Origin of the sequence: Desulfobulbus rhabdoformis (assembly GCF_016919065.1) — a bacterium.
In the GTDB taxonomy this organism is placed as follows: Bacteria; Desulfobacterota; Desulfobulbia; order Desulfobulbales; family Desulfobulbaceae; genus Desulfobulbus; species Desulfobulbus rhabdoformis.
The window spans coordinates 1-111,408 of the sequence record NZ_JAFFQA010000015.1; the positions used below are offsets into that span (position 1 = coordinate 1).

107 protein-coding genes, 6 tRNA genes and 1 pseudogene are annotated in these 111,408 nt (G+C 50.9%); 24 read left to right on the plus strand and 90 right to left on the minus strand.

Features of this window, described 5'->3' with window-relative positions; translation table 11 throughout:
* Positions 1-41: 41 nt before the first annotated feature.
* The 8 genes from JWJ90_RS09690 to JWJ90_RS09725 all read left to right on the plus strand — a co-directional run bounded on the left by JWJ90_RS09690 (position 42) and on the right by JWJ90_RS09725 (position 8,397).
* Entirely contained in the window at positions 42-1,094 is a 1,053-nt protein-coding gene (locus JWJ90_RS09690) for a radical SAM/SPASM domain-containing protein (protein ID WP_205227125.1), read from the plus strand.
* Between the two features lie 142 nt (positions 1,095-1,236).
* A complete protein-coding gene (hemE, locus tag JWJ90_RS09695) occupies positions 1,237-2,262 on the plus strand; it encodes a uroporphyrinogen decarboxylase (RefSeq protein ID WP_205227025.1) in 1,026 nt (341 codons plus the stop codon).
* 10 nt (positions 2,263-2,272) lie between these two features.
* Positions 2,273-2,845, plus strand: coding sequence for an HD domain-containing protein (locus tag JWJ90_RS09700; protein ID WP_205227126.1), 573 nt, complete (start codon positions 2,273-2,275; stop codon positions 2,843-2,845).
* Between the two features lie 18 nt (positions 2,846-2,863).
* Positions 2,864-3,208 (plus strand): PAS domain-containing protein, encoded by a 345-nt coding sequence (locus JWJ90_RS09705; RefSeq protein ID WP_205227026.1) that lies wholly within the window; start codon positions 2,864-2,866, stop codon positions 3,206-3,208.
* A 6-nt stretch (positions 3,209-3,214) separates the two neighbouring features.
* Positions 3,215-5,176 (plus strand): molybdopterin-dependent oxidoreductase, encoded by a 1,962-nt coding sequence (locus JWJ90_RS09710; RefSeq protein ID WP_205227027.1) that lies wholly within the window; start codon positions 3,215-3,217, stop codon positions 5,174-5,176.
* The gene (locus JWJ90_RS09715) at positions 5,176-5,685 is read left to right on the plus strand and encodes an STM3941 family protein (RefSeq protein ID WP_205227028.1); all 510 of its coding nucleotides are present in this window, start codon (positions 5,176-5,178) and stop codon (positions 5,683-5,685) included. The genes JWJ90_RS09710 and JWJ90_RS09715 overlap by 1 nt, the downstream gene beginning before the upstream one ends.
* 249 nt (positions 5,686-5,934) lie before the next feature.
* Positions 5,935-6,996: an OmpA family protein gene (locus tag JWJ90_RS09720; protein ID WP_205227029.1), complete on the plus strand. Its 1,062-nt coding sequence runs from the start codon at positions 5,935-5,937 to the stop codon at positions 6,994-6,996.
* Positions 6,997-7,011: 15 nt separating this feature from the next.
* The gene (locus JWJ90_RS09725; RefSeq protein WP_205227030.1) at positions 7,012-8,397 is read left to right on the plus strand and encodes an MBL fold metallo-hydrolase RNA specificity domain-containing protein; all 1,386 of its coding nucleotides are present in this window, start codon (positions 7,012-7,014) and stop codon (positions 8,395-8,397) included.
* 131 nt (positions 8,398-8,528) lie between these two features.
* On the opposite strand, the gene JWJ90_RS09730 is transcribed toward JWJ90_RS09725, so the two are convergent.
* Positions 8,529-10,067, minus strand: coding sequence for a sigma-54-dependent Fis family transcriptional regulator (locus JWJ90_RS09730; RefSeq protein WP_205227031.1), 1,539 nt, complete (start codon positions 10,065-10,067; stop codon positions 8,529-8,531).
* A gap of 435 nt (positions 10,068-10,502) precedes the next feature.
* Between JWJ90_RS09730 and JWJ90_RS09735 the strand changes: the two genes are divergently transcribed.
* The 9 genes and pseudogenes from JWJ90_RS09735 to mbfA all read left to right on the plus strand — a co-directional run bounded on the left by JWJ90_RS09735 (position 10,503) and on the right by mbfA (position 19,770).
* Complete coding sequence (locus JWJ90_RS09735) at positions 10,503-10,865, plus strand: hypothetical protein (RefSeq protein ID WP_205227032.1); 363 nt, start codon at positions 10,503-10,505, stop codon at positions 10,863-10,865.
* Positions 10,866-11,020: 155 nt separating this feature from the next.
* Positions 11,021-12,100 carry an HlyD family secretion protein gene (locus tag JWJ90_RS09740; RefSeq protein WP_205227033.1) on the plus strand — a complete coding sequence of 360 codons (1,080 nt, stop codon included), beginning with the start codon at positions 11,021-11,023 and terminating at the stop codon, positions 12,098-12,100.
* Positions 12,101-12,105: 5 nt separating this feature from the next.
* On the plus strand, positions 12,106-14,871 hold the full coding sequence (rbbA, locus tag JWJ90_RS09745; RefSeq protein WP_205227034.1) for a ribosome-associated ATPase/putative transporter RbbA: 2,766 nt from the start codon (positions 12,106-12,108) through the stop codon (positions 14,869-14,871).
* Positions 14,872-14,873: 2 nt separating this feature from the next.
* On the plus strand, positions 14,874-15,995 hold the full coding sequence (locus JWJ90_RS09750; protein WP_205227035.1) for an ABC transporter permease: 1,122 nt from the start codon (positions 14,874-14,876) through the stop codon (positions 15,993-15,995).
* Positions 15,996-16,031: 36 nt separating this feature from the next.
* Positions 16,032-16,511, plus strand: a complete 480-nt coding sequence (locus tag JWJ90_RS09755; protein ID WP_205227036.1) for a PilZ domain-containing protein — start codon at positions 16,032-16,034, stop codon at positions 16,509-16,511.
* 75 nt (positions 16,512-16,586) lie between these two features.
* Positions 16,587-17,906, plus strand: a complete 1,320-nt coding sequence (locus tag JWJ90_RS09760; RefSeq protein ID WP_205227037.1) for an HD-GYP domain-containing protein — start codon at positions 16,587-16,589, stop codon at positions 17,904-17,906.
* Between the two features lie 319 nt (positions 17,907-18,225).
* A pseudogene (locus JWJ90_RS09765) lies at positions 18,226-18,573 on the plus strand (Nramp family divalent metal transporter); the annotation flags it as partial.
* Positions 18,574-18,593: 20 nt separating this feature from the next.
* On the plus strand, positions 18,594-18,776 hold the full coding sequence (locus JWJ90_RS23935) for a universal stress protein (protein ID WP_420828902.1): 183 nt from the start codon (positions 18,594-18,596) through the stop codon (positions 18,774-18,776).
* 13 nt (positions 18,777-18,789) lie between these two features.
* On the plus strand, positions 18,790-19,770 hold the full coding sequence (gene mbfA / locus JWJ90_RS09775; protein ID WP_205227039.1) for an iron exporter MbfA: 981 nt from the start codon (positions 18,790-18,792) through the stop codon (positions 19,768-19,770).
* A 401-nt stretch (positions 19,771-20,171) separates the two neighbouring features.
* On the opposite strand, the gene JWJ90_RS09780 is transcribed toward mbfA, so the two are convergent.
* The gene (locus JWJ90_RS09780; RefSeq protein WP_205227040.1) at positions 20,172-20,681 is read right to left on the minus strand and encodes a hypothetical protein; all 510 of its coding nucleotides are present in this window, start codon (positions 20,679-20,681) and stop codon (positions 20,172-20,174) included.
* Between the two features lie 217 nt (positions 20,682-20,898).
* Between JWJ90_RS09780 and JWJ90_RS09785 the strand changes: the two genes are divergently transcribed.
* Genes JWJ90_RS09785 through JWJ90_RS09795 form a run of 3 tightly spaced genes read left to right on the plus strand, consistent with a single transcriptional unit; the run spans position 20,899 to position 26,512 of the window.
* The gene (locus JWJ90_RS09785) at positions 20,899-22,239 is read left to right on the plus strand and encodes a TolC family protein (protein WP_205227041.1); all 1,341 of its coding nucleotides are present in this window, start codon (positions 20,899-20,901) and stop codon (positions 22,237-22,239) included.
* A gap of 2 nt (positions 22,240-22,241) precedes the next feature.
* Positions 22,242-23,276, plus strand: coding sequence for an efflux RND transporter periplasmic adaptor subunit (locus JWJ90_RS09790; RefSeq protein WP_205227042.1), 1,035 nt, complete (start codon positions 22,242-22,244; stop codon positions 23,274-23,276).
* Positions 23,273-26,512, plus strand: coding sequence for an efflux RND transporter permease subunit (locus JWJ90_RS09795; RefSeq protein WP_205227043.1), 3,240 nt, complete (start codon positions 23,273-23,275; stop codon positions 26,510-26,512). Before JWJ90_RS09790 ends, JWJ90_RS09795 begins: the two co-directional genes overlap by 4 nt.
* 97 nt (positions 26,513-26,609) lie before the next feature.
* Here JWJ90_RS09795 and JWJ90_RS09800 read toward each other — a convergent pair whose 3' ends face one another.
* The 10 genes from JWJ90_RS09800 to JWJ90_RS09845 form a co-directional block, all read right to left on the minus strand.
* Entirely contained in the window at positions 26,610-28,235 is a 1,626-nt protein-coding gene (locus tag JWJ90_RS09800; RefSeq protein WP_205227044.1) for a hybrid sensor histidine kinase/response regulator, read from the minus strand.
* Between the two features lie 3 nt (positions 28,236-28,238).
* Positions 28,239-29,399, minus strand: coding sequence for an alcohol dehydrogenase-like regulatory protein ErcA (gene ercA / locus JWJ90_RS09805; RefSeq protein WP_205227045.1), 1,161 nt, complete (start codon positions 29,397-29,399; stop codon positions 28,239-28,241).
* A gap of 199 nt (positions 29,400-29,598) precedes the next feature.
* On the minus strand, positions 29,599-30,036 hold the full coding sequence (locus tag JWJ90_RS09810; protein ID WP_205227046.1) for a YkgJ family cysteine cluster protein: 438 nt from the start codon (positions 30,034-30,036) through the stop codon (positions 29,599-29,601).
* A 40-nt stretch (positions 30,037-30,076) separates the two neighbouring features.
* A complete protein-coding gene (locus JWJ90_RS09815) occupies positions 30,077-31,108 on the minus strand; it encodes a histone deacetylase family protein (RefSeq protein WP_205227047.1) in 1,032 nt (343 codons plus the stop codon).
* The gene (locus tag JWJ90_RS09820; RefSeq protein ID WP_240194862.1) at positions 31,101-31,709 is read right to left on the minus strand and encodes a GNAT family N-acetyltransferase; all 609 of its coding nucleotides are present in this window, start codon (positions 31,707-31,709) and stop codon (positions 31,101-31,103) included. The genes JWJ90_RS09815 and JWJ90_RS09820 overlap by 8 nt, the downstream gene beginning before the upstream one ends.
* Positions 31,710-31,727: 18 nt before the next feature.
* The gene (locus tag JWJ90_RS09825; RefSeq protein WP_240194863.1) at positions 31,728-34,805 is read right to left on the minus strand and encodes a PAS domain-containing protein; all 3,078 of its coding nucleotides are present in this window, start codon (positions 34,803-34,805) and stop codon (positions 31,728-31,730) included.
* A gap of 21 nt (positions 34,806-34,826) precedes the next feature.
* Positions 34,827-36,374: a chemotaxis protein CheW gene (locus JWJ90_RS23730; RefSeq protein WP_205227048.1), complete on the minus strand. Its 1,548-nt coding sequence runs from the start codon at positions 36,372-36,374 to the stop codon at positions 34,827-34,829.
* An 11-nt stretch (positions 36,375-36,385) separates the two neighbouring features.
* Positions 36,386-36,790 (minus strand): hypothetical protein, encoded by a 405-nt coding sequence (locus JWJ90_RS09835; RefSeq protein WP_205227049.1) that lies wholly within the window; start codon positions 36,788-36,790, stop codon positions 36,386-36,388.
* Positions 36,791-37,078: 288 nt separating this feature from the next.
* A complete protein-coding gene (locus JWJ90_RS09840; RefSeq protein ID WP_205227050.1) occupies positions 37,079-38,455 on the minus strand; it encodes a sigma-54-dependent transcriptional regulator in 1,377 nt (458 codons plus the stop codon).
* A gap of 143 nt (positions 38,456-38,598) precedes the next feature.
* A complete protein-coding gene (locus JWJ90_RS09845) occupies positions 38,599-39,291 on the minus strand; it encodes a response regulator (protein ID WP_205227051.1) in 693 nt (230 codons plus the stop codon).
* A 404-nt stretch (positions 39,292-39,695) separates the two neighbouring features.
* Between JWJ90_RS09845 and rlmKL the strand changes: the two genes are divergently transcribed.
* The 3 genes from rlmKL (at position 39,696) to JWJ90_RS09860 (ending at position 43,708) form a co-directional block, all read left to right on the plus strand.
* Complete coding sequence (rlmKL, locus tag JWJ90_RS09850) at positions 39,696-41,909, plus strand: bifunctional 23S rRNA (guanine(2069)-N(7))-methyltransferase RlmK/23S rRNA (guanine(2445)-N(2))-methyltransferase RlmL (protein ID WP_205227052.1); 2,214 nt, start codon at positions 39,696-39,698, stop codon at positions 41,907-41,909.
* Positions 41,909-42,412 carry an NUDIX hydrolase YfcD gene (gene yfcD / locus JWJ90_RS09855; RefSeq protein ID WP_205227053.1) on the plus strand — a complete coding sequence of 168 codons (504 nt, stop codon included), beginning with the start codon at positions 41,909-41,911 and terminating at the stop codon, positions 42,410-42,412. The genes rlmKL and yfcD overlap by 1 nt, the downstream gene beginning before the upstream one ends.
* Positions 42,413-42,502: 90 nt before the next feature.
* The gene (locus tag JWJ90_RS09860; RefSeq protein WP_205227054.1) at positions 42,503-43,708 is read left to right on the plus strand and encodes an EAL and HDOD domain-containing protein; all 1,206 of its coding nucleotides are present in this window, start codon (positions 42,503-42,505) and stop codon (positions 43,706-43,708) included.
* A gap of 15 nt (positions 43,709-43,723) precedes the next feature.
* Here JWJ90_RS09860 and rph read toward each other — a convergent pair whose 3' ends face one another.
* From rph to JWJ90_RS10250, 78 genes are all read right to left on the minus strand, one after another.
* Positions 43,724-44,437, minus strand: coding sequence for a ribonuclease PH (gene rph / locus JWJ90_RS09865; protein WP_205227055.1), 714 nt, complete (start codon positions 44,435-44,437; stop codon positions 43,724-43,726).
* Positions 44,438-44,467: 30 nt separating this feature from the next.
* Positions 44,468-44,908, minus strand: a complete 441-nt coding sequence (locus JWJ90_RS09870) for a zinc ribbon domain-containing protein (protein WP_205227056.1) — start codon at positions 44,906-44,908, stop codon at positions 44,468-44,470.
* Between the two features lie 37 nt (positions 44,909-44,945).
* The gene (locus tag JWJ90_RS09875; RefSeq protein ID WP_205227057.1) at positions 44,946-47,111 is read right to left on the minus strand and encodes a RelA/SpoT family protein; all 2,166 of its coding nucleotides are present in this window, start codon (positions 47,109-47,111) and stop codon (positions 44,946-44,948) included.
* 32 nt (positions 47,112-47,143) lie between these two features.
* Positions 47,144-48,859: a proline--tRNA ligase gene (locus JWJ90_RS09880; protein WP_205227058.1), complete on the minus strand. Its 1,716-nt coding sequence runs from the start codon at positions 48,857-48,859 to the stop codon at positions 47,144-47,146.
* 52 nt (positions 48,860-48,911) lie between these two features.
* Positions 48,912-49,997: a flavodoxin-dependent (E)-4-hydroxy-3-methylbut-2-enyl-diphosphate synthase gene (gene ispG / locus JWJ90_RS09885; protein ID WP_205227059.1), complete on the minus strand. Its 1,086-nt coding sequence runs from the start codon at positions 49,995-49,997 to the stop codon at positions 48,912-48,914.
* A gap of 90 nt (positions 49,998-50,087) precedes the next feature.
* On the minus strand, positions 50,088-50,804 hold the full coding sequence (tsaB, locus tag JWJ90_RS09890) for a tRNA (adenosine(37)-N6)-threonylcarbamoyltransferase complex dimerization subunit type 1 TsaB (RefSeq protein ID WP_205227060.1): 717 nt from the start codon (positions 50,802-50,804) through the stop codon (positions 50,088-50,090).
* Positions 50,789-51,874 (minus strand): RIP metalloprotease RseP, encoded by a 1,086-nt coding sequence (gene rseP, locus JWJ90_RS09895; RefSeq protein ID WP_205227061.1) that lies wholly within the window; start codon positions 51,872-51,874, stop codon positions 50,789-50,791. The genes tsaB and rseP overlap by 16 nt, the downstream gene beginning before the upstream one ends.
* 374 nt (positions 51,875-52,248) lie before the next feature.
* A complete protein-coding gene (locus JWJ90_RS09900) occupies positions 52,249-53,406 on the minus strand; it encodes a 1-deoxy-D-xylulose-5-phosphate reductoisomerase (RefSeq protein WP_205227062.1) in 1,158 nt (385 codons plus the stop codon).
* The gene (locus JWJ90_RS09905; protein ID WP_205227063.1) at positions 53,403-54,200 is read right to left on the minus strand and encodes a phosphatidate cytidylyltransferase; all 798 of its coding nucleotides are present in this window, start codon (positions 54,198-54,200) and stop codon (positions 53,403-53,405) included. The genes JWJ90_RS09900 and JWJ90_RS09905 overlap by 4 nt, the downstream gene beginning before the upstream one ends.
* 6 nt (positions 54,201-54,206) lie before the next feature.
* Complete coding sequence (locus JWJ90_RS09910; RefSeq protein WP_338032317.1) at positions 54,207-54,947, minus strand: isoprenyl transferase; 741 nt, start codon at positions 54,945-54,947, stop codon at positions 54,207-54,209.
* A gap of 29 nt (positions 54,948-54,976) precedes the next feature.
* Positions 54,977-55,534 carry a ribosome recycling factor gene (gene frr / locus JWJ90_RS09915; protein WP_205227064.1) on the minus strand — a complete coding sequence of 186 codons (558 nt, stop codon included), beginning with the start codon at positions 55,532-55,534 and terminating at the stop codon, positions 54,977-54,979.
* 61 nt (positions 55,535-55,595) lie between these two features.
* Positions 55,596-56,303, minus strand: a complete 708-nt coding sequence (gene pyrH / locus JWJ90_RS09920) for a UMP kinase (RefSeq protein ID WP_205227065.1) — start codon at positions 56,301-56,303, stop codon at positions 55,596-55,598.
* Positions 56,304-56,389: 86 nt separating this feature from the next.
* Complete coding sequence (gene tsf, locus JWJ90_RS09925; protein WP_205227066.1) at positions 56,390-56,980, minus strand: translation elongation factor Ts; 591 nt, start codon at positions 56,978-56,980, stop codon at positions 56,390-56,392.
* Positions 56,981-57,107: 127 nt separating this feature from the next.
* A complete protein-coding gene (rpsB, locus tag JWJ90_RS09930; protein WP_205227067.1) occupies positions 57,108-57,884 on the minus strand; it encodes a 30S ribosomal protein S2 in 777 nt (258 codons plus the stop codon).
* Positions 57,885-58,093: 209 nt separating this feature from the next.
* Positions 58,094-58,858, minus strand: a complete 765-nt coding sequence (locus JWJ90_RS09935) for a YkgJ family cysteine cluster protein (RefSeq protein WP_205227068.1) — start codon at positions 58,856-58,858, stop codon at positions 58,094-58,096.
* A 177-nt stretch (positions 58,859-59,035) separates the two neighbouring features.
* Positions 59,036-59,422 (minus strand): 50S ribosomal protein L17, encoded by a 387-nt coding sequence (gene rplQ / locus JWJ90_RS09940; RefSeq protein WP_205227069.1) that lies wholly within the window; start codon positions 59,420-59,422, stop codon positions 59,036-59,038.
* A 46-nt stretch (positions 59,423-59,468) separates the two neighbouring features.
* Positions 59,469-60,509, minus strand: a complete 1,041-nt coding sequence (locus JWJ90_RS09945) for a DNA-directed RNA polymerase subunit alpha (protein ID WP_205227070.1) — start codon at positions 60,507-60,509, stop codon at positions 59,469-59,471.
* A 20-nt stretch (positions 60,510-60,529) separates the two neighbouring features.
* Entirely contained in the window at positions 60,530-61,159 is a 630-nt protein-coding gene (gene rpsD / locus JWJ90_RS09950) for a 30S ribosomal protein S4 (RefSeq protein ID WP_205227071.1), read from the minus strand.
* A gap of 65 nt (positions 61,160-61,224) precedes the next feature.
* Positions 61,225-61,623: a 30S ribosomal protein S11 gene (rpsK, locus tag JWJ90_RS09955; protein WP_205227072.1), complete on the minus strand. Its 399-nt coding sequence runs from the start codon at positions 61,621-61,623 to the stop codon at positions 61,225-61,227.
* A 44-nt stretch (positions 61,624-61,667) separates the two neighbouring features.
* Positions 61,668-62,036 carry a 30S ribosomal protein S13 gene (rpsM, locus tag JWJ90_RS09960; RefSeq protein ID WP_205227073.1) on the minus strand — a complete coding sequence of 123 codons (369 nt, stop codon included), beginning with the start codon at positions 62,034-62,036 and terminating at the stop codon, positions 61,668-61,670.
* A gap of 46 nt (positions 62,037-62,082) precedes the next feature.
* Entirely contained in the window at positions 62,083-62,196 is a 114-nt protein-coding gene (gene rpmJ, locus JWJ90_RS09965; RefSeq protein ID WP_205227074.1) for a 50S ribosomal protein L36, read from the minus strand.
* 17 nt (positions 62,197-62,213) lie between these two features.
* The gene (gene infA / locus JWJ90_RS09970; protein ID WP_205227075.1) at positions 62,214-62,450 is read right to left on the minus strand and encodes a translation initiation factor IF-1; all 237 of its coding nucleotides are present in this window, start codon (positions 62,448-62,450) and stop codon (positions 62,214-62,216) included.
* A 112-nt stretch (positions 62,451-62,562) separates the two neighbouring features.
* Complete coding sequence (map, locus tag JWJ90_RS09975) at positions 62,563-63,339, minus strand: type I methionyl aminopeptidase (protein ID WP_338032318.1); 777 nt, start codon at positions 63,337-63,339, stop codon at positions 62,563-62,565.
* A 6-nt stretch (positions 63,340-63,345) separates the two neighbouring features.
* Positions 63,346-64,644, minus strand: coding sequence for a preprotein translocase subunit SecY (gene secY, locus JWJ90_RS09980; RefSeq protein WP_205227076.1), 1,299 nt, complete (start codon positions 64,642-64,644; stop codon positions 63,346-63,348).
* Positions 64,645-64,647: 3 nt separating this feature from the next.
* Positions 64,648-65,085 carry a 50S ribosomal protein L15 gene (rplO, locus tag JWJ90_RS09985; RefSeq protein WP_205227077.1) on the minus strand — a complete coding sequence of 146 codons (438 nt, stop codon included), beginning with the start codon at positions 65,083-65,085 and terminating at the stop codon, positions 64,648-64,650.
* A gap of 2 nt (positions 65,086-65,087) precedes the next feature.
* Entirely contained in the window at positions 65,088-65,267 is a 180-nt protein-coding gene (gene rpmD, locus JWJ90_RS09990) for a 50S ribosomal protein L30 (protein ID WP_205227078.1), read from the minus strand.
* A gap of 21 nt (positions 65,268-65,288) precedes the next feature.
* Entirely contained in the window at positions 65,289-65,801 is a 513-nt protein-coding gene (rpsE, locus tag JWJ90_RS09995; RefSeq protein WP_205227079.1) for a 30S ribosomal protein S5, read from the minus strand.
* A gap of 48 nt (positions 65,802-65,849) precedes the next feature.
* The gene (rplR, locus tag JWJ90_RS10000; protein WP_205227080.1) at positions 65,850-66,215 is read right to left on the minus strand and encodes a 50S ribosomal protein L18; all 366 of its coding nucleotides are present in this window, start codon (positions 66,213-66,215) and stop codon (positions 65,850-65,852) included.
* A 25-nt stretch (positions 66,216-66,240) separates the two neighbouring features.
* Complete coding sequence (gene rplF / locus JWJ90_RS10005) at positions 66,241-66,783, minus strand: 50S ribosomal protein L6 (protein WP_205227081.1); 543 nt, start codon at positions 66,781-66,783, stop codon at positions 66,241-66,243.
* 34 nt (positions 66,784-66,817) lie between these two features.
* Positions 66,818-67,216 carry a 30S ribosomal protein S8 gene (gene rpsH / locus JWJ90_RS10010; RefSeq protein WP_205227082.1) on the minus strand — a complete coding sequence of 133 codons (399 nt, stop codon included), beginning with the start codon at positions 67,214-67,216 and terminating at the stop codon, positions 66,818-66,820.
* A 45-nt stretch (positions 67,217-67,261) separates the two neighbouring features.
* On the minus strand, positions 67,262-67,447 hold the full coding sequence (locus tag JWJ90_RS10015; protein ID WP_205227083.1) for a type Z 30S ribosomal protein S14: 186 nt from the start codon (positions 67,445-67,447) through the stop codon (positions 67,262-67,264).
* Positions 67,448-67,491: 44 nt separating this feature from the next.
* On the minus strand, positions 67,492-68,034 hold the full coding sequence (gene rplE, locus JWJ90_RS10020; RefSeq protein ID WP_205227084.1) for a 50S ribosomal protein L5: 543 nt from the start codon (positions 68,032-68,034) through the stop codon (positions 67,492-67,494).
* Positions 68,035-68,060: 26 nt separating this feature from the next.
* Positions 68,061-68,396, minus strand: a complete 336-nt coding sequence (rplX, locus tag JWJ90_RS10025) for a 50S ribosomal protein L24 (RefSeq protein ID WP_205227085.1) — start codon at positions 68,394-68,396, stop codon at positions 68,061-68,063.
* Positions 68,397-68,436: 40 nt separating this feature from the next.
* On the minus strand, positions 68,437-68,805 hold the full coding sequence (rplN, locus tag JWJ90_RS10030; RefSeq protein ID WP_205227086.1) for a 50S ribosomal protein L14: 369 nt from the start codon (positions 68,803-68,805) through the stop codon (positions 68,437-68,439).
* A gap of 59 nt (positions 68,806-68,864) precedes the next feature.
* Positions 68,865-69,119: a 30S ribosomal protein S17 gene (rpsQ, locus tag JWJ90_RS10035; RefSeq protein WP_205227087.1), complete on the minus strand. Its 255-nt coding sequence runs from the start codon at positions 69,117-69,119 to the stop codon at positions 68,865-68,867.
* Between the two features lie 28 nt (positions 69,120-69,147).
* Positions 69,148-69,345, minus strand: coding sequence for a 50S ribosomal protein L29 (rpmC, locus tag JWJ90_RS10040; protein ID WP_205227088.1), 198 nt, complete (start codon positions 69,343-69,345; stop codon positions 69,148-69,150).
* Complete coding sequence (rplP, locus tag JWJ90_RS10045; protein ID WP_205227089.1) at positions 69,342-69,758, minus strand: 50S ribosomal protein L16; 417 nt, start codon at positions 69,756-69,758, stop codon at positions 69,342-69,344. The genes rpmC and rplP overlap by 4 nt, the downstream gene beginning before the upstream one ends.
* 41 nt (positions 69,759-69,799) lie before the next feature.
* The gene (gene rpsC / locus JWJ90_RS10050; RefSeq protein WP_205227090.1) at positions 69,800-70,465 is read right to left on the minus strand and encodes a 30S ribosomal protein S3; all 666 of its coding nucleotides are present in this window, start codon (positions 70,463-70,465) and stop codon (positions 69,800-69,802) included.
* 44 nt (positions 70,466-70,509) lie between these two features.
* Positions 70,510-70,842, minus strand: coding sequence for a 50S ribosomal protein L22 (gene rplV, locus JWJ90_RS10055; protein ID WP_205227091.1), 333 nt, complete (start codon positions 70,840-70,842; stop codon positions 70,510-70,512).
* Between the two features lie 39 nt (positions 70,843-70,881).
* Entirely contained in the window at positions 70,882-71,157 is a 276-nt protein-coding gene (gene rpsS, locus JWJ90_RS10060) for a 30S ribosomal protein S19 (protein WP_205227092.1), read from the minus strand.
* Between the two features lie 18 nt (positions 71,158-71,175).
* A complete protein-coding gene (gene rplB, locus JWJ90_RS10065) occupies positions 71,176-71,997 on the minus strand; it encodes a 50S ribosomal protein L2 (RefSeq protein ID WP_205227093.1) in 822 nt (273 codons plus the stop codon).
* 45 nt (positions 71,998-72,042) lie between these two features.
* Positions 72,043-72,333, minus strand: a complete 291-nt coding sequence (locus JWJ90_RS10070) for a 50S ribosomal protein L23 (protein ID WP_205227094.1) — start codon at positions 72,331-72,333, stop codon at positions 72,043-72,045.
* On the minus strand, positions 72,330-72,953 hold the full coding sequence (rplD, locus tag JWJ90_RS10075; protein ID WP_205227095.1) for a 50S ribosomal protein L4: 624 nt from the start codon (positions 72,951-72,953) through the stop codon (positions 72,330-72,332). The genes JWJ90_RS10070 and rplD overlap by 4 nt, the downstream gene beginning before the upstream one ends.
* Positions 72,954-72,980: 27 nt before the next feature.
* Positions 72,981-73,613: a 50S ribosomal protein L3 gene (rplC, locus tag JWJ90_RS10080; protein WP_205227096.1), complete on the minus strand. Its 633-nt coding sequence runs from the start codon at positions 73,611-73,613 to the stop codon at positions 72,981-72,983.
* Between the two features lie 75 nt (positions 73,614-73,688).
* Positions 73,689-74,000 (minus strand): 30S ribosomal protein S10, encoded by a 312-nt coding sequence (gene rpsJ / locus JWJ90_RS10085; protein WP_205227132.1) that lies wholly within the window; start codon positions 73,998-74,000, stop codon positions 73,689-73,691.
* Between the two features lie 13 nt (positions 74,001-74,013).
* A complete protein-coding gene (gene tuf, locus JWJ90_RS10090; protein ID WP_205227097.1) occupies positions 74,014-75,204 on the minus strand; it encodes an elongation factor Tu in 1,191 nt (396 codons plus the stop codon).
* 29 nt (positions 75,205-75,233) lie between these two features.
* Positions 75,234-77,312, minus strand: a complete 2,079-nt coding sequence (fusA, locus tag JWJ90_RS10095) for an elongation factor G (RefSeq protein WP_205227098.1) — start codon at positions 77,310-77,312, stop codon at positions 75,234-75,236.
* A 122-nt stretch (positions 77,313-77,434) separates the two neighbouring features.
* On the minus strand, positions 77,435-77,908 hold the full coding sequence (gene rpsG / locus JWJ90_RS10100; protein ID WP_205227099.1) for a 30S ribosomal protein S7: 474 nt from the start codon (positions 77,906-77,908) through the stop codon (positions 77,435-77,437).
* 31 nt (positions 77,909-77,939) lie between these two features.
* Positions 77,940-78,311, minus strand: coding sequence for a 30S ribosomal protein S12 (gene rpsL, locus JWJ90_RS10105; RefSeq protein WP_205227100.1), 372 nt, complete (start codon positions 78,309-78,311; stop codon positions 77,940-77,942).
* A 110-nt stretch (positions 78,312-78,421) separates the two neighbouring features.
* The gene (gene rpoC, locus JWJ90_RS10110) at positions 78,422-82,486 is read right to left on the minus strand and encodes a DNA-directed RNA polymerase subunit beta' (protein ID WP_205227101.1); all 4,065 of its coding nucleotides are present in this window, start codon (positions 82,484-82,486) and stop codon (positions 78,422-78,424) included.
* An 84-nt stretch (positions 82,487-82,570) separates the two neighbouring features.
* Positions 82,571-86,644 (minus strand): DNA-directed RNA polymerase subunit beta, encoded by a 4,074-nt coding sequence (gene rpoB / locus JWJ90_RS10115; RefSeq protein ID WP_205227102.1) that lies wholly within the window; start codon positions 86,642-86,644, stop codon positions 82,571-82,573.
* Positions 86,645-86,870: 226 nt separating this feature from the next.
* The gene (gene rplL / locus JWJ90_RS10120) at positions 86,871-87,251 is read right to left on the minus strand and encodes a 50S ribosomal protein L7/L12 (RefSeq protein ID WP_205227103.1); all 381 of its coding nucleotides are present in this window, start codon (positions 87,249-87,251) and stop codon (positions 86,871-86,873) included.
* A gap of 56 nt (positions 87,252-87,307) precedes the next feature.
* A complete protein-coding gene (gene rplJ / locus JWJ90_RS10125) occupies positions 87,308-87,826 on the minus strand; it encodes a 50S ribosomal protein L10 (protein ID WP_205227104.1) in 519 nt (172 codons plus the stop codon).
* Positions 87,827-88,022: 196 nt separating this feature from the next.
* Entirely contained in the window at positions 88,023-88,733 is a 711-nt protein-coding gene (gene rplA, locus JWJ90_RS10130; RefSeq protein WP_205227105.1) for a 50S ribosomal protein L1, read from the minus strand.
* 59 nt (positions 88,734-88,792) lie between these two features.
* Positions 88,793-89,218 carry a 50S ribosomal protein L11 gene (gene rplK, locus JWJ90_RS10135; protein WP_205227106.1) on the minus strand — a complete coding sequence of 142 codons (426 nt, stop codon included), beginning with the start codon at positions 89,216-89,218 and terminating at the stop codon, positions 88,793-88,795.
* 28 nt (positions 89,219-89,246) lie between these two features.
* Positions 89,247-89,810: a transcription termination/antitermination protein NusG gene (gene nusG, locus JWJ90_RS10140; protein ID WP_205227107.1), complete on the minus strand. Its 564-nt coding sequence runs from the start codon at positions 89,808-89,810 to the stop codon at positions 89,247-89,249.
* 21 nt (positions 89,811-89,831) lie between these two features.
* Positions 89,832-90,101: a preprotein translocase subunit SecE gene (gene secE, locus JWJ90_RS10145; protein WP_205227108.1), complete on the minus strand. Its 270-nt coding sequence runs from the start codon at positions 90,099-90,101 to the stop codon at positions 89,832-89,834.
* Positions 90,102-90,143: 42 nt separating this feature from the next.
* Positions 90,144-90,220 (minus strand) — tRNA-Trp (locus tag JWJ90_RS10150).
* 2 nt (positions 90,221-90,222) lie between these two features.
* Positions 90,223-90,372, minus strand: coding sequence for a 50S ribosomal protein L33 (gene rpmG / locus JWJ90_RS10155; protein WP_205227109.1), 150 nt, complete (start codon positions 90,370-90,372; stop codon positions 90,223-90,225).
* A gap of 87 nt (positions 90,373-90,459) precedes the next feature.
* Positions 90,460-91,650 carry an elongation factor Tu gene (gene tuf / locus JWJ90_RS10160; RefSeq protein WP_205227110.1) on the minus strand — a complete coding sequence of 397 codons (1,191 nt, stop codon included), beginning with the start codon at positions 91,648-91,650 and terminating at the stop codon, positions 90,460-90,462.
* A gap of 67 nt (positions 91,651-91,717) precedes the next feature.
* A tRNA-Thr gene (locus JWJ90_RS10165) sits at positions 91,718-91,792 on the minus strand.
* Positions 91,793-91,842: 50 nt separating this feature from the next.
* A tRNA-Gly gene (locus JWJ90_RS10170) sits at positions 91,843-91,917 on the minus strand.
* Between the two features lie 44 nt (positions 91,918-91,961).
* Positions 91,962-92,046: transfer RNA gene (locus tag JWJ90_RS10175), tRNA-Tyr, on the minus strand.
* 83 nt (positions 92,047-92,129) lie between these two features.
* A tRNA-Thr gene (locus tag JWJ90_RS10180) sits at positions 92,130-92,205 on the minus strand.
* A gap of 135 nt (positions 92,206-92,340) precedes the next feature.
* A complete protein-coding gene (gene qmoC, locus JWJ90_RS10185) occupies positions 92,341-93,549 on the minus strand; it encodes a quinone-interacting membrane-bound oxidoreductase complex subunit QmoC (protein ID WP_205227111.1) in 1,209 nt (402 codons plus the stop codon).
* Positions 93,550-93,671: 122 nt separating this feature from the next.
* On the minus strand, positions 93,672-95,918 hold the full coding sequence (locus JWJ90_RS10190) for an FAD-dependent oxidoreductase (protein ID WP_205227112.1): 2,247 nt from the start codon (positions 95,916-95,918) through the stop codon (positions 93,672-93,674).
* A gap of 11 nt (positions 95,919-95,929) precedes the next feature.
* Positions 95,930-97,183 (minus strand): CoB--CoM heterodisulfide reductase iron-sulfur subunit A family protein, encoded by a 1,254-nt coding sequence (locus JWJ90_RS10195; RefSeq protein ID WP_205227113.1) that lies wholly within the window; start codon positions 97,181-97,183, stop codon positions 95,930-95,932.
* 182 nt (positions 97,184-97,365) lie between these two features.
* Positions 97,366-99,381 (minus strand): adenylyl-sulfate reductase subunit alpha, encoded by a 2,016-nt coding sequence (gene aprA / locus JWJ90_RS10200; RefSeq protein ID WP_205227114.1) that lies wholly within the window; start codon positions 99,379-99,381, stop codon positions 97,366-97,368.
* A 69-nt stretch (positions 99,382-99,450) separates the two neighbouring features.
* A complete protein-coding gene (gene aprB / locus JWJ90_RS10205) occupies positions 99,451-99,876 on the minus strand; it encodes an adenylyl-sulfate reductase subunit beta (protein WP_205227115.1) in 426 nt (141 codons plus the stop codon).
* Positions 99,877-100,741: 865 nt separating this feature from the next.
* A complete protein-coding gene (locus JWJ90_RS10210) occupies positions 100,742-102,904 on the minus strand; it encodes an FtsK/SpoIIIE family DNA translocase (protein WP_205227116.1) in 2,163 nt (720 codons plus the stop codon).
* Between the two features lie 612 nt (positions 102,905-103,516).
* Complete coding sequence (gene nusB / locus JWJ90_RS10215; RefSeq protein ID WP_205227117.1) at positions 103,517-103,939, minus strand: transcription antitermination factor NusB; 423 nt, start codon at positions 103,937-103,939, stop codon at positions 103,517-103,519.
* Positions 103,940-103,989: 50 nt separating this feature from the next.
* The gene (gene ribH, locus JWJ90_RS10220; protein WP_205227118.1) at positions 103,990-104,457 is read right to left on the minus strand and encodes a 6,7-dimethyl-8-ribityllumazine synthase; all 468 of its coding nucleotides are present in this window, start codon (positions 104,455-104,457) and stop codon (positions 103,990-103,992) included.
* A 20-nt stretch (positions 104,458-104,477) separates the two neighbouring features.
* Entirely contained in the window at positions 104,478-105,722 is a 1,245-nt protein-coding gene (locus tag JWJ90_RS10225) for a bifunctional 3,4-dihydroxy-2-butanone-4-phosphate synthase/GTP cyclohydrolase II (protein ID WP_205227119.1), read from the minus strand.
* A 299-nt stretch (positions 105,723-106,021) separates the two neighbouring features.
* On the minus strand, positions 106,022-106,675 hold the full coding sequence (locus JWJ90_RS10230; protein WP_205227120.1) for a riboflavin synthase: 654 nt from the start codon (positions 106,673-106,675) through the stop codon (positions 106,022-106,024).
* Entirely contained in the window at positions 106,676-107,278 is a 603-nt protein-coding gene (locus tag JWJ90_RS10235) for a tetratricopeptide repeat protein (RefSeq protein WP_205227121.1), read from the minus strand.
* On the minus strand, positions 107,268-108,455 hold the full coding sequence (locus JWJ90_RS10240; RefSeq protein ID WP_205227122.1) for a DVU0298 family protein: 1,188 nt from the start codon (positions 108,453-108,455) through the stop codon (positions 107,268-107,270). Before JWJ90_RS10240 ends, JWJ90_RS10235 begins: the two co-directional genes overlap by 11 nt.
* 2 nt (positions 108,456-108,457) lie before the next feature.
* On the minus strand, positions 108,458-109,090 hold the full coding sequence (locus JWJ90_RS10245; RefSeq protein WP_205227123.1) for a tetratricopeptide repeat protein: 633 nt from the start codon (positions 109,088-109,090) through the stop codon (positions 108,458-108,460).
* 460 nt (positions 109,091-109,550) lie between these two features.
* Positions 109,551-110,522 carry a bifunctional riboflavin kinase/FAD synthetase gene (locus tag JWJ90_RS10250; RefSeq protein WP_205227124.1) on the minus strand — a complete coding sequence of 324 codons (972 nt, stop codon included), beginning with the start codon at positions 110,520-110,522 and terminating at the stop codon, positions 109,551-109,553.
* 546 nt (positions 110,523-111,068) lie between these two features.
* Here JWJ90_RS10250 and JWJ90_RS10255 point away from each other — a divergent pair.
* Positions 111,069-111,155, plus strand: a tRNA-Leu gene (locus tag JWJ90_RS10255).
* Positions 111,156-111,408 lie beyond the last annotated feature (253 nt).

Sequence of the window (111,408 nt, forward strand, 5' to 3'; positions counted from 1 at the left end):
GCCCCGCCCACCCTCTCTTCACGACGGAAGTGCTACCGATTATGGAATTTGTACCCAAATGGATCGCCTGGGAGATCACCCGCCGTTGTAATTTACACTGCGTCCACTGCCGTTCCTCCTCTGAGATGGAAGTGAATGGCCACCCTGACTTTTCCCTTGAAGAGGCCAAAAACATTCTTGACCAGATACACGCCTACGCCAACCCGGTCATGGTCCTCTCCGGCGGAGAACCACTCTTGCGCGATGATGTCTTTGACATTGCCCGTTACGGCACCAGCCTGGGACTGCGCATGTGTATCGCCACCAACGGCTCTCTGGTCACTCCGGAGGTCTGTCGGGAGATGAAAGACTCAGGGATCAAGATGGTCTCCATGAGCCTTGATGGTGCCACGGCAACGGTGCATGATGATTTTCGCAATCAGCCCGGTGCCTATGAGGGCGTCATGAACGCCATTGAGCTTTTTAAAGAGTATGAGATTGATTTTCTGATCAATTCTTCCTTTACTAAACGCAACAAGGCAGAGATTCCGCAACTCTATTCTCTGGTCAAGTCGCTGGGAGCCACGGCCTGGTATCTCTTTATGATTGTCCCCACCGGCCGCGGCGAGGAAATCATGGAAGAGCTGATTCCGGCATCAGAATATGAGGATATACTCAACTGGCATTACGACATGGAAAAGGAGGAGGACGATCTGCTGGTGCGCCCCACCTGTGCCCCCCAGTACTATCGTATTGTTCTCCAGCGAGCCAAGGCAGAAGGCGATCAGTTTAAGCGACGTAGCCTGAAGTTCTCCACCGGTGGTTCCAAAGGTTGTCTTGCTGGCCAGCTGATCTGCCTGATCAATGTGGATGGGGACGTGCTCCCCTGCAGTTACTTTCCTCTCTCGGCAGGTAATCTCAAAGAGCAGAGCTTTCAGGAAATCTGGGAAAAATCCCCGCTGATGCTCGACATGCGTAACTTCAAAGCCTACAAGGATAATTGTGGTCGCTGTGAGTATGTCAACGTCTGTGGAGGCTGCCGCGCCCGAGCCTACGCCGTCACCGGCGATTATATGGCGGGTGAGCCCTTCTGCGCCTATCAGCCACAGCGGTAAGAGTGGTGTACGTTCTCTGAGGTGTGCCTGTTCGCGAGCAATGCGTCCGTTACAATACGACGGATTCTGACTTCTGTTTTCAGGAGCCAGACCACCTTTATCAACCAACCGGCCCAGCCGACAACCCCCAAAGACAAACGCAATGAATGACACCTTTCTTCAAGCCTGTCGAGGCAGCCGCACCGCATACACTCCCGTCTGGTTCATGCGCCAGGCTGGCCGCTACCTGCCCGAATACCAGAAAGTACGGGGAAAAGTCAGCTTTCTTGAACTCTGCAAAACACCGGAGCTGGCCGCCGAGGTCACTCATCAACCCATTGATCTCTTTGGCTTTGATGCAGCGATCCTCTTTTCCGATATTCTCATCCCCATGGAGGCGATGAACCTTGATCTAGCCTTTCACGAAGGCAAGGGGCCCATCTTTGCCAACCCCATTCGCGACCAGAGGGGGGTGGATGAGCTGATCGTTCCCGACCCGGATGAGACCATGCCCTTTGTCATGGAGACCATTCGCCTCTTGCGGAGTTCACTGCAGGTTCCGCTGATAGGTTTTGCCGGTGCACCTTTTACCCTGGCCACGTACCTGATTGAAGGCGGCAGTTCAAAGGTCTTCCTCAACACCAAGCGTATGATGTTCCAGGCACCCGAACTCTACCACAACCTCATGGCCAAGATCACCGCCTGCACCAGTAAGTATCTGCAGGCTCAGGTCCGGGCTGGTGCCCAGGCTCTGCAGATGTTTGACTCCTGGGTCGGGATCCTGGCTCCTGAAGATTATAAAGAGTTTGCCCTGCCCTACGTACAATCCATCATTGCCGACCTGCGGGCCATGACCGATATCCCGCTTATCTATTTCGCCAACAACGGCTCCACCCTCACCGACCTGACCACGACGGCGGGGGCAGATGTGCTCGGCTTTGACTGGCGCCTGCCCATCGGTGAAGCGGTCAGGCGGGCGGGCAACCATGCCGTTCAAGGAAATATAGACCCGATCGCCCTCTTTCTGTCCCAGGCAAAACTTGAGGCGCGGATTCAATCCATGCTCGAGGAGGCCCGGGATGCCAAGGGATATATATTCAATCTGGGCCACGGCATTCTTCCGCAAACGCCACCGGAGCAAGTGCGAATAGCGGTGGATGCGGTGCATCGGTTGAGCGCCCAAGCTTGACCCCGTGAAAATGGACCGTCCTGCCCAGATTCCTTCACTTGCTGAGTGTATCAGCCTCATGGAGCAGTACGCCATGCTGGATAACATTCGCCACCACTCTCTGGTGGTGGCGCGTCTGGCCGCTCAGATTCAGCAAGGACTGTCCGATTCCCCCCAAGCCACCTCTCCCACCAATCGTCAACTGGTTATCAGCGGTGCGCTGCTCCACGATATAGCCAAGACTCCCTGCCTCAACAGCAACTGCGACCACGCCAAAGAAGGAGGCAAGATCTGTCGCCAACACGGCTATTCTGAAATAGCCACCATTGTTGAACAACACGTTCTGCTCTGGGAGTATGAACCCAGCCGTTATGCCGAAGGGTGTTTTACCGAACGGGAGATCGTCTACTATGCCGACAAACGGGTCCGCCACCACTCGGTGGTGGGGTTGGATAAACGGTTGGACTACATATTAGAGCATTACGGTCGAGGCAATCCGGTTCTTCATCGGCTCATTCGTAAAAATTTTAAAAAATGCGTCATCCTGGAAGAATACCTCTTCCGTTTCCTCCCCTTTGCCCCCAACGAACTGGGACGGTACTAATCTGCTTAAGGAATCCGTATGCAGCCCTCTTTTAATTGGATAAAGCACTACCCGGCCTCTGTCAGCGTCTGTGACACGCAAGGGATCATTGTTGCAATGAACCAGGCTGCCGCAAAGATGTTTACTAAAGACGGGGGGATGGCACTTGTCGGCACCAGCCTCTATGCTTGCCATCCTGAGTCTGCCAATGTGATCATTCGTGGACTCATGGAGACTCAAACAAGCAACACCTATATCATAGAGCGCAAGGGTGTTCGCAAACTGGTGCACCAGGAACCCTGGTATGACCAGGAGAGCTTTGCCGGGCTGGTTGAAACGGTTATTGTGCTCCCCGCAGAGCTGGAAATTAAAAAGAGAGAGTAACTCCCCATGGTTCAATCGTCACCGACCACTAAAAAAATACCCACGACCTGTACCCGCGACTGCCCCAACACCTGCGGCTTGGTGGCTACTGTTGAACAGGGGAAAATCACCTCGCTGAAAGGTTCCCCTGCGCATCCCTACACCAAGGGCATTGCCTGCCACAAGACCAGAAAATTTATTGAACGGGTCTATAGCCCCGAGCGCATCACCAGCCCCATGCTCAGGGATACATCCGGCTGGCATACGGTTTCCTGGGATAGAGCGCTGGATACCGTTGCTGAGCGCATACAGAAAATTTGTGCAGAAGACGGCCCAGAGGCCATCCTCTATTACCAGGGATACGGCGAGCGAACCGCACTCAAGCTGCTCAACAGCTATTTTTTTAACCTGCTGGGCGGGGTGACCACTCTGCGTGGTACGCTCTGTAGTGGCACGGGGATGGCAGCACAGAATCTGGATCTGGGGCACCGTATCTCCCATGATCCGCTGGACCATTACAACTCCGGCTCCATGATCCTCTGGGCACGCAACCCGGCAGTGACCAACATCAGCCTGATGCCGGTTATCCGCGATATTCAAAATCGTGGCGGCCGCATCATCTCCATTGATCCCTACCGCACCCGCACGGCCCGCATTGCAGACCGCCATATTGCACCGGCTCCCGGTATGGATTGTTTTCTCGCCATGGCGGTGACTCAGGTCCTGTTTGCCAGAGGCGCAGAAGATACAGAGTTTCTCCGCGAGCACGCAATTCATGGCGCTCATTTTCGAGCAGATGTCGAAGCATTCAGCCTCGATGAACTCTGCAAGCGGGCTGATGTCAGCGTAGATGACGTCCTTTATATTGCGGAAACGCTCATCACCTGCAAGCCCACCTCTATATTATTGGGCTGGGGGCTGCACCGACACAGAGATGCCCATTACGGCATTCGAGCAATTGACGCGCTGGCAGCCATCTCCGGCAACATCGGTGTACAGGGGGGAGGAGTGAGCCAGGGGTTTGAGGAATACGGCCCCTATGACCAACAATACTGGGGCAATGCGCTCAACCCGGAACGGCGTACCTTGCTCATGCCTAAAATTGGGGAAGAATTACTGCACACCCAAAACCCTAAAATTCGCATGGCCTTTATTACCGCAGCCAATCCTGTCTGCAGCGCCCCCAATTCAAACAAGGTGGCAGATGCGCTCAAGCAAACTGAGTTTGTGGTCTATGGGGGGCATTTCCTGGATGACACGGCAGAGCTTGCTCATGTTTTCTTACCGGCGACCACCTTTTTAGAAGAAGACGATGTCATGGCCAGCTATGGGCATAATTATGTCGGCCCGGTGAATAAGGCGATTGAACCGGTGGGCGAAGCCCGCTGTGATTTTCACATGTTCTTCGAACTGGCCAAGCGCTTTGATTTTGCAGAAAGGTTTTGCAGAAAAACTACGGACTGGCTCAGTGATATTTGCCGCCCCATTCAAGAGGCAGGCTGCTCGCTTGCTCGTCTCAAAGAAGGGGCCTTTCGCCTTCCCGAACCCATGGCCCCGTACCTGGATAAAAAATTCCCCACTCCCTCGGGGAAATTTGAATTCATGACTGACTTTGCGCCAGAGAAGCTTCAATCGGGAAATGCAAAATTCCCGTACAGCCTTTTAACCATTGCCGGTTTCGACCATATCTGCTCGGAGCGCAGCCTGGGCGAACATGCCCAGCTTGCCGAGGTGCTCGTGCAAACGACCGAGGCCAGACGACTGGGGCTTCATGATGGAGAACGCGTCCGCCTGATAAGTGAAGTGGGCAGTATGGAAGTCATCTTGCGGACTGATGAAAACCTACGCACCGACTGTGTGGTGGCTGAACGAGGAGGATGGATCAAGGCTGGACACGGTTTTAACCAAATCACCCACGATATCAGCAGCACCATCGGCCAAGGGACCCCGTTTTACGAAACTCGGGTTACTCTGGAACCGGTGGGCTAGTGTCTATTCAGAAAAACTCCCTCTCGCCTATGAATAAGACCACCTACATTTACAACTCCAAAACAGCGGTGGTGTTGCTGCTCACCATCGCCTTGCTTTTCATTGGTATAGGCCTATACCTGCTTGCGACCGAAGGCTCCGCGCCAGCCAACTGGGCGGTGGTGGTTTTGTTTTCAGCAGCTGGGCTGGTTTTTCTGCGCCAACTCTTTGATAAACGCCCTCGCATTATTATCGATATGGAGGGAATTGAAGATAGAAAGCTCAAGGGCGTTGGAAAAATTCTCTGGCAGGACATCGAAAACGCCTACATCAAACGCATGCGTGGCATAGCCTTTATCTGTCTTGAGCTTCATGATCCCGAAAAATACACCACCTCCAAGGGGACTTTGCAAAAAGGTCTCCAAAAAGCCGATGGCCTCCTGGGCATCACGCCGCTCATTATTACCACATCCTATGCAGATAAGAGTGAACAGGAGATATTAGAACTCATTAAAGCCCACCTCGTTTAATTTCTCCAGAATCCGATGAATGCTCACGGATTCAGGTTTCTTTTCCCCTTCTCGGCCCCCATTTCTGGCCCGGTTGAACGGCACACTCCTGGCATACGCAGAAGAAAGGCTCCATCTAGTCAAAATCACTCCATTCCTTGACAGCATTGGGGGGCCGGGTATACTCAAAAGCAAGAATTTATCTTTTGCTTCTCTCTTCAGTGGCGCCTTGCCGCCCATGCAAAATCATCAATAACGAACGAGTCCACTATGACGAACCGGTTTTTTGCCTTCTTCGCCGCCTTTACCTTTCTGCTGCTGACCTTTGTCACCACAGCCCCTGCTGAAAACATTGCAAAAACTGGTTCCGGGTCACGCTACATTCGCATGGCCCACAACTTTTTCGTGTTCTATGATCCCACAACAACCATGGATGTCCCCTATAAGGACACAGGGCTGACTCGAATCGAGGCGCAGAAGTACATCCTTGAAAAAAGTAATGCCTCCCTGCCGCCTCTCAACTGGCAGGCCGGTCTGTATCCGCACTGGAAAGGAGAGCTTTGGTTGCCAGGATCCCCCATGGCTTTCAAACCCTATTATCGCTTCCATAATTACCAGCAGGATGGTTTTGCCCAGGCCATAGAGGAACTGCCCACCGTCCCCCAAAGCCCGCCCATGCTCCAGACCGGGCTGATGAAACTCGAACACCTGCTGGGACTGCCGGGACGAACAGAAATTTTTCTCTTCTCCGATGGCAAACACATGACCTACCCCGGGCTTGAACCACAGCCACTTAAAGAGGCCAAGCTCCTGGCCAGTCGCTACGATATTTGCCTCAACATTGTCTCCAGCGCACAAACAGCAAAAGACCGGCAGTTGCTTGAAGATATTGCCGCAGTGAACAGCTGCTCCCAGGTTATTGATTTTGATACCGCCTTTGCTCACCCCGAGCATCTTTTTGGTAAACTCTACATGGATACCTGGGGGCAAGGGTTCAGCAATATTCTCTTTGATTTCGACAAATCCTTTATCCGCAAACAACACTACAGCCAGCTGAACAGCCTTGGGCGTATGCTTCAGGGAACTCCAGAGCTCTACGTGGTGCTCTCAGGTTTTTGCGACAGCATAGGATCAGAACGGTATAACATCGGGCTTTCCCAACGTCGGGCAGAGAGCGTGCAGCGCTACCTCCAGAAACACTTTGGGATTTCGAAAAACCGCATTCTCCTCTACTGGTACGGCTATGCCAATCCCGTGGCCACCAATACAACTCCTGAGGGGCGTCAGCTCAACCGCAGGGTAACCATTGTCTTGCGCGGTTCGGGCAAGTAATTTTTCTAAAAACGTATGCAAATCACATTTCACGGAGCCGCGCGTAACGTCACCGGCTCCTGCCATCTGGTGGAATGCGGGCCCACCCGTATTCTTATCGACTGCGGCCTCTATCAGGGGCGCCGCGAGCTTGACGAGGAAAATCATAACGATTTTGGCTTTGACCCGGCCAGCATCGATTATCTCCTGCTCACCCACGCTCACCTGGACCACTGTGGACGGCTCCCCCTGCTCTACCGACGCGGATTTCGCGGAAAAATCCTGACCACCGGAGCGACCCGGGAACTCACCCGCCTGGTCTTGCTGGATTCTGCCCGCATCCAGGAAGAGGAGGCACGTTACCGCAACTATAAGGCAAGCAAACGTCGGCAACATAAGATCATCGAACCACTCTACAACACGTTAGATGCGCTCAACGCCCTGGAATGCTTCGCCCCTCCCGTCCCCTTTGACAGAGAGCAGGAACTCGGCCCATCGGTTCGGGCAACCTTTTATGAGGCGGGCCATATTCTGGGTTCAGCCTCTATTTTACTGAAACTGGAAGAAGGGGAAAGGCAACGAAAGGTTCTTTTTTCAGGAGACCTGGGCTATGACGGACGCGCCATTCTTCCGGATCCCGCCACCCCGCCCCGTGCAGATGTGGTTGTCATGGAGAGCACCTATGGAAACCGCCTGCATAAGCAGCTCTCCCCTTCAATCGATGAGCTTTACCTGGCCATCAACACCACCATCAAACGAAACGGCAACGTCCTCATTCCCAGTTTTGCCCTGGAGCGTACCCAGGAGATTCTCTATTACCTGCGGGAAGGAATTGAAGGAGGTCTGTTACCGCAACACCTGCCTGTTTATCTCGACTCCCCCATGGCCATCTCCGCAACCCAGATTTTTCGCAACCATCCAGAATGTTTTGACGAGGAAACCTGGGCTGTGATTAATGAAGGGGCAGACCCCTTTGAACTTCCCGCCCTGCATATAACCCGCGATACCGCCGATTCCATGGCACTGAAAAATGTTCAAGGATCCGTCATTATTGCAGGATCGGGCATGTGTACCGGTGGGCGCATTCGGCACCACCTGCGCCATAATCTCTGGCGTAAGGAAGCTGCTGTCGTCTTTGTCGGCTATGCAGCAGGCGGCACCCTTGCGCGACGTATTATCAACGAGGAGGAGGTTGTGCGGGTCCTGCATGACGAGGTGGAGGTAAACGCCGATATCTACACGATTGGTGGCTTTTCCGCCCATGCCGACCAGGCCGAACTCATTGCCTGGCACGCCCAGACCGGTACTCCAGAAAAGACCTTTCTCGTACACGGTGAGTTAGAATCCATGGAGGCGCTGGCCCCACATCTCCAAGAGACGATCGTCGAAATGCCTGAGCTGCATCAAACCGTACCACTCTAACACCAATTTCTTCTCCGATTTGAACGTCACACCTTTCCCCACACTAGCGGGCGATCTCCAAAGATTGTCCAGTCAAGAGGGATTGGAAAATTTCCCCAGCCCCCTATCATTCTTTTTTTAGGGGGGTCACCTCAATTGTTTCTCTGATAACGGAGCTTAAGTTTTCGCATTCGTGAACGCAAGGTATTGGCGTTCACCTGGAGCAACTCGGCAGCGCCACCTGGTCCGCTGATTTTCCCCCCTGTTGTATGCAATGCTTTCATGATATGGGCAGCGATGGCATCATCCAGTGGCCACAACATTGCTGGATCGTTATTCGACTCGAGAGGCGAGGAAGCATCTGCTGGCCCGGCCGCAGGCGTCGGTAAAGAGTGAAAGGTCAGAAGATCTTCGCGCTTGATTATGAGCTCCCTTTCCACCAGGTTTTCCAGCTCACGTACGTTACCGGGCCAACTGTACTGCACCAGACGCCTTAAGGCGCCCGGTGCAATGGCAGGGACGTTTTTAATGCCCAGTTCTTTGGCTTTTGTTTTGATAAAATGAACAGCCAATGCCGGGATATCCTTCTTGCGCTGGCGGAGCGGAGGGATATTCAGAGGAAAGACATTGAGCCGGAACCAAAGGTCCTCGCGAAATTTGTTTTCCTGGACCATATTCTCCAAGTTACGGTGGGTGGCCGCAATCACCCGGATATCGATTGGTATTGCACCTTGCCCTCCCACACGTTCGATCTCCCGCGTCTGTAAGACTCGAAGTAATCGTATCTGAGCCTGCAGAGGCAATTCGCCGATCTCATCAAGAAAGATGGTCCCTTTATGGGCCCGTTCGAAACGGCCCCTATTCCCATTTACAGCCCCGGTGAAAGCCCCTTTTTCATGACCAAAGAGTTCACTATCAATCAGATGTTCGGGGATTGCCCCGCAGTTGACCTTGACAAAGGGGCCGTCCTTGTAAGCTGAAGAGAAATGAATGGCGTTGGCTATCAGCTCCTTGCCTGTGCCGGTTTCCCCTAAAATCAGGACCGTATTGTTCAAGGGAGCGACTTGCTTTACAAGATGCATCACATTGCTCATCCCCTCCTCCTGACCAATTATTTCATTTATTCCCTGCGGATAAAATGCCTTTCGCAGAAATCGATTATCCTCTGCCAAGAGTTCACTAAAGCGTTGAATCCGTTCATGGGCCAGGGCATTGGCCAAGGCGATGGTTATAGGTTGGCTGACTGTTTGTAGCAGCTCCAGATGCACTTTTTGAAACAGGTTCCTGTGCGCTGCTCGTAATGACAAGGCTCCGCAGAGTTTATTATCCATCCACAGGGGCAGAACCAGTTCAGCCATGTTTTCCAGCTTAAAATAAACGGCCATGGTGGAATGAGGAAACTCAAGATCAGTGGAGATGATTTGCGGCCCATAAACCGGAATTGCCTGGATTTGTTCCCACAAATCTTTCGGAACCGGCACAATTTCCTCTGGGAAATCCTGCATATTATCTGCGGCCAAGGCAACACGACGGATAGCGCCCAAATCGTCGTCGCGGATATGCAGACTGATCCCGATGATGGGAAAATGCTGCTTAAAATAATCAAAAACATCGCTCAAGGCTGGGGCGATCTGTAAGCTCCCGCAGATACGCAGAGTGGTCTCTCTGAAAAAATCGTCCTTTTGTACCATATCCAGTCTTTTTCCGGCCACGAGGCCTTTGAAAATTTCGTTATATTTAACAAACGGCAAGTGAATTTGTTAAATATAACGCCCTGTTTGTTTTATTTCACGACTTGAAGTTCCCCCCCAGTGTAACGTGTTGAAAATAAAAGAATTTTAAACTGGCACAATTATTGGAATATTATAATCAACTCCATCCTTATACTGGTCACAAAGAATGGCATCCCCATTTAATACTCTGTACAAGTATTGCATTATTTGACCGCTATCGTTTTTAATCATTATGACATAATTAATAATTATTACATATATAAAAAAACAATCAAGGAAGATATAAATCACACCAATAAAAATTTAAAAAATATTTCATTACCAGTTCACATCAAATTTTTTCTACTTCAACATAAAATGAACATCCCAAGATACTAATAACAAAAAAATTAAATGCAAAAATTTGAACTGGCAAACTATCTCTCTCAGCAAGAATTTACTCTATCTAAAAACATCGGATACTTCCCTGTACAAAAAATCATTTTTCCTACTCAAAAAAATAGAGTGATAATTGGAGGTATTTTACAGGGAGAAGAGATAAACTCTGGGTCATTCCTTGGAAAATTCATAAATTATGATCAAATTTATCTATCATTCCACTGGATTGATAAATATTCATCCATAGTTGTTTCAGGAAAAATATGGGGTGTCATATGTAAAAATAGACATGGACTTATACATCTTTTTTTAAACTGGTGTTTTATAAGCGGGAAAAACGGATTTGGCACGGTAAGTTATAAAGAGTTAAGAATATAATGACATCATCAGTAGATAAACAATAAAGGACACAGCCTCATATTTAATGAAAATGAAAAAATATTAACTACTTGCATCAGAACCATCATGTTAAACAGCTCAAAACATCGCCCTCTATTCTTTTTCAGGAATGCCCAATCTCATGGATATGCATTATGACCACACAATTTACAATAAAGGGGGCACGTATTTTTTTCATTATCTTCTTGGGGATATGCATTTTCATCCTTTGGAAATATTTGCAACCTGAGCAGTTAGGGAAGGATTTTTCAAGCGGAAACGGAAGAATCGAAGCAACTGAGATCGATATTGCCACCAAGGCGCCCGGCCGCATTGAAGCAATCATTGCCGATGAAGGCGATTTTGTCAGTAAAGGACAAGTCCTTGCACGCATGGAGACTCAACAGCTTGAGGCACAACGCCGCGAGGCTGTAGCTCAATTGGAGCAAGCTCGCTATGCAGTGGAGACAGCAAAAAGTCTGGTCAATCAAAAAGTCAGCGAAAAATCAGCAGCAATAGCAGTGTTATCCCAGCGGAAAGCTGAACTGGAGGCATTACGCAAACATCTTCAACGTGCAGAGGTGTTGTCGAAAAAGGGCGCAAGTTCAATGCAAGACCTTGATGACAGTCGGGCTCGATTCCTGAGCGGCCAGGCGGCTATCAGTGCAGCCGAAGCCCAGGTAGCCGCAGCCGAGGCAGCTGTCACCACGGCAAAATCGCAGCTTCTTGGTAGTCATACCGTCATAGTGGCTATTCAAGCAACAATCGATCGGTTGCTCGCCGACATTAACGACAGTGTTCTCAAGGCACCATGTGATGGCCGTGTGCAATACAGGGTTTCACAACCCGGGGAAGTACTGGGCGCCGGTGGCAGGATTCTCAATCTGGTCGATCTTTCAGATGTGTACATAACATTTTTTCTTCCCACAGCAGTTGCCGGGAAATTAGCTATTGGAGGGGAGGTACACCTGGTTCTCGACGCGGCCCCGCAATTTGTCATTCCCGCACGCATTACTTTTGTGGCCGATGTAGCTCAGTTCACGCCAAAAGCCGTTGAGACTGCTACCGAACGGCAAAAATTAATGTTTCGAATTAAAGCCCGCATTGAGCCTGAGCTGTTGCGAAAAAATATCACCAAGGTCAAAACCGGCCTCCCCGGTATGGCGTATGTCCGATTGAATAAAGAGATAGACTGGCCACCCCATCTACAGATACGAATTCCTGAAAAAATCTAAGAACCATGAGCCCCCAGACGCCCCCTCCTGTCGTACGTACCAATGGCGTCAGTTTGCGCTACGGCAAAGTCCTGGGCCTGAACAACGTGACCCTTGAGCTTCCCTCGGGATGTATGGCTGGAGTGATTGGTCCTGACGGAGTCGGCAAATCCAGTCTTTTTTCACTCGTCGCAGGTGCCCATGTCATTCAGACCGGTTCGGTTGAGGTACTGGGCATGGACATCAGCCAACGCCGCCATCGCGAGTCCATCTGCCCTCGCATTGCCTATATGCCCCAAGGGCTTGGAAAAAACCTGTATTCGACCCTGTCGGTCTACGAAAACATTGATTTTTTCGGCCGTCTTTTTGGACAAGGAACAGAAGAGCGACAATCACGAATCGCTCACCTTGTTACAAGTACCGGGCTTGAGCCGTTTTGTGAACGTCCTGCAGGCAAGCTTTCCGGGGGAATGAAGCAAAAACTCGGCCTTTGCTGCGCCCTGATCCATGATCCAGATCTCCTGATCCTCGACGAACCGACCACTGGAGTCGATCCGTTGTCCCGTGCCCAATTCTGGGACCTGATTGAGCAGATTCGACTCTCCAGACCGGAAATGAGCGTACTGGTGGCAACCGCTTACATGGAGGAGGCGGCTCGATTTGATTGGCTGGCAATCATGGATGCAGGGGAAGTACTTGCAACAGGAACTCCGGCCAGCCTACTGGCAAAGGCCGGGACCAGTTCCCTGGAAGAGGCTTTCATCGCCCTCTTGCCGGAAGAACGCCGCCGGAATCATCAAGCAGTCGTGATCCCCCCCATACGTACAGACGATTCCTCGCCAGTGGCTATCGAGGCCCAAAGCCTGACTATGAAATTCGGCGATTTTGTCGCGGTTGACCAGGTTGATTTTCGGATTGCAAGCGGTGAGATTTTCGGTTTTCTCGGTTCAAACGGATGCGGCAAAACAACCACAATGAAAATGTTGACCGGCCTCCTCCCGGCAACGGGGGGCCAGGCATGGCTCTTTGGGCACCCAGTGAACCCCAAGGATATCGAGACAAGGCGCCGAGTGGGTTACATGACCCAGGCATTCTCGCTTTATTCCGAATTGACGGTTGAGCAGAATCTGGTGCTGCACGCACGCCTATTCAGCGTACCAGGGGAATTGATCGCCAGTCGGGTCAAGGAAATGTCGGCTCGATTCGGCTTAAACGATGTCATGGATGCGCTGCCCGACAATCTGCCCCTTGGCCAAAGACAAAGACTGTCTTTGGCCGTGGCAATGATCCATAAGCCGGAGATACTCATCCTCGACGAGCCGACCTCAGGGGTCGACCCTATCGCTCGGGATACCTTCTGGCAGGCCATGATAGATCTTGCCCGCCAGGATGGTGTCACAATTTTCATCTCGACCCATTTTATGAACGAAGCTGAACGCTGCGACCGAATCTCCCTGATGCACGAAGGCAAGGTTCTGGTCAGCGGCTGCCCTGCAGATTTGAAGGCTGAACGCGGAGCCGAGACGCTTGAACAGGTTTTCATCGACCTTCTCAAGGAGGCTGGTACGCGGGACGATCAAACGAACCAAGGGGACGGTAAACGGTTTATCCCTCCTTCGTTTGCCGCCACCTCTTCCTTTGATTGTCCCAGCGTGCCGCATCGACGTTACAGTCTGTCGCGGGTCCTGAGTTACGCCCGACGCGAAGCTCTGGAATTATACCGCGACCCAATACGTGCCACCCTCGCTCTTCTGGGAAGCTTCATTCTCATGATCATCATGGGATATGGCATCAGTATGGATGTGGAAAATCTCGCCTTTGCGGTACTGGACCGAGATCAGAGCACAGCCAGCAGAGAATATACCCTCAACCTAACGGGCTCCCGTTATTTCATAGAGCGTCCACCTCTCACCAATTATCAGGAGTTGGACCAGCGTATGCAATCGGGGGAATTAAGCCTAGCCATTGAGATGCCTCCGGACTTTGGACGTGACCTGGCTCGCGGGCGTCAACCTGCCATCGGCGCATGGGTCGACGGAGCCAATCCGCAACGGGCGGAGACCATCCAAGGATATGTAAACGGCATGCATAGCTTATGGCTCTCAGATCAGGCAACCCACCACAGGGCATCCATGCCTGATACTACGTTGATACATATTGAAACTCGTTACCGCTACAATCCCGATGTCAAAAGCCTGATGGCGATGGTCCCGGCGGTGATTCCTCTCCTGTTGATCATGATTCCCGCTGTGCTCACTGCGCTTAGCGTGGTTCGAGAAAAAGAGCTTGGCTCCATAGTCAATCTGTATGTCACCCCTATAACTCGATTGGAATTCCTCCTGGGTAAACAACTCCCCTATATAGGGCTGGGCATGGTTAACTTCTTCCTTTTGGCCCTGTGTGCGATCTTTCTTTTCCAGGTTCCCATCAAAGGTGATCTGGTTTCTCTCTGCCTGGCGGCCTTGCTGTACGTTTCTGCAGCCACGGCACTGGGGTTACTGATTTCTACATTCATGCGCAGCCAGGTGGCGGCACTTTTCGGGACAGCTCTCATCACTATTCTGTTTTCGGTCAATTATTCCGGCATGATCACACCGGTCACATCCCTGGAGGGGGGAGGCCGCATTATCGGCCAAATTTTTCCAACCGCCCATTTCCTCATCATTACCCGAGGAATTTTTTCCAAAGCTCTGGGGTTCCCCGATCTTCAGAAAGAATTTTTTGCACTCGTCCTCACCATTGTCATCCTGCTGACTTTGTGCACGTTGTTGTTAAAAAAACAGGAATCCTGAACATGCGCCTGGCCAATATTTTCCATCTGGGATGCAAGGAACTGCATTGTCTGATACGGGATCCCATCCTACTTTTTTTAATCGTTTACGCTTTCACCGTCGGTGTCTATGCAGCAGGTATCGCCATTCCTGAAACCCTGAATAGAGCACCTATATCCATTGTCGATGAAGATGATTCTCCCTTGTCGGAGCGCATTGCAGCTGCTTTTTACCTCCCTCATTTCCTGCCTCCTGTCTTCACGACTCTGGGGGAGATGGATTCCCGTATGGATGCCGGGTACGATACCTTTGCCATCAACATCCCCCCTGATTTTCAGCGAGATCTCCTGGCTGGACGTCCCCCTACCATTCAACTCAATATTGATGCCACTCGCATGTCCCAAGCCTTTACCGGGAACAACTATATTCAGACCATCATCAACAACGAGGTTTCTGAATATTACTATCGTTATAGAGGTGAGTCACCGACAGCGGCTTCGTTGGCCATGCGTGCCCGTTTTAACCAGTCGCTGACTCAAATCTGGTTCGGCGCGGTCATGGAGGTCATCAATAATGTGACCATGCTCTCCATTATTTTGATCGGCGCATCATTAATCCGTGAGCGTGAGCATAGCACCGTCGAGCATCTATTGGTGATGCCGGTCACTCCATTTGAGATCATGATCAGTAAAAGCTGGTCAATGGGGCTGGTTGTACTGACCAGTTGTGCTGTAAGCCTGACGCTAGTCGTGCAAAGGGCGTTGGCAGTAACCATCGAAGGTTCCCTGTTGCTTTTCCTTGCAGGCGCGGCCCTGCATCTCTTTGCCACTACAGCCTTGGGTATCTTCATGGCAACAGTGGCTCGCTCCATGCCGCAATTCGGCCTCTTGATGATGCTGGTACTCCTCCCTCTTCAGATGCTGTCTGGTGGAGTCACACCACGAGAAAGTATGCCCATTGTCATTCAACACGTGATGCAACTGGCTCCAACCACACATTTTGTCGCCCTGGCGCAGACTATTTTGTACCGAGGTGGAGGCATTGAGGTCGTCTGGCATCACTTCTTAAAACTGGTCATCATCGGAACAATACTCTTTATCCTGGCTCTGAGACGGTTCCGAAAAACCATTTCGTTAATGGCCTGAACAACGCCACCCCAGCAACTGCCACCATAAAGCGCTATGAAGACAAACCAGAAGTATTACATCGGTAAAAAGGATAAAATTACCATCCGTTGCCTTGCATGTAAAAAAAAGAGAGAAATTGCAGTTACAGATCTCATTAAGCTGAAGCAACAATCTGTTAAAGTGGTGTGCCCTTGCTCACACGACTTTTCCATACTCCTTGAATTCAGGCAATCATATCGAAAAGAAATAGATATCCAAGGATCCTGCAGTAAGAAGTCTGACTCGGTTGAACAGAAAACCCCCTGTCGTATCCGAGATATTTCTTTGGGCGGATTGGGTATTTCGATAACAAAGGAGACTACTTTTCAACTCGAAGATGAATTAACTGTTACTTTCGAACTCGGAACCTCCCAGCAATTGGAGTTCAACGCCACTATTCAAATACGGCACATTGATTCCAGCATGAATATCGGCGGTGCGTTTGTCGAGTCGTCAGCGGAGAAACATCTTGAAATGGCAACACTCTTTTTATGATAACAGAGTTCAATCAGTGACGTATTCCTTTGCGCTACATTTTGCATTACATATCAAGGATATCCTCTCTCCGTCATGACAGCCATTCACCGCTCCATCTTTCTTCATCTTTTCTGGGTTTGGTTTTCGGTTTCATTGGTTGGTGGCGGGTTATTGTTCTTTCTTGAAATAAAACGTATTGATTCCAGTATGGTTGAGCTGGCCGTCAATGAAGCCGACAGCTTCTCATATCAGCTCCATTTACCACCAGACCACCCCGGTCTGTTCAAGAGAGAGGAGTGGCGGACTCAAGCCTTATCAGCCGCCCAAAAACACTATGTTGCTATCGCAATATATGATCAGCTCGGCAACCAGCGGACTAAAATAGTGAATCCGCGCTATGCCGACCTCGAAAAAACAATGCGGCCACACGACCGCCACTTTCCCTTGGATGGACTACGTCACGTCGAAAAAACGACCGTCGGCGACCAGGTAATTGTCCAGCTCCTAATACCGATTTCACAGAAACAAACACCTTTTACCGGTTATTTATCTGGATCTTTTGTTATCGATCAGGCGACTATAGATCGGCTGCACAGCAATCTGGTTTGGAACCTGATCAACCTATTGCTCGCGATTAGCATTACCACAGTCGCCTTGTACCCGATTATTATCTCGCTCAACAAAGATGTTATAAAATTTTCGACCCAATTGCTCCATGCAAATATAGAAATGGCCGCAGCGCTAGGAGCCGCTATTGCCATCCGCGACTCAAAGACTCACGCTCACAATTACAGGGTAACCTTGTATGCCATCTATCTGGGCGAGCGTGTCGGCTTGGAACCTGAAGCGATGCGCCGCCTTATTCTCGGCGCTTTTCTGCACGATATAGGAAAGATAGGCATCAGTGACACCATCCTGCTTAAGCCAGGTCGTTTGGAGGAGGATGAATATATGATCATGCGTACCCACGTAGAGCTGGGGTTACAGATCATCCGCATTTCTGAATGGTTAAGCGCAGGGCAGGAAGTAGTGGCCAATCATCATGAAAGGTTTGACGGCAACGGGTATCCTCGCGGTCTTTGCGGAACCGAAATTCCGATACTCGCCCGAATATTCACCATAGTAGATGTCTTCGATGCTTTAAGCTCTGAACGCCCTTACAAAAAAGCTTTTCCCTTGAATCAATGCATGGAAATTCTCAATAAAGAAGCGGGGGTTCATTTCGATCCTGAATTAGTCGAAATATTTACTGAAGAAGTGGCTCCTATCTACAACCGCTTATTCGCAATGGATGAATCTACCATGATTGACTGGTTAGAGAATAAATCCCTTTTTTATTTTCTCCCTCATTCCCTTAAAGGACTAAAAAAGGAGATATTTACCCCACACAACAAGAAGATGCCTCTTGAATGAACCACGAATATTTCATCAACGATCCCTTCTTTTCTTGAATCCCCTCTCGGCTTTGCTGGTTGTCTTCGGCTAGCCTGGCAAGATTTCTTATTGAACCTGGGAAGGATATCTGGTCGGAATTGCACCCAAGATATAAAATTGTTGGATCTTCATCAAAAAACAGGTAACAGATAGAGTACCAGCGATTGCAATAGAGTATTCCTGAATCCGTGAGCATCCGCCGTCACGGATTCAGGGTATTTTTAAACCGCTATACAAAGTGACTCTTCATCACGGTCATTGTCAAAATTTCCTCAAGTTCAAAGAGAAAACCGCCATCGTGGCTACTCAAAGATGGGTACACAATCCTGAAGATCCATCACAGGGAAAATCTCTTGGAGAGGTACAAGGCAGCATCAAAACCCAACACCCGAATCTGTTGAAACGGGTAGTTGCATTTGCCGGTCCGGCTTACCTTGTCAGCGTCGGCTATATGGCCCCAGGTAATTGGGCGACTGATCTTGAAGGCGGCTCCCGATTCGGGTACGCCCTGATCTGGGGCATCTTGATGTCGAACGTTATGGCCGTGCTGCTGCAAACTCTGTCAGCCCGGCTCGGTATCGTCACCGGCAAGGACTTGGCCCAGGCCTGCGGTTCCGAATATTCTAAACTCGTCTCTTTTGTCCTCTGTTCTTCTTCCGGGTTGCGGTGGAAATCGCCTTGTGCCAAGGCCACCCAGCCGAAGAACTGGTCAACTTTGCCGAAAAACATAATGTCGACTTACTGGTGATTGGATCACACGGACATCGGCTGCTCGGCGACCTGCTTTTGGGCAAGACGGTTGATCCGGTACGCCACAAAGCAGACATTCCAATTTTAGTCGTCCGCTAGAAAGGGGGCTCGCATGATACCTGGTTTCAACAGTAGCCGGCGCCGGTTTTCCGATCTTTCCGAACAGGAAATTCTTGCGCTCGCCATTTCCAATGAAGAAGATGATGCACGTATTTATCGCCAATATGCCGAACGTCTGCGGGCAGAGTTCCCGGCATCTGCTCGAGTTTTTGAGGAAATGGCCGCCGAAGAGGACGGACACCGCCGACAACTGATTGCCGCACACCAAAAACGTTTCGGTGAGGTCATTCCACTGATTCGTCGTGAGCATGTCTCGGGTTTTTACGCCCGCAACCCGGTCTGGCTTATCGAAAATCTAGGGCTGGAACGGATTCGTGCCGAGGCGTTCCAGATGGAACGCCAAGCCGAACAATTCTACCGCAAGGCGGCAAAGCGCACGTCAGATGCCGATATCCGACGTCTTCTTGGGGACCTTGCCGCTATTGAAGCCAGGCATGGCACCCTCGCCGATGATTTAGCCGTCGAACATCTGCAAGGTAAAGACCGCGATGCGGAAGACCGTACAGCCCACCGCCAGTTTGTACTGACGTGGGTCCAACCGGGGTTAGCAGGGTTAATGGATGGCTCCGTTTCGACACTGGCACCGATTTTCGCAACAGCCTTTGCCACACACAATCCCCATACCACCTTCCTGGTCGGGCTGGCCGCGAGTGTCGGCGCGGGCATTTCGATGGGATTTACCGAAGCGGCTTCCGATGATGGAGAGCTATCTGGCCGTGGCAGCCCAGTCAAGCGTGGTCTGGCCGCGGGAGTAATGACCGCTCTTGGCGGCCTCGGCCACGCACTCCCCTATCTCATTCCCCATTTCTGGACTGCGACCCTGATCGCTTTTTGCTTGGTCTTTATCGAACTCTGGTCAATAGCGTGGATTCAGAACCGCTATATGGAGACTCCTTTTTGGAGGGCTGCCTTCCAGGTCGTTTTGGGGGGAGCGCTGGTGTTTGCAGCCGGAGCGCTGATCGGCGCCGGATAATTGGATTCGTTATTGCGTTCGATGAGTAAACAATAACCGAAAGAAAAAACGCGACTTGAATTGTTGCCAGGCTGTTCCTGATGACGCCCGAGATATTGCAAAGGCCCATAGAGACACTTGCTTGCAATCCAAACAAAAAGAACCGGAAGTCCTGTCTGGCCTCCGGTTCTTTTTGTTTCCTTGTATTCGTGACAGTGGGTGGTTGAAAAAACGGTGCATCTCCTCAAATGTACAAAGATTGAGCCAAAACCATCTTGCCTGTGCAGAAGCCCCACCGCACTCCGCAACATCTATCAATCAGCACACTGATTGCATTGTTCGGGATAAGCCGGTTCAGGGAATGTAGATCGGCTTCACTTGCATAACAGACCTGACGCACCGATGCATCTTACGCGATCAGGTTATAATTTGTAGGTTTCCGGTTCTTTTACCTGAGGTTGCTCTGGTGCGGCCGGGGCGGCCGGTTTTTTCGGTTCCCGCACATCACCGGCTGTCGCTTTCTTGTGCTCATTAGGGCTTGTAGCCCCATGGAGTGCAGACTTCCCCTTTCGCCAGAGTTCTTGGGACTCCTCTTTGGTGGCATGCCAGGCGTCTTTTGATTTATCGCCCACCGCATCATAGAGTTCTTTTGAGCCGGATTTGGTTTTCTCCCAGGCTTTGCTTGATCCCTTCTTAATTCCTTTCCAGGTCGAGCTTGCCGAGTCTCGGGTGGCATCAACCACCGCCGAGGAGGCCTCTTTGACCTCTTTTCCGGCAACTTCCCATTTACTCGGTGTTTGTGATTCGACCTGCTGCTGGCCCTGTACAGTGCCCTCATCATGTGAAGACTCGGAGGCCTGCAACAGGCGGCCATGCCCCAGGGTATAGAGAAAACAAACGACTACCAGACAAACTATCCGCATCATTTTCATTGATACACTCCATTCACATCTTTGATCTCTATTGAGGACAGATACAAGTTTTGGGTATTGGTATTGCAAAATCTGCCAATACGCCCTATTTTTCTATCAATTATCTTTGATTAACAAGACGTAGCATTCTTTTCAATCGATCACACTCCTGATTTTTTTTTATTTTACCGGGCATCCAGCCAGTCGGTTTCATATTCTCTGCAGCGGAAAATACCATATGACATCTTGCAAACGAACACCATGGTTTATTCTTATCCTTCTTACCCTGTTCCCTTGGGCCTCAGCTGCTGCAACAGCTGAAGACATCCCCACAAAGTGGTCTGTTCAATCGGCTGTATCCTATGCACTTGCCCATAATCCTGATACTCGGGCAGCACTGGAACGCATAGCAGCAGCCGAAGCCGACTTTCAATTAGCCCGCTCAGCCTTTTATCCCCAGGTGGGCGTTGGGCTGGAGTATACCCGTACGGACAATCCGATGTACTCCTTCGGCAACATTCTCAACCAGGGTGTTTTTAGCAACAACATGGATTTTAACGATCCCGGTACCACGGATACACTCCAGGCGAAGGCAATTGTCCAATATCGGATTTACAACGGTGGCCGCGATCAGGCCGGTGTCGATGCTGCTCAAAATCAAAGCCAGGCAAGTGGGCAGCAAAACAAGGCCATTCGCCTGCAGCTTGAGTACAGCGTGGTTCGCGCATTCTGTCGTATCGTTCAAGCCGGTGAGGTTATTGCCGCCCGACAATCTGCGCTTAAGGCCATAACCGCCTCACTCGCTGTCGCCCGAGCCCGTTATGATGAGGGGAGCCTGCTCCAAGAAGAGGTGTTAAATCTGGAGGTCCAGCAGGCTCGCGCCCAGGAACAACTCATCCGGGCCGAGCACAGTCTACGCCTCGCACAACGCGGCTTTCTGCGATTGCTAGGTCTCAAAGAGGCACCCGTTATCCTTGATCCCCAGGCCTCACCTGTTCAGGAAATCCCAGGAGATCCGAGCATAGACCGACGAGCTGAACTCAAGGCCATGAAGGCCCAGATCAAAATGCTGGAGGCGAAGGTACGTCAGGCCAAAGGTGGGTATGCCCCCACGGCTGATCTTGTAGGTTCCTATCAGCTGGAAAAGGGCACCGCACTTGATGAGGGATCTGGTAACTCATGGTCTGCCGGTTTGCGCCTCAACTATACCCTCTTTAACGGTGGGCGAACCGGTGCCGAAGTAGAGCGGGCCCAGGCCCAGTTACGTGAGGCAAGAGAGCAGCTCCATAAGCTTGAGCTGGCCTTTAATCTGGAAAAAGAGCAGGCGCTTCTCTCATTGAACCAGGAAGAGCAACGGCTCAAAGTGACCCAAAAGATGATCCGCTCCGCGCGGGAAAGTGCTCGCCTCTCCCGATTACGTTTCAAAGAAGGGATTGTGCTCTCCTCGGAACTCATCGATACGGAAAACCGTCTCACCGATGCCTTACTCAGCCACAGCCTTGCCAGGGCCTCACGCAAAATTGCCATCGCTGACTTACGTCGCGCAGTTGGCCTACATCAATTCTTTCAAGGAAAGTAATCATGGCTCGCCCTTTTCGCTTCACCCATTGTTTAGTCTGTTTTTTGACGCTTGGCAGTGTCTTCATCCCCTCTCTCCATGCCAGTACTCACCCTCCATCCTCTCTTGCGCTGGCAACGGTACGTGCGGCAACAGTCGAGCTTGGAGAACTCCCTTCGCTGATTGAAATTGCCGGAACCATTCAATCCAAAAACAGTGCCGCCATCGCCGCCAAGGTAACCGGCATCGTCACCAAAGTTCCGGTTGCACTGGGCTCGACGGTGAAGGCCGGAGACCTGCTGGTTGCCATTTCCGCCGGTGAAATCACTGCCCGTGTCAGCCAGGCCCAGGCGCAACTGACCCAGGCCCGACGAAACCTGGAGAGAGAACGTAATCTGCTGAAAAAAAAGGCCTCAACCGAAGAAACGGTCAAGACCATGCAAGACCAGTATAACATGGCTCTGGCCGGGTACAACGAGGCGCAAAGCATGCTTGGCTATACCTCCATAACAGCTCCTTTTGACGGTGTCATTACCCGGAAAGACGTAACCCCTGGTGATCTGGCAACCCCAGGAACTCCGCTGCTTCAGCTTGAGAACAACAGTCGGCTCCAGGTGCGCACCTCTGTGCCTGAGAGCCTGGTACTCAACATCCATCCCGGCGACAAACTGATGGTCAGAGTGGAAGCAGCCCACGTCCTCACCCAGGGACGGGTTGCCGAGGTGGCCCCTGCGGCTGATCCAAACTCCCGTACAGCCCCGGTGGTCATTGATCTTGACTCCCAGCCTAATTTGCGAACAGGCCAGTTTGCCCGTGTACTGCTTTCCTCTGAGGGGAGTCGAGGGCTACTGATTCCCAAAAGCGCAGTGGTTCCCAAGGGACAGATGGACAGGGTCTTTGTCATTGAAGACGGCCGCGCCTACCTCCGCCTGGTGCGCACCGGGCTGGTCTATGATGGAATGATTGAAATTCTTGGTGGTCTGTCTGCGGGTGAAACCGTGGCCATTTCCAATAACCGTCTTCTTTTCAACGGTCACAGGGTTCAGGTCCAGCCATGAGTGAACAACAACCCCGCCATCCCGGATTTGCCGGTCGTCTGGCTGCAACCTTTGTCAGCTCCAAGCTCACCCTGATCGGACTGGTCGCCTCCCTGCTCTTGGGGTTGCTCGCACTGAGCCAACTCCCCAGAGAGGAAGAACCCCAGATCAAGGTGCCCATGATCGATGTGATGGTCTCCATGCCGGGAGCCAGCCCAAAAGAGGTGGAGCAACGACTCGCCATCCCCATGGAAAAACTACTCTACGAGTTACCTGGTGTGGAGTACATCTACTCCACCTCCTCTCCGGGCCAGTGTTTACTGATAGCGCGGTTCTACGTGGGCGAAGATTTTGAAAAATCCATCGTCAGTCTCAATCAGAAACTGCAGACCAACTTCGACCGTATTCCCCACGGGGTCTCACTGCCGCTGATCAAACCCCACACCATTGACGATGTACCCATCCTGGCGCTGACGCTGCACTCAAAAAAATACGATCACTTTACTCTGCGCCGCCTTACCGCAGAGGTGGACGACACCATTAAATCCATCTTTGAGGTGGCCGAGACCAAAATCATCGGCGGCACGCGCAGGCAGCTCCGCGTCCAGTTTGACCCGCTTTTACTGGCTGCCCGTAATCTGAGTCCTGCTGATCTGGTGCACCGTCTGACCCAGGCCAACCAGCAATCCCACTCCGGTACCCTTCGGGCCGAAAACCATGAAATTCTGCTCCAAACCGGAGCCTTTCTCCATTCCGCTAAAGAAGCGGGACGAGTCGTCGTGGGGGTGCATGGTGGCAATCCGGTCTACCTTGACGAGGTGGCCACGATCATTGATGGGCCGGAAGAGCCGCAGTCGTACGTGCTTTTTGGGGCAGGTGAGGGAAATCCCGAAGCTGCGGTCACGCTGTCGGTGGCCAAACGTCCCGGAGCCAACGCGGTGCATGTGGTTGAAACCGTTTTGCATAAGGTGGAGAGTCTCAAAGGCTCGCTGATTCCCCCGGAAGTGACTGTCAGCATCACCCGTGACTACGGAGAGACCGCTGCGGAGAAATCCAACGAGTTGCTCTATCACATGGCCATCGCGGTCTTTGGTGTGGCCCTGCTGATCCTGCTCTTTCTGGGCTGGCGGGAATCAATCATTGTCCTCTTGGCCATCCCCTCTACCCTCTCCCTGACCCTGCTTCTCTTTTATCTCTATGGGTATACCCTGAACCGGATCACCCTCTTTGCCCTGATATTTTCCATCGGTATTCTGGTGGATGACGCCATTGTGGTGGTGGAAAACATCGTGCGCCACATGCGGCTTCCGGAAAATCAGGAGACTTCACTCAAAGATATTGCCGTGGCCGCGGTGATTGAGGTAGGCAATCCGACCATCCTGGCCACCTGGGCTGTCATTGCCGCGATCCTGCCCATGGCCTTTGTGGGCGGATTGATGGGCCCCTATATGCGCCCTATCCCCATTGGTGCATCGGCAGCCATGGTTTTTTCGCTCTTGATCGCCTTCACCGTCACCCCCTGGGCGGCGATCCGTATTCTACGAAAACATGGTGCGCAAGCAGGAGGGGTTACGAAGGGGCATGATCCCGACCACGCACCCGATGACTGGTTCACTCGCCTCTACCACCGCATTATGGATCCACTCCTGGCCCATGCCGGATGGCGTCTACTCTTTTTTGCCACCATTATCGGCTTGCTGCTCACTTCATGCTCCATGGTCTACTTTGGCCTGGTGAAGGTGAAGATGCTACCCTTTGATAACAAGTCTGAATTTCAGATCATCCTCGATATGCCCGAGGGGGCCACCCTGGAGCAAACCGCCCGGGTAGCCACCGAGATGGCACTGGTTGTCGGCAAGGAACCGGAGGTGGTCAACTACCAGGTGTATGCGGGTACAGCCTCTCCCTACAACTTCAATGGTCTGGTACGCCACTACTTCCTGCGTTCTGGTTCCACCATGGCCGATGTACAGGTCAACCTCAAGCCCAAGGGCGAGCGCGACAGCCAAAGTCATGACATTGCCAAACGGGTCCGCCCGGAAATTGCCCAAATTGCAGCCCGCTACGGCGCCACGGTTGCCGTCGCCGAAGTGCCGCCTGGCCCACCTGTATTGCAGACCCTGGTGGCGGAGATCTATGGTCCGGATGATGCCAGCCGGGTAGCTTTGGCCACCAAGGTCAAAGAGATCTTTGCATCGACGGAAGGGGTGGTCGATATTGACTGGTACCGGCAAGCCCAGCGCAACAAACTGGTCTTGACGGTTGATAAGGAAAAGGCAGCCCTGAACGGGCTCTCCGAGGCAGAGATCACCCAGGCCATCGACATGGGGCTTTCCGGCAGTTCCATTGACCTCTTTCATCAGCCACGCGATAAGCAAGAAATTGAGGTGATTCTGCAACTGCCGCAGGCGCAACGGGCGCGGGTGGACAACCTGCTCAATATAGCTCTGCGACCGGCTGACAATCCCCTGGCGCCACTCATTCCTCTGCGGGAATTGGTGCGGGTCAGCAAGCAACCGGTGGATCAGCCGATCTACCGCAAAAACCTCAAGCCGGTTATTTATGTGACTGGTGATGTTGCCGGAAGTGCTGAGAGTCCGGTTTACCCGATCTTTGCCATGAACTCAAAGATCAAGGAACTCAATGCTGCTGCCTTTGGCGGGCAGAAGGGACCGATCACCATCTACAATCTCAACCAGCCCTTTCTTGAGCAACAGCCTTCCATGAAATGGGATGGCGAGTGGCACATTACCCTGGAGGTCTTTCGTGATCTCGGACTGGCCTTCTGTGTGGTCATGGTGCTGATCTATATGCTGATGGTGGGCTGGTTCAAGGATTACATCATCCCCCTGGTGGTGATGGCGGCCATCCCCTTCTCCCTGATCGGTATTTTGCCGGCACACTGGGGTTTGAACGCTTTTTTCACAGCCACCTCCATGATCGGCTTCATGGCGGGAGCCGGTATTGTGGTTCGCAACTCGATTATCCTGGTGGATTTTATCGAACTGCGCCTCAGCCATGGCCTGCCGCTGGCTGAAGCCGTGGTTGAAGCTGGTGCCATACGCTTTCGCCCCATGCTCTTAACCGCGCTGGCGGTGGTCGTGGGTGCCTCGGTTATTCTGGCTGACCCCATCTTTCAAGGGCTTGCCATCTCGCTGATGTTTGGCGAGATCGCCTCGCTTCTGATTAGCCGTATGGCGGTGCCGGTGCTCTACTTTATGGTGCAAAACCACAAGCAGAAACGGATCAACATCTGATTTTCTCCACATTCCGCACAATACAAAAAGGGCTGCTCCGCATAACCGGGCAGCCCTTTTTGTATCTCGGAGGTGGTCCTGTATGGTGTCGTTTTTTCTAGCTCGCCTCCTCTTGGAGGACCGAACGGATAACAGGTGCCAGGTCATGCAACGAGACTGGCTTCATCATGAACTCACGAATTCCCGCCTTGGTCACCCGCTCTGGAGAAAGGGCGGAGCTGTAACCGGAGCAGAGAATAATGGGCAACTCGGGCCGCACGGCAAGCATGGTGCGGGCGATTTCAAACCCTGTTTTCCCTGGCATGGTTTGATCGGTAATCACCACGTCAAAGCCCTGCGGATTTCGCTCAAAAGCAAGAAGCGCTGCATTGCCATCATTACAGACCGTGATCGTGTAGCCCAGTTGCTCCAGAAAGCTTTTGAGATAATCGGCGACCATTTGCTCGTCATCCACCACCAGGATCGATTCACTTCCCCCAACCAGCGACTGTGATTCCGGTTGTATCTGTGGCGTTTCAATTCCGGTGACCACGGGGAAAAAGACATTGATCGTGGTCCCTTCTCCTTTGACGCTCTCGACAAAAATCCGGCCTTCATGATTTTCAACAATGCCGTGAACCACGGCCAAGCCCATTCCTGTGCCCTTACCGCTGGGTTTTGTGGTGAAATACGGCTCAAAGATGCGATCGATATTGGCAGGATCAATGCCGCAGCCATTATCAATGACCGAGATTTTGATCCACTCACGCTCTTCCTGAGAGGCGGGAATCGCTTTGCGCACTATCTCCATGGCAAGAGCGATCTCACCACCGTTATCCTCTACAGCATGGAAGGCATTGGTGCACAGGTTCATAACCACCTGGTGAAGCTGGGTAGGATTGGCCAGGATGACGCGATCGGTTACCGCAATCTGCTCTTGAATGGTCACCGTGGAAGGGATAGTTCCCCTTAACAGTTTAATGACCTCCTTGAGAAGAACCCCCGGCTGTAAGAGGATGCGTTTGGTGGTTTCCTTACGGCTGAAGGCAAGAATCTGATTGACCAGCTCCGAGGCCTTCCCCCCTGCCTTTAAAATCTGGCGAATTTCGCGCTGCAGAGCGACCCCTGGAGGCAGTTTTAACAGGGCCAGCTCGGCATAGCCTAAAATGGCGGCCAGGAGATTATTGAAATCATGGGCAATACCACCGGCCAAGGTCCCGATGGCGGCCATTTTCTGTGATTGTCGCAACTGCTCTTCCAGCTGTCGCTGCCGTCGGATCTCAAAGAGTTGATCGGTACGATCACGGATTAATTCCAAGGTGCCTAGTAGTTTACCTTCATGATCATAAATCTCGTTTTCCATGGTTTCCCCAAGAAAGGCGGCCCCGTCTTTCCGCAGAAAACGTCGACTCCAGTCGGTGGGAAAATCGGCATGGCGAAACTTTTCTCCATCCCGCTCATAGAGTATGGTCTGAGGCTGCCCGACCAGTTCCTCGGGGGTATAGCCAAACATGGTGCAAAGCGCTGGATTGGCCTGCTTGATCACCCCATCGGCATCCATCACCACGACACCGTCGGGGATACTGTTGAGGGTCGAGCGAAAAAAGATTCGCTGTTCGTCAAGATCACGTATCTTGGTCCTCAATTCGGGATAATAACTCTTGCGTACCGATCGTTCACCGAGGCCGACAATCGCATCCTTCAGATCATCCCAGCTGTCACCACTAGCGGAGTGATTGGTCATGGGTTAAAGAGCCTCCTTGAAGATAGCCTCAATATCCGCGAGTTCAAATCGGCGCGGGTTGGTGACCATGCAGGGATCGGCAAGCGCTTTTTGCGCCAGAAGGGTGATATCGTCCAAGCGTACGCCCCGTTTATCCAGGCCTGATTCAAATCCAAGCTGCCGTTTAAAGGACAAGACAGCCTCGGCAACCGCCTGCGCTCGCCTCTCCGGAGCGATTCCTTGCATCTGGACACCAAAAATCTCGCCGATACGATCGTAACGCTCAGGGACCGCTTCGTAATTCCGCTTGATGACCGCATCCAAAAGCAGGGTGTTACATTCACCGTGGGGCAGATCAAGCAGCCCGCCCAGGCTATGGGCCATGGCATGAACCGCGCCCAGACTGGCGTTGGAAAAGGCTAGACCGGCTTCAAGGCTTGCAAGCATCATCTGTTCTCTGAGTTCAACATCGTTTAAGTTATCAAGCACTTTGGGGAGAGAGCGCTGGATGAGACGTATTGCCTCCAGGGCATGCAAATCAGTCAGTTGGGAGCTGGCGGAGCTGACATAGGCTTCGATGGCATGGACAAGAGCGTCCATGCCCGTGCACAGGGTCAGATCGCGATTCATGGTCAGGGTCAGACCGGGGTCAAGGAGGGCCAGATCAGGCACCATTGTTTTGCTGATGATGGCAACCTTGACCCGCTCTTCCGTATTGTTGATGATCGCAAACTGAGAGACATCGGCAGAGGTACCGGAGGTGGTTGGCAGACAGATGAGGGGAGGTCCTGGAATCTCGACATTGTCCACCCCTTTGAAGGTAAGGATATGGTTATTATTGGCCGAGACAATGGAAACCCCCTTGGCACAATCCATGGGGCTCCCGCCACCCAGTGCGATGATGATATCGCAATGCGACTGGTGGTAGAGCTCAGCGGCTTCCATGACCTCGTAGTCCCGCGGATTAGGACTCACCTTGTCATAGACAACCAAATCCACCCCGGCAGCGGCGAGAATGGTTTGCGCGCGTTCCAAAAGACCTGCCTGCACAAGCCCCTGGTCGGTCACAATAAAAACTCTGCCAGCACCATAGTTGCGTACATAACGGCCGAGTAATTCAATTGCCCCGTCACCGAAGATAATTTCTGGAGCTAAAAATTTGCGAATATTTAACTCTGTTAACATAGGCTTCCCCCTCCCCGGAGTACCGCTGACAACAGAACATTGGCTGCATAGCCTGTCTGTTCGTATCCTATGTGAAAAACTTTGATGCGTCAAACACCTTCGCCCCGTTCTTCTCTCCAAAAAATAACCTCTTGCCCTCACTCGTATTTTTTAAAACGATAGCCCCTGATCACATCACTTAAACGTCGGCAATCACCATCTATTCAGAGGCTGTAAAAGCACGTCCAAAACGATCCTGCCCCAACAGGTGAATACTGTCGCGAGCAAACAGGTCAAAAAAACTGGTATCAGCCAGCGTACAACGAAATCCGCGGCAGGTGCGGGGCCTGTGATGATAAATTTTACAGCGGTACCTCCCGTTGACTTTCTGCAAAAAGATGCACCCCTTCTCATCGGGATGGATCATATACACCTGTCCCTGGGCCAGGGCCTCGGCCTCCAGCTCTTCCATGGACCGCTCCCGCAGTTGATTTAAGCTGATATCAATACCGACATGTCCCCCCATCTTTTTTATAAAATGCACCTCATCGGGATGGAGTGCGATTTTACGATAGGACTTACAGCAGGTTCCGCACTGTCGGCAGGGAGTAAAGAGAGTGCGCAAGGCGGCTTCGTCGGGAACTTTGAGTGTATTCATTGTGGGCACCCCAAACTCTCTCTATCAGGGATAGCGTTTTTTACAGGGTCCAAAACTGGTGAACCGGATGGTGGGCAAGAATCTTTGCTGCCCGCTGTGAATAGGCAACTCCTGGGCGTTTGCCGCAGGGGGTCAGCAGACTATCCACCGTCGCCAGTACCGAAGCCTCCAGGCTCACAGGGTTGTATCCCCCTTCCAGAATAAAAAGCACCCGGTCATCACAGACCTCGTGGGCAAAAAACTTCAGGAGTTCCGTGACCACAAAAAACCAGTGGGTGGAAAGCAAGGTGCGGCTGATGGAATCATCCTCATGGCCATCATACCCAGCAGACACCAGTATGATCTGAGGGAGGTACTGCTCGACCACATTGCCAAGCACCCGGTTAAGGAGAAAAAGATACTCAGCATCTCCAAACTGCTGATGGACCGGAAGGTTGAGAGTATACCCATACCCCTTACCGATCCCGACCTCCTGGGGCTTTCCGGTAAAGGGAAAAAGTTTTTCCTGATGGATGGAGCAGAACAAGACCTGGTCCGTCTCGTTAAAAACCGCCTGCGTCCCATTGCCGTGGTGCACGTCAAAATCAAGGATTAAAATCCTCTGCATTCCATAAACCCGACGCAGGTACTGAGCAGTGATCGCCACATTGTTATAGAGACAAAATCCCATGCCCCGACCGGGCTCGGCGTGGTGTCCCGGCGGTCGCACCAGGGCAAAACCATAATCAATCTCCCCGGCAACTATCCTATCCGCCAGTTCAAGACACCCACCTGCTGCAAGCGCTGCGGTATAGAGGCTCTGTTCCATAAGATAGGTGTCGCGGTCATAGGAGAACGGATCCTGCACATTGACATGCTCACGCAGTTGCTCCTGATAAAAACTTGAATGTACCGCCTCGATATCTTCGGCAGAGGCTTCGCGGGGCCGAAAACACTGTACGCGTCCCAGGTACGGTTCTGCGGCAAGGCGTGTATACAGACGCCTTAGCCGGGCCGGATTTTCAAGAGAATGTTGAGGGATAGCATGATCAAAAAACCTCTGATCAGAAACAATACCTGGTCGTTTATGCATAGTGATACTGATAAATGGGTTCCTTGAGAAATCGCTCCCATTCCAGGCGATAGAGATAGCCGAGCCGCTGAACCTGCTGATCGGTATACGGTGTTGCCTGGACAAGCTCAAAGCCAAGTTTTTCCAGACAGCGCTGCTGCGCCAGATTGTTGACGTCGGTATACATTTCGACCCGCCTCAAACTAAGACGATCAAAGAGAAAAAGAATCAGGTATTTTTGTGCTTCGGTTCCATACCCCTTTCCTCGCATCTCCGGGTTAGCCACCTTGAGTGCGATGACTGCGGTATTGGGATCCTCAGAACGCATCCAGTAATGGATGGTTCCCAATGGTTCCCCCTCACGCAACTCCATCAAGAAGGTTTTGTTGCGCTTATTCCAGAGCATACCGGACTCGATCTGCCTTTGCATCTCCGTAACAGAGAGATGCTCCGGACTCAGGTACAAACCATAGGCAAGAGGATCGTAGCTCCACCGGGACAAGAGCTCTGCGTCGTGTCTTTCGATACGACGCAGCAGCAGGCGGATCGTAAATAACTTATTGCCAAAGATGGTCATAGCACCAGGGCCCGGAACATGGTGGGCGTACATGGGAAAGGACAATGTTCTTTACCGGCTTTCCTATTTGGTCATATTGTTCACAGCCGTCTGCAGTGAACTGCTTGAGGCCATAAGTCGCTCCAAGGCGCCAACCGTATCGCCCACCGAATCCTGGACCGTCTCTGTCGTCTTCCGGTTATCCCCGGCGGTTTGCACAACCGTTTGGATCTGCTCCATCACCTTTTGCCCATGATCATTCAGATCCGCAGCTCTGCCACTCACGTCGTCAATGGAGGAGGAAATCGTCATGATCCCGCTGGAAATCTCGTCCATGGCGCTCAAGGCCGTGTTAATAACCTTGGAGCCGTCATCGAGCATGCGCATGCCATCCTGCATGGCGGTAATGGTCTGGCGGCTGTCATTCTCCACCATTTTGACGATATTGGAAATATCGACGGCTGAACGAGAGCTGTTCTCGGCCAGTTTGCGGACTTCATCGGCAACCACGGCAAAACCGCGCCCGGCATCTCCGGCACGGGCGGCCTCAATAGCGGCGTTAAAGGCCAACAGATTGGTCTGAGAGGCAATTTCCTTGATAATATCAACAAAGCCACCGATCTTTTCCACCTGGGAAACCAGTGTAGCGACCATCTCGTTATTCTGTTGCATGGAACGATTAATCTGCTGCATCTTTTCGCCGGCCTCTGCTCCGGCCTTACGTCCATTTTCCGCTTCCGAGGAGACGGAACCGGCAAGCTGATTCACTTTTTCACTCACCCCCAGCATCTCAGTGGAAGAATCCAGCATCCGACGAATGGTGGTTTCCGAGGTATCGAGGCGCACCACCTCCTGCTCGATCGCTTCGTTCATGACCTGCATATCCTCCTTAACCTGCTCCATTCGCTGTTGGGAATCAACGACCAGGCTGGCGACCTCCCTGCTGGCATTGCTGACCAGCTGTTCCACCTCGGCCTCGGCACTGACATCAAGAACAAACTCAAGCGCTCCCTTAATGTTGCCCTTGGCATCTTTTATCGGTGCGCCGGTGTACTTGATGGCTATTTCCTGGCCATTGATCTGGGCCACGGTTTTATTGGAAATCACCTGATCGGTCTGCATGGCCTGGTTGCAGGAACAGTGCTCTGTACGACAATGGCCAGTGTTGAACAAGCTGTAGCATTTTTTTCCAATCAACTCGTCGGCACTCTGGCCAAGCGTCTGCGCTCCAGCCGGGTTAATGTAGGTGATGGCAAAATCGGTATCAACAGAGAAGATCGGTGTGGGAATAGCGTTGAGATTTTCAATCTTCTCATTGGCATCCTGGCGCTGACGTGCCTCATCGGTAATATCAAGAACAAACTCGAGCGCGCCGGTGATATTGCCTTTGGCATCCTTGATAGGGGCACCGGTGTATTTAATGGGCATGATCACCCCGTCACGTGGTCGGGCGATGGTCTCTTCACTGAAAACCGCGTCACTGTTCATAGCCCGCAGACAGGCGCATTTCTCCGTCTGACAGTGCGGTGTCTTAAAAAGTTCATAACACTTGCGACCAATAGCCGTATCAGGGGTCAGACCAACGGCCGCTGCCCCTGCAGGATTCATAAAGGTGACAGTAAAATCGGTGTCGATCGACATGATCGGTGTGGGGATGGCGTTGAGGTTCTCGATCTTGGTGTTGGCGTCGTGACGCTGACGCGCCTCTTCGGTGACATCAAGAATAAACTCAAGCGCTCCCTTGATATTGCCCTTGGCATCCTTGATGGGAGCACCGGTATACTTGATGGGAACGATCACCCCGTCACGCGGCCTGGCAATGGTTTCCTCGGTGACGATACCATCGGTTGCCATGGCCTTGGCGCAGGCACATTTCTCGGTTCGACAGTGGGGCGTCTTAAAAAAATCGTAGCATTTCTTGCCCACCATCTCGTCCGGGCTCAGTCCCACCACCGAAGCTCCCGCCGGATTCATATAGGTAATGGTGAAATCGGTATCAATGGACATGATCGGCGTGGGGATGGCGTTGAGATTTTCGATCTTCTCATTGGCCATCTGCTGCTGCTTACTCTCCTCGGTGACATCTAAAACGTATTCAAGCGCCCCCTTGATATTACCTTTGGCATCTTTGATGGGAGCACCGGTATACTTGATGGGAATAATCACCCCATCACGTGGCCGGGCAATGGTCTGCTCAGAAACCACACTGTCGGTTTTCATCGCCCGCATGCAGGCGCATTTCTCCGTTTTACAGTGCGGGGTTTTAAAGAGATCGTAACACTTCTTGCCTACAGCCTCATCCGGGCTCAACCCCACCACCCCTGATCCGGCCGGGTTCATGAACGTGATGGTGAAATCGGTATCAATGGACATGATCGGCGTGGGAATCGTATTGAGATTTTCAATTTTCTCCTCAGCCATCTGCTGCTGCCTGGCCTCATCGGTGACATCAAGCACGTATTCAACCGCCCCAATGATATTCCCCTTGGCATCCTTGATCGGGGCGCCGGTGTACTTGATGGGCACAATCACCCCATCTTTCGGTCGGGCAATGGTCTGCTCGGAGACCACACTGTCGGTTTTCATCGCCCGCATGCAGGCACATTTTTCGGTTTTGCAATGCGGCGTTTTAAAGAGATCAAAACATTTTTTCCCAATCGCCTCATCCGGAGTCAGCCCGGCGACCCCGGCCCCGGCTGGATTGATAAAGGTCACGGTAAACTTATCATCGATCTCCAGAATCGGAGTGGGGATAACATTCAGGTCGGTCTCCATCTGGTTGAGCCGCGCTTCCAGTTGTTTTTCCCGGGTGATATCCGCCATAACAACCAGAGTTTGCCCATCTCCACCAAGGGGACTGGCCTGGGAACGGTAATACCTCAGACCGCTGCCATTATTGTGCACGGCTTCCGCCATGACAGGTTTGTGCAACCGTGCCGCCTTTTCCACCGGGCAATCCTTGGTGCCGCAAAGGTGCAGACTACAGGTCTCTTCGCAGGTCATTTTGTCGATAACCTGGGACGAAGTCAGATTGAAGGTGTCATAAAAAGCCTTGTTAGCCCAAGTGATCGTACGTTTTCCATCAACCACAAACCCCACTTCGTTGCGAGTCTCCAAAATGCTCATGTCCAAACCGGCAGGTGTATTTGCTCCAGTTGCCATCGTTCCCTCCATCATCCTTTCTTAAAGTGTCGCATCCGACTGTTCACCGGGGCTTTGCAGACCACCTGCGCAGCACGCTGCTGCCAGCATTGCCTCCCCTGAAGGGAGTACTTCTTCAATCTTCAGGTGATTACGCAAAATATTGGCTACATTGACAACCAATACATGTTCCTTGAGTCCCTCATCGTTGATAAATTCAATGAGTCGATCCAGGGTATCTTTCTTGGACTGCAGCTCAGGCCGCAGCGAAGGGGTTGTATGATATTTTTCCTGTTTATAAATGGTGGTAATCTCATCAACCAACAGAGCCACCATATTGCCCCCCGCCGTGCCGATGATCAGCTTATCTTCCTGGCCCAACTCTTTACCGAGCACATTATGCTCCGGGCAGGTATAGAAGTTGCGCAGACTCATCACGGGGACCACTCGACCGCGTAGATTGATCACCCCCTGAACCATCCCCTGCTCACTGGTGAGCTGAATCAGATCTCCGCAATCGATTATTTCCTGCACATCTTTGAGTTCAATGGCGTAATGTTTGCCAATACCAAAAATAAGGTAGCAGTGTTCGGTGATAATATGGCGAGCCGAGGGCTCATCTTCCTGGATGATATTCTCTTTATTACGCCGTAGCTTGGCCATGGCGCTGATCTTATCGACCTGGGTTCTGATCAGCCCCTGCACATTGAGCAGCATGATATTGTCAAATTTCTTTGTCGAGCAGACCCCCTGCAGATGGGGCAGATGCTCTCCGGGGATAGGGAGAATCTCATCCTCTGCCACCACGAGAATCTGATGCACCTTATCCACAATCAGACCAAAAGAGAGGTCCTCCGAATGCATCACCAGAATGCGGGAATCTTCTGTGGGCATGAGATTCTCTGTGGAGCAGCCCAAAAGAACAGCACTGCAGAGCACAGGGATGGTTTGCCCGCGTAACTGCAGGGCCCCCTGCACTTTGCCGCTTTGAAAGGTTGCATCAATATTGTCGAAAAAACAGATCTCACGGGCCTCAGCCACCGGGACACCGTAGACCTGATCACGGCAGGAGTAGAGCACAAACTGCTGGTAGGTTCGTTGCCTGGTTGAGACAGCTTCCACCTGGCTCTGCCCTGCCTCATCATCTACGGAGCAGGGAAAAAGCCGTTTTAAATCGATGAGTTCCAGGGTTCGTTGACCATAATCCAATTTGATGAGATCGGTGACCACACTCTCCTGGTTCATGAGAAAGGAAGGGAGATGTTCAATGGACTGCGGCCCGATCCGGAGAACATCGCGTATATCCTCCACCAGGAGTCCATACCGTTTGCTCCCCCCCTGGACGACAACGACCTTGGCCTCTGAGCCGTACGTGGTCGTGGCAAGAGCCAGTCGTTTTTTCAGGTTAATGACCGGGATAACATCACCACGAAGCGGCATAATCCCCTCTAGAAAATCGGCGCTCGTCGGCAGGGGCTGGATTGGCTCATCCAAGACCAGTGCTTCCACAACCTGTTCGGCGGGCATGGCTATTTCAATGCCGCTGGACTGATCAAGAATAAATGAGGCAAATAACTGTTCTTTAATCACTGACTTCTTCCTTAGGGTGTAAGTCCGGAGGATATATCCCTGGCAGGGGTGCTGCGAGCCTCCAATCGGTTGAGCACCGCTTCAACCTCGCTGAAATCACTATCCTGATAGGCAATGAATCGGGGGCGGAGCTGGTGTGCGGAGGCAACTGTTTCAGCATCCGCATCGGGAAGGATGAGAACAAAAAACACCTGCTCCAAACGAAAGCGAAAGGGGGACAGAGCCTGCAACTCCTGTCTGCTCTTTGCCTGGAGTACAATGGTTTCCGGTAAGGGGTCCGGCGTTTGAAAATAGCGACGCAACTCCTGCATGTTCCAGCAATCGGTTAACGACTCCAGATTATCCAGAGCCTTGATGGAACGTTTAAGTCGCTCACCACTTTCTGTCTGGTTCGACCGAAATAACAGCACGTTCATGATAGCCTCTCTTCAGTGTTCGAACAGGTCCCACACTGTTCCCTTTGGAGAAGGCAAAGAACATGCCAGAGCGCGCGAACCGGGGATTAAAAAAAAATCTCGTATTCACAATGAATTGTGACTGATTGGCGCGCGAGACACACCAGATACAAAGCGATAGACTGTTAACTTTTGTTGACAGTGTTTTGTAAAGTGAACGAACAAAAAGAGCGTGGAGGGAAATGCGTAGAGGATTCTGTCAATGCGCTGTATTTGGTCTTGAATACAAAGCGTATGAAGCCGGCAACATCAGGTATACTTTTTCAGCAACTGATAGAGGCGGGTGCGGGAGAGACCGGAGACACGCCCAGCCTCCATGATGTTGCCTTCGCATCGGCGCAACAGGCGCCGGGTATAATCGCGTTCAAAGGCTTCCTTTGCCTCACGCCAGCTCAAAACTGCTCCATCAGAATCGCAGACGACGGTATTTGCGGAGGGCTGACACTGCACATTGGCTCGGGCATGGGCGGTCCGGATGTGCAGGGGAAGGTGCTGGGAAAAAAGTACAGGAGAATACACCGCCTGGGCAAAGGCGGATTCGATCGCCTGGGAGAGTTCATGTACGTTGCCCGGCCAGGTATACGAGCAGAGCAGCTCCATGACCTCGGGCAGGCATTCTTTGGGCTCCTGGCCGTAACGATGGACCAGGCGAGAAAGAAAATGATCGACCAACAGGGGAATGTCCCCCTGACGTTCCCGAAGCGGCGGCAGGTGCAAACTGAGCCCACGAAGACGATAGAGCAGGTCTTCACGAAACTCACCCTGCTGGGTCAGTTGAGCCAGATCACGATTGGTAGCGCATATCAGGCGAAAATCACTGTGACATTCTTCCTGACTGCCCACCGGACAAAACGTTCTTTCCTGGAGCACGCGCAGAAAACTTTTCTGGGTGGCCAAAGGCAATTCACCGATTTCATCGAGAAAGAGCGTTCCCTTATCGGCATGACGAATCAACCCCCGGTTGGACCGATCTGCTCCGGTAAAAGCCCCCTTCACATGACCAAAAAGCACCGACTCCACCAGTTGTTCCGGCAGTGCCGTGCAATCAACCACTACAAAATTCCCCCGTGATCGGAGGCTGTTGGTATGTATGGCGCGGGCAAAAGCCTCTTTGCCCGTACCGGATTCACCGGAAACCAGCACACTGGTTTCTGAGGCGGCGGCGTTGGCAAGGATCTCGAGACACTGCAGAAAACGGGGACTTTCACCGACCAATTGATCCCGCTCGACTGCTTCTATGGCCGCTCGCTTATTGTGAATAGCCTGCCGGTATTGCAGTGCTCGGGTTAACGGCAGGGAGATCTCCTTGATGATGGAACTCTTTTCGAGGTAACACCAGGCTCCATGGCGGATAGCCAGCTCGGCACCATCCGGATCGCCCTGACCGGTGATTATAATCACTTGGGGGGTGGACGGAACAGTGCGTAACTGTTCAATGGATTTCAATCCATTCCCATCAGGGAGATAAACATCAAGCAGAATGATGTCAAAATCCCCCTCCTGAGCGCTTTGCAGCCCCGCAGCCAAGGACATGGCCGTCTCGGATTCATGGTCCAAGCTCTCAAGTTTGTCGGCCACGGTTTCAGCGAGCAGGGGATCGTCATCAATGATGAGAATTTTTGCCATGTGATTTGCAATCAGCGGTCATTTTCAGGTGAGTGGAACTGAAAGACAGCCCCATACGGATTGAGCAGTCGCACTGGCTGTATTACATGATTTTCCTTAAAAATTGTCAAGTACTTGCATTTGTCGGCTCCGAATGAAACCATTCAGCGACCGCTCGTCTCCACGGAATCAGCAGAGAGAAATTGGCGAAGGGTTGCCACAAGCAGCCTCTGATCAAGAGGCTTCGAGACAACAGCTTGAATTTGGGCATGATCGATATCATTTTTCGTGAGACTCTGGCCATAACCACTCATCATAATGACCGGCAACTCAGGGTTGTGTTTTTTAAAAAAGGTGCACAGCTCAATGCCATTGCACGAAGGCATTTCCAAATCCGTCAGCAGGAGATCGTACTGGATTTCACTGTTCTGCAGATGTTCCATGGCAGCGATTCCGCTTGTCAGACTACAAATGGACAGCGTATGCCCTTTAAGGTAGAGTCTAATCACCTTGAGCACATCCGGCTCATCGTCAACGACTAGAATTCTCCCCTGCAGAGGGCCCGTTTGTATTGCCGAGCTGGGTTCCACGGGAGGCATAAAGCCACGCTTCGTTTCTCTTGCGGAACTTTCCTGAAGTTTTCCGACCAGCTCTTCACCACGATCACAGGCAGCAACGATGCGTAATAATCTTCGCTGCACAGTACCGCCGAAATCGTTTTCCTCCTCAATCATCTCTACATTGGCGCGAATAACACTAAAGATATTTTTCATACCGTGGGCATGCTCCCGGCTAAGTCGACTGACTTGCTTGGAGCTGGAATCAATAACTGTTTTTGATGTATGAAACGGATGCATAAAAACATTCCTCACGAATAAGAGGGCTTAGGGCTACCGCCCTTTTTTTCAAGAAAAGGGGAGAGATTTTTGTCGTCCGGGGAAGGTTGTTCTTGTTTACTTCCCGATCAAGAATGACTATGCTGCGCCGATATAGGGTGCGTGAAAGTCAAGGACCTGGCTCTATGTGCTTGTCTCCTCCTATCCTTTATATACCAATTTATGGACGCATAAAAATCAGGTGTCTTTTTTTATACCCCCCGGTGTTCATTATTACTGGTAGAAAATCGTGTTCAATGCTTGGGCAGGCCCCTGCCTGTAAAGCTCTTCTGATATAATTTCGCTTACCAAACGACCTGCTTCCCTCCTGATCGCTGTTGTCCTGATGGCTATTTGAGGTTTCGCTCGCGTGAATCTTTGAGAATATGAGTACATACCGTCTTCGTCCTACGGCCCGTAAGAAAAAAAAGCAACCGCTCCGATTTACCGCCACCTGTGGTTTTGGCCTGGAAGAGTTGGTTCGAGAAGAAATCAACAGTTTTGGCGGCAACTCCATCGAGACCAGCCCTGGAGCGGTCAGTTGGAACGGCACCCTGGAGACCGGTTATCGAGCCTGTCTCTGGTCACGCTTTGCCTCACGCATTCTGCTCGAGCTGAGCCGTTTTGACGCTCCTGACACCGATGCACTCTATACGCATGCTGGCAAGATCCTCTGGGATGATCACTTCACCACCAAGTCGACCTTTGCCGTGCATGCGACCCTGGTCAACTCGGCAATCACCCACAGTCGTTTCGCCTCGCTGCGCATCAAGGATGCCATTGTCGACCAGTTTCGGAAACGCTTTGGCAAGCGCCCGGACGTCAATCCTTTAAGCCCGGATGTTCGTCTCAACCTCCATGTCAACGGCACCGGTGCCTCACTGTCCATAGATCTCTCCGGCGACAGCCTCCACCGACGCGGCTACCGAACGGGTTCCGGCGAAGCGCCACTGAAAGAGACTCTGGCCGCGGCCATCGTCCGCCTTTCAGGCTGGCTTGACCGGGCCAATTCAGAGCCGATCCTCCTTGACCCCATGTGTGGTGGTGGCACCCTGCTGATTGAAGCGGCGCTGATGTACAGCGACAGCGCCCCTGGCCTCTTACGCAAAAGCTTTGGTTTTATGGGCTGGAATAAACACGACCCCCAGCTCTGGGATCGATTGATCCAGGAGGCACTTGATCGTGAAGGTCAGAATTTACCTGAAGTCTGGCCCCAGTTCCTGGGTTTTGACGCTGATCCCAAAGTTGTGGCCGCAGCCCGTAAAAACGTGATTGCAGCCGGACTACGCAACGTAGTGGTCATCAAACAACGCCAGTTGGCCCGGTTAGAGTCCCCGGGTGCCCACGGCACTCTACTCACCAACCCGCCCTATGGCGAACGACTTTCTGAAAAAGAAGCGGTCAAATATCTCTACCGTTGCTTGGGACGCACCTATCAACACCATTTTTCCGGCTGGTCTCTGGGATTTTTTACAGCCAACCCGGATTTTGGTGAGATGCTCGGTGTGGAGTGGCAACAACGCTATCGCCTCTTTAACGGTCCCCTGAAGTGTCAGCTTTTAGTCGGCCATGAGAGCCGCTTAACCGATCGCACCCCACTAAACTGGGCGTTTAAACCGCTTGAAGCAGGGAGCCCCGGTGAGGATCTGGCCAACCGGCTCATTAAAAATGCAGAACGTCTGTTCCCCATGGCTCAGGCCGAGGGAGTCACCTGCTTTCGTCTCTATGACGGAGATATTCCAGAATATAACCTGGCCGTGGATATCTACGAAGAGTGGATCCATGTGCAGGAATACGCTCCTCCAGCTTCCATAGAGGCCGGCAAAGCCAAAGAACGGTTCGAGCTCAGTCTTAAGGTCATTCGTGAAGTCTTTGACCTACCCCACAGCCGTATTTTCATCAAAACCAGACAAAAACAGAAAGGCAGTCAGCAGTACCAGAAAAAATCCAGCGTTGGGAATCTCTTTGAAGCCCATGAGGGAGGGGGCCGCTTTCTGGTTAACTTCACCGATTACCTCGACACGGGCCTCTTTCTTGACCACCGCATTACCAGAGGACGTATCAAAGAGCTTGCTCAGGGAAAGACTTTTCTCAACCTCTTTGCCTATACCGGATCGGCCACCGTGTACGCAGCTCTGGGGGGAGCGACCTCGACCACCACGGTGGATATCTCCGAGACCTATCTCACGCGGGCTCAGTCCAACCTTGCCTTAAACGGCTTTGGTGGTCCCCTGCACCAGGTCATTGAAGCGGACTGTCTGGCCTGGCTGAAAAAGACCAACGATCGTTTTGGGGTGATCTTTCTTGATCCCCCCACCTTTTCCAACTCGCGTCATCGCAAGCAGACCTTTGATATCCAAAAAGACCATAGGGAGTTGATTGAAGAGGCCATGCGGCACCTGGCCAAAGCAGGCGTACTGATCTTCTCCAACAACTTCCGGCAGTTCAAACTGGCCCCGGAACTTGAGGAACTCTTTGAGATTCGCGAAATCAGCGAGGAGACCATTCCCTTTGATTTTGGGCGCAATCGAAAGATTCACCGCTGTTGGGAAATCCGCCACCCGTTTAACCCGACAGAGAACGCCAGTGAGGTCTTCTGATGGAGCCCTATAATCCGGCTGAGGAGATCGTGGCCATTGTTGATAAAGACAATACGGTTATTGGTGCGGTCACCCGTCGGATTATGCGTCAGCAACGACTTATCCACCGGGCCTCATATATTCTTGTGTTTAATACTCTGGGGGAACTTTTTATCCAGAAGCGAAGCCAAAATAAGGATATTTACCCTGGATACTGGGACCTGGCAGCAGGTGGTGTGGTCCTTGCCGATGAGAGTTACGAAGAATCGGCCAAACGAGAACTGAAGGAGGAACTGGGCATAAGCGGAGTAAAATTGCGTCCACTCTTTGACCAGTATTATGAGGATGCCGAGAACTGTGTCTGGGGGCGTATCTTTGCCTGTACCAGCAACGGCCCTTTTTTTCTTCAGCAAGAAGAAATCGATTATGGCCGCTTTGTAGGGCTTGGAGAAATCGAGGAGCTCAACGCGGTTGAACCGGTGACCCCGGATGGGATGTCGTTGCTTGAGAAACTTCCCCATTGAGGGAAAGCCAAACTTACGCTTAATACTTGGTTTCAAAGCTCATCTGCCCTATACTGCTTGCAAGATTAACTTCGCAGTATATGAGGTTCCATGGATGTTTATATAGCCAGGCAACCTATATTTGATGCCCATAAAAAGATCTTTGCCTATGAATTGCTCTTTCGGCAGTCGCAGGGATTACAGCTGGGTCAACTCAGTGGGGACAGGGCCACGACCAGCCTGCTCTCCACAGCCTTTCTTACCGAAGGTATTGAAAAGGTTGCCGGAAACCGCCCCTGCTTCATCAACTTCACCCAAAATCTCCTGCTCCAGGAGATAGCTCCGACCTTTCCCAAAAACAAGATCATTATAGAAATCCTTGAAGATGTGGAAGCGATTCCCGAAGTTGTCACCGCCTGCAGGCGTCTCTCTGAGCTCGGCTACATTCTGGCGCTTGATGATTTTGTCTATGAAAAGAATCTGCTGCCGCTCATTGAGCTGACCAACATCATCAAAATCGACTACCGTCTCTCCACCACCGATGAGATCGAACGTATGCTCTATCGGCTCAGCCGGTTCAGCATTCGCTTCCTTGCGGAAAAGATCGAGACCTACGAAGAGTTTGAACATGCCCGCAAACTGGGCTTCCATTATTTTCAAGGCTACTTCTTTGCCAAGCCCGAATCACTGAAGATTACGGAAATCGCCTCCAACAAAATCAGCCTGATCAATCTGCTGACTGAGATCAACAAGGCCGAGCCCACGGTTGATCAACTGGAAACCATCATTGAAACCGATGTCTCCATCTCCTATAAACTTTTACGCTACATCAACTCCTCGTTTTATCACCTGCTCAAAGAGGTGGACTCCATCCGCCAGGCGATTATCTATCTGGGCGACCAGGAGATTCGCCGCTTTGTCACGCTGGTTATTGTTTCCGAACTGGCTGCAGAAAAGCCACCGGAGCTGATTCGGCTTTCGATCATTCGAGCCCGCTGGTGTCAACTGGTGGCTGAAGACTGCAAGCAGGTCACAGACAGCGGAGAGTTTTTTTTACTGGGCCTCTTTTCCCTGATCGATGCCATCTTGGATAAGCCAATGCAGCAGGTGCTGGAGATGTTGCCACTCTCCGACTCCATCAAGGAGGCACTCAGCAGTAAAGAGGGCCCTTATTCCCCCTTTCTCCTGGTGCTGCTTACCTATGAAAAAGGGCAAACCAAAGAGTGTCTATGTAATCTGCGTAAAATCAAGGCAGCCCCGGCCAAGGTATATGATCACTACCTGGAGGCGGTTCAGTTCTCCTCAATCCTTTCCTGAGCCGCCCCTGTTCTTCTAGAGTTCCGTCTTGCCCTCCCAGAGGGTGAAGAGTTGGTCGATTCCCCTGGTGGCCAGCTCAGCCATGGAGGTGAACATCTCCGGCTGAAAGGGCGCCCCTTCAGCGGTGGATTGCAGCTCAATCCAGCGACCATCACCGCTCATCACAAAGTTGGCATCTACATCCGCGTTGGAATCTTCACTGTAATCAAGATCAAGCACCACCTCGCCCTCGACCACACCAACGCTGACGGCGGCCACCGGTAGAATGGAGGGCAGCTTGGCAAGCATCCCCTTCTCCACCATCTTTTGCAGGGCCAGGCGAAGGGCCAGAGCCCCACCGGTGATTGATGCGCAGCGGGTACCGCCATCGGCATTGATGACATCACAGTCCACCCGCAGGGTGTGCTCTCCAAGCTCGGTGAGATCAACCATCATCCGTAATGAACGACCGATCAAACGCTGAATTTCCAAGGTGCGTCCCGATTGGCCGCTGCGTGCCTCACGACGGCCACGACTGTGGGTCGCGCAGGGCAGCATCCCGTATTCGGCCGTGATCCACCCCTGCCCCTTATCCTTGAGAAAGGGGGGGACTTTCTCTTCCACAGTGACTCCACAGAGAACATGGGTGTTGCCCATCTTCATCAAAACAGAGCCGTCTGCATGGGGCTGCAGGTTATATTCCACCTGCACCGGGCGCAGTACATCGGCCGGACGGTTTCTTGTCAACATAGTATTTCCTTTGGGGCTGTAGCAGATAGGTTAGAGAAAAACCAGGGTAATCCCCGGATTGGCCCGATTCAGATCCCGGTGCTGGGCAAGAAAGGGGTATTGACGCAGGAGCTGACGGCCTCTGCCGGAACGGCCCTCAAACTGCTCACCGGCAATGACATTGCGAATGGTTCCCTGGTGCTTGAGATAGGCCAGCTGCTCCTTAAGCGCCTCCTTGATGGCTCCGCCCTGCCCGCTTGAACCATACCCATGAATCAGGGTCAACACCTTACAGCCCAGGCTGCGGCTGGTGAAAAGCTCACTCTCAAATCGCTTCAGGGCCTGCTCGACCAAAGGCTTGCCCCGCTCCAGATTTACCTGCCGATGGAGTACACCGCGCTGCTGAGGACTTCCACCAGTGCAGGGAGATCCGCAAAAGGGGCAAGAGGTATGCCCCGGCTCAACTTCGTTTCCACAGACAGGGCAGATCATGATGCGTGCTCATTTCGCTTCAGCATAATCCAAACGGTTATTTTCGCCGCACCTCGATCACCTCTGGCATCTGCAGCAGATGCTGCTGCAGCCGCTGCAAGTGTTCCAGGTTCATGACTTCAATCAGGACATTGATCTCGGCAATGTTCTCCACCGTGGTCCGGGCATTGAGTTCAACAATATTGGCATCATCGGCGCTGATAGTCCCACTGATATCGGCAAGCAGGTTCTTGCGATTTTCAGAGCGAACCACCACCCCTGCCCGGTAGGTGCTGTTGGGGGTCCCGGACCAGGAGACATCCAGCCACCTGGCCGGATCTGTCGCCTTCAGGTTGAGGCAATCAGCCTTATGCACCGACACGCCCGAGCCGGTGGTGATAAAGCCGATAATGGCGTCACCGGGTACGGGCCGACAGCACTGACTGATTTTAATCAACATGCCATCCACACCATCAATATCGATGGTTGTTCGTCTTGAGGGCTCGTTTTTCGCTGCCTCGGTGGCCCGTTTGGCCCGTTCGACCATCTCGGCGATGCGTCTTTTTTCCTCGGCTTCGCGAAATTCTTCCGGCTGCAGGGTCCGCAGCAGGTGGGGGACGGTGATGGAGCCACTCCCCACACGCACCAACATTTCATCCAGAGAATTGCAGTTGAGTTTTTTCAGCAGCAGGCGCAGGTGCCCACTTTTGAGCAGCCCCTTTAAGTTCACATCGTATTTCTTCAGTTCGCGCTCGCAGATTTCCCGACCGAGTTTGAGCGAGCGCTCTTTTTCTTCACGACGCAGATACTGACGAATGCGGGTTCGTGCCCTACTGGTTTTGACCAGCTGCAGCCAGGCCCGGCGGGGGTGCTGGTTTTTCTGAGTCAGGATCTCGACAATATCCCCACTCTGCAGCTTATGTTTAAGCTGCACGATCTGGCCACTAATCTTGGCCCCGACGCAGGTATCCCCCACCTCCGAGTGAATAGAGTAGGCAAAATCAATGGGGGTGGAGCCATGGGGCAGTTCCCGCACCTCACCAGAGGGAGTCAGGGCAAAGACGTCGGGCTCAAAGAGCTCACCACGTACCGACTCCATGAACTCGCTGGGGTCTTCGACCTCCTGCAGCGATTGAACCAGCCGCTTGAGCTCTTTAAAGAGCTTGGCATCGCCGCTGGTGATCTTCTGCCCCTCTTTATAGGCCCAGTGAGCGGCAACACCTTCCTGGGCGACCCGGTCCATGTCCTCGGTACGAATCTGAATCTCGATGAACTGGCCATCGGGGCCGGAGACCGTGGTGTGCAGCGACTGATAATTGTTGGATTTCGGGGCGCTGATCCAGTCTTTGATCCGGCCGGGGACCGGTGTCCAGTCGGCGTGGACCGTGCCCAGGGCCTGGTAGCACTCCTTTACCGTGCGCACGATAATGCGAAAGGCGACCTTGTCGTAAACCCGCTCCAGGGGAATACGCTGGGCAACCAACTTTTTATAAATGGAATAGAGGTGTTTGGGACGGCCAATGATACGTACCGGCACGATCTTGGCAGCGTTGAGTTTCTGATGCAGGATATGAATGACATCATCCACATAGACCTGGCGCTCTGCCATGGTCGATTCCATATGAGCGGCGAGATCGGCGTACTCCACTGGCAGCAGATAACGAAAGGCCAGGTCCTCCAGTTCCCGCTTGAGCCACTCGATGCCAATGCGTGAGGCCAGTGGCGCATAAAGATCCATGGTCTCCCGGGCCTTAATCCGCCGCTCCTGCTCATCCACCGCTTCCAGGCTGAGCATATCCTGTAGACGATCGGCAAGCTTGACCAAAAGCACGCGAATATCGGCGCCCATGGCCAAAAGCAGCTTACGGATATTTTCCGCCTCATGGGCCAGATGCGAGTTGTAGCGGACATTGGTGATCCGGGTGGCCCCGTCGACGAGGTTGGCCACGTCCTGTCCAAACTTCTTTTTGAGTTCATCCAGATCTGCGACGTGTTCTTTAATGGTTCCATGCAACAGTCCGGCAACAATGGTGTCCAGATCAAGACGCATTGATGCCAGGGTGGAGCCAACAGCCAGCAGGTGATCGACATAGGGCTCGCCGGTCGCATAAAACTGACTGCCGTGTCGCTCTTGAATAAACTCCCAGGCGGTATTAAGAGGGCTTAAGTCAACATCACTTAGATAGCCGGAAGCCAGGGAGCGCAGTGGTTTGATATCCGACATAACAACGTTGTTTCCGTTCTAAAAAAAACTTCTTACACAGACAGGGCCAAACGTACCTGCTCGCTGAGATAGGTGACCGCCTCCTCAGGGGTAAACAGCAGGGTTTCTCCACTCTTACGGACGCGTACCTCAACCTTGCCTTCTTTAGCGTAGGTTTTCCCCACAGTAACCCGAAAGGGAATGCCCACCAGATCGGCATCGTTGAATTTAGAGCCCGGACGCTCATCCCGATCATCCAGGAGTACCTCCAGCCCCTGCTGTTGCAACGAGCTGTAGAGAGCCTCTGAGGCCTCACAGAAGGTAGCATCTTTGGGCGTCAGGTTAAGGATAGTTACCTGAAAGGGGGCCAGGGGAACAGGAAAAATGATACCCTTGTCGTCATGGTTCTGCTCAATGGCTGCGGCAACCACACGGCTGACGCCAATGCCGTAGCAGCCCATGATAAAGGGTTTCTCCTGGCCATCGCTATCCTGGAACCGGGCCTCCATGGCCTCGGAGTAGCGTGTGCCCAGTTTAAACACGTGTCCGACCTCGATCCCTTCTTTGAGCCCAAGCGAACCGCCGCAGGTGGGACAGCGGTCTTCCATGGTGATCTGACGCAGGTCACCGACAATGGCGGGTTTGAAATCACGCTCAGGATTGACACCTGTAAGGTGACAGCCCTTTTCATTGGCACCGGCCACCGCGTTGATCATGCGCATCACCTCCTGATCCGCCACCATCTTTAACGGCAGTTCCACCGGCCCGAGATAGCCTGCTGGCAGACGGGTTGCCTGCCAGACCTGATCCTCTTCCAAGGGTTCCACATCATTGGCCCCCAGCAGATTTTTCAGCTTAACGGACTGTACCTCACGATCACCACGAACCAACGCCGCGACGACCTCCTCGTCAGCCAGGTAGAACATGGTCTTGATCACATCTTTGGGCTCTACCCCTAAAAACTCGGCCACAACCTTGACCTTTTTCTTGCCAGGGGTCTGCACCTTGGCAATGGCCTCCAGTTCGACCTGGGATTCTTCTGCCTCGGGCAGGGTGATGGCTGCTTTTTCCACGTTGGCGGCAAAAGAGCACTCGTTGCAGATAACCAGGGTATCTTCGCCGGTCTCGGCAAGAACCATGAACTCATGGGAGTACGAGCCGCCAATGGCTCCGCTGTCTGCCTCAACAGCTCGAAAATCAAGGCCGCAGCGTTCAAAGATGCGGAAGTAAGCCTCTCGCATCTTCTCATAGCTTTTGCTTGCCCCTGCATCATCCATATCAAAGGAGTAGGCATCTTTCATCACAAATTCACGCCCACGCATCAGGCCAAAGCGAGGTCTGATTTCATCACGAAATTTGGTCTGAATCTGATAGAGGTTCACCGGCAGCTGACGATAGGACTGCAACTCGCGCCGGGCGATATCGGTCACCACCTCCTCGTGGGTGGGGCCAAGGCAGTAATCGCGGTCATGGCGATCCCGAAAACGGAGCAACTCAGGACCATATTTTTTCCAGCGTCCAGATTCCTCCCACAGATCCCCGGGCTGCACCATGGGCATGAGGATCTCCTGGGCTCCAGCACGATTCATCTCCTGACGGACAATCTCGGTGACTTTTTGCAGGGCAAGAAGGCCAAGTGGCAGATAGGTATACATGCCCGAGGTAAGTTTTCGGATGAATCCGCCCCGCACCAGGAGCTGATGGCTGATAACCTCGGCCTCCGAAGGTGTTTCCTTGGTGGTGGGTAAAAGCATCTGTGAGTAACGCATGGTTCAAGTCTCCGCTTGCTAAAACACGTATAATATAAAGGAAGGCAAGAAATCAGGCGCGACGCCTGTGCTCTGCCTCCAGTTTTTCCAATTCTTCCAAAAAGACTGGCAGTAAATCAGCCTCGGCCACCTTCTTGTAAATTTCGCCTTTTTTAAAGAGGATACCCACACCATTGCCGCCGGCAATACCGATATCGGCCTCACGCGCCTCACCGGGACCGTTAACAACACAGCCCATGACCGCGACCTTGATAGGGCTCTCCATGGTCTGCAGTTTCCGCTCGACCACCTCTGCCAGCGAGAAAAGATCAATACGGGTACGGCCGCAGGTGGGGCAGGAGATCATCTCCGGGCCGCGCTCTCGAATCCGTAGTGAGCGCAACAACTCATAGGCGACCCGTATCTCTTCCACCGGTTCCCGGGTAAGCGAAATACGAAAGGTATCGCCAATGCCTTCGGAAAGCAGAATGCCCAGAGCGACACTTGATTTGACGGTGCCGGGTATGAGTCCACCGGCCTCGGTCACCCCAAGATGCAGGGGGTAATCGGTTTTTTGGGAGAGCTGGCGGTAGCCCTCAATGGTGGTCAGGGTATCCGAGGATTTGATGGAGATCTTGATCTCGTAAAACCCGTGCTGTTCCAGAAGGCGAACATTATTGAGTGCACTGGCAATCAGGGCATCGGGCCGCTCGGGGGTGGGGTAACCAAACTCCCCAAGCAGATCCTTTTCAATGGAGCCGGAGTTGACGCCAACGCGAATGGGTATCCGGTGCATCTTGGCCGCGTCCACCACCCGGGCAAGTTTCTCAGGCCCGCCAAGATTTCCAGGATTGATACGAATCCCCTGAGCACCATGCTCCATGGCGGCAACTGCCAGGCGGGCATCAAAATGAATATCCGCAATGACAGGAATGGTGCTCCCCTGGCGGAGAGAAGAGATGGCCTCGGCAGCGGCCATGTCTGGAACCGCAACGCGAATGATCTCGCATCCGGCCTGCTCAAGGCCATGAATCTGCTTGAGTGTGGCCTCGATGTCACTGGTCAGAGTATTGGTCATCGATTGCACCGCAATAGGTGCTCCACCGCCAATAGCCACGTTTCCGACATGAATCTGTCGTGTTTTTTTCCGCGTAATCATCGTGGTTTTCTTTCCACTCTCATTTCACCATAATGCTGAGCGCTCTGGAGACAAACGCGCTCAGCTTCATTTACGGGAATCTTGAATAATCTAATTATTCAAGCCACCCTTTCGTTTCAAGTTTAGTTCAGCTTCCGAAGCTCGCACATAGAGCGGTACCGGGTTTTCCTCGCCAACGAAGTCGCGTTGGGTTAACAGAGCCGCTCCGCAGAAACCGATACTGGCCGCGCGCGGGTGCAGAAGGGCTGAGGAAAGCAGCTCACCCTGCGGGTTGTCCTGCAGCTGCTGGGAACAGGCAGCGACACCGGGGCCGGCAACAACTGTTGGCGTGGTGATTTTTGCTGAAAGCTCTTCCGGAGAGAGCACTTCAACCTCGCCCGTGCGTTGCCAGCACCCTTCCTGTAGCTGGTAACAAGCTGCGTATACCTGCTGTTTGCGAGCATCAAGAACCAGGTAGACAGGTTTGTTGCCGGGGGTAAGTTGCAGGGCCAGCCCATCCAAGGTGGGGACGCCAATGAGAGGACGATCCGCAGCCATGGCGATCCCTTTGGCTGCGGCCATACCGATACGCAGCCCGGTAAAGGAGCCAGGGCCCTGGCTGACAGCGATGCCATGGAGATCGTTCCAGTTCAGGGAGAGTCCTTCCATGAGCGCACTCACAGCTCCCAACAGCCGCCTGGAGTGGGTTACCTCCGGTTGCAGGGTATTTTCGCCAAGCACCTTGCCGGTTGCCCCATCGCCTCGAGTGATGGAGACAGAACCGCAACCAGTTGCGGTCTCAATGGCCAGGATCAGGACATCAGCCATCGTTTCACCAAACGCAGGATATCGTTATAAAAAACAAAAACCATAAGAGTTCCCAGAATGGCAATACCAATCTTCTGACTGATCTCCATGGAGCGTTCACTTAAGCGGCGACGGCGTACGGCCTCCAGGGTAAGAAAAACAAGATGTCCACCATCAAGAACCGGTATGGGCAAAAGGTTGAGAATCCCCAGGTTCACACTCAAGAGCCCCATGAAGTATAACAGGTTCATCCAACCGGCTTCCATCTGCTGGCCAGCAATTTCAGCAATGCGAATCGGCCCCCCCAGCTCACTGGCCGGAATCACCCGTTGCACCATTTTGACAATGCCCATCACCGTCAGATAGCCGAGGTTCCAGGTCTGCACAAAGGCGGCCTGCAGGGACTCGCCCACAGTGGAATCTACATAGTGAATCTCTTCACTACGGACAATACCCAGCATGTAACGTTGACCAACCACTTCGCCGAAAAGGTTTTTCACCTCCTGCATGGTGGGTTCGCCGCTCACCTTCAACTCTTTTCCTTCGCGGATGACCTCAAGGGTAACCTCGGCTCCCTGGCTGCCCTTTATGGCATCAGAGACCTGCTGCCAACTCTGCATGCCCTTTCCGTTGATGGTAAGAATTTCATCACCGGCGGCAAGGCCCATCACCTGGGCTGCGGATCCCGGATTCACGGCTCCGATACGGGTGGTATCGACAGCTTCGGGCATACCGGCCAGGGAAAACATGCTAAAAAATAGAACAACAGCAAAAAGCAGATTAAACAGAGGCCCGCCAAAGATGATGCCAAAACGCTGCCAGACGGTCTTATGGGAAAAGGATCGGTGCTCTTCCACCTGTTCGACCTCATCTCCGTCATGCTCACCATACATTTTGACATAGCCGCCAAGAGGAAAGGCACTGACAAGATACTCGGTTTCCCCCCAGGTGCGCCCAACAAGCTTTTGCCCAAAGCCTAGCGAAAACTTCAGCACACGCACACCAAAAAGTTTGGCAAAAAGAAAATGCCCGAATTCATGAACAAAAATCAAAACACCAAGAACAAGTATAAAAGATAAAAGAGAAACCATGAATATCCCGAAGAGCTATGTTCGTTCTCGCATCAGTAGCTCTCTCAAAAATCGACCGGCCCAGAGGGCAAAAGCCAGAAGAGAGACATCTGGTGCGTACTTAGACGATGGTTACCGCGCAGGCGTAGTCTCCTGCGCTATGGGTTTTTCAACTAGCCAGAATGTCGCATGAACATTTTGTGTCAAGTGGAGAAAAAAGACGAAAACAATCTCTTGCGGTGGTGGAGCCTTGCCTGGCATTTGAACAAAATATTCACCGCTGGTCAGCCCGGACAACACCACCTTCTGCAGTATTTTGGCAATAAAGAGAGTCGACGAGATTCATAGCCAAAAAATGTGAATCTGACTCAGGCTGACCTGGTGAGAAATCCGATCTAGAGGGCCGTTATTACCTTATGGGCAGCTGAACGGGCAGCAGCATCCGCTGCAAGGATTGCATCCAGATCCAGCTCGTTTGCCAGTGGTGCCTGGGACAGGCACGCTTCTACAGTACGGGCAATATCCAGGTAGCCAATTTTTCCTTCAAGAAAGGCGTCCACCGCCACTTCATTGGCCGCATTGAGCACTGCCGGCTGCACGCCGCCTGCACGTAAAGCGTCAAAGGCAAGACCTAAGGCAGGAAAACGGATCATATCGGGTTGCTCAAAGCTCAAATCGCTACACTGCGATAAACTAAGACGGGGGAGCGCCAAGGGCAAGCGTTTTGGATAGGTCAGAGCGTAGCCTATGGGAATTCGCATATCGGGTATGCCCAACTGGGCTACAACCGAGCCGTCCACAAACTCAACCAGGGAATGGACAATTGATTGTGGATGAACGACCACTTCAATGCGTTCAGGCTCCATGGAAAAAAGCCAGCTGGCTTCGATAACCTCAAGCCCTTTATTCATCAGGGTGGCGGAATCGATGGAAATTTTGCGCCCCATGGACCAGTTGGGGTGAGCTAGCGCCTGCTCGGGCTGGGCGATGCGCAGAGCGTCGAGATCCCAATCGCGAAAAGGTCCTCCAGAAGCGGTCAGGATAAGCTTATCCACATCCTGGCTACGTCCGGCTTCAAGGGCTTGGAAAATGGCGCTGTGCTCGGAATCGATGGGCAAGAGGCGCACACCATGGCGCTGCACCTCCTCCATGACCAGGCGCCCGGCCATGACCAGTGTCTCTTTGTTGGCAAGGCCGATATCCTTACCGGCACGGATGGCGGCAAGGGTCGGAAGCAGGCCAACAGCACCAACAACGGCGGTGACCACCATGTCTGCGTCGGCCAGGGTGGCGATGGCTGTATTTCCTTCTCCCCCACTCAGGATTCGCGAGCGATAGGAGGCGGGCAATGTATTGGCCAGCTCTGCTGCCAGATCGGGACGGCCAATGGACACGCATTGCGGATTAAATTCCAGGACCTGCTCGGTAAGAAGTTCGACGTTACTGCCAGCAGAGAGTCCGACAATTTGAAACTGTTCGGGAAACTGACGAGCGATGGCCAGGACGTTGGTACCGATGGAGCCAGTCGAACCAAGAAGGGCTATTCGTTTCATTGCAGCCATTGAAAGTAGATCAGATAAAAAAGAGCGGGACCGGTAAGCAACAGACTATCCACTCGATCAAGAAGACCACCGTGCCCCTGGAGTATGGTGCCGGAATCTTTGACTCCAACCGATCGCTTAATTAAAGATTCGGTCAGGTCGCCACAGATGCCGATGCAGATAAGCACAACGGCTGCCAGCAACAGAAAGAGGGGGTGAGCTGGCTGAGGGAAGAGAAGATTCACCCCTTCGGCTGCAATTACTCCGGCGGCGACACCACCAATTCCGCCCGCCACAGTTTTTTTAGGGCTAATCAGCGGAAAAAGTTTGCGCCTGCCAAAGGTCTTCCCGGCGTAGTAGGCTCCGGTATCAGAGCCAGCAATCATGGCAATAAACAGGAGAAGCCAATACTCCCCCTGAGGGAGGTGTCGAATCAACACCAGATGAGCAAGAGAGCCCGAGATATACAATGCCGCAAAGCCAGCAAAAACCAGGTAGTGCAATCCGTCCTCAAGTTTGCCATACCCCTGCAGAGCAAGACAAACGAGAAAAAGCAGAGAGCTAAAAAGCCCCACGGGCAGAAGCTCAAGACGACCACCGGCGACACAGGCCACCGGAAACAGGGAGGCAAGCAGAGTCAGGATGAAACGAAATCCAGAAACCTGGGGGCAGGTCATACGGAAAAATTCGAACAACGCAACACCGGAACCGACCAGTCCAACACACCAAAAGAGAAAAGGCGTCCCCACAAAGAGCAGTACAAGCCAGCAAACTGCCAGGAGAACGCCGGGGATAACACGATTCATTGTCTTTTACGCACCGCTGACCTGGGCTCCGGTTTGACCAAAACGTCGTTGCCTCTGGGAGTAACTGTTGAGGGCGGCCAAGAAGGCCTCTTGATGAAAATCAGGCCACTTAACCTCGGTGAAATAGAGCTCTGCGTACGAGGCCTGCCAGAGCAGGAAGTTGGATAGCCGGTTTTCGCCACCGGTACGGATGAGGAGATCAGGGTCGGGCTGACCAGCAGTAAAGAGGTGCTCACTGATCACAGCCTCGCTGATAGCACCAGGATCAAGAGTTCCGTTCCGGCAGTCATGCCCGATCCGTGTGATTGCCTCCACCATCTCGGCACGTCCGCCATAGTTTAGGGCGAGATTAAGGGTCATTCCTGTGCAGGAACGCGTTTCGGCGATGCTCTTTTTCAGGATTTCCTGCACATCTGCAGGCAGTTTTTGCATCTGGCCAATGCAGTTCAAACGAATATCGTTTTTGAGCATACTGCGCAGTTCGCTTTGCAGATAGTTTTTCAAGATGCCCATCAGACCACTGACCTCCCCTTCGGGCCGTTTCCAGTTTTCGGTGGAAAAGGCGTAAAGAGTCAGGTAACCAATGCCTAATTTACGGGCAACCTCAACTATCTCACGAACCGTGTCTGCTCCGGCCTTGTGTCCGAAAAGACGCGGACGGTGGCGCTCCTGGGCCCAGCGTCCGTTACCATCCATGATGATGGCTACGTGCCGGGGTATGGTGCTTTCAGCTTCTTGGGTCTCCACGATAGCCTATGTTTGCTCTACCGGCTCTATCAAACAGCCATAACTTCTTTTTCTTTACCGCTGACAATCTCATCGATCTGTGCAATGAAACTATCAGTCGCCTTCTGGGATTCATCTTGAAGACGAAACATATCATCTTCAGAGATGTCTTTATCCTTCTTCATTTTTTTGAAGGTATCGTTGGCGTCCCGACGAACATTACGAACAGCGACCTTGTGCTCTTCTCCCAATTTTTTAACCTGCTTGACCAGCTCTTTACGACGCTCTTCTGTCAGAGGCGGAATAGTCAGGCGAACAACATTGCCATCACTGCTGGGCGTGAGGCCAAGATCAGAGGCGAGGATGGCTTTCTCAATAGATGCCAGAACCTGGGGGTCCCAGGGTTTAATGGCAATCATATTGCTCTCGGGAATGGTGAGGGCGGCGACCTGTTCCAGAGTCATCTGTGACCCATAGGCGTTGACTTTCACACCATCAAGCAGGCTCAAAGTGGCACGACCGGTACGAATCTTGACCAGATCACGTTTCAACGCCTCAATGCTTGAGGCCATTTTCTCATTGAGTTGATCGATAACGGCGTTTGACATACTTTCCTCACTTAAATGCACAACCCCGTCAGGTTAAGCCTGGCGGGGTTGTCACGTTTTTTCAGTTGGTAATCAGGGTTCCCACATCTTCCCCGGTGACGGCCTTGACGATATTGCCAGGCTTTGTCATATCGAAAACAAAAATAGGCAGATTGTTATCGCGGGCCAGGGAAATGCCTGCGGCATCCATGATCTTGAGATCATCACGCAGGACTGTGGAAAAGGTCAGGGAATGATAGCGTATAGCATTGGGATCCTTTTCAGGATCACGATCATAGACCCCATCAACCCTGGTGGCTTTCATGATCACATCGGCCTTAATTTCTAAGGCTCGAAGGACGGCGGCAGTATCTGTGGTGAAATAAGGATTACCAGTTCCCGCCGCGAAGATAACCACCCTTTTATGCTCCAAATGATCGAGGGCTTTAAGACGCTCGTAGGCTTCACAGACATTGAGCATGGTGATCGCCGACATAACCTTGGCCGGAATACCGAGGTTTTCCAAACCGTCCTGGACAGCCAGAGAGTTCATAACCGTCCCTAACATGCCCATGTTATCGGCGGAACTCCGGTCCATACCACCTGCAGCCCCGGCTACGCCACGAAAGATGTTTCCCGCTCCAATGACTAAGGCGAGTTCAATTTTGAGGTTGTGCAGCGCTTGAATTTCTTGCGACAAGTACTTAATGACGTCCGTGCTGATGCCGTAGGGACGATCTCCCATAAGGGCTTCACCACTGATTTTCAAAAGGACTCGTTTGAATTTCATATCGCAGCTCTCCTCGTCACTTGTCTTTCCCACATTATGTCCATGGGTCATAGGTTAACAACGTACCCTCGGAGGTCCGGAAAAAATTATCCCAGCTGAAAACGGGCGAATTGCTTGATGGAGATATTCTCACCCATTTTCGCAACAAGCTCATTGAGCAGATCCTGAACGCTCAGGTCAGGGTTCTTAACAAACTTCTGCTCAAGCAGACAGATCTCAGAGATGTACTTCTCAATCTTACCGGTTACAATTTTTTCTACAATATTCTCAGGTTTACCAGAATCCAAGGCCTGTTTTACATAAATTTCCTTTTCACGGGCAACCATTTCGGCAGGAACATCTTCACGGGTAACAGAGACAGGGCTGACCGCGGCGATGTGCATGGCGATGTCTTTTGCAAAGGCCTTGAAATCATCGGTTTTGGCGACAAAGTCGGTCTCGCAACCTACTTCAACCATAACACCGAGCTTACCACCGGCGTGGATGTAACACTCTATGACCCCTTCTTTAGTCTCACGGTCTGCGCGTTTGGCAGCAACCGCAAGTCCTTTCTGGCGAAGCAGGTCTACAGCTTTCTCCATGTCACCGTCAGTCTCGGTAAGAGCCTTCTTACAATCCATCATACCGGCATTGGTTTTGTCCCGGAGCTCTTTTACCATCTGGCTTGTAATTGTCACAGTCGTTCTCCTTCGTCAACGTGCATTAAAACACATATCGTAGTCAACAGTATACGCAAAACCGACAAAGAAGCCTGGTGGCCACTTTGTCGGTTAATCAAACAGGGGTATAAAAAAAAGGCAGGAATTACTGCTCGTCCACCTTGGCAGCCAATTCTTCTTCGGCGCCAGCGGTCATAGCTGCTTCAAGGTCGTCGATATCAGCAGCAGTCTCCTCTCCGCGGCGGGATTTGCCCTCAAGGACAGCTCCTGCCATGGTGGAGGTAATAAGTTTAATTGCGCGAATAGCGTCATCGTTACCAGGAATAATGTAATCGATGCCGTCAGGATCACAGTTGGTATCAGTGAGCGCGATGACCGGAATACCAAGTTTTACAGCCTCGCCAATGGCGATATCCTCATTTCTTGGATCAACGACGAAAAGGACATCGGGAAGGGTACGCATATTTTTGATTCCGCCGATATTGCGATCAAGCTTTACACGCTCTTTTTCCATCATGAGGATTTCTTTTTTAGGGAAACGGTTGATTGAACCATCTTCCTGCATAGCCTCAATTTTTTTCAGACGATCTACGGAATGTTTGATGGTCTGAAAGTTGGTCAACATGCCACCGAGCCAGCGATGATTGACAAAGTACATGCCGCAACGCTCGGCTTCTTCCTTAATGATAGCCTGCCCCTGACGTTTGGTGCAGACAAAAAGGACAGAACCACCGTCGGCAACGATGTCAGCAAGTGCTCCGTAAGCCTTGCGAAACAGTTTCATGGTGACATCGAGGTTCACAATGTAAATCCCATTTCTTGGCCCGTAGATGTAGGGTTTCATTTTGGGATTCCAGCGGCGGGTCTGGTGACCGAAGTGCAGACCAGCTTCCAACATTTGACGCATATTTACAGCTGCCATGTTATCTCCTGATTGTATTTTGGTTAGTCCTCCATCCTGTCGGCCGATTCCACCTGTGAGGTGAAACACCTGGACCTAATCGTCAGGATGTGTGTGATAAGGGGCATTGCCCCCAAAATAAGACAAGCTCGGTATACTAGCATGATATGATCTAATTTACAAGCTTGTCTCTTCCTAGGCTAAATTTTAATTAAGAGCGGGTAAATGGGTTATTTTTTAAGCAAACGCTTACGCCCCCCAAGGATACTTTCAAGCCATTTAAAGCTGAATTGCAACAAGGATTCATCGTCTTTCTGAATGCGCCTGCGTTCATCCTTGGGAAGTTTAAACTGTTCAATAATATGATGTTGCTGCGTATAAGAACGAAAATCATCTATATTATACACAGCCATAAAAGCGAGACGTTGATAAGGACCAGCCTGCCCTTCTCCAACCCAGGGGTTTGTGGCAAAAAAGGCATCGAGTTCGGCCCAGAGATCGTTCATAAGATTGCACTGATGCAGGTTTTGATCCCGCTCCCACTGCTTCAATGTATAGGTTCTGGATTCAAAATGCCCCTTACAGTAAGGATGGTGGGTTAAAAAATGGTGCACTTTGATATCCCCCCCCTTTCCTGTACACTCAAGGCCACGCTCCAAGGGGTAGGTGCGGCATGAAGTCGGTCGATTCACATACACTGTGCAGCCATCACCGCTTAAAAATGGACAGGAGCGGGCAGTATCATCGAACAGCTTGAGGCGAAGACCGGGGAAATACGGGTGGCTTCCCTCTGTCAGCTCTGTATATCGTTCAATGACTTCACCACTTGTAATGCCCAGTTGCTTCTTCAGTAAGAGAATATCGTATGGATACAGCGGAAGGTGAACATCTCGGCAACATTTGAGAAAACAGGGAACATCTGGATGACAATGAAAGGTAAAGGGATCCTTTCCTATGGGCTCTCGATCTTGAGGTATTAAGGTATCGTATTCCATGCCATGCATTTATAGAGAAACATGTGAAATGGGAAAGAATACAGACAAAATAGAAAAAGATGACCACTGCGTATGCACAGAGTCGGGGCGTATTCCCAAATCCCATACAAAAAAAAGCTGGTATGATGTTTCATACCAGCTTTCTTAACATTCAGATATCAAAGGAGGGTGAGTGAATTACTCGTCTTCCGTCTCCTCGATAATATCTTCGTAGTCAACAAGCTCCAAAATGGCCATGGGAGCGGCATCACCAGCGCGGTTACCGGTGCGAATGATACGAGTATAGCCTCCCTGACGATCCTCATATTGGGAACTCAGCTCGTCAAAAAGTTTAGCCACAATGTCTTTGGAGCGAATGTAGGACAAGGCCTGACGACGAGCGTGCAGGTCGCCACGTTTGCCCAAAGTAATCATTTTCTCCGCAACACGCCGTGCCTCTTTTGCTTTGGGAACTGTGGTAACAATCCGCTCTTGGTCGAGCAGTGAGGTCACCATATTGCGCAACATTGCCTCACGGTGGGATGCTGTCCGGCCAAGTTTACGACCTGCCTTTCTATGTCTCATGGTCTTGTCCTTTTCTCTCTAAAAGAGTCCTATATAAAACTGTGGATTACTCTTCCAGTTTTTCTTCGCGTTTATCTGGGGCTACCCAGCCCTCGTACTTCATGCCCAGCGTGAGGTTGTGCTCGGACAGCAGGGCTTTGATCTCGTTGAGTGATTTACGACCAAAGTTTTTGGTTTTCAGCATCTCAGCATCGGTTTTATTGACAAGCTGCCCGATAAACTGAATTTGTGCGTTTTTCAGGCAGTTAGCTGATCGAACTGAAAGTTCCAAATCCTCAACGTTTTTATCAAGAAACGGTGGGTAGGCTTTACTGTCATCTTCCTCATCGGCATTTTCTGGCGCCTTGGCAATATCTTCGTTAAAGTTGATGAAGATGGTCATTTGCTCTTTGAGGATTTTTGCTGCATAAGCTAAGGCATCCTGCGGTTCAACGCTTCCGTCGGTCTCGATTTCCAGCGTCAGGCGGTCAAAGTCTGTCTGCTGGCCAACACGGGCCTGGCTGACAACATACTGAACGCGGACGATGGGCGAGAAAGAGGCATCAATGGGGATAACCCCAATAGGTTGCCCCTCTTTCTTGTTATGCTCGGCGGAGACGTATCCTTTCCCCCAGTGAACCTCAAGCTCGGCGCGGAACGTCATATCACTGGTCAGAGTGCAGATATGGAGGTCTGGGTTCATAACCTCAATAGAGCTTCCGCCATTGATATCACCAGCAACCACTTTGCCTGGTCCCTGTTTCTCAATCACGACGGTGCGAGAATCAGGCCCATTGAGTTTCAAACGAACCTGTTTAAGGTTCAAAATGATTTCAGCAACATCCTCGTGAACGCCATCAATGGTAGTGAACTCATGCAGTGCATCGTTAAAGCGTACACTGGTGATGGCTGCACCACGAATGGAACTCAACATAATTCGTCGTAACGAATTTCCGATGGTTGTTGCGAATCCACGCTCAAGGGGCTGACAGACAAATTTTCCGTAGTCACTTGAAAGTGAACCTTCGTCGACTTCAAGTTTTTCAGGAGCAATGAGGCTATGCCAGTTTTTGTAAAAGGGATTGTCGTCCCGGATTTCTTGTGCCATGCAATACCTAACGATTGAAGTTACTTGGAATACAACTCGATGATAAGCTGTTCCTGAATTGGCATCGTTATTTCTTCGCGATTTGGCAATGCTTTAACTACACACTGAAACTTAGGCTGATCAAGCTCGAGCCAGCTGGGCAATCCACGACGGACGGCGCCTTCGAGGTTATCAATAATCACCTCATTTTTCTGATGTTTCTCTTTTAAGGAGATAACATCACCAGCTTTGACCTGATACGAAGGGATGTTCACCTTCTTGCCGTTAATCAGAAACAGGTTGTGTCGAATCATCTGTCGCGCCTGATTCCGGGAGCTAGCAAAGCCGCTACGGAAGAGTGCATTGTCAAGGCGACGCTCCAGCATGATCAGCAAAATCTCACCGGTTACACCTTTAGCGCGGTCGGCTTTTTCGTAATACCGGCGAAACTGCGCCTCAAGCATGCCATACATTTGCTTGACTTTTTGTTTTTCCCGCAACTGTACAGCGTAGTCGGACACTTTGCGAAATTTATTCTGTCCATGCTGCCCAGGGGCGAAGGAGCGACGCTCAAAGGAACACTTGTCTGAGTAACAACGGTCACCCTTGAGAAACATCTTAAGATTTTCACGTCTGCACAGCCTGCAGGATGCGCCTGTATATCTAGCCAACTTTTACCTCCAAATAGTATCCGATAAGATCTCTGACTGTGGTACGGATAGTTGAGTGTTGCCTCTCAAACTCTTCTTCTTTTAGGTGGTTTACACCCATTGTGAGGAAGCGGGGTAACATCGACAATACGGCTAACGTCAAGATCAACACCTGTAAGGGCACGTAGTGCTGCTTCACGACCTGGTCCAGGGCCTTTTACACGGACCTCCACCTTACGAAGGCCATGCTCTTTAGCCTTGGACACTGCATCGTTGAGTGCGTTCTGGGCAGCAAACGGGGTGGATTTTCTTGATCCTTTGAAACCAAGTACACCTGCGCTTGACCATGAGATGGTGTTGCCCTGACGATCGGAAACAGTGATTACTGTATTATTAAATGTGGAATAAATAAAAACGATCCCCTCGGGAACATTTTTCTTATCTCTTCTCTTAACTTTTGTATTGACCTTGCCTGCTTTAGCCATAGCGACTCCCAATTACTCTTCAGTCAGAACAGTGCGAGTGATAGTTATTTCTTACGAACAGCTGCACCGCGTCTGGGACCCTTCCGGGTGCGGGCATTCGTTTTAGTTCTTTGACCTCTTGCCGGTAAACTACGACGATGACGACGACCGCGATAACAGCCGAGATCCATAAGACGTTTAATGTCCATGGAAACCTCGCGCCGACGGTCACCTTCTACAATGTAGTCACTCTCAAGAACGATACGGATACGGTTAACATCATCGCCGCTCAGATCATCACTGTTCATCTGATAAGGAAGATCGACCTTATCGAGAATTTGGCGAGCAGTCGTTAATCCAATGCCGTAAATATAGGTCAAAGCTCGATCCATGTGTTTGTTGCGTGGCAGGTCCACACCAGCTATACGTGCCAAATCCGTGCTCCTTTATCAGAATCTTGCTAGATTAATTAACGACCGGTTATCCTTGCCGTTGTTTGTGTTTTTTGTTAGGGCAGCTTACCCGTACAACACCTTTACGTTTTAAGATTTTGCATTCGCTGCAAATCTTTTTTACTGACGAACGTACTTTCATATTTCACCCCGAAACGTTTATCGTTTTCCCTTCCCGCCTTTGGACCTGAAGGTTACCCTTCCTCGAGTCAAATCATAGGGCGACAATTCAACGGTGACCCGGTCGCCGGGAAGAATTTTAATATAATGCATGCGCATCTTTCCGGAGATGTGCGCAAGAACCTTGTGCCCGTTGTCCAGTTCTACCTGAAACATGGCGTTGGGCAACGGCTCTACAATAGTTCCTTCAACTTCGATGGCGTCTTCTTTAGCCATAAGCAATATCGCTCCCGTTATTATACGAGCAGAAAATTTTAATTATATATCGAACAAAAGCCGAATAATCAAGCCTTTTTGTACTATTTTAGTCTTTTGCAATAATTCTAAATCATTCTGGCGGCTGATCACTTAATATAAGCGGCCCATCCTTGGTGACAGCAACGGAGTGCTCAAAGTGGGCTGAAGGCTTTTTATCAGCAGTGATGACGGTCCACTGGTCCCTGAGAATTTTCACCTTAGCCACTCCAAGGTTGACCATCGGTTCAATTGCCAGAACCATTCCCTCACGCAAACGCGGGGAAGCCTGACGTTGAACGTAATTTGGAATTTCAGGCGGTTCGTGTAGTTGGGAACCGATACCGTGTCCGACGAATTGGCGCACCACTGAAAAGCCATGTGCTTCACTATAATTTTGTACTGCTCTTGAAATATCTGAAATACGGTTCCCGATGACGACCTGTTCGATACCCTTCATCAGAGCCTCGTAGGTGACATCAAGCAGCTGCTGCACCTTGTCGGGGATTTTCCCCACAGCGACGGTGACGGCGGCGTCACCATAGAATCCCTTGTAAAGCGTACCAAAATCAAGAGAGATGATATCGCCGTTGCGCAGGTGCTTTTTCCTTGAGGGAATGCCGTGAACGACCTCTTCGTTGACAGAGGCACAAAGGCTTGCCGGAAATCCCTTATAGCCTTTAAAAGCAGGGACCGCACCATGGTCCCTGCAATATTCCTCAGCCAGTTTATCAAGCTTGTGGGTGGTTACTCCTTCGGCGACATGACCACGGAGGAGATTATGAACCCCCGCCACTATTCTGTTAGCCTGGTGCATGAGCGCAATTTCATCAGGCGATTTCAGCGTAATGGCATTTTCGCTGGCTATCACGATATCTTACCGTCCCTTACGACCGGATTTAAGAAATCCATCGTAATTTTTCATGATCATGTGCGATTCAATCTGAGAAATTGTGTCAATGGCTACACCAACAACAATGAGCAGTGCTGTACCGCCGAAATAAAACGGCACATTGAGTTTGCTGATAAGAATGGTGGGCATGACACAGACCGCACTCAGATAGATAGCGCCTACGACTGTAAGCCGGGTTAAGACATAATCGAGAAACTCTGCCGTCTTTTTGCCAGGACGAATTCCCGGGACAAACCCGCCATTCTTTTTCAGGTTTTCAGCAACGTCATCGGCCTTAAAGGTGACCGCTGCATAGAAAAAACAGAAAAAGACAATCATCGCTACATACAGCGAGTAGTAGTAGACAGTTCCAGGCGAGAATGCTGCTGAAAGCTGCTGTACCCAATCCACCTGGACAAATGAGCCGATGGTGGCAGGGAACATCATGATCGATGAGGCAAAAATCGGAGGAATTACACCGCTGACATTTAACTTCAAAGGCAGATGTGACGATTGGCCCCCATATACTCGCCGGCCAACAACACGTTTGGCGTATTGGATGGGGATTCTCCGCTGGCTTGTTTCAATAAAGATGATAAAGCCTACAACGAGAAAAATCAGTGCTATGATGATGGGCACAAAGATCAGAGATAGTTCACCTGATTTGATAAATTCGACGGTATTTCCGACAGCAGCCGGCATACGAGCGACAATACCTGCGAAGATAATCAGGGAAATACCGTTGCCGATCCCCCTTTCTGTCATCTGCTCGCCAAGCCACATAATAAATGCGGTCCCGGAAGTGAGAGTGAGAACAGTGAGCAACTTAAACTCGATACCCGGATCAATAACGATCGGGACTCCGACAGGGCTGGTCATGCCCTCCAGACCAGAGGCAATGAAAAAACCCTGGATTACGGAGAGAAGCACCGTCCCATAGCGGGTGTACTGCGTAATTTTACGACGGCCGGCCTCCCCTTCTTTGGAAAGAGCTTCCAACTGAGGGATGACAACAGTGAGCAACTGAATGATAATGGAGGCTGAGATGTAGGGCATAATTCCTAGGGCGAAAATGGAAAATCTTTCCAAAGCGCCACCGGAAAACATGTTGAACATGCCAAACAGCGTGTCCGCATTCTTGGCAAAGAATGCGGCCAAGGCTTCTCCATTAATCCCGGGGGTAGGAATCTGTACCCCCATCCGATAGACCAAAAGCATAAAGAGAGTGAAGATCACTCTCTTTCGCAGTTCAGGTATATTTGCAGCACCGACTAGACCTGCCATGTATTAGCCCTCGACAGTTCCACCGGCTGCTTCGATCTTTTCTTTAGCCCCCTGGCTGACTTTATCCACCTTTACGGTCACGGATTTGTCAAGCTCACCGTTGGCAAGAACCTTCACAAGAGCATCCTGTTTAACGATTCCGGCTTCAACGAGGGCATTTTTGTCAACCACGGCACCACTTTCAAACTTGTTGAGGTGGTCCAGGGTTACGATGGCGTATGCCTTTTTGAAGATATTGTTAAAGCCACGTTTGGGCAGGCGGCGGTGCAGCGGCATCTGGCCACCCTCAAACCCTGAACGTAAGCTGTAGCCGGAGCGTGAACGTGCACCTTTGTGACCACGGGCAGAAGTTTTCCCATGACCGGACCCAGGTCCGCGCCCTACTCTCTTTCTATCCTTACGAGCGCCCTCATTTGGCGCCAAGGTATTCAATTTGAGCACGATCAGTCCTCCATCTTTATCAAATGCTGAACTTTGTTCAACATGCCGCGTAACTCAGGCGTGTCTTTACGGGTCACGGTTTTATACATCTTGGTTAAACCCAAGCCAACCAGAGTCGCACGGATGGCTTTAGGACTTCCGATACCACTTTTTACTTGAGTAAACGTTACTGTTTTTTCCATGGTATACAACCCCTCACAACCTTATGCCGCAATCTCTGCGACGGGCTTGTTACGCAATTTTGCGATCTGCTCTGCACTACGCAGGTTTCTCAATCCGTCCATGGTGGCTTTCACCAGGTTATGGGGATTGTTCGAACCCAGACATTTGGTGAGAATATTCTGCACACCCGCTGCCTCAAGTACAGCACGAACCGCACCACCGGCGATAACACCAGTACCGTCAGAAGCGGGTTTGAGCATAACAGAGCCTGATTTAAATTTGCCTACGATGTCATGGGGAATGGAAACATCAGTCAAAGAGACGAGTTTCATATCCTTGCGTGCCTGCTCGATCCCTTTGCGAATCGCCTCAGGTACCTGGTTTGCTTTACCCAGTCCGTACCCTACTCGGCCTTTTCCATCTCCTACAACTACGATGGCACTGAAACTGAACCGGCGACCACCTTTAACAACCTTGGCCACGCGATTGATATAGACTATTTTTTCGATGAGCTCTTCTTGAGTTCCTTCTTTAGCTCGCTTAAAATCAGCCAAGAAACACCCCCGTCGTTAATTTTGATCCACTCGTTGAGAGTGTTTTTGTTAAAACTGAAGTCCGCCTTCGCGGGCACCCTCAGACAGTGATTTTACACGTCCGTGGTAGACATTGCCACCGCGATCGAAGACAACCTGCTCAATGCCGGCAGACTTGGCTTTCTCGGCGATTTTAAGCCCTACCTGTTTCGCCTGCGCACATTTATCGCCTGCATCGTCAGCATTGAAGTCCTTGTGTTCGGTGGACATGGAGACCAAGGTTTTATGCTGGGTGTCATCGATAATCTGGGCGTAAATGTGGCGGTTGCTACGAAATACGCACAAACGGGGGCGCTGGCTGGTCCCGGTGATTTTGACGCGAATGCGCTGTACCCGTTTCTTTCTTGCCTTTACTTTCGGATTAGTTTTGGCCATGGTCGGTTATTCTATATATAAGTTTTTATTTTTTACCGCCGGCCTTGCCGACTTTACGTACAATGTGTTCGTCAACGTAACGAATACCTTTGCCTTTGTAGGGTTCAGGTTTTCTGATTGCACGGATCTGAGCTGCAGTCAACCCGATAAGTTCTTTATCAATTCCTTCAAGGGTAATTGAGTTATCCTTATCAACGGTAGCTGAGATGCCTGCCGGCAGGGTAAAATCAACGGGATTGGAGAACCCGACGTTGAGCGTCAGGGTCGAACCTTTTACGTTCGCTCTATAGCCAACCCCCTCAACCATGAGTTTCTTAGTAAATCCCTGATCTACACCAACGACCATATTGTTAATCAAAGAACGGGTCATCCCCCAGAAGGCCAAAACCTTTTTGCTGGTTCCCTTGGGAGAGAAAACCAAGGTGTTTTCTTCCTGGGCTACGGCAATCTCAGGGCGAATATCGCGTTCGAGATTTCCCTTTTTCCCCTGAACTTTGATATGTGTTCCTTTTATTTCAACCTTCACCCCACTGGGGATCGGAACGGGTTGTTTTCCTATTCGTGACATTAGGATCTCCTTTCTTCAGCAAATCGCAAATAAATTACCAAACTTCGCAGAGAAACTCACCACCAACATTCATCTCACGAGCCTGCTTGTCGGTGATTACGCCTCTGGAAGTTGTCAGAATACCGATCCCAAGTCCGCTCATAACATTGGGGATCTGGGTGGATCGGTTGTACTGACGACAGCCAGGTTTGCTGACTCTACGGATACCCGTTATAACCAGTTCGTTGTGCGGTCCATATTTCAGGTCAACCTTCAAAGTGCCTTGAGGGCCCTCATCACTGATCTGATAATCGGTGATGTACCCTTCTTCTTTCAACACTTTGGCTACGTTGACCTTCAGTTTGGACAGTGGCATCTCAACTGAACTGAAACGCGCTTTATTAGCATTTCTAATTCTTGTCAGCATATCTGCCAACGGGTCACTCATAGACATTGAATAATCCTCTACTTTATAAAAATTGGCTTTGTATGAGTCCGATTACCAACTAGATTTTGTTACGCCAGTGATCTCACCTTGAGAAGCCAACTTGCGGAAACACAATCTGCAAATGCCAAACTTACGGTAATACGCTCGTGCTCGCCCACACAAAGGACAACGATTGTATCGTCGTACTTCAAATTTAGGGGTACGTTTAGCCTTGGCAATTAATGATTTTTTGGCCACAGAATCCTCCTAGAAGCTCTACTCTGCTATCCGTCTCTCAGGAATTATTTTTTTCTAAAGGGCATTCCAATAGCATCAAGCAAAGCTTTAGCCCCTTCATCTGTTTTGGACGAAGTAACGATGGTTACATTCAGTCCACGAATCTGATCGATCTTATCGTAATCGATCTCCGGAAAAATGATGTGTTCGGTAATGCCCATGGAATAGTTACCGCGTCCATCAAATCCTTTAAAAGATACGCCGCGGAAGTCGCGAACACGAGGCAGCGCAACGTTGATTAACTTGGAGAGAAAATCATACATACGCTCGCTGCGCAGGGTAACACGTGCACCGATCGGCATACCTTCGCGAAGTTTAAAGGTGGCGATGGATTTCTTTGCTTTGGTAACGACTGCCTTCTGACCGGCGATCCGGGTCAGCTCTTCAGCTGCCTTCTCAACGATCTTCGGGTTCTGAACAGCCTCACCAAGGCCCATATTGAGAACAACCTTCTCAACACAGGGGATGTCCATCACGTTTTCAATCCCCAGCTGCTTCTGCAGTGCGGGTTTAATTTCGTTCTCGTATTGTTCTTTTAATGTGCCCATTCTTTACTCCGTAAGCGAGAATGCCGTCATTTAGATGCTTCGATGGTAGCTTTGCACTTTTTGCAAATGCGAACCTTGGTGCCGTCATCAAGGATCTGCTTACCGACACGTACAGTCTCGGCGCATTCTGGGCACACCAGCATGACATTGGAAATATGAATGCCAGCTTCTCTTTCAATGATCTGTCCGGATTGGGTAGCGTCGTTGGCTTTCTGGTGTTTTTTAATCATGTTGATGCGCTCAACGACCACACGGTCCTTGTCGCGATCTACACGCAGCACTTTACCAACCCGTCCCTTATCTTTTCCAGCAATGACCTCTACTTTGTCATTTACGCGCAAATTGCTTTGACCTTGACGCATATCGTAATCCCCTTAATTATTTAGGTAATTGAGGTAGTGTTTATAATACTTCAGGAGCAAGGGAGATTATCTTCATGAAGCCAAGTGATCTCAGTTCACGAGCAATAGGTCCAAAAATACGCGTTCCGATGGGTTCACCACTGGTGGAAAGCAGTACGGCAGCATTTTCATCAAACCGAACCGTCGTATCTTCCGGACGTTTGATAGCCTTAACAGTTCGCACGACGACAGCATTGAGAACATCCCCTTTCTTGACCTTGGCATGGGGAATCGCCTCTTTTACCGTCACAACAATAATATCACCAATACGTGCATAGCGCTTTCTGGTGCCACCAAGAACTCTGATACAGAGTATTTTCTTGGCACCGGAATTATCGGCTACATTCAACACGGTTTCAGTTTGGATCATGACCTCACCCGATTATCTTCTCGATTCGTTTCTAAAGCTGATTATTAGGTGCTTTGGATTTATACAGCACGCTCTACAATGCTTCGAACCAGCCATCTTTTCTTTTTGGACAAGGGACGGCATTCTTCGATTACAACCAAATCACCGATCTGGCAGTCATTAGATGCGTCATGAGCCATATATTTGACTTGTTGCCGAATATATTTCCCATACAGTTTATGGGGGACTTTACGCTCGACGAGAACGACGACGCTCTTGTCCATTTTATTGCTGACAACAAAGCCTTGTCGCGTTTTTTTTACGTTTTCGCTCATTGTATTTTCCAAGTCTAAAATTAATCAGCTACGCTGCTTGGTTTTGTTTTTCAGCAAGAATAGTCTGTATTCTAGCAATATCTTTACGGAGTTGATTGAGTTTAGCAGGATTTTCGAGCCGACGGATACCATGTTTAAACTGGAGTTTAAACAGATCTTCACGAGTCTCTTCTTCCTTTTTCAGCAAGTCTTCGACGGCTAAACTTCTCAGATCTTTTGCTTTCATATTACTTTACTCTTACTGATCAAAGTGGTGGGAAATGGAAGCTTATAGCTTGCAAGCCGCAGGGCCTCCATGGCCAGTGCCTCAGGTACCCCTTTGAGCTCATACAGGATACGACCGGGACGAATGGTGGCAACCCAGTACTCCGGCACACCTTTACCCTTACCCATACGAGTTTCAGCCGGTTTTTTGGTAATCGGTTTATCTGGGAAAACCCGAATCCAAAGTTTACCGCCACGTTTTACTTTACGGTTAATGGCAATACGGGCAGCCTCAATCTGTTGGGCGGTCATACGACCACAACCAACAGCTTTGATTGCGTAATCGCCGTAGGCAAGCTCAGCGCCTCGGCTGGAAACGCCGTCCATTCTGCCTTTAAACTGTTTTCTATGTTTAACTTTACGAGGACTTAACATATCTCAACTCCTAAGAAATTCACCGGGCGCGAAGATCTGGATCAGTTGGCCTGAGCCTGGCTGTCTGCGACATTTTGGGTCTCAGCCAGTACTTCACCCTTGAAGATCCATACTTTGACGCCGATGATTCCGTACGTGGTTTTTGCTTCGGCGGTTCCGTAATCAATGTCGGCACGTAAGGTGTGCAGCGGTACCCGGCCCTCTTTGAACCATTCGGTACGTGACATCTCAGCGCCACCGAGACGACCGGAACAGGAAATTTTAATGCCCTGCACGCCAAACCGTAGAGCAGAATTGATCGATTTTTTCATTGCCCGGCGAAAGGCAATACGCCGCTCAAGTTGCGTAGCAATGTTTTCGGCAACAAGCTGGGCATCAGCCTCAGGGCGACGCACTTCCTGAATGTCGATGAAACAGGCACGTTTAAATTTCTGCTCGAGATCTTTTTTCAACCCTTCAATCTCAGATCCCTTTTTACCAATAACGATACCGGGACGAGCAGTGAAGAGTTTAATTTTAATCTTTTCACCGGTGCGCTCGATAATAATTCGAGCGATCCCCGCATGGTAAAGACGTTTTTTCAGATATTTGCGGATCAGCTGATCCTGATGCAGATTGCCTGCATATTCTTTATCAGCGTACCAAATGGATTCCCAAGAGCGTGTTATGTTAATACGCAGTCCGATGGGATTTACTTTTTGTCCCAAGATAACCCTCCGTTCCCTCAGCTAATATTCGTTAATTGATGAATTTAGGCTTCATCCACGACAACAGTGATATGACTGGTGCGTTTCAGAATGCGGGTAGCACGCCCTTGGGCTCTTGGACGAAATCGCTTGAGCATCGGCCCACCATCCACCATGATTTCTTTTACATAGAGGCTGTCCACATCTACAGAATCACGCTGATCAGCATTAGCAACAGCAGACTCAAGCACCTTACGAATAATTTGGGCGGCCTTTTTAGGCATAAACCGTAGGGTGGTCACAGCAGTATCGGCTTTCATACCACGGACTACATCTGCGACCAGACGCGCCTTTTGTGGTGAGATACGTATATACTTAGCGACGGCTTTTGTTTCCATCGTGTTCACTCCTCAGGATCTTTCCTGCAAGATCTATTGTTACTTGCGGCCTTTTCTATCAGCTGCGTGCCCGTAGTAGGTACGGGTCGGTGAAAATTCACCCAGTTTGTGGCCAACCATATTCTCTGTTACATAAACAGGGATGAACTTGTTTCCGTTGTGGACGGCAAATGTAAGGCCAACCATCTCCGGGAGAATATCTGACCGACGAGACCAGGTTTTGATCACCTTACGAGAACCACTTTCCTGGGCCTGCAACACTTTCTTCATCAGATGGTCATCGACGAAGGGGCCTTTTTTTATAGATCGAGCCATTCCTAGTATCTCCGTGTACTATTTCCGTTTATTGACGATATCGCGATCAGAAGCCTTGGGCTTTCTGGTTTTGTATCCCTTGGCAGGCATACCCCAAGGTGAACATGGATGACGTCCACCAGAGCTTTTACCTTCACCACCACCCATGGGGTGATCAACAGGGTTCATTGCGACACCGCGTACAGAGGGACGGATACCTTTCCATCGTGAGCGTCCGGCCTTTCCTAATTTTGCACTACCATATTCAGTGTTGCCCACCTGACCAATACAGGCGCGACAATCTTTATGAAAGCGACGAACTTCACCGGAGGGAAGTTTTACCAAAACCTGGTTACCATCTTTTGCCATAAGCTGAGCAGAAGCACCGGCAGAGCGTACAAGCTGTGCACCCTTACCAATTTTCATCTCGACATTATGAATGATGGTACCAAGGGGAATATTAACCATGGGCAGACAATTACCGACCTTAATGTCAGCATCAGCACCGGCAACAACTGTGTCGCCAACGTTAATTCCCTTGGGTGCGAGAATATAGGTTTTCTCACCATCGGCATACACCAAGAGTGCCAGGTTTGCAGAACGGTTAGGATCGTACTCAATGGCACTTACTTTTGCCGGTACCTGCTCTTTATTCCGCTTCCAGTCGATAATTCTATATTTGCGTTTGTGGCCGCCACCTTTATGACGTGAGGTGACCCGGCCGTAAACGTTACGCCCACCGGTTTTTTTCAGTGTTGCCGTCAGGGATTTTTCCGGCCCCTTACTCGACAGGTCGTCCTGACGAATAGAGACATGATGACGGCTTCCAGGTGATGTCGGTTTATGGATTTTTATAGCCATTTCTCTTCCTATAATCGCAGCTGACGAGGCTTAATGATCGCTCGATCAAAGCTCGTCAAGGAAATCGATTTTCCCTTCTGACAAGGTGATGTATGCTTTCTTCCAGTTACTGGTGTGGCCAGCGGAACGTGCGCCAACACGTTTCTTTTTGCCAGTCATATTTGCAGTGGCAACCTTAGCAACAGTAACGTCGAACAAGCTCTCGACAGCCTCTTTGATCTCGATCTTATTGGCGCGACGATCAACCTTGAAGACAACCTTGTTCTCAGTCTCTTGGAGAAAGTTGCCTTTCTCAGTCAGGCACGGCTTTTTGATAACTTCGTAGATAACTTTCATACCTGAACCCTCTCCTCGATTTTAGCAAGACTGGATTGGATGAGCATCAATTTGGAATGCTTGAGGATATCGTATACATTTAGCCCTTCAACCGGCAGCACCGTATACCCAACCGCATTGCGTGAGGAAAGGCTGATCTGCTCGTCAACGCCTTCGGTGATAACCAGACAGTTATCAAAGGCAAACTTGTCCATAACCTGAACAAAGTTTTTGGTTTTGACTTCGGGCAACTCAAATTTATCAATGACAACCAGGTTGCCTTCCTGGTTGCGTGCGCTCAGCGCCATCTTCAGAGCCAGACGCTTAACTTTTTTAGGCATGCTGTAGCTGTAATCACGCGGTTTGGGACCAAACGCGGTTCCGCCGCCACGCCATACCGGAGAGGTACGGCTACCGGAACGGGCACGCCCTGTTCCTTTCTGACGCCAGGGTTTCGCTCCACCGCCGCGGACTTCGCCACGGGTTTTGGTGCAGGCGTTACCGCTACGACGATTTGCTCTCTGCATGCAGACGACTTCGTGAAGAATGCCGGTGTTGACTTCCACGTTGAAAACGGAATCGTTGAGCTCAACCTCGCCGACTTTTTCTGCTTGAGTATTTAGAATTTCACAAACTGCCATGAGAATCTCCTTAAAAGCAGTCCAGGATTACGCTTTTGAATAGATATTGACTACTCCGTTCTTTGCTCCTGGTACCGTTCCGCGAACGAGCAAAACGTTGTCTTCAGTACGAATGTCAACAACTTTCAGATTTTTCTGAGTAATAGTATCATTTCCCATGCGTCCGGGGAGTTTCTTCCCCTTGACGACACGGGCTGGCCAAGCACTGCAGCCAATGGAACCGGGTGCACGATGAAAGTTAGAGCCATGAGTCTTGCGACCACCATGGAAACCGTGACGTTTCATTACCCCCTGAAAACCGCGTCCCTTACTCTGACCAGTGATGTCGATCATCTCGCCTACAGAAAGCACTTCAGAAAGAGTAATTTCCTGGCCTACTTCGTAAGCTTCGGGATCTTCGATTCTGAACTCTTTAACGTGGTAGAATCCTTTGCCACCTGACCGCTTAAAGTGTCCTGCTTCAGGTTTGTTCAAACGCGAGGCTTTCTTCTCAAGAAATCCAACCTGGATAGCGTTATATCCTTCTTTTGCTACAGTTTTTTTCTGCAACACTGTGCAAGGGCCTGCTTCGATGACGGTAACCGGGATTGATCGGCCATTTTCATCATAGACCCGAGTCATTCCCAATTTACGTCCTAATATTCCTTTTGTATTCGGCATCTGTCTACCTGGAGTCAATTCTTAATCACTTAAAGCGATTATTTTTTGATCGATCAGTTTTTGCTTAGCCAACCATCAGGGAAGTTTAATTTCCACGTCAACTCCAGCTGAAAGTTCAAGCTTCATCAGCGAGTCGATGGTTTGTTGTGTCGGCTCAAGAATGTCGAGCAGTCGGCGATGGGTTCGCATCTCGAATTGCTCGCGAGATTTTTTATCCACGTGAGGCGACCGCAATACTGTAAATTTTGAAGTACTCGTAGGCAGCGGGATAGGACCAACAATAGTAGCGCCAGTCCGTCGAGCGGTATCTACGATTTCTTTGGTGGACAGATCAAGGAGCTTATGATCATACCCTTTTAATCGTATACGAATTTTATCTGCAGGAATCATAACTCTCCTTTTATTCGATAATTTCGGAGATTACACCGGCACCAACGGTGCGGCCACCCTCGCGAATAGCGAAGCGAAGACCAACTTCCATGGCGATGGGGGTAATCAATTCGCCGGTGATATGTACGTTATCACCAGGCATGACCATCTCTACACCATCCTCAAGAGTACAGACGCCTGTAACGTCGGTTGTCCGGAAGTAGAACTGAGGACGGTATCCGTTGAAAAACGGTGTGTGACGTCCCCCCTCCTCCTTATTGAGGATATAGGCCTCAGCTTTAAACTTTTTGTGAGGTGTGATGGAACCCGGTTTGGCAAGAACCTGACCACGTACAATTTCTTCACGTTTTACGCCACGGAGAAGCGCACCGATATTGTCACCAGCCTGACCTTCATCAAGCAGCTTGCGAAACATCTCGACACCGGTACAGGTGGTTTTGGTCGTTTCACGAACACCAACAATCTCGATCTCATCACCAACGTGGATAACGCCACGCTCAACACGACCGGTGGCTACGGTACCACGACCGGAGATAGAGAAAACGTCCTCAACGGGCATCAAAAATGGTTTATCAATGGCGCGCTCAGGCTCAGGAATGTAGCTGTCGACCTGATCCATGAGGTCCCATATGCACTTTGCTTTCTCCTCGTCTTCCGGATTCTCAAGTGCCAACAGGGCAGACCCCTGAACGATCGGAATATCGTCGCCGGGGAAGTCGTATTTGTCGAGCAGTTCACGAAGCTCCATCTCAACCAGCTCGATGAGTTCTTCATCGTCGACCATGTCACATTTGTTCAGGAAGACAACGATTGCAGGAACACCAACCTGGCGAGCCAGGAGGATGTGCTCACGGGTCTGCGGCATGGGACCGTCTGTGGCAGCCACAACCAGGATGGCGCCGTCCATCTGCGCGGCACCAGTGATCATGTTTTTGATGTAGTCAGCATGGCCGGGGCAGTCCACATGGGCATAGTGGCGACTGGGGGTCTCATACTCTACGTGAGCAGTAGCGATGGTAATACCACGCTCTTTCTCTTCCGGTGCCTTGTCAATGTCACTAAAGTCAGTGAAAGCGGCCTGACCTTTGGTGGACAGTACACGGGTAATAGCTGCAGTCAGCGTGGTTTTACCGTGATCGATATGACCAATTGTTCCAACATTGACATGCGGCTTAGTCCGCTCAAATTTTTCCTTCGCCATCTTCTGCACCTCAACTCGGGCTATACTCGTTATACGCCTTTAATTTTATGAATAATCGCTTCAGCGCTTTTTGCGGGGATCATCGCAAAGTCGCTAAACATCATGGTAAATGTGGCTCTACCCTGGGTGGCGGACCGAAGGTCCGTTGAATAACCAAATAACTCCGCCAGAGGAGCCTTGGCATGTACCACCTGCCTGTTTTGCTCAGCGTCAACGCCATTCACTTGAGCACGTTTTTTATTTAAGTCGTTGATGACATCACCGAGGTATTCCTCTGGGGTAACTACATCCAGATTCATGATCGGTTCCATCAAGACCGGTTCCGCCTGACCGACTGCTTTACGACAGGCCATGGTCCCGGCAACACCAAAAGCCATTTCAGTTGACTTCTCCTCATCAAAGGATCCACCAACCAGAGTCACGGCGACATCCATCATCGGATAGCCAACAATGGGGCCGCTATCAAGGCTATCAAGAACACCGCGCTTAATCGCTTCGATGAACTGAGCAGGAATCTGTTTTTCATCCACTTGGGAGAGAAACAGCTTTCCGCTCCCCTTCTCACCAGGGGCAACCTCAAGCTCAACATGACCGTACTGCTCTTTGCCGGTTCCTATTGCTTCGAACCGACCTTCAGCCTGCGCAGTCTTGGTGATTGTCTCACGATAGGCAACCTGTGGCTTACCGACGTTGGCTTTGACCTTAAATTCACGGATCAACCGATCGACAATAATTTCGAGGTGCAACTCGCCCATTCCCGAAATAATAGTCTGGCCTGTTTCCTCACTTGAGCTGATCTTAAAACTTGGATCTTCCCAAGCGATTTTCTCAAGCCCTTCGGCAAGAACACCCTCATCAGCCTTTGTCTTCGGCTCGATGGCGATGCCAATAACAGGCTCTGGAAACTCAATAGCTTCCAGAAGGATAAAGTCGCCGTTAGCACACAGCGTATCCCCTGTTCGCGTAAATTTAAGGCCGACCAAGGCACCGATATCACCAGGCCCGATCTGATCGACTTCCTCACGCTTATTTGCGTGGAGTTTTATTAATTTCGAGATCTTCTCAGTTTTCCGTTTACTGGGATTGAAAACCTTATCGCCGAGCTTCAGGGATCCTGAATAGACTCGAATAAAAGATAAGTGCCCAACATACGGATCACTTTGCAGCTTAAATACTAGCCCACAAAATGTCTCGCTCCTCACTGGCTTACGGATAAGCGGCGCACCGTCCTTATCCATCCCCTCAACCGGGGGAACATCTACGGGTGATGGTAGATACCATGTGATCGCATCCAAAAGAGGTTGAACCCCTTTATTTTTAAATGCTGATCCGCACAGTACCGGCACCAGGTTCAGTTTCAGCGTGGCTTGGCGCAACGCATCTCTGATCTCACCGGGAGCGATCTCTTGATCGTTTAAGTATTTTTCCATGACGCCTTCATCGAAGTCGGCCAACTTCTCGATAAGCGCCACTCTCGCGGCCGAAGATTCTTCTATTAGTGCATCCGGTATTGGGTGCTCATTGATGAGCTGTCCTTTTGAATCTTCATCAAAGGTCAGCATCTTTTGCTCGACGAGATCGATGATACCTTCAAAGGTATCCTCTGCTCCGACAGGCAAGGTGAGCGCTACCGGTGAAGCCCCTAAGCGGCTTTCTATTTGCTCAAGACATCGTTGAAAGGATGCCCCGATGCGGTCCATCTTATTAACAAAAGCAAGACGAGGAATGCGGTAATGGTCAGCCTGCCTCCAAACTGTCTCAGACTGTGGCTCAACTCCGCCGACGGCACAAAAAACAGCAACAACTCCGTCCAAGACTCGCAAACACCGCTCAACTTCGACGGTGAAATCGACATGCCCTGGGGTGTCGATGATGTTTATCTGAAAGTCCTTCCACGCGCAGGTGGTGGCAGCCGATGTAATGGTAATGCCCCTTTCCTGCTCTTGCTCCATCCAGTCCATGACAGCCGTGCCGTCATGAACCTCACCGATCTTATGCGACCGGCCTGTATAATATAGAACCCGCTCGGTGGTTGTTGTTTTCCCAGCGTCAATATGGGCCATAATGCCTATATTGCGCACCCTCGACAAAGGATCAGAATCACCCACGGTCGGACACCTATATTAAGTTCGCTTTTTCATCTTCTCACGAAAAAGTGACCGATGTTGGTAATCCAACACGGCCACTTTGTCAAGAAAAAAAACAGCCTCTTGTATATTTTTACCTCTAACTACCAGCGGTAGTGGGCAAACGCTTTGTTTGCCTCGGCCATTTTATGGGTATCGTCTTTTTTCTTTACGGAAGCTCCACGACTGTTATAGGCATCGAGCAATTCAGCCGCAAGCTTGTCTGACATGGCCTGACCGGACCGACTTTTAGCAAAAGCGATAATCCAGCGGATAGCCAAGGCATTGCGGCGTTCAGGACGGACCTCAACAGGAACCTGGTAGGTTGCACCACCAACACGACGACTCTTAACCTCAACGCGTGGGCGGACATTCTCCATGGCCTCTTCGAAAATGACGAGCGGCTCCTGATCAGCTACCTTGGTTCCGATAATATCCATCGCATCATAAAAGAGACGACGTGCTACAGTTTTTTTCCCATCGACCATCAGGCCATTGGTGAATTTAGAGACCAGCACTGAGTTGAACCGTGGGTCCGGTGCAACGGGTCGCTTATCCAGCAATTTTTTACGTGGCATATTTGTAACCTGTTTCGCTTACTAACGGATGTTATTTAGGACGTTTAGCCCCGTATTTGGACCGACCCTGACGACGATCGCTGACACCAAGTGTATCAAGGGTACCACGAATAATGTGATAACGAACACCAGGTAAGTCCTTTACACGACCACCACGAATCAGCACAACGGAGTGCTCCTGGAGGTTATGCCCAATACCAGGAATGTAGGAAGTCACCTCGATTCCGTTGGTCAGACGCACCCTGGCCACTTTACGCAACGCCGAGTTCGGTTTCTTGGGTGTTGTGGTATAGACACGCACACAAACGCCTCGCTTCTGCGGACAAGATTGCAGGGCCGGCGTATTGGTTTTTTTGGTTTGCTTCTTCCGTCTATTTCTGACGAGTTGATTAATAGTGGGCATGCAAGCAGCTCCTTTAATATATACGATCAAGCTCCACCCCATAGGGGCAGCCAAGCATGAAAGATTGAGTATTTACCCGATTCGGTCACTCAGGTCAAGTGATATCTTCGTTAGTTGTCCTCGTAAATCCGATATCGCTTCAATCCGGTTCCTGCAGAGATCAAGCGACCCATAATTACGTTTTCCTTAAGGCCGGAAAGATCATCGATTTTTCCAGCCATAGCAGCATTCGTGAGGACCTTGGTGGTCTCCTGGAAGGAGGCTGCGGAGATGAAGGAGTCTGTAGACAGAGACGCCTTGGTCACACCCAAGAGCAGCGGTTCGGCCGCTGCGGGTTGCCCCCCTTCTTTCAACATGCGCTCATTTTCTTCCTGGAACTTCCACCATTCAACCTGTTGGTCAAGCATGAAGCGAGAATCGCCAGGGTCGGTGATGCGAACACGTTTGAGCATCTGCCGAACAATGGTTTCAATGTGTTTGTCATTGATCTTGACACCCTGCAGGCGATAGACCTCCTGGATCTCATTGACCAGGAAGCGTGCCAGCTCCTCAGCCCCTTTGACTCGTAAAATGTCATTGGGCAGACGAATACCTTCCATCAGCTGATCACCGGCTTCAACCCAGTCGTTTTCATGCACAGTGATATGTTTAGCCTTGGGCACCAGGTATTCTTTGGGTTCACCGATTTCGGGCGTAACAACAACCCTTCGTTTCCCTTTAAGGTCTTTCCCAAAGCTGACTCGACCGTCGATCTCGGTGATCACCGCCTGCTCCTTCGGTTTACGCACCTCAAAGAGCTCGGCAACACGGGGCAGACCACCAGTAATATCTTTGGTTTTGGTCGTTTCGCGTGGAATCTTGGCGATGACGCTACCAGGAGCGATGATATCCTGCTCATCAACGGTAATGATGGAACCAACCGGCAGCGGATAGCGGGCGGCAAGATCACCGTCGGAAAGCTTCATGGTCCGACCACGCTCGTCCTTGATGGTCACGCGCGGGTTCATCTGCTTATTGGAACTGACCGTAGTAATAACCTTAGAGGCCTTGCCGGTAATCTGGTCGACACGTTCCTGCATAGACTCACCCTCGACGACATCGCCATATTTGACCTTACCGCCGACCTCGGCCACGATAGGTATGGAGAAGGCGTCCCAATCAGCAATGACTGCTCCGGGTTCAACCATGTCTCCATCCTGGAAGCGAAGCGTCGCACCGTAAGGAACAGGGAAACGTTCACGATCAAGTCCCTGATCGTCAAGTACGGTGATCTCTGCGTTTCGGTTCATAACGACCTGCAGGCTCTCAGAATTGGTAACCGAATGCAGGTTTTTATAACGAATGGAACCGCCGCGCTGGCTGCGGACCTCGGCCTGTTCCACTGAACCACGGGCTGTACCACCGATATGGAAGGTACGCATGGTCAGCTGGGTACCGGGCTCTCCAATGGACTGGGCCGCGATAATACCAACAGCCTCACCGATGTTAACCATGTGACCACGGCCAAGATCACGACCATAACACATGGCACAGACACCACGCTTAGCTTCACAGGTCAAAACGGAGCGAATCATCACGCGATCAACACCGGCGGCCTCAATGGCTTCAACCCGATCTTCGGTGATCTCTTCATCCATGGCAACGATGATCTCGCCGGTATGGGGATCGACCACGTCTTCCAGGGCAACACGGCCAAGAATACGCTCACCAATTCGAACAATAACCTCACCACCCTCAATCAGCGGCTCGGCCATGGTCCCCCGCATGGTTCCACAGTCACGCTGGACAATGGTGGAATCCTGGGCGACATCAACCAAACGACGAGTCAGGTAACCAGAGTTTGCGGTCTTCAGTGCGGTATCTGCCAAACCTTTACGGGCACCGTGCGTAGAGATGAAGTACTCAAGGACGTTGAGTCCCTCACGGAAGTTAGCCTTAATCGGCGTTTCAATAATCTCGCCGGAGGGTTTCGCCATCAAACCGCGCATACCGGCAAGCTGACGAATCTGGTCTTTAGAACCACGGGCTCCGGAATCAGCCATAATGTAGACCGAATTGAAGCTCTTGATCTCCTGAACGGTTCCGGTCGTGTCAGACATAAACTCGACCGCCATCTCATCCATCATTTCTTTGGTGATCTTGTCGGTTGCCTTAGACCAGATATCAATAATCTTGTTGTACTTCTCACCATCGGTGATCAGACCGTCGGAGTACTGCTGATCAACATCGGCCGCTTCCTTCTCCGCTTCTTCGACAAATTCTTCCTTACGAACGGGAATTTTCATATCGTTGATGCAGATGGAGATACCAGCGCGCGTGGCGTACTCATAGCCAAGATCTTTGAGTCGGTCAGCGAGAATAACGGTCTCTTTGGTGCCGCCATGTCGGTAGGTGTAATCGATCAAAAAGGCCAGCTCTTTTTTCGAGAGCTCTTTGTTGACCAGAGAGAACGGAATCACTTCGGGCAACAACTCGCCCACCAGGATTCGACCAACAGTCGTATCAACCAATCCGTTTTTCAAACGAACCTTGACCTTGGCCTGCATGTGAGCGGCGCCGTGGTCATAGGCGATCCGGGCTTCCTGAGGACCGGAAAAAATAAAACCTTCACCAGGGACACCAATACGCTCGCGAGTCATATAGTAAAGACCAAGAACAATATCCTGTGAGGGGATAATGATCGGGCCACCGTTGGCAGGCGAGAGAATGTTATTGGTCGACATCATCAAGACGCGTGCTTCAACCTGGGCCTCGACGGAGAGCGGCACATGCACGGCCATCTGGTCACCGTCAAAGTCGGCATTAAAGGCCGCGCAGACAAGCGGATGCAGCTGGATAGCCTTTCCTTCTATGAGCACGACTTCAAAGGCCTGCATACCAAGGCGATGCAGTGTCGGTGCACGGTTGAGAATGACGGGGTATTCCTGGACGATGGAATCAAGGACATCCCAGACCTCTTTGGTCCCCTTTTCAACCATCTTACGGGCGCTTTTAATGGTAGTTACATACCCTTTGCGCTCCAACTGGTTGTAGATAAAGGGCTTGAAGAGTTCAAGCGCCATCTTTTTCGGTAAACCACACTGATGTAAACGCAGATGCGGACCAACCACAATAACCGAACGACCGGAGTAATCTACACGTTTACCCAAAAGATTCTGGCGAAAACGTCCCTGTTTACCCTTAAGCATATCGGAGAGGGATTTAAGCGGGCGTTTGTTAGGGCCGGTAATAGTGCGACCACGGCGACCGTTATCAAAGAGAACGTCAACCGCCTCCTGAAGCATACGTTTCTCGTTGCGAATAATGATATCCGGCGCATCGAGTTCCAGCAGTCTTTTCAGACGGTTATTGCGGTTGATCACACGACGGTAGAGATCATTGAGATCGGAGGTTGCAAAACGTCCACCTTCAAGGGGTACCAGAGGACGAAGATCCGGCGGCAGCACCGGGATTACCTCAAGGATCATCCATTCAGGGCGGTTACCGGAATCACGAAAAGCTTCAACCACATTGAGACGTTTACCGTACTTCGTCCTTTTGGTGACTGATCCGGTCTCTTTCATCTCACGGCGCAGAATCTCAGAGAGCTCTTTGAGATCAAGCCCCATGAGCATCTCCCGGATGGCCTCGGCACCAATGCCAACCCGGAATTGTCCCGGATACTCATCCAAGGCGTTACGGTACTGCTCTTCGTTAAGCAATGAGCCGACAGGCAGCGCCTCCACCTCAGAGGTGACCACGGCATAGGATTCAAAGTAGAGAATCCGCTCGAGCTGCTTGAGGGTCATGTCGAGAATCGCCCCAATTTTGGAGGGCAGACTCTTGAGAAACCAGATATGGGCAACCGGTGCTGCAAGTTCGATATGGCCAAGACGCTCACGGCGAACCTTGGATTGAATGACCTCGACACCGCATTTTTCGCAGACTACGCCGCGATGTTTCATTCGCTTATACTTGCCGCAGTTACACTCGTAATCTTTGACTGGTCCAAAAATTTTGGCGCAGAACAGGCCGTCCCGTTCAGGTTTGAAGGTTCGGTAGTTAATGGTTTCGGGTTTTTTCACCTCACCATGTGACCACTCTCTGATTTTCTCAGGAGAGGCCAGAGATATTTTCACCTTATTAAAACTGACAGGACCTTTCGGTTTTGCAAAGAAGCTAAACAGTTCTTCCACGTATTCACCTATGCTCTATTCTAAATACATCCGATTAATCTGCAGAAACTAAAAACTCGTAAAATGATATAACGCAGCCGAGTCCTATTCCTGCAGTTCGATATCAAGGCACAATCCTTTCAGCTCTTTCACCAGTACGTGGAAAGATTCAGGCAGACCTGTTTCCAGGAAGTTATTGCCTTTCACGATCTTCTCGTACATGGTGGTACGACCTTCAACATCATCGGATTTTACAGTCAAAAATTCTTTGAGCGTATATGCCGCACCATATGCCTCCATCGCCCAAACCTCCATCTCACCCAGACGCTGACCACCGAATTGCGCCTTACCGCCAAGCGGCTGCTGAGTTACAAGCGAGTAGGGACCGGTAGAACGGGCGTGGATCTTATTATCGACCAGATGGTGCAGTTTCAGCATATACATGACGCCAACAGTGACTTGGTTATGGAACTGTTCACCGGTGAGCCCATCAAAAAGCGTAGACTGACCGACCTCATCCACACCGGCTTCAACCAAAGTCTGGCGAATCTCTGCCTCGGAGGCGCCATCGAAAACTGGCGTGGCCACATGAACGCCACGGCCGATCTTACGCATCAAATCTATAAGCTCATCGTTACTCATATCCTCAGTGAGCTGTTTGTACTCAGCCTCTGAGTAAATAGTTTTCAACCGCTCATGGATAAAGTCGATCTCCATCTTCTTGGCGAGCCTGAAGAGTTGTTCGCCCAATCGTTTGGCGGCGAAGCCAAGATGACACTCAAGGACCTGCCCAACATTCATACGTGAGGGAACACCAAGAGGGTTCAGCACGATATCAACGGTGGTGCCATCTGCAAAAAAGGGCATATCCTCTTCGGGGAGCAGGCGGGAAACAACACCTTTGTTACCATGGCGACCGGCCATCTTGTCACCAACAGAGAGCTTGCGTTTGGTGGCCACATAAATTTTGACCATCTTGACCACACCAGGAGGCAGGTCGTCACCCTTCTCCATGCGCTCGACAATCCCTTGATAGCGACCGCGAACGATGGAGGCCTGTGTATTATAGCGCTTAAAGATGGCGTCGATTTCTTCCTCGTATTTTGCCTTTTCCGAGAAATCAAGATCATGGAGTTCGGCAAAGGAAACCTGGCTGATAACTTCAGGAGAAAGCTGCTTGCCAAGCTTCAGAAGTACATTGCCCTGCTTATCGAGGATGTCTCCCTTGGCGACACGTCCATCAAGCAATCCCCCCAGTGCGTTTCTCACACCATTGCGCAGGGAATGCAGCTCGTCCTCCATATCGCGGTTAAGACGATCAATTTCCATCTCCTCAATCATGAGGGTACGCTCGTCCTTATCCACACCTTTGCGAGAAAAAACCTTGGCATCGATAACCACACCTTCGACACCGGGGGGGACACGCAGAGAGGAGTCTTTTACATCTCCGGCCTTTTCGCCAAAGATGGCACGGAGCAGTTTCTCCTCAGGCGAAAGCATGCTCTCCCCTTTTGGGGTGACCTTACCAACCAACATGTCACCGGCACGAACCTCGGCGCCGATACGAACAATACCCGAGTCGTCAAGATTGCGCAGGCCGTCTTCACCAACATTGGGGATATCGCGGGTGATCTCTTCCTTGCCCAGTTTGGTATCACGGGCCATGGTTTCAAAGATCTCGATATGAATGGAGGTAAAGGTATCTTCTTTGAGTAGCCGCTCATTTACAAGGATTGAATCCTCAAAGTTATAGCCTCGCCAGGGCATAAAGGCGATGGTGACGTTTTTCCCCAGGGCCAACTCCCCCATCTCGGTGGAAGGGCCATCGGCAAGAACGTCGCCTTTACTTACTCGAGTGCCTGGCAGAACCAGAGCCTTTTGGTTAAAGCATGTGTTCTGATTGGATTTTTTATATTTTTGAAGGTGATAAACACCAATTCCGGTGTCAAATCCGTCAACTCCGGGATCGTCATAGCGAACCACGATACGGTTGGCATCCGCCTCTTCAACGATGCCCTCTCCACCGGCGAGCAAGCAGGCGCCAGAATCACGGGCAACGTATTTTTCAACCCCTGTGCCAACAAGCGGTGACAGAGTCTTGAGCAACGGAACCGCCTGGCGCTGCATGTTCGATCCCATGAGGGCGCGGTTGGCATCATCGTTTTCCAGAAAAGGAATAAGTGAGGCTGCAACCGAGACCATCTGGTTGGGAGCGACATCCATCATGGTTATATCTTCGGCCGGAACCATGGCGACCTCACTCTCCTGACGGGCGATGAGGTAGTCATCAGCGATGCGATTTCCATCGTAGTTAATCTTGGCCGGAGCGATAGTGTGTTCTTCTTCCTGCAAGGCTGAGAGATATTTGTAATCCTCAGCAACAACACGACCATTCACATAACGATAGGGAGTCTCGATGAACCCATAAGGGTTAACCTTGGCATAGGTGGCAAGAGAGACGATTAGACCGATATTAGGCCCCTCAGGGGTTTCAACCGGACAAATACGGCCGTAATGCGTGGGATGAACGTCACGCACCTCAAAACCTGCACGTTCACGGGACAGACCACCGGGACCAAGAGCCGAAAGACGACGCTTATGGGTTACCTCGGAAAGCGGGTTGGTCTGATCCATGAACTGGGAGAGCTGCGAGGTTCCAAAGAACTCTTTGATCGCAGAGGTAACCGGTTTCGGGTTAACCAGATCATGCGGCATGAGGGTTTCAATTTCCTGCAGGGTCATGCGCTCTTTAATGGCGCGCTCCATGCGAACAAGTCCCATGCGGAACTGGTTTTCGCAGAGCTCTCCCACGGTCCGCACGCGACGATTACCAAGATGATCGATGTCGTCCCCATCTTTAAGCTCATCTTTGATGCGAACCAGGTGTTTGACACTTTTAACGATGTCTTCCTGGGTTAAGGTGCGCACCTCAATGGGAGTATCAACACTGAGTTTGGTATTAATTTTGTAGCGGCCAACCTCAGAGAGATCGTAGGTCGAGGCATTAAAAAAGAGGTTATCAAAAAAGGATTGAGCGACCTCAAGTGTTGGCGGGCTAGAAGGACGAAGCCGACGATAAATTTCAATCAACGCCTCGTCGGTGTCTTTAATTTTATCGAGCAGCAGTGTTTTCCTAAATGATTCGCTGTAATGAACACCGTCAATATAGAGCAGAGAAAAATTATTGATTCCGGCAGATGCCAAGGACTCAAGAATGGTGGGGGTGATGGTGTCATTGCATTTGACTAGTAATTCTTCAGACTGAGGATCAACAATATCCTGAGCGAAGAAGCGTCCTTCAAGTTCCTCCGCCTCAATGGGGAAAGAAGCAATCCCCAGATTTCCGATTTTCTTGGAAAGAGTTTTCGTTACCTTGCGACCTTTTTTGGCAAGAACAGATCCGTCTTCAGGATTGATAATGTCGCTATTCAGACGCTGCCCGGCAAAGGTAATGGGATTAAAGGAAATCGAATATTTATCGCCGTCAAATTGAATTTCATCGGTATAATAAAACTCATTGAGCAACTGTTCATCGTTGAAGCCCAAGGCCTTCAAGAGAACACTGACAGGCAGCTTGCGTCTGCGGTCAATACGCACATACAACACATCTTTAATGTCAAATTCAAAGTCAAGCCAGGATCCCCGGACCGGAATTATACGCGCAGAGTAGAGGCGCTTGCCAGAGGCATGGGATTTACCATGGTCGTGGGTATAAAAGAGACCGGGGGACCGTTGCAACTGGTTGACGATAACACGCTCGGTACCATTGACAACAAAGACGCCATCATTGGTCATCAAAGGCAGAGCACCAAGAAAGACCTCCTGCTCTTTGATGTCACGAACAGTCTGCACACCTGTCTCTTCATCTACATCAAAGGTAATCAACCGAACGGTAATTTTTAAGGGTGCTTCATAGGTCATGCCTCGCTCAATGCATTCAGCCACAGTATACTTGGGTTCACCAAAGCTGTAGCGGACGAATTCAAGCGAGCAGAGGCCATTAAAATCAGTGATCGGAAAAATACTCTGGAAAATTGATTGCAGACCGTGATCCTTGCGTTCCTCAGGCGCAATGTCACGTTGCAAAAAGTGCTCGTAAGAATGCCGCTGCATCGCAATAAGATGGGGCGGTTCCAAAATCTGGCTAGTCTTAGCAAAACTCTTACGTACTCTTCTCATGATTTCCTCGAAACAGTCCACATCAAGCACTTTCATTCACTTGAAGCAGAACACTTTTTTTTATTTCACTGTAATTACGAGTGAAATTGTATCAGAATCCGACCTGAAAATAGGAAAAACCTACAAACACAGGAACGCTACGGGGCTAAAAGCCCTATAGCGTTTCCTGTTTGGGTGATGTGCTGACGGGTTAATGGTAACCCGGGATGACGAATGGTAGAGAATATTACTTGATCTCTACAGAGCCACCAACGCCTTCAATCTGGCCTTTGATAGCCTCAGCTTCGTCTTTGGTGACACCCTCTTTCAGAGGCGAGGGAGCGCCCTCAACCAACTCTTTTGCCTCTTTCAGGCCCAAAGAGGTGATTGCACGTACTTCTTTAATAACCTTGATTTTCTCGCCGCCAGCTGCAGTCAGGATAACATCAAACTCAGTTTTCTCTTCAGCTGCGCCAGCACCGGCATCACCACCACCAGCGGCAGCTACAGCTACGGGAGCGGCAGCAGAAACACCAAATTTTTCTTCCAGCTCTTTGATCATCTCAGAGAGCTCGAGAACGGTCATATTAGCAATAAAATCGATTACGTCTTCTTTAGTTACAGCCATTGTTCATTCCTCCAGGCTTATGAGAGCTTTGTTCCATGCTAGGCATGGGCATTTGTTTAATTTTCTTTCTGATCTTTTACCGCAGACAGTGCGTACATCATTTTCTGCGGAACCGCTGCAAGAACGCGGACAAAGCTTCCAGGTACAGAGTTCATTGTACCCAGCAGTTTTGCCAGCAACTCTTCCTTGCTTGGCAGTTTGGAAAGAGCTTCGATGTCGTCAGCAGTCAACGCACTTCCTTCAAGTGAGGCGGTGCGGATGGTAAAGGCATCAAAGTCTTTGGCAAAGGTGGTAAGAGCTTTTGCCGGACCTACAGGTTCAGTAAAACCGATTGCAACGGCAGTGGTTCCACTGAACGAGTCAGCCAAGCTTTCGTATGGGGTGTCTTTGACAGCCAAACGAAGCAAAGTGTTCTTTGCCACCTGAATCTGCGCGTCACTCTGGCGCAGATCCTTGCGCAGTTTCTCCAGTTCCGACACTTTTAATCCGCGGTAGTCAGCGACTGCCGCAAACTTGGCTTTGGAAAAGGTTTCGTTGAGTGCACTGACAATGTCAGTTTTTTGATCGCGATTCAACGCTTGGACCTCCTTAAATGAGCGGGACTGTCCTTCAGAGCAGAGAGAGGAATGAAGTTTAAACCGGCAATCCAATCATTGCCAACTTTGGCCTCGGCAGGTAGTGGGCTGACCACTATTAAACTCCAGTGCCTGCTGTCTATGACCTTCCCTAGAAGTAAATAAAACGACAATACTACAAAAATCTCCCGACGTATCAGGCAGATTTGATCAGCGAGCGAACCTGCAACGGATCAACTTTCACACCAGGGCCCATGGTACTGGACAGTGAAATGGCGCGAAGGTAAATACCTTTACTGGTTGAAGGTTTCAACTGAATCAGTTTATCGATAAAGGCGACAATATTTTCTGTGAGTTTGTCAGCGCCAAATGAGCTTTTTCCGATGGCAGCATGAACAACACCAGCTTTATCAACACGGAAGTCGACCTTACCTTTTTTGATCTCACCAACAACACGGGTGATATCAAAGGTTACGGTCCCTAACTTGGCATTGGGCATAAGATTTCGCGGGCCAAGAATACGTCCGATTTTTCCCACCTCACCCATCATATCCGGGGTGGCGATGGTCTTATCAAAATCTAGCCAACCGTCCTTGATCTTTGCAATGATCTCATCGGATCCTGCAAAGTCAGCTCCGGCATCCAGCGCTTCTTTTTCCTTATCGCCTTTGGCGAAAACAAGTACACGAGCGGTTTTGCCGGTTCCGTTGGGAAGGATGACGCTGGAGCGAACCATCTGGTCAGCATGACGAGGATCAACGCCGAGCCTAACGGCGATGTCTACGGTTTCGTCAAATTTTGCAAATTTATTTTTCAGGATACATTCAAGTGCTTCAGCAAGCTCATAGACCTTAGTCTTATCAACCGCTGCAATGGCATTCTTGTAATTTTTTCCACGTCTGGGCATGTTCGCTCCTTATTCTCCCTGGTGTGTTGTGGGGGCACACAGGTACGAATGTTTTCCAATTATTTTACGACGGTAATTCCACAGCTTCGTGCAGTACCAGAGACAATTTTAATTGCCTGGTCAATGTCATAGGCATTGAGGTCGGGCATTTTAATCTCGGCAATCTCCTTGATCTTATCAACGGAGAGTTCTGCAACACGCTCTTTTTTGGGATTGCTTGATCCACTCTTCAGGCCAGCCGCTTTTTTCAGCAAAACAGATGCAGGCGGTGTCTTGGTGATGAAGGAGAAAGAACGATCAGAATAAACTGTGATAACGACAGGGATAATAGTATCGCCTGCCTGCTGGGTCTGGGCGTTGAAGGCCTTGCAGAAGTCCATAATGTTGACACCATGCTGACCAAGTGCCGGGCCAACAGGTGGAGAAGGATTAGCCTTCCCTGCCTGGATCTGCAGTTTGATGTATGCTTGAATTTTCTTTGCCATTGCTCAACCTCCTCGAGAAACCGAGGGTTTAGTTTTTACTTACCTGAATGTACTCAAGTTCAACCGGTGTCGAGCGACCAAAAATGGAAACCATGACGCGTACACGACCTTTGTCCGGAAAAACCTCTTCGATGACGCCCTGAAAATTTGCAAAAGGGCCATCTATTACACGGACAGGGTCACCTTCGGCAAACACAACCTTAGGCTTAGGCTTATTGGCACCGTCGGCAATCCGTCCTAATATTTTGTCCGCTTCCTTATCGGTCAAGGAAGGAATCTTTTTATAAATTTCAGTGTCAGAGCTTGCCTGGCTCACATTGACGCCTACGAAACCAGTTACACGTGGCGTTTCCTGCACTGTGTGCCAGGTATGCTGGTTCATATCCATATTGACCAGGATGTACCCCGGAAAAAACTTCCGCTCGGAAGTCTTACGCGCTCCTTTGACCATCTCGACAACCTGCTCAGTGGGAACCAGAATTTCGCCGAACAGTTCTTCCTGCCCAGCCATTTTTATCCGTTCCTCAAGCGTTGCCTTGACTTTGTTTTCGAAGCCCGTATGTGTGTGTACGATGTACCAGCTTTTAGCCATGAAATCTTCCCAGGTTGTCAATCACTTTAGCACGATTGATACAAGTTTCCCCAGAAGCAGATCGACCGAGCCGAGATACAATGAAATCACGATGACCAGCAAAATGACGAAGCTTGTCAATCCCGCGGTTGGTTTTGCTCCAGGCCAAACAATTTTGCGAAACTCTGACTGGACCTCGGATAAGAAAAGCTTGATACCCGAAGGAGAAAGCGATGCGCTTTTCTTTCGGTCACCAAGCTCTTTTTTATTCTCGCCCTGTTTGCCTGATCGATTTGATTTTTTTGTCGACATTATGTGGTGCTGAGAACCTATGATCCACTCACCGTGGATGCGTGGCAGGCCAGGAGGGATTCGAACCCCCAACCCCCGGATTTGGAGTCCGGTGCTCTACCAATTAGAGCTACTGGCCTGTTTATTTGGTTTCCTTATGCGGTGTATGGGTCTTGCAAAAAGGGCAATATTTTTTCAGTTCCAGTTTATGGGGAACTGTTTTCTTATTCTTCGTTGTTGTGTAGTTCCGCTGTTTGCAGTCTTGGCAAGCCAACGTAATTTGATCTCTCATAATTCGCTCTACAGAGTGACAGCAGCCGGACTAATCAAAGCCCGGCTGCATATTCGTCAAAAAACCTACTCAAAAATTTGAGTGATTTTATTCGATGATTTCGGAGATAACACCAGCACCTACGGTGCGGCCACCCTCGCGAATAGCGAAGCGGAGACCAACCTCCATGGCGATGGGGGTAATCAGCTCACCGGTGATATGAACGTTGTCACCAGGCATTACCATCTCTACACCATCTTCAAGGGTACAAACCCCGGTCACGTCAGTTGTACGGAAGTAGAACTGAGGACGATAACCGTTGAAGAACGGAGTATGACGTCCACCTTCTTCCTTATTCAGGATGTAGGCTTCAGCCTTGAATTTTTTATGCGGGGTGATAGAGCCCGGCTTAGCCAGAACCTGACCACGAACGATCTCTTCGCGTTTTACACCACGAAGCAGTGCGCCGATATTATCACCTGCCTGACCTTCGTCAAGCAGCTTACGGAACATCTCTACACCGGTACAAGTGGTCTTCGTGGTCTCACGGACACCAACGATCTCAATCTCATCGCCAACGTGAATTACACCACGCTCAACACGGCCGGTAGCAACAGTACCACGACCAGAGATAGAGAATACATCCTCAACCGGCATCAAGAAAGGTTTATCAACAGCACGCTCCGGCTCCGGAATATAGCTGTCAACCTGATCCATGAGATCCCAGATGCATTTTGCCTTTTCTTCGTCCTCGGGATTTTCCAGCGCCAACAGCGCGGAACCCTGAACGATGGGAATATCATCACCAGGAAAGTCGTATTTATCGAGCAGCTCACGGAGCTCCATCTCTACCAACTCGATAAGCTCTTCGTCGTCAACCATGTCGCACTTGTTCAGAAAAACGACCATGGCAGGCACACCTACCTGGCGTGCAAGCAGGATGTGCTCACGAGTCTGCGGCATGGGACCGTCAGTGGCGGCCACAACCAAGATCGCGCCGTCCATCTGAGCTGCACCGGTGATCATGTTTTTAATGTAGTCAGCATGGCCCGGGCAGTCGACATGTGCATAGTGACGAGTCGGGGTTTCATACTCTACATGAGCAGTGGCGATGGTAATACCACGCTCTTTCTCTTCCGGTGCCTTATCAATGTCACTGAAGTCAGTAAAAGCAGCCTGACCTTTAGTGGACAGTACGCGTGTAATTGCAGCAGTCAGAGTGGTTTTACCATGGTCGATATGACCGATTGTACCTACATTGACATGCGGCTTTGTCCGCTCGAATTTTTCCTTCGCCATCTCATGTCTCCTTGGGCAAAAGTTCAATTAGATTCAATCGATCCCTTTACCAATCGACTGATACTTTTGGAGCCCGCGATCGGATTTGAACCGATGACTTCATCCTTACCAAGGATGTACTCTACCCCTGAGTTACGCGGGCACATGAACAATATGATCAGCTAACAGCTAAGTGATGCTGCGCAAAAAAAATGGAGCGGGAAACGAGACTCGAACCCGCAACCCTCAGCTTGGAAGGCTGATGCTCTACCATTGAGCTATTCCCGCTTATTTACGCTGCCTGCACAGCGCGGATGCGCTGCTGTTAAATATGGTGGAGGGGGAAGGATTCGAACCTTCGAAGGCGCCGCCGACAGATTTACAGTCTGTTCCCTTTGACCGCTCGGGAACCCCTCCACATATCATCAGAAGACAAAAGACAGAAAGCAGATAACAATCTTTTGCCAGCCGCTTTCTGGCTTTTGTCTTCTCATATCCACTGGAGCTGGCGATGGGACTTGAACCCGCAACCCCCTGATTACAAATCAGGTGCTCTGCCAATTGAGCTACGCCAGCGAGGAACCCGGCAAATATACCTTGTTTCATTTATATTGCAAGCTTTAATTTTGTTTTGATAGCTTTTTTTAATAAAAAAAAGCCTGGGCGACAAGGCCGCCCAGGCTCACGGTCTACTCTTAATAAATTCCGTTCTTACTGATTCAACGGATTTTTAATGTAGGAAGACTCGCGAAACCGCTCAAAGGCCAAGGCAAAGGTGCGGTAAACGATATGGGCAAATTTAGTGTACGGCATATACAGGAAGAGCATGGCAACTGAGATCAGATGCAGGTAGTAGATTACATACCCCAGCGAAGGAATGCCAACCAGGCGGAGCAATTCCGCAGCAAAACCGGTGACACCAACACCCATGATCATCCAGATCAGGAACCAGTCATAAAAGGTATTCTGAGCTTTGCCTTCTGCTTCCATTTTGGCACGGTTCATCCAGAGGATGCCGACACCAACGATCATGGCGATGGCGGATACGTTTGCCAGCCATTTAACAGGATTCAGCATGGAAAGCGGGCCATGCATGGACGGCCAAATGATGCCGAGGACATCCTGGGTGAAGAGTGAGTAGCAGGTCACGATAAACAGACCAATAAAGGCCAAGAGAAGCGGCTTATGACCTTTGACACGGTCGACATTCACCGTACACTCTTTAAAGCGTGTATGCTGCATGATCTCAACAACAGCGGGCCAGAGGAACTGTTTGATGAACTGCGGAATAGAGGGACGATAGGCCACATCGTTTTTACCAAGCGAACTTTCCATATTTTTCCACATTTTGGAAAGTCCCTTGTAGACCGAGGTCACTGCGATACCCGCAGCAGTCAGCATAATGATGTCAATAAAGAGGACATTTTTAGCCAGGAGGCGAAAATCCCAGTGCCCAAAGAATTGGGTGTAACCAGCTTCTGCAAAATGCTCAGCAGACGGAATGTGCATACCGCCGGAGATGACCCAGAGAACAAAGATAACGATTGCCGGAATACCGATCAGCATGGGCAGATTCTTCGCTGAAGAGCACAGATCTGCAAGAGCTGTGGGCCAGCCAAGGCTGCGATAGGCATAAGCACGGATTGCACCAAGCACATCACCAGGACGAGCGCCACGGGGACACATCTCGGTACAGTCGCCACACTGGTGGCAGAGGAAGATGCTGGCATCATTGGAGAGCTGCTCACGCATACCCCACTGGGCCATAATCATCTGTTTCCGAGGAAAAGGATTATCATCGGTGGAAAGCGGGCAGGCGACAGAACACGTCGCACACTGGTAACACTGTTTCAAAGTGTCCCCACCCGCCTCCTTCATGGCTTTGATAAAATCAAGATCGGGTTGCACGTTCATAGACATTTATATCCTCCTGTCATGAAAGGTGGTGATCTACGCGCAGTCGGAGTGTATCACAAAATATCGGGGGTAGATCCGCCGCCTTTCCAGGAAAGGCGGCGGCCTGTGTCTTAAAAAATCGAGGTTTAGAAGCCCTTGAAGGGGTTCGGTCCCATTTCGATAATTTCTTCGACAAACTCATCGATGATGCCGGGAACCTTGTCGTAGTCGGAGATGGCGATCTCACGAACTGCGCAACGCTCAGGCTCAAGACCAAGTGAACCAAGGGTCTCACCGATATTATCCATACGACGGCTGGCAATCTCAGAACCTTTGACAAAGTGGCACTGGTAATCGTCACCGTATTTACATCCGAGCAGCAGAGCACCGTCCATACCGGAAGACATAGCGTCTTTAATCCAGACCATGTTCACGGAACCCAAGCAGCGTACCGGGATGAAGCGTACCAGTGTATTCATCTTGTTGCGATGCATACCGGACATATCAATTGCCGGGTAAGCGTCATTTTCACAAACGAATACAGCGACACGCAGTTTATCCTCGTCATCATCAGGTACTTCAATGGATTTAACCATGGAACCGATCATGTCGATGGAGTAGTCAGCAAAGTTGATGATACGCTCAGGGCAGGCACCCATACAGGTACCACAACGGCGGCAGCGTGTCGGGTTAGGCAACGGTGTACCCTTCTCGTCATCGTCGAGCGCACCAAACGGACATTCCTCAGTACAACGTTTACACTGGGTACAACGAGAGAAAAAGAAGTCCGGATAGGTCTGATCACCTGAACGCGGATGAACAGCGACACCACGGTTAGCAGACTCGATACACTGAATGGCTTTGAGTGCAGCACCAGTCGCATCGTCCATGGTTTCTTCCATGGTCTCTGCCTTACGCACACCACCGCAGGTGTACACACCGGTACGACGGGTTTCATACGGGAAGCAGATGAAGTGTGAGTCGGCGTAACCGTCAAACAGGTCCAGATCCAGGAAGGCAGGTCCCTGACGATAGGCAAGGTTAATGGTGTTTTCATCAGCGGTGGTGGGAATCATACCAGCGGCGAGAACGACCATATCAACTTCGAGCTCAAGATCATCACCCAACAGGGTATCGGCAGCAGAAACAACAAGACCAGAGCCAGACTCAGCAACCTGAGTCACAGAGGCCTTTGTCATAAAGACGCCGTCCTGAGCCTGCATACCTTTGTAATACAACTCGGCATTACCAGGAGTACGCATGTGCTGATAGAGGATATAAGCCTGGCCATCCTCATTATCCTCAACAACATAGTTCGCCTGTTTCAGGGCAACCATGGAGGTGACGGAGTTACAGTACGGGAAGTCTTTATCGTTTTCTTTGCCACCGGGACTCTGAATAAAAGCGACCCGTGCCGGAACTTTGCCGTTTTTAGCAAGTTTCTCAAACTCGGCGTTGGTGACAACGTTGTTGAGTTTGCCGTAGCCCAGGTGCTCGTACTCGGAAACATCGGCAGGCTTCCAGCCAGTGGCGAGAACAACAGCACCATAAATCTCGCCCTCGGGGTTGAGTTCGGTGTATTTCACCATCCCGGCATTGGGGTCTTCCAACTCACCCTTGTTGATCAGGTCCTGCTCATCGGCAGTTACCTTGGCAGGGGCATCCCATTCGCCTTTGGTACCAGCCTCTTTCAGGGTGACATTGAACTGACCGGGAGAACCACCGATACGAGCAACTTCACAACTGGTTTTGACAGTGATCTTTGAATCTGCCTCAACCGCTGCAATCATCGCCTCGATATTCGGCTCTTCCAGGGCGTTGTAGGGATAAGTGGTGGGAAACATTTTCCGCCATCCCAGAGCCTTGCCACCAAGCTGCGCGTCTTTTTCTACAATTGTAACTTCATATCCCGCTTTGGCTGCCTCGGTAGCTGCAGTAATACCAGCGATACCACCACCCATAACCAGGATTTTCTTGCTGATGGTTTCCAGCAGATAGGGCTCGGGCAACTCCGTTTTTTGAGCGCGGGTTACAGCCATGCGCACATAATCTGTGCCCATTTCCTGCAGGAATTCATCAACCTCACCCTCTTCGGTCAGAGATCCGGTCCAGGCTACCTGCTCGCGAAGGTTACCGCGAACAGTAATGGTTTCTTTACCGAAGTCGAATTCAGGCTGCATAACACGGGGAGAGCAGGCACAAACGACGACGGTATTGACACCGGCAGATTTGATATCGCTTTCAATAAAAGCACGCCCCTCTGCTCCACACAGACAGGCATGCTCTTTCATCTCGACGCCGGTCTCGGAAGCAGCCTCTTTGAGGCCATCTACATCGAGGACCTCACCGATGCCGCAGCCAGTACAGAGATAAGCACCATATACTTTCTTCATTGATGTTCCTCCTACTGTCCGATTTGAATGGCTTTGAGAGCAGCTGCAGTGGAGGATTGTCCACTGGTGTATACGTCGACGGCAGATTTAGCACAGCCGGCTGCGATCATACCTTTCTCAGGCTCGGAAACTACAAATCCATTGCCATCCATGGTTACGCCAAGGGCTTTGCCCTCTTCGCCAAGAGCCGGCTGCATGCCGGTGGCCAGTACACAAAGATCAACCTTCTGGTTCACTTTGGCGCCGGTCAAGGCGTTTTCAGCAATCACGGTTACACCACCATCGCGCTCGGCTGTGATATCGGCGACTTTCCCCTTAACAAAGGTAACATTGGCGTCGTCTGCGAATTTTTCGCGGAAGTGTTCATATTTTCCAGGAGTCCGCAGGTCTATGTAAAAGACGTATACCTGTGCTTCCGGGTACTGCTCACGGATGTAGGAGATATGCTTAAACGTTGCCATGCAGCAGATGTAGGAGCAGTGCTCCAGGTGATTCTCATCGCGGGAACCGGCACACTGAACAAAGGCAAAAGATTCGGGTTCTTTCTTGTCGCCAGGACGGAGGATTTTTCCTTGGGTCGGACCATTGGGTGCGGCCAGGCGTTCCATCATCATGTTGGTGATGATAGCAGAAGAAGAGTTGAACTTGAGGTTGGTGATCTTTTCGGGATCGTAGGGATTCCAACCGGTGGACCATATGATGGAGCTAACCTTCAGGGTGAAGGTTTTGGGCTGCATATCCAGATCCACTGCATTGTACTTACATGCAGCTTTGACAGCATCGAGGCACGCAGCTGAGCAGGCTTCTTTTTTCAACACGTAACGACGCGGGAAAGCCATCTCATGGGGCAGATAGGCGGCTTTGGTTTTTCCCATGCCAAAGTTGAACTCGTCATCAATCTCGTCGGTGCAAGCTTGGGCACAGTCGCCACAGGCGGTACAATTGGAATTGATGTAACGAGGAGCAGTCTCAAGCTGAACCTCATAGTTCCCGGGGCCACCACTGATGGATTTCACGGTGGTGAGGGAATAGGTTCTGATCTTACGATTGTCCTTGATGCGCTTGAAGTTAATCTCAAGACCACATGTGGGGGGACAAAGTTTGGGGAAATACTGATTGAGTTGTGCTACCCGACCACCGAAATAGGGATTTTTCTCGATGATAAAAACATCGTTACCCACCTCAGCCGCTTCGAGTGCCGCGGTAATACCACTGATACCGCCGCCAACAACCAGTATTGCACCATTGCCTGCAGTGTCACTCATGCCAAACCTCCATAACTGCTGGTATTGATGAAAGGTGATTTCTGGTTCAATTGATACGAAATGAGAAAAGCTACTTCATCTTTCGAATCAACTCAAACAAAATCACCGCCGATACAAAAAATCTCCAGACTCCACGAGGGGAGTCTGGAGATCTTTACTAGACAATCAATGTCTTATCGAAATCAGATCCAAGGCTCTGTTTCGATGATGTTGATGCACGGAACCTTCTCGCATTTCCACTCTTTGGAACTCGGATCAAAGGTGGAGTTAACGAAGCACTTCCAGTTCTCGTCATCACAGGTCGGATAGTCAGAACGATAGTAGAAGCCCGGGTAACGAGACTCTTTACGGAACTCGATGTGGCGGATGTGGGTCTCTACACACCAGATACGATGGTAGTTCTCCCAAGCGCGCATCAGCTCATGGAGGTCAGCAGCAGCCATCTTCTCTGCATCTTCACGCATCATTGCGAGCAGGTCCAGACAGATGTTGAGCAGTTTACCAGAGGTCATGTAGTAGGTAGCAACACCACCACCGTACTCATCGGTGGCTTTCATCAGACGCATCATCATGCCAGCAGGCTTGATGTAGTTGGGGTTAACGTCTGCAGCGGTAGAAGCATCTTTGTGCTCTTCGTACAGTTTAACCGGTGCGTAGATCTCGTCGGCCAGCTCTTGAGCGGTCTGAGCCAGCTCAGGAGTGAAGTCGGCGTTGTCGCGGCAGTACTTAACCATCTGTTTAGCACAGATACGACCCTCAGCATGGGATCCGGAAGAAAACTTATGTCCGGAAGCACCAACACCGTCACCTGCGGTGAACAGACCGTTTACAGTGGTCATGCGGTTGTAGCCCCATTTGTACTGATGGGAGCGAGGACCATCTACTGCAGGTACCCAATCCTCTTCAGGACCGGAGGTCCAGATACCACAACAACCGGAGTGAGATCCGAGCATGTAGGGTTCGGTCGGCATAATCTCAGAACCTACTTTCTCAGGCTCTACGTTAGCACCGGCCCAGAGACCAGCCTGACCAACGGACATGTCGAGGAAGTCTTCCCAAGCCTCAGACTCGAGGTGTTTCCAGAATTTCTTAACAGCCTTCTCGTCTTTACCAGCTTCACGCTGAGCATCAAGAAATGCGTTCAGAGCAACGTCGGTAGCCATGTAGATCGGGCCACGACCGGCAGCCAGCTCATTGATCATGAGGTGGTTACGCAGACAGGTGGGGGTAACTGCAGACTGACCGTACGGCATGAACTTGGAGAGTTCGTCTTTAACTGCATCGCTGTTTGCGTAGAACTCGCCCAGACCGTTCTGTACTTTGGCTTTGAACAGGAGGAACCATGCACCAACCGGACCGTAACCGTCTTTGAAACGTGCGGGGGTGAAGCGGTTTTCCATCATGGTCAGGGTAGCACCAACCTGAGCACACATGGTGTAGGTGGAACCAGCGTTCCATACCGGGTACCAAGCGCGACCTTTACCCTCACCAGTGGAGCGAGGACGGAAGATGTTAACAGCACCACCACAAGCTACGAGAGCTGCTTTACAGGTGAAAACATGAACTTTGTTCTCACGAGTGGAGAAGCCAACAGCACCGGCGATGGTGTTCTCTTTGTTTTTGTCGAGCAGCATCTTAACGATGAAGACACGCTCCATGACGTTCTCTTCGCCCAGAGCTTTCTTCGCGGGCTCAGCAACAACACATTTGTAGGACTCACCGTTGATCATGATCTGCCATTTACCGGTACGTACCGGGGTACCACCCTCGCGGAGGGTCGGGGCAGGTTTGGCACCGTCAAGGTTCTCGCCTTCTGCGTTTTTCTTCCAAACGGGCAGGCCCCACTCCTCGAACAGTTTAACAGACTCGTCAACGTGACGACCGAGGTCGTAGATGAGATCCTCACGAACAACGCCCATCAGGTCATTACGTACCATTTTTACGTAATCTTCGATGGCGTTCTCGCCGATGTAGGTATTGATAGCGGACAGACCCTGAGCAACAGCACCGGAACGCTCCATGGCAGCTTTGTCGCAAAGGATAATTTTCATATCCGCGGGAGCCCATTTTTTGATCTCGAAAGCGGTACCACAAGCGGCCATACCACCACCAACGATCAGGACATCACAGCTGTGCTCAACGATTTCCGGATTGACAACGGCGGCAAGCTCGCCTTTCGGCTTATTTGGTAATGCCATATTTCTATCTCCTCAGAATATTTTTCAGAATAGAACTTTTTGTAATTCCCTGTTCACCAAACTTAAGACTTAAGCAAGTTTGGTCGGGGTCGGCAGATCGCTCTCGAGCAGCAAACACTCGTCATCCAGGTTTGCACCTGTCTCACCAGCATACTCGTTGGACGCACCCTCAGCGGTAGTACGGATCGGGAACTTAAAGCGTTTGATGTTACCGTTACGGAATTTGACTGTCCACATGATGGAATCTGAAGAACGCATCGGATGAACCTGTCCACCCAACGGTACAAAGTCATCGTAACCGCGAACGAAGATAGCGCCCTGCGGGCAGATCTTAACACAGGAATAGCACTCCCAGCATGCATCCGGCTCCTGATTGTAAGCTCTCATAGCCTCAACATTGAGAACCATCAGATCGTTGGGGCAGATGTACATGCAGGCAGTCTTATCTCCACCCTTGCAACCATCACATTTTGAAGGATCTACGTAACTTGGCATTAAACTACCTCCTCACTTGGATTTTCCTTTATGGCGCCCGATTTTAGGCAGCCAATAACCTCTAGCTTCTTGCTTCAAGAAAAACAAATACTCATGTCATGCAGCCATCCGTTTTCCACCGCAACCGAACTTTGCAACATGCTCAAATAACACGCCTTTCCAGACGAAAATTTTATTTTAAAAAAATGAACAGCCACTCATTCTGGTCGTGATGATCTTTTAATTTGTTGCCCGGGGTATGTCAAGAAAAATCGTCGAAAAAACAAGGCTGAACAGCAAAACTTAAGCAAAGTATCAGAATTATGGATATATACTTATCACATACACCCATTGTAGGACTTTGAGCCCTGAAAAAAGGGGGGCGTTAGAGAGAGGATAGAGGGTGATTGGCGTCTGAAATGGCGGAAGAAAGGCGCTGGAAAGAAATGGAAAAAAGAGGAGAAATATATGCTTTTTCTATGAAAAAAGGAAACCTCATTTCGGCACAGTCGGTCGACAAGAGGTGAGTTCATAGGCACATACCATGCTCGATATTTGAAAGAGGGGCATACCTTTGTAGGGCAAGCATCAGCCCATGGGGTACAGTAATATGACTGTACGCTTTTCCTGCATGAATATGCAAGCAGTTAAAGCTCACTCCTTGATCTTTCGATGTTTTATCCATCCGCATTCGTTTGAGGAGACAGAGAATAACAGGCGAGTAGGTGTCTCTTTTCACATTACCTTTTCTCTCTGGGCACCCCGCCTTATGTTCGAGGCAACCAAATAATAATTTTTCGCTTTTATTATCCACAAACTCTGTTGTGCAAACTGGTCTTCATGAACTGGCCTTGCTGGCCTATGCACGACCTCCTCTTGCAAAGGCTCAAACATCCTCTTCAGAATAGGAGGCACGAACCAATACTTCGCGTGGACGAGCTCCGTCGGCTGGACCAACAATGCCTTCGCGTTCCATGATCTCAATCATGCGCGCGGCTCGGTTATAGCCCACACGCAGCCGTCGCTGCACCATAGAGATAGAAGCCTGTCCCGTTTCGGTAACTATAGCTACCGCCTCGTCATATTTCTCGTCATACTCCTCTTCACCGGTTTCAACCATCTCCGGTTCTTCCTCGACAACCTGAAGCACGCTCTCATCATACTCTGCACTTCCCTGCTCCTTGAGTTTGGTGACGAGTCGCTCGGTCTCCTGCTCTGAGATGAATGCGCCATGAATGCGTTGCAATTTAGCGGCTCCCGGTGGCAGAAAAAGCATATCACCCATTCCCAGCAAGTGCTCCGCACCAGAACCATCGAGAATGGTGCGTGAGTCTACCTTGGAGGAGACCTTAAACGAGATACGGGTGGGAAAATTGGCTTTGATAAGCCCCGTGAGCACATCCACAGAGGGACGCTGGGTCGCCAGAATGATATGCATTCCCGCGGCTCTCGCCATCTGCGCCAGCCGCGCGATGGATGTCTCCACATCTTTGGAGGCGACCATCATCAAGTCAGCCAGCTCATCGACAATGACGACAATATAGGGCAGTTTTTCTTCCGCGACCTTGTTGTAGGAGGCAAAGGATTTCACCCTAAACTCCTCAAGGAGCCGATAGCGGCGCTCCATCTCGCGCACTGCCCAGATTAATGCTCTGGATGCCATTTTTGCCTCGACCACCACCGGATGGAGCAGGTGGGGAATATCGTCGTACACGGAAAGCTCGATTCGTTTTGGGTCAATCATGAGCAGGCGTACCTGGTCAGGAGTCGCCTTGAATAGAATGGAGGCAATAAAGGCATTAATGGCAACAGATTTACCTGCTCCGGTCGCACCGGCTATGAGCAGATGGGGCATCCGCGCCAGGTTGGCGACCACGGGCCTGCCGATAACATCAAACCCAAGGGCCAAACTCATCTCGGATTTGGCATTTTCATACTCAGGACTGCAGAGGATTTCACGCAGATAGACTGTCTTCCTGACCGGGTTGGGAATTTCAATACCAATAGCCGCCTTACCGGGAATCGAGCCGACAATGCGCACCCTATCCACCTTGAGCACCATGGCAAGGTCATCGGCCAACGTGACTATTTTATTGATCTTAACGCCAGGAGCCGGAGCAAATTCATAGGTTGTGACCACGGGCCCGGGAGAGATGCCCGCCACCTCACCCTTCACGCCGAAGTCCTGCAGTTTGGAGACGAGGATATCGCTGATTTCGTAGTAATGCTCGGTGCTCACCTCAGTCTCATCAATGGGCTTTTCATCGAGCAAATCGATTGAAGGCAGTTCAAAATCACCGAGCGAACTGGTTTGGGAGGGTTGAGTACGGGCCGTCTTGGCTCGTTTTTCAACAACGGGTTTATTGTGCACGGCGGGTTTGTTTGCCGGGATTTCTTCTGAGCCCTCACTGTTTTTTTCCGCTTTTTTCATGCGGCTTTGCCCACCACGCTTGCGCATCGGAGGCGTGCGCAGTTCTGACTGTTCATCTTCAGACTCCTGACTATAGTTTTTTTTCCGTCGCCTCACGACCGCAAACAGAGAAAAGCGTACCGAAGCCATAAGAGAGAAAAGTAAAACCAACACCAAAACCAGACTGGTCCCCACGGTTCCGATTACACCGTGCAGCAGTTGCCATACCAGGGTACCGAGATAGCCACCTGGCTCAATAAACCCTGGGGGGAGCCAGAGTTCTTTAAAAGCGCCAAACAACCCGGAAGAACTGACCATAATGCCCGATAAGCCAATGACGATTGCCGGAAGCCTGTTGGAAGCAGGACGCGAAAGCAAAACAGAGATCATGGCGTACCCCAAAAGACAGACAGGAAAAACACCAATCATCCCCAAAAAGGAAAAGAGGTAATGAGCGGCATAATAGCCAAAAGAACCGCACCAGTTGGCGGAGGGCTCCTGCCAGGCTGGCGTGGACGCAAGCAGTGGCCGGACGTAGCTGATTTGTGCCAAAAGGAGAAAAAGCGCCAAAAACAGCAGCAGCAGTGAGGCTACTTCCTGGCTGTGCCTTGGACCGGCATGGGAATCCGAAACAGTCATGGATAATCTTCTACATAGTCCGGTAAGTAACGACCGGAACAAATAAAAATGAGGGTGACGACACCTAGAGAGTACGCAGCTCTTAAAAGACGATGCTGAACACTCAACAGCCAGATCAGCTTTATGGGAAAGCAGCAGACCACGTAAATATATAGGTCTCCCCGGACAAAGGGTAGAGGCTGGTGCCAGAGGACACCAATCCTCCAGAGACGAAGACGTGTCTCAAGGGTGTCTTGAATAATTAGATTTTTCAATCAAGGCCAAGGATTGCGCAAAATTTTACCGCAGGCATATGTGTGATATTCCGAGGATAAAATTTTAAGCATGACGCCGGGATTGGCAGAAAAAGCAATTATTCAAGATTCCCTCAAGAGGACAATCGATTTGATCCTCCCTAAGAGATATTCAGGGACAAACCTTAGCGGCCTTTGCCTCTCTCCCCGGTGGGGAAAAAGACCAAAGGCCCTTGTATGTGTACACTATTTTTACAAAAAACGCAAAATGAGCCCTGAGCAAGAGCTACAGATGGGGAAAACTTGGTGGGATTGCAGAGAAAGAAGCAATCAGTTGCCAGCTGGGGAATACACCGGACCAGAAAACAATACTCTCTTTTTATGGCTGTAGCGCAGCCTGTACTGCATCCAGAATGCCGTTGATAAAGGCCACGGATTCTCCGATGGAGTAACGTTTGGCTATCTCCAGGGCCTCGTTGATGGCCACCTGGGCCGGTGCCTGATCACAGTACTGCATCTCATAGACGGCAATACGAAGAATGTTACGGTCAACAAGCGACATGCGCTCCACGCGCCAATTATGCGAGTGAGCGGAAAGCAGAGTGTCAATGGCCTCCAGGTTTGTGCAGATGCCGGTGATCAGCTGCTTGCCGTACTCAAGCGACTTTTCTCCCACATCAAAATAGAGGCAAAACGAGTTGATAGCCTGGGCCACCTCTTCAGGGGCACAGGAGTGCCCCTGAAAATCGTGACTGAACAAAAACTGCAGGGCAAATTCCCTGGATTTACGCCGTAATCCCATGCTGTATCACAAAAACAGGGTAGAAGGAGTATGGTTGCAAGAAGCGTTCATCAACCAACAGACTCCAGAAGATTAATCATTTCCAGGGCGGCGATAGCCACATCAGAGCCCTTGTTTCCGGCCTTGGTGCCAGCACGCTCGATTGCCTGCTCAATTGTTTCCGTGGTGAGCACACCAAAGAGAACCGGCACTCCGGTTTCCAGCATCACCTGAGCGGTGCCTTTGGCCACCTCACCTGCAACATAATCAAAGTGGGGGGTCGCACCGCGAATAACCGCGCCCAACACAATGACCGCATCATACTTACCCGATTTGGCCATCTTTTGAGCGACCAGCGGAATTTCAAACGCGCCGGGCACACGGGCAACGGTCACATCCTCGCTGTTGACACCGGAGCGAACGAGACTATCAAGAGCTCCTTCCAGCAGTTTTTCACAGATAAAGGAGTTGAAACGGGCGACAACAATGCCCAGCTTCCGCCCGGTCCCCTGTAAATTTCCTTCAAGGTATTTTGCCATGTTTTTTCCCTAAAAGTCTATCACGGATCTCTGGTGACCGATCCCATCGGCATGTCGCCGTACAACTCAAGGATATGTCCCATCTTATCGCGTTTGGTTTGCAAATACTTTTTATTTTCAGCCTCAGCCGGAATCTCTATAGGCAGGCGATCGACGACCTCCAGGCCATAGCCTTCCAGGCCAATAATTTTTTTAGGATTATTGGTCAAGAGCCGCATCTTGCGCACGCCGAGGTCACGCAAAATCTGGGCTCCGATACCGTAATCACGCAGGTCCGGTTTAAAGCCAAGACGAATGTTGGCCTCCACCGTATCCAGTCCGTCGTTGTCCTGCAGGTTATAGGCCTTGAGTTTATTGACAAGCCCGATGCCCCGTCCCTCCTGGCGCATGTAGAGAACCACGCCACGCCCCTCCTGCTCAACCATGCGCATGGCGGCATGCAGCTGCGGGCCGCAGTCACAGCGGGCGGAACCGAAGACATCACCGGTCAGGCACTCGGAATGGACGCGAACCATCACGGGATCATCGGTGTTCACATCACCCATGACCAGGGCAACATGCTCCATATTGTCAACGTCGTTTTGGTAGGCAATGACCCGAAACTCACCGGCATGCTGGGTTGGCAGTCGTGCCTCGACAGCCGCACGGACCAGAACATCCTTCCGCAACCGATAGGCTACGAGATCCGCGATAGTCGCAATTTTGAGATCATGTTCCTTCGCAAAGACTTCCAGGTCCGGCATGCGGGCCATGGTGCCGTCTTCCTTCATAATCTCGCAGATAATACCGGCGGTGCGCATACCGGCCAGACGGGCCAGATCAACCGAACCTTCCGTCTGTCCGGTTCGAACCAGAACCCCACCGGAACGTGCGCGAAGCGGAAAAATATGCCCGGGGCTGATAATATCCCTCGGGGTCGCATCGGCTGCGACTGCCGCTTCGATGGTGCGGGCGCGATCGGCTGCTGAAATACCGGTACTCACCCCGGTGCGTGCCTCGATGCTGATGGTAAATCCCGTCCCGTAGGGAGACTGATTATTGGAGACCATCATGGGAAGGCCCAACTGCTCCACAATATCAGGGCTTAAGGCCAGACAGATCAAACCACGACCATGGGTGGCCATGAAATTGATAGCCTCAGGGGTCACCATCTCTCCGGCCATGCAGAGATCGCCTTCGTTTTCCCGATCCTCGTCATCGACCAGGATAACCATTTTCCCGGCCTTGATATCCTCTATTACTTCCTCTATTGAACTGACTGCCATACCAAGCCTCTCCAGACTGTCGCCCGTGGCGAGAGCCCCCTTCGTTGCCAGACCCTATGCATTGCAGGAAGGGTCTAAAATTATGGGTTTCTTGAATAATTGGATTTTTCAATCAAGGTCAAGGCATGCGAAAAATTTTACTGCAGGCATATGCATGATATCGGAGTCTTTGCTTACCTCCGAGGATAAAATTCATCGCATAACGCAGAGATTGACAGAAAAAGCAAATATTCAAGATTCCCTTATGTCTGTTCGTACCAGCGGCACGATGCTTTACGTAATTTTGACTAAATACGGGATTATAAAAACCCGTTTTCAGCTAGAAACCCTGGGTTAATTCGACTTTCTGTGGTTCCACTCGCTCCATCAACTGAGAGTAGTTTTTCCACATATTTGCCGATGATATCCACCTCCAGATTCACCCGGTCTCCCTGCCGTAACAGCCCAAGCGTCGTCACCGACAGGGTATGGGGAATAATGGAAACGGAGAATTGATCTCGCTCACAACTGTTCACCGTCAAACTGACGCCGTTAATGGTGATGGACCCCTTTTCGACCACATATTTGGTCAGAGCGGCATCAATGGAAAAAGTAAACAGGGTGAAGTCTCCTGCATTGCGTCGTTCTCGCACCTGCCCCTGGGCATCGACATGTCCGGAAACCAGGTGGCCACCGAGGCGGTCACTGAGCCGCAGTGCCCGCTCAAGATTCACCCGACTCCCGGACTGCAGCGTGCCCAATCCGGTACGGCGTATGCTCTCCGGGGAGACATCGACATAGAACCGATTCCCCTTTATATTACGGGCGGTCAGGCAGGCACCATTGACAGCAATGGACTCGCCCTCTTCCGGATCGGTCAGGTCGAAATCGGCTTCTATTCCGAAGATCATCCCCCCGCCGGCGGGACGTTTTTCAAAAAGCGTCCCCAGCCCTTGAATGATCCCGGTGAACATTTATCCTTCCTGCGCTAGCTCAGCAGCCCGCTGGGCAAACTGCTCGGCCATGCGCTCGTGCTTGAACCGCTTATGAATGCTTGCAACCGAACGATAGGCATCGGCTGCACTTGTCTTATCACCCTTCTCGTTATACGTCTCTGCAATGAGGGACAGAACCTCAACCGCACCCTTGGGGTTACTGGTGAGGCGATAATGCTCAAGGATATCAAAGAGCATTTCCAAAGCTTTGTCGTGGTCACCAAGTTTCCGGTAGGCCGCCGCCATCTTCTTATTGATCGACAAAACAGAAAAGCTGTCATCTTCCTTTTCGCAGATCGCATGCGCCTGCTTGAAGTTCGCCAGGGCCATGGCGTATTCGCCGCGGGCCAGACAGGCATCACCAAGTCGGTCAGCAGCGTTGGCAACGCCGATCTGGTCGCCTTTTTCTTCAAAACCACGCAGGGCGTTATGAAAGGCAATGGCGGCCTGGGCATACTCACCTTCTTGAAAGAACTTGCGTCCTTCCATATAGTCTCTTTTCGCCGGATCTTCGAGATCTGGATCAGAAGCCTTGGGTGCCGCGCCAATAGAATCTATCGGTTGCAGGTTATCAGTCGCCATTGGAATCGTCCTTATGAAGGTTTCGGGTAGCCTCACCGCTTAACGCGGCCACGGTGGTTTCCACGGGCAACCCTTGTTCGTATATAATGATGGGGGTATTGTCAAACTGAAGGCCCATGATCTGCATCTCAGCCTCCTTAGCCTGGATGCGGCCCATAAGCCGCAAGGCCAGTCCGCGCAACTCGGGGATGGTGTGGTTCAGCACCGGAAAAAGGGAGTAAAACGGGGTGGATTTACGAATCAGCTCCGGCTTGACAGCCGCAATCTCTCCAAGTCCCCAGAGAACTCCCTCACGGGTACCAGGGTCTCCCATAAAGTTGAAAAGATGCCTGGTAAAAGCCCCGTAAATGTCGGGCCGCGCCGCAATGATTGCACCGATGGTTTCGATCATGCCCCATGAGCTTGACGCCGAATCGGTACTGGACTCAAACATACGATGCAACAAATCGGCAACAGGTCCCGGCTCCCGCGTCGCAACCCGGCCACAGACCTGGCCAATGACCCAGGCGATTTGAAAACGGGCCCCCGGGGTGGGATCGTAAAGCAACCGCTGCAAGTAACGCAGTACTTTGCTGTCATCAAAAAAGAGGTCGACCAGCGTGTCAATGTCGCGAGCCTCGGCAAGTTTTTTAACGGTCTTTTTATCCGCCCGTTTTTTCTTCCGTTTCGGGTCACGCTCCGGCTCAAGGGCTGGAGCGACAAACGGTGTCGAGGACTCGGCTTGTGCGGCAACGGGCTGGGCGGCCTGCTCCCCCGCTTCCTCTTGCGCAGCCTGCTCAGCCTGTTTTTTCTCAAAGCGCTTGACCAGATCGGCCATCTCCCGATGGAGGCGCACAAAATAAAGGACACCACGCACAGCACGGCCGTCCAAATTGCGTTTGGGAACAACCTGATGAGTGACCTCGTCGTAGTTTTCTACAATTCCGGTGAGGTAATCGTCTTCCGGGATCAACTCCCAGGCAAGATCCCACTCATCATTGCAGGCTGAGACGAGGCATTCAACCATGGCCGCACCGATGTTATGGCCGGTGGCCTCGCTGACATAGACGGCCCCGCACTCGCAGGTTCCCTGAGCAAATTCACGCATTCGCCGCTGGACTGCCATGGTCGGTCGCCCAACATCCATTCCGCAGAAGGGACACCAGGGTCTGAGCAGTTCTTCCGCCTTGGTACCCATGATCAGGCCAATTTCTGCTTCAGCGCATCGGCAAAGCGAGGATCCACGCTGTAGCCGAGCTCTTTGGCTTTTTCCATGTTGCGCTGGGATTCGGCGAAGTCGCCTTTAAAGTAGAGCGCAACGGCCAGATTATTGCGAGCCATGGCTGAATCAGGCTCAAGAGTAACTGCTTGACGGGCAGCATCAACGGCCTTGTCATCTTGTTCGAGCATGGTGTAGGCCGAGGTGAGATTGATCCAGGCTGTCAGCAGCTTGGGATCGACCTGCAAGGCACGGTTGTAACTCTCGACTGCCTGATCGACCTCGCCGCGATGTTGACGAATCAGACCAATATTGACATGGGCCTCAGCCATATCTGGAGAGACTTTCAAAGCCTGTTCGTTGAGCTCAAGAGCGCGATCGGTGTCGCCCTGGTCAAAAAATATTGCGCCCAGGTTGATCATGGACTCCATGGACTGGTTATCCAATTCGATGGCTTTTTCCAGCTGCGCAACAGCCTCTTCAATACGGCCGGTCTGACGATAAATCAGACCGAGGTGATGCCGGGCCATGACATTGTTGGGCTTTTGCTCGACAATTTTCTCAAGCTCTGCGATAACAGCCTGAGTATCGGCTGTTTTTTTTGCTTCCGTCATATAAGAACCTTTCTCTTTGCTGGTTGGACCCCATGGGGGCGGCTGACCGCATCATCCCAAGGGTATATTGATGGCAACATACAACGTCAAAAAACGGTAGACAGTCTCCTCAACAGGCTGATTTGTAAAAGGAGCATCCTCGTCTTCTGACCTTAACAGGTCCCCGTTCAGAAATGATGATTTTTGTTCAATTTCAGGTAAGCCTCGACTCCGAGGCGTGCGCAAAATGTCACATCAGGTATATAGTTAATATCCCAAGGAAACATTGTAAGCAGAACGCAGAAATTGGGAAAAAACCATTTCTGGATGGGCACTAACTGGCTATGAAAGCGTTCATAGAGTGGCCTATAGTATAGACATATTTGCTAGTGACGCAAGGCAACGGCTTTGTGAAAATTAATGCCCCCCTAAAAACTCAACAAGAGAGAGATACCTTTGGCAAGCTTGGTCTGCCGCCATCTTAAGAGGTCGCACCTTTTTGATAGCCGATCAGTCTTCGCTGTCGCTCCTGTGCCAGTACCTCCTGAGCAACCTGAATATCACGCCTGATCTGTGCTGCCAGGGCATCGATGCTGTCAAAGGTTATCTCGCCACGCAGGTGACGCAAAAGATTAATTTTCAGCGGACGACCGTAAATATCTGCGTTAAATTCAAAGATGTGGGTTTCAGCCACTAGGCCGGTATCGCCAAAGGTCGGGTTGTAGCCAATATTGGAAACACCGCCATATTGGCGCCCATCATATATCACTTGGGTAACATACACACCCCGCTTAGGACAGAGATCTTCCTCCGAGAGGTTTAAGTTCGCAGTCGGAAAGCCAAGCAGCTTGCCCCCACGTTGACGGCCCCACTGGACATCACCGCGAATCTGATAGTAACGTCCAAGCAGGCGGCGAACATCGCGCATTTTTCCCTGTGCCACCAACTCACGAATTCGGGAGCTTGAAACCAGGTTCCCCTGCTCATAGTGCGCGGGGACAACAAGAACGGAAAAGCCTTTCTCCAGCCCCCTCTTCTCTAAAAATGCCGTATCACCCTGCCGCCCCTTGCCCATGGCATAGTCGTAACCAACCACCAGATCACACATGCCCAAACGTTCGAGAAGAACCTGATCGACGAATTCTTCGGCTGTTGTAACCGCCACCTCGGGATTAAACGGAATAATGACCAGTACGTCTATGCCAGCCCGTTCAATCAATTCAATTTTTTGTTCGGTAGTGGAGATGAGGCGAATGCCTTTGGGGCTGAGCACCTTTAGGGGATGCGGATCAAAGGTGACCGCAATGCTGGTACCCTGGTCTTGTCGAGCCCTGGTTACCACATGCTCAAAGAGCTTCTGATGCCCAAGGTGGACTCCATCGAAGTTACCAAGAGTAACATGGGCACGGATAAACGGATGTTTTATTGCGCTGATATCTCTGTATATTTCCATGGAAGTTACCACCACAGGAGGTGGTTCCTCTCTACATTCTGAATTCTGAGGGCCTCGTCCAAGGCTAAAACCTGATTTCACCTAAAATGAAATGAGTCTGTTACCAAGATCAAAACGTCATTCTCTGCATGCGCCTTCCGAACGACAGTTCTGGATAACGGGTCAGGTGCTCAGGTTTCAACTCGCCAGAACTGGCCATCTTTCAGACGCTCGCCACGGGTATTCCACCTGACTTCCAGACCAAATTCTTTTGATTTGAGCGTGTTACTACACATCTGTGGAATTCCATATTTGAACGTGCACGAATCCAGATACAACACAAATAGGGTTCCCGGTACGTTGGGAGCCCCCATACGACCATGAAAAGGGGATACTTACCCTATATCGGCTAAACAAGCAAACAGTTCATGGCCGGACAGAGCTTCACAACACCACCGGTTTCCCATGGGGAAAAGACCTCCTCCCTATCAAGAGGCAAAAAAATGATTCTACACAAAAGAAATGCTTGACGCCTAACCTCAAAGCATGTAGATTTGCCCGCGCAGTGCCGAAGTGGCGGAATTGGTAGACGCGCTAGGTTCAGGGTCTAGTTGGGGTTTCCCAGTGGAAGTTCGAGTCTTCTCTTCGGCACCAATTAAAAGATACAACCCGCAATCATTCATTTGATTGCGGGTTTTTCTTTTTGTACCTACCTGATTTTTAAGCCACTCTTGCCTATCAGCACCTTCGACTCCACATCTCCGGGCCTGTTCTTTTTCCGTGTAGAGTAGAGCGCTGATTATTACCAAGAACCAACGATTATGTTTCGCCGCACGCGGCTACTCCATATCAGAAGATCTCCTGGTGACATCAGCGCCCCCTCGTCGAACCGGACGTGCGGTTTTCC

Excerpts from the sequence above, each read along its gene's own strand:
- JWJ90_RS09755 (WP_205227036.1), top strand. The coding sequence starts at position 16,032 with ATGAAGACAAACCAGAAGTATTACATCGGTAAAAAGGATAAAATTACC.
- JWJ90_RS10070 (WP_205227094.1), bottom strand. The coding sequence starts at position 72,333 with ATGAAAGTTATCTACGAAGTTATCAAAAAGCCGTGCCTGACTGAGAAA.
- JWJ90_RS09810 (WP_205227046.1), bottom strand. The coding sequence starts at position 30,036 with ATGAATACACTCAAAGTTCCCGACGAAGCCGCCTTGCGCACTCTCTTT.
- JWJ90_RS09785 (WP_205227041.1), top strand. The coding sequence starts at position 20,899 with ATGACATCTTGCAAACGAACACCATGGTTTATTCTTATCCTTCTTACC.
- JWJ90_RS09690 (WP_205227125.1), top strand. The coding sequence starts at position 42 with ATGGAATTTGTACCCAAATGGATCGCCTGGGAGATCACCCGCCGTTGT.
- JWJ90_RS09880 (WP_205227058.1), bottom strand. The coding sequence starts at position 48,859 with ATGCGTTACTCACAGATGCTTTTACCCACCACCAAGGAAACACCTTCG.
- JWJ90_RS09900 (WP_205227062.1), bottom strand. The coding sequence starts at position 53,406 with ATGAAACGAATAGCCCTTCTTGGTTCGACTGGCTCCATCGGTACCAAC.
- rpmC (WP_205227088.1), bottom strand. The coding sequence starts at position 69,345 with ATGAAAGCAAAAGATCTGAGAAGTTTAGCCGTCGAAGACTTGCTGAAA.
- JWJ90_RS09945 (WP_205227070.1), bottom strand. The coding sequence starts at position 60,509 with ATGGCACAAGAAATCCGGGACGACAATCCCTTTTACAAAAACTGGCAT.
- rplD (WP_205227095.1), bottom strand. The coding sequence starts at position 72,953 with ATGGCAGTTTGTGAAATTCTAAATACTCAAGCAGAAAAAGTCGGCGAG.
- rplL (WP_205227103.1), bottom strand. The coding sequence starts at position 87,251 with ATGGCTGTAACTAAAGAAGACGTAATCGATTTTATTGCTAATATGACC.
- rplK (WP_205227106.1), bottom strand. The coding sequence starts at position 89,218 with ATGGCAAAGAAAATTCAAGCATACATCAAACTGCAGATCCAGGCAGGG.
- JWJ90_RS09815 (WP_205227047.1), bottom strand. The coding sequence starts at position 31,108 with ATGCATAAACGACCAGGTATTGTTTCTGATCAGAGGTTTTTTGATCAT.
- mbfA (WP_205227039.1), top strand. The coding sequence starts at position 18,790 with ATGATACCTGGTTTCAACAGTAGCCGGCGCCGGTTTTCCGATCTTTCC.
- JWJ90_RS09905 (WP_205227063.1), bottom strand. The coding sequence starts at position 54,200 with ATGAATCGTGTTATCCCCGGCGTTCTCCTGGCAGTTTGCTGGCTTGTA.
- rplF (WP_205227081.1), bottom strand. The coding sequence starts at position 66,783 with ATGTCACGAATAGGAAAACAACCCGTTCCGATCCCCAGTGGGGTGAAG.
- rplN (WP_205227086.1), bottom strand. The coding sequence starts at position 68,805 with ATGATCCAAACTGAAACCGTGTTGAATGTAGCCGATAATTCCGGTGCC.
- rph (WP_205227055.1), bottom strand. The coding sequence starts at position 44,437 with ATGTTGACAAGAAACCGTCCGGCCGATGTACTGCGCCCGGTGCAGGTG.
- aprB (WP_205227115.1), bottom strand. The coding sequence starts at position 99,876 with ATGCCAAGTTACGTAGATCCTTCAAAATGTGATGGTTGCAAGGGTGGA.
- JWJ90_RS09875 (WP_205227057.1), bottom strand. The coding sequence starts at position 47,111 with ATGTCGGATATCAAACCACTGCGCTCCCTGGCTTCCGGCTATCTAAGT.
- rpsQ (WP_205227087.1), bottom strand. The coding sequence starts at position 69,119 with ATGAGCGAAAACGTAAAAAAAACGCGACAAGGCTTTGTTGTCAGCAAT.
- JWJ90_RS09835 (WP_205227049.1), bottom strand. The coding sequence starts at position 36,790 with ATGAACGTGCTGTTATTTCGGTCGAACCAGACAGAAAGTGGTGAGCGA.
- JWJ90_RS09840 (WP_205227050.1), bottom strand. The coding sequence starts at position 38,455 with ATGGCAAAAATTCTCATCATTGATGACGATCCCCTGCTCGCTGAAACC.
- rpsK (WP_205227072.1), bottom strand. The coding sequence starts at position 61,623 with ATGGCTAAAGCAGGCAAGGTCAATACAAAAGTTAAGAGAAGAGATAAG.
- frr (WP_205227064.1), bottom strand. The coding sequence starts at position 55,534 with ATGTCAAACGCCGTTATCGATCAACTCAATGAGAAAATGGCCTCAAGC.
- rpoB (WP_205227102.1), bottom strand. The coding sequence starts at position 86,644 with ATGAGAAGAGTACGTAAGAGTTTTGCTAAGACTAGCCAGATTTTGGAA.
- rpmD (WP_205227078.1), bottom strand. The coding sequence starts at position 65,267 with ATGGAAAAAACAGTAACGTTTACTCAAGTAAAAAGTGGTATCGGAAGT.
- rseP (WP_205227061.1), bottom strand. The coding sequence starts at position 51,874 with ATGGTTTCTCTTTTATCTTTTATACTTGTTCTTGGTGTTTTGATTTTT.
- secY (WP_205227076.1), bottom strand. The coding sequence starts at position 64,644 with ATGGCAGGTCTAGTCGGTGCTGCAAATATACCTGAACTGCGAAAGAGA.
- JWJ90_RS10235 (WP_205227121.1), bottom strand. The coding sequence starts at position 107,278 with ATGGCGACTGATAACCTGCAACCGATAGATTCTATTGGCGCGGCACCC.
- JWJ90_RS09760 (WP_205227037.1), top strand. The coding sequence starts at position 16,587 with ATGACAGCCATTCACCGCTCCATCTTTCTTCATCTTTTCTGGGTTTGG.
- JWJ90_RS09700 (WP_205227126.1), top strand. The coding sequence starts at position 2,273 with ATGGACCGTCCTGCCCAGATTCCTTCACTTGCTGAGTGTATCAGCCTC.
- tsaB (WP_205227060.1), bottom strand. The coding sequence starts at position 50,804 with ATGGCTGATGTCCTGATCCTGGCCATTGAGACCGCAACTGGTTGCGGT.
- JWJ90_RS09790 (WP_205227042.1), top strand. The coding sequence starts at position 22,242 with ATGGCTCGCCCTTTTCGCTTCACCCATTGTTTAGTCTGTTTTTTGACG.
- nusG (WP_205227107.1), bottom strand. The coding sequence starts at position 89,810 with ATGGCTAAAAGCTGGTACATCGTACACACACATACGGGCTTCGAAAAC.
- rplC (WP_205227096.1), bottom strand. The coding sequence starts at position 73,613 with ATGCCGAATACAAAAGGAATATTAGGACGTAAATTGGGAATGACTCGG.
- rplA (WP_205227105.1), bottom strand. The coding sequence starts at position 88,733 with ATGCCCAGACGTGGAAAAAATTACAAGAATGCCATTGCAGCGGTTGAT.
- yfcD (WP_205227053.1), top strand. The coding sequence starts at position 41,909 with ATGGAGCCCTATAATCCGGCTGAGGAGATCGTGGCCATTGTTGATAAA.
- JWJ90_RS10230 (WP_205227120.1), bottom strand. The coding sequence starts at position 106,675 with ATGTTCACCGGGATCATTCAAGGGCTGGGGACGCTTTTTGAAAAACGT.
- rplB (WP_205227093.1), bottom strand. The coding sequence starts at position 71,997 with ATGGCTATAAAAATCCATAAACCGACATCACCTGGAAGCCGTCATCAT.
- JWJ90_RS09730 (WP_205227031.1), bottom strand. The coding sequence starts at position 10,067 with ATGGTACAAAAGGACGATTTTTTCAGAGAGACCACTCTGCGTATCTGC.
- rpsG (WP_205227099.1), bottom strand. The coding sequence starts at position 77,908 with ATGCCACGTAAAAAATTGCTGGATAAGCGACCCGTTGCACCGGACCCA.
- rpsL (WP_205227100.1), bottom strand. The coding sequence starts at position 78,311 with ATGCCCACTATTAATCAACTCGTCAGAAATAGACGGAAGAAGCAAACC.
- rpsH (WP_205227082.1), bottom strand. The coding sequence starts at position 67,216 with ATGTCTATGAGTGACCCGTTGGCAGATATGCTGACAAGAATTAGAAAT.
- JWJ90_RS09780 (WP_205227040.1), bottom strand. The coding sequence starts at position 20,681 with ATGAAAATGATGCGGATAGTTTGTCTGGTAGTCGTTTGTTTTCTCTAT.
- secE (WP_205227108.1), bottom strand. The coding sequence starts at position 90,101 with ATGTCGACAAAAAAATCAAATCGATCAGGCAAACAGGGCGAGAATAAA.
- rplE (WP_205227084.1), bottom strand. The coding sequence starts at position 68,034 with ATGGGCACATTAAAAGAACAATACGAGAACGAAATTAAACCCGCACTG.
- JWJ90_RS10210 (WP_205227116.1), bottom strand. The coding sequence starts at position 102,904 with ATGACTGTTTCGGATTCCCATGCCGGTCCAAGGCACAGCCAGGAAGTA.
- tuf (WP_205227097.1), bottom strand. The coding sequence starts at position 75,204 with ATGGCGAAGGAAAAATTTGAGCGGACTAAGCCGCATGTCAATGTTGGA.
- JWJ90_RS09825 (WP_240194863.1), bottom strand. The coding sequence starts at position 34,805 with ATGGCAACTGGAGCAAATACACCTGCCGGTTTGGACATGAGCATTTTG.
- tuf (WP_205227110.1), bottom strand. The coding sequence starts at position 91,650 with ATGGCGAAGGAAAAATTCGAGCGGACAAAGCCGCATGTCAATGTAGGT.
- JWJ90_RS09795 (WP_205227043.1), top strand. The coding sequence starts at position 23,273 with ATGAGTGAACAACAACCCCGCCATCCCGGATTTGCCGGTCGTCTGGCT.
- JWJ90_RS10190 (WP_205227112.1), bottom strand. The coding sequence starts at position 95,918 with ATGAAGAAAGTATATGGTGCTTATCTCTGTACTGGCTGCGGCATCGGT.
- JWJ90_RS09935 (WP_205227068.1), bottom strand. The coding sequence starts at position 58,858 with ATGGAATACGATACCTTAATACCTCAAGATCGAGAGCCCATAGGAAAG.
- JWJ90_RS09750 (WP_205227035.1), top strand. The coding sequence starts at position 14,874 with ATGCGCCTGGCCAATATTTTCCATCTGGGATGCAAGGAACTGCATTGT.
- rplX (WP_205227085.1), bottom strand. The coding sequence starts at position 68,396 with ATGCGTCAAGGTCAAAGCAATTTGCGCGTAAATGACAAAGTAGAGGTC.
- JWJ90_RS10245 (WP_205227123.1), bottom strand. The coding sequence starts at position 109,090 with ATGACGGAAGCAAAAAAAACAGCCGATACTCAGGCTGTTATCGCAGAG.
- ispG (WP_205227059.1), bottom strand. The coding sequence starts at position 49,997 with ATGATTACGCGGAAAAAAACACGACAGATTCATGTCGGAAACGTGGCT.
- JWJ90_RS09705 (WP_205227026.1), top strand. The coding sequence starts at position 2,864 with ATGCAGCCCTCTTTTAATTGGATAAAGCACTACCCGGCCTCTGTCAGC.
- JWJ90_RS10195 (WP_205227113.1), bottom strand. The coding sequence starts at position 97,183 with ATGAGTGACACTGCAGGCAATGGTGCAATACTGGTTGTTGGCGGCGGT.
- rpmJ (WP_205227074.1), bottom strand. The coding sequence starts at position 62,196 with ATGAAAGTACGTTCGTCAGTAAAAAAGATTTGCAGCGAATGCAAAATC.
- JWJ90_RS09800 (WP_205227044.1), bottom strand. The coding sequence starts at position 28,235 with ATGACCAATCACTCCGCTAGTGGTGACAGCTGGGATGATCTGAAGGAT.
- infA (WP_205227075.1), bottom strand. The coding sequence starts at position 62,450 with ATGGCTAAAGAAGACGCCATCGAAGTTGAAGGAACTATTGTAGAGCCG.
- rplQ (WP_205227069.1), bottom strand. The coding sequence starts at position 59,422 with ATGAGACATAGAAAGGCAGGTCGTAAACTTGGCCGGACAGCATCCCAC.
- hemE (WP_205227025.1), top strand. The coding sequence starts at position 1,237 with ATGAATGACACCTTTCTTCAAGCCTGTCGAGGCAGCCGCACCGCATAC.
- rlmKL (WP_205227052.1), top strand. The coding sequence starts at position 39,696 with ATGAGTACATACCGTCTTCGTCCTACGGCCCGTAAGAAAAAAAAGCAA.
- JWJ90_RS09710 (WP_205227027.1), top strand. The coding sequence starts at position 3,215 with ATGGTTCAATCGTCACCGACCACTAAAAAAATACCCACGACCTGTACC.
- JWJ90_RS09845 (WP_205227051.1), bottom strand. The coding sequence starts at position 39,291 with ATGCATCCGTTTCATACATCAAAAACAGTTATTGATTCCAGCTCCAAG.
- rpsS (WP_205227092.1), bottom strand. The coding sequence starts at position 71,157 with ATGGCTCGATCTATAAAAAAAGGCCCCTTCGTCGATGACCATCTGATG.
- aprA (WP_205227114.1), bottom strand. The coding sequence starts at position 99,381 with ATGGCATTACCAAATAAGCCGAAAGGCGAGCTTGCCGCCGTTGTCAAT.
- rplR (WP_205227080.1), bottom strand. The coding sequence starts at position 66,215 with ATGGCCAAAACTAATCCGAAAGTAAAGGCAAGAAAGAAACGGGTACAG.
- JWJ90_RS10240 (WP_205227122.1), bottom strand. The coding sequence starts at position 108,455 with ATGGGTACCAAGGCGGAAGAACTGCTCAGACCCTGGTGTCCCTTCTGC.
- JWJ90_RS09725 (WP_205227030.1), top strand. The coding sequence starts at position 7,012 with ATGCAAATCACATTTCACGGAGCCGCGCGTAACGTCACCGGCTCCTGC.
- rplV (WP_205227091.1), bottom strand. The coding sequence starts at position 70,842 with ATGGAAACAAAAGCCGTCGCTAAGTATATACGTATCTCACCACAAAAG.
- JWJ90_RS09720 (WP_205227029.1), top strand. The coding sequence starts at position 5,935 with ATGACGAACCGGTTTTTTGCCTTCTTCGCCGCCTTTACCTTTCTGCTG.
- JWJ90_RS09860 (WP_205227054.1), top strand. The coding sequence starts at position 42,503 with ATGGATGTTTATATAGCCAGGCAACCTATATTTGATGCCCATAAAAAG.
- qmoC (WP_205227111.1), bottom strand. The coding sequence starts at position 93,549 with ATGTCTATGAACGTGCAACCCGATCTTGATTTTATCAAAGCCATGAAG.
- JWJ90_RS10250 (WP_205227124.1), bottom strand. The coding sequence starts at position 110,522 with ATGGAAATATACAGAGATATCAGCGCAATAAAACATCCGTTTATCCGT.
- nusB (WP_205227117.1), bottom strand. The coding sequence starts at position 103,939 with ATGGGATTACGGCGTAAATCCAGGGAATTTGCCCTGCAGTTTTTGTTC.
- pyrH (WP_205227065.1), bottom strand. The coding sequence starts at position 56,303 with ATGAAATTCAAACGAGTCCTTTTGAAAATCAGTGGTGAAGCCCTTATG.
- ercA (WP_205227045.1), bottom strand. The coding sequence starts at position 29,399 with ATGTTAACAGAGTTAAATATTCGCAAATTTTTAGCTCCAGAAATTATC.
- rbbA (WP_205227034.1), top strand. The coding sequence starts at position 12,106 with ATGAGCCCCCAGACGCCCCCTCCTGTCGTACGTACCAATGGCGTCAGT.
- rpmG (WP_205227109.1), bottom strand. The coding sequence starts at position 90,372 with ATGAGAGATCAAATTACGTTGGCTTGCCAAGACTGCAAACAGCGGAAC.
- JWJ90_RS10225 (WP_205227119.1), bottom strand. The coding sequence starts at position 105,722 with ATGGCAGTCAGTTCAATAGAGGAAGTAATAGAGGATATCAAGGCCGGG.
- JWJ90_RS09870 (WP_205227056.1), bottom strand. The coding sequence starts at position 44,908 with ATGATCTGCCCTGTCTGTGGAAACGAAGTTGAGCCGGGGCATACCTCT.
- ribH (WP_205227118.1), bottom strand. The coding sequence starts at position 104,457 with ATGGCAAAATACCTTGAAGGAAATTTACAGGGGACCGGGCGGAAGCTG.
- rpsB (WP_205227067.1), bottom strand. The coding sequence starts at position 57,884 with ATGGCAGCTGTAAATATGCGTCAAATGTTGGAAGCTGGTCTGCACTTC.
- rplP (WP_205227089.1), bottom strand. The coding sequence starts at position 69,758 with ATGTTAAGTCCTCGTAAAGTTAAACATAGAAAACAGTTTAAAGGCAGA.
- JWJ90_RS09740 (WP_205227033.1), top strand. The coding sequence starts at position 11,021 with ATGACCACACAATTTACAATAAAGGGGGCACGTATTTTTTTCATTATC.
- JWJ90_RS09735 (WP_205227032.1), top strand. The coding sequence starts at position 10,503 with ATGCAAAAATTTGAACTGGCAAACTATCTCTCTCAGCAAGAATTTACT.